Source organism: Pectobacterium peruviense, assembly GCF_002847345.1.
Taxonomy (GTDB): Bacteria; Pseudomonadota; Gammaproteobacteria; order Enterobacterales; family Enterobacteriaceae; genus Pectobacterium; species Pectobacterium peruviense.
Map to the genome: position 1 here is coordinate 57672 of NZ_LXFV01000015.1, position 115343 is coordinate 173014.

The 115343-nt window shown below is 51.8% G+C and carries 94 protein-coding genes and 1 tRNA gene (1 of these 95 only partly in view); 46 read left to right on the forward strand and 49 right to left on the reverse strand.

The genetic code is table 11. From position 1 onward, the window contains the following. The 6 genes in view from A0G03_RS12805 to A0G03_RS12830 are tightly spaced (at most 4 nt apart) and all read right to left on the reverse strand, a layout consistent with a single transcriptional unit that may run on beyond the window. A protein-coding gene (locus tag A0G03_RS12805; protein WP_048258202.1) for a sterol desaturase family protein crosses the window boundary here: on the reverse strand, positions 1-632 show its 5' portion. It extends 493 nt beyond the left edge of the window; 632 of the gene's 1125 nt are visible here — the first part of the coding sequence; its start codon is at positions 630-632; its stop codon lies off the left edge, out of view. Between the two features lie 4 nt (positions 633-636). Next, positions 637-1290 (reverse strand): phosphatase PAP2 family protein, encoded by a 654-nt coding sequence (locus tag A0G03_RS12810; protein WP_048258295.1) that lies wholly within the window; start codon positions 1288-1290, stop codon positions 637-639. After that, positions 1290-2576 (reverse strand): F390 synthetase-related protein, encoded by a 1287-nt coding sequence (locus A0G03_RS12815; RefSeq protein ID WP_048258200.1) that lies wholly within the window; start codon positions 2574-2576, stop codon positions 1290-1292. Before A0G03_RS12815 ends, A0G03_RS12810 begins: the two co-directional genes overlap by 1 nt. Beyond that, complete coding sequence (locus A0G03_RS12820; RefSeq protein WP_048258198.1) at positions 2573-3379, reverse strand: MBL fold metallo-hydrolase; 807 nt, start codon at positions 3377-3379, stop codon at positions 2573-2575. The genes A0G03_RS12815 and A0G03_RS12820 overlap by 4 nt, the downstream gene beginning before the upstream one ends. After that, positions 3372-4400, reverse strand: coding sequence for an NAD-dependent epimerase/dehydratase family protein (locus tag A0G03_RS12825; RefSeq protein ID WP_048258197.1), 1029 nt, complete (start codon positions 4398-4400; stop codon positions 3372-3374). Before A0G03_RS12825 ends, A0G03_RS12820 begins: the two co-directional genes overlap by 8 nt. Continuing rightward, on the reverse strand, positions 4397-5410 hold the full coding sequence (locus A0G03_RS12830; protein WP_048258195.1) for a 3-oxoacyl-[acyl-carrier-protein] synthase III C-terminal domain-containing protein: 1014 nt from the start codon (positions 5408-5410) through the stop codon (positions 4397-4399). Before A0G03_RS12830 ends, A0G03_RS12825 begins: the two co-directional genes overlap by 4 nt. A 326-nt stretch (positions 5411-5736) precedes the next feature. On the opposite strand from A0G03_RS12830, the gene A0G03_RS12835 reads away from it, so the two are divergent. The 3 genes from A0G03_RS12835 (at position 5737) to A0G03_RS12845 (ending at position 8304) form a co-directional block, all read left to right on the forward strand. After that, positions 5737-6078, forward strand: coding sequence for a GlpM family protein (locus A0G03_RS12835; RefSeq protein WP_048258194.1), 342 nt, complete (start codon positions 5737-5739; stop codon positions 6076-6078). 29 nt (positions 6079-6107) lie between these two features. Further along, on the forward strand, positions 6108-7310 hold the full coding sequence (gene pemB / locus A0G03_RS12840) for a pectinesterase PemB (protein ID WP_048258193.1): 1203 nt from the start codon (positions 6108-6110) through the stop codon (positions 7308-7310). A 265-nt stretch (positions 7311-7575) separates the two neighbouring features. Further along, positions 7576-8304 carry a helix-turn-helix transcriptional regulator gene (locus A0G03_RS12845; RefSeq protein ID WP_048258192.1) on the forward strand — a complete coding sequence of 243 codons (729 nt, stop codon included), beginning with the start codon at positions 7576-7578 and terminating at the stop codon, positions 8302-8304. Here A0G03_RS12845 and carI read toward each other — a convergent pair. Together carI and argG are read right to left on the reverse strand one after the other, a co-directional pair. Beyond that, on the reverse strand, positions 8288-8938 hold the full coding sequence (gene carI, locus A0G03_RS12850) for an acyl-homoserine-lactone synthase CarI (RefSeq protein ID WP_048258190.1): 651 nt from the start codon (positions 8936-8938) through the stop codon (positions 8288-8290). The genes A0G03_RS12845 and carI overlap by 17 nt on opposite strands. Positions 8939-9206: 268 nt before the next feature. Beyond that, the gene (gene argG, locus A0G03_RS12855) at positions 9207-10553 is read right to left on the reverse strand and encodes an argininosuccinate synthase (RefSeq protein WP_048258188.1); all 1347 of its coding nucleotides are present in this window, start codon (positions 10551-10553) and stop codon (positions 9207-9209) included. 537 nt (positions 10554-11090) lie between these two features. Here argG and A0G03_RS12860 point away from each other — a divergent pair. Continuing rightward, positions 11091-11666: a DJ-1/PfpI family protein gene (locus tag A0G03_RS12860; protein ID WP_048258187.1), complete on the forward strand. Its 576-nt coding sequence runs from the start codon at positions 11091-11093 to the stop codon at positions 11664-11666. Positions 11667-11749: 83 nt separating this feature from the next. On the opposite strand, the gene xylR is transcribed toward A0G03_RS12860, so the two are convergent. The 4 genes from xylR to xylF all read right to left on the reverse strand — a co-directional run bounded on the left by xylR (position 11750) and on the right by xylF (position 16894). After that, entirely contained in the window at positions 11750-12928 is a 1179-nt protein-coding gene (xylR, locus tag A0G03_RS12865) for a D-xylose utilization transcriptional activator XylR (protein ID WP_048258186.1), read from the reverse strand. A 134-nt stretch (positions 12929-13062) separates the two neighbouring features. After that, the gene (xylH, locus tag A0G03_RS12870) at positions 13063-14193 is read right to left on the reverse strand and encodes a xylose ABC transporter permease XylH (protein ID WP_086935235.1); all 1131 of its coding nucleotides are present in this window, start codon (positions 14191-14193) and stop codon (positions 13063-13065) included. 28 nt (positions 14194-14221) lie between these two features. Beyond that, positions 14222-15763: a xylose ABC transporter ATP-binding protein gene (locus tag A0G03_RS12875; protein WP_048258185.1), complete on the reverse strand. Its 1542-nt coding sequence runs from the start codon at positions 15761-15763 to the stop codon at positions 14222-14224. Positions 15764-15898: 135 nt separating this feature from the next. Next, a complete protein-coding gene (gene xylF / locus A0G03_RS12880) occupies positions 15899-16894 on the reverse strand; it encodes a D-xylose ABC transporter substrate-binding protein (RefSeq protein WP_048258294.1) in 996 nt (331 codons plus the stop codon). A gap of 476 nt (positions 16895-17370) precedes the next feature. On the opposite strand from xylF, the gene xylA reads away from it, so the two are divergent. After that, a complete protein-coding gene (xylA, locus tag A0G03_RS12885; RefSeq protein WP_048258183.1) occupies positions 17371-18690 on the forward strand; it encodes a xylose isomerase in 1320 nt (439 codons plus the stop codon). Positions 18691-18756: 66 nt separating this feature from the next. Next, positions 18757-20211, forward strand: a complete 1455-nt coding sequence (xylB, locus tag A0G03_RS12890; protein ID WP_048258182.1) for a xylulokinase — start codon at positions 18757-18759, stop codon at positions 20209-20211. 157 nt (positions 20212-20368) lie between these two features. Here xylB and A0G03_RS12895 read toward each other — a convergent pair whose 3' ends face one another. Together A0G03_RS12895 and exaC are read right to left on the reverse strand one after the other, a co-directional pair. Beyond that, positions 20369-21361 (reverse strand): acyltransferase, encoded by a 993-nt coding sequence (locus A0G03_RS12895; RefSeq protein ID WP_048258181.1) that lies wholly within the window; start codon positions 21359-21361, stop codon positions 20369-20371. 207 nt (positions 21362-21568) lie between these two features. Beyond that, positions 21569-23104 (reverse strand): acetaldehyde dehydrogenase ExaC, encoded by a 1536-nt coding sequence (exaC, locus tag A0G03_RS12900; RefSeq protein WP_048258180.1) that lies wholly within the window; start codon positions 23102-23104, stop codon positions 21569-21571. Positions 23105-23500: 396 nt separating this feature from the next. On the opposite strand from exaC, the gene fdhD reads away from it, so the two are divergent. From fdhD to A0G03_RS12920, 3 genes are all read left to right on the forward strand, one after another. Next, positions 23501-24334, forward strand: coding sequence for a formate dehydrogenase accessory sulfurtransferase FdhD (gene fdhD, locus A0G03_RS12910; RefSeq protein WP_048258179.1), 834 nt, complete (start codon positions 23501-23503; stop codon positions 24332-24334). 259 nt (positions 24335-24593) lie between these two features. Continuing rightward, positions 24594-25220 (forward strand): superoxide dismutase [Mn], encoded by a 627-nt coding sequence (gene sodA, locus A0G03_RS12915; RefSeq protein ID WP_048258177.1) that lies wholly within the window; start codon positions 24594-24596, stop codon positions 25218-25220. A 380-nt stretch (positions 25221-25600) separates the two neighbouring features. After that, positions 25601-27493: a methyl-accepting chemotaxis protein gene (locus tag A0G03_RS12920; RefSeq protein ID WP_048258176.1), complete on the forward strand. Its 1893-nt coding sequence runs from the start codon at positions 25601-25603 to the stop codon at positions 27491-27493. A 108-nt stretch (positions 27494-27601) separates the two neighbouring features. Here the strand turns inward: A0G03_RS12920 and A0G03_RS12925 are convergent, their stop codons facing one another. From A0G03_RS12925 to A0G03_RS12960, 8 genes are all read right to left on the reverse strand, one after another. Further along, positions 27602-27964, reverse strand: a complete 363-nt coding sequence (locus A0G03_RS12925) for a YibL family ribosome-associated protein (RefSeq protein ID WP_011091733.1) — start codon at positions 27962-27964, stop codon at positions 27602-27604. Between the two features lie 158 nt (positions 27965-28122). After that, positions 28123-28650 (reverse strand): MltR family transcriptional regulator, encoded by a 528-nt coding sequence (locus A0G03_RS12930; RefSeq protein ID WP_039296488.1) that lies wholly within the window; start codon positions 28648-28650, stop codon positions 28123-28125. Positions 28651-28800: 150 nt separating this feature from the next. Then, positions 28801-29949: a mannitol-1-phosphate 5-dehydrogenase gene (locus tag A0G03_RS12935; protein ID WP_048258174.1), complete on the reverse strand. Its 1149-nt coding sequence runs from the start codon at positions 29947-29949 to the stop codon at positions 28801-28803. 61 nt (positions 29950-30010) lie between these two features. Next, positions 30011-31921 (reverse strand): PTS mannitol transporter subunit IICBA, encoded by a 1911-nt coding sequence (locus tag A0G03_RS12940; protein WP_048258172.1) that lies wholly within the window; start codon positions 31919-31921, stop codon positions 30011-30013. A gap of 425 nt (positions 31922-32346) precedes the next feature. Then, positions 32347-33051, reverse strand: coding sequence for a DUF3053 domain-containing protein (locus tag A0G03_RS12945; RefSeq protein WP_080965199.1), 705 nt, complete (start codon positions 33049-33051; stop codon positions 32347-32349). A 293-nt stretch (positions 33052-33344) separates the two neighbouring features. Then, the gene (gene glyS, locus A0G03_RS12950; protein WP_048258169.1) at positions 33345-35414 is read right to left on the reverse strand and encodes a glycine--tRNA ligase subunit beta; all 2070 of its coding nucleotides are present in this window, start codon (positions 35412-35414) and stop codon (positions 33345-33347) included. A gap of 9 nt (positions 35415-35423) precedes the next feature. Further along, complete coding sequence (glyQ, locus tag A0G03_RS12955) at positions 35424-36338, reverse strand: glycine--tRNA ligase subunit alpha (RefSeq protein WP_048258168.1); 915 nt, start codon at positions 36336-36338, stop codon at positions 35424-35426. A gap of 126 nt (positions 36339-36464) precedes the next feature. Next, the gene (locus A0G03_RS12960; RefSeq protein WP_048258166.1) at positions 36465-37271 is read right to left on the reverse strand and encodes a sulfite exporter TauE/SafE family protein; all 807 of its coding nucleotides are present in this window, start codon (positions 37269-37271) and stop codon (positions 36465-36467) included. 289 nt (positions 37272-37560) lie between these two features. Between A0G03_RS12960 and A0G03_RS12965 the strand changes: the two genes are divergently transcribed. Together A0G03_RS12965 and A0G03_RS12970 are read left to right on the forward strand one after the other, a co-directional pair. After that, the gene (locus A0G03_RS12965; protein ID WP_048258165.1) at positions 37561-38124 is read left to right on the forward strand and encodes a DNA-3-methyladenine glycosylase I; all 564 of its coding nucleotides are present in this window, start codon (positions 37561-37563) and stop codon (positions 38122-38124) included. Beyond that, complete coding sequence (locus tag A0G03_RS12970; RefSeq protein WP_048258164.1) at positions 38121-38564, forward strand: N-acetyltransferase; 444 nt, start codon at positions 38121-38123, stop codon at positions 38562-38564. Before A0G03_RS12965 ends, A0G03_RS12970 begins: the two co-directional genes overlap by 4 nt. A gap of 55 nt (positions 38565-38619) precedes the next feature. Here A0G03_RS12970 and A0G03_RS12975 read toward each other — a convergent pair whose 3' ends face one another. Then, positions 38620-40581, reverse strand: a complete 1962-nt coding sequence (locus A0G03_RS12975; protein WP_048258163.1) for a methyl-accepting chemotaxis protein — start codon at positions 40579-40581, stop codon at positions 38620-38622. A gap of 352 nt (positions 40582-40933) precedes the next feature. Here A0G03_RS12975 and ghrB point away from each other — a divergent pair, with 352 nt between their 5' ends. The 7 genes from ghrB (at position 40934) to A0G03_RS13010 (ending at position 49527) form a co-directional block, all read left to right on the forward strand. After that, a complete protein-coding gene (gene ghrB / locus A0G03_RS12980) occupies positions 40934-41896 on the forward strand; it encodes a glyoxylate/hydroxypyruvate reductase GhrB (RefSeq protein WP_048258293.1) in 963 nt (320 codons plus the stop codon). A gap of 305 nt (positions 41897-42201) precedes the next feature. Further along, positions 42202-43839, forward strand: coding sequence for a TIGR04028 family ABC transporter substrate-binding protein (locus tag A0G03_RS12985; protein WP_048258161.1), 1638 nt, complete (start codon positions 42202-42204; stop codon positions 43837-43839). 26 nt (positions 43840-43865) lie between these two features. Then, on the forward strand, positions 43866-44810 hold the full coding sequence (locus A0G03_RS12990; RefSeq protein WP_039310296.1) for an ABC transporter permease: 945 nt from the start codon (positions 43866-43868) through the stop codon (positions 44808-44810). After that, positions 44807-45667 carry an ABC transporter permease gene (locus A0G03_RS12995; RefSeq protein WP_048258160.1) on the forward strand — a complete coding sequence of 287 codons (861 nt, stop codon included), beginning with the start codon at positions 44807-44809 and terminating at the stop codon, positions 45665-45667. The genes A0G03_RS12990 and A0G03_RS12995 overlap by 4 nt, the downstream gene beginning before the upstream one ends. Next, on the forward strand, positions 45664-47361 hold the full coding sequence (locus A0G03_RS13000) for a dipeptide ABC transporter ATP-binding protein (RefSeq protein WP_048258158.1): 1698 nt from the start codon (positions 45664-45666) through the stop codon (positions 47359-47361). The genes A0G03_RS12995 and A0G03_RS13000 overlap by 4 nt, the downstream gene beginning before the upstream one ends. A gap of 1 nt (position 47362) precedes the next feature. Continuing rightward, positions 47363-48397 (forward strand): putative FMN-dependent luciferase-like monooxygenase, encoded by a 1035-nt coding sequence (locus tag A0G03_RS13005; protein WP_048258157.1) that lies wholly within the window; start codon positions 47363-47365, stop codon positions 48395-48397. Next, positions 48394-49527, forward strand: a complete 1134-nt coding sequence (locus tag A0G03_RS13010) for an alkylhydroperoxidase domain protein (protein WP_048258156.1) — start codon at positions 48394-48396, stop codon at positions 49525-49527. The genes A0G03_RS13005 and A0G03_RS13010 overlap by 4 nt, the downstream gene beginning before the upstream one ends. 56 nt (positions 49528-49583) lie before the next feature. On the opposite strand, the gene A0G03_RS13015 is transcribed toward A0G03_RS13010, so the two are convergent. Then, positions 49584-50093: a phenolic acid decarboxylase gene (locus A0G03_RS13015; protein WP_048258155.1), complete on the reverse strand. Its 510-nt coding sequence runs from the start codon at positions 50091-50093 to the stop codon at positions 49584-49586. A 375-nt stretch (positions 50094-50468) separates the two neighbouring features. Between A0G03_RS13015 and A0G03_RS13020 the strand changes: the two genes are divergently transcribed. The 4 genes from A0G03_RS13020 to A0G03_RS13035 all read left to right on the forward strand — a co-directional run bounded on the left by A0G03_RS13020 (position 50469) and on the right by A0G03_RS13035 (position 53137). Then, on the forward strand, positions 50469-51341 hold the full coding sequence (locus tag A0G03_RS13020) for a LysR family transcriptional regulator (protein ID WP_048258154.1): 873 nt from the start codon (positions 50469-50471) through the stop codon (positions 51339-51341). Between the two features lie 133 nt (positions 51342-51474). After that, the gene (locus A0G03_RS13025; RefSeq protein WP_048258153.1) at positions 51475-51801 is read left to right on the forward strand and encodes a helix-turn-helix domain-containing protein; all 327 of its coding nucleotides are present in this window, start codon (positions 51475-51477) and stop codon (positions 51799-51801) included. Beyond that, positions 51786-52100: a HipA N-terminal domain-containing protein gene (locus A0G03_RS13030; protein WP_048258152.1), complete on the forward strand. Its 315-nt coding sequence runs from the start codon at positions 51786-51788 to the stop codon at positions 52098-52100. Before A0G03_RS13025 ends, A0G03_RS13030 begins: the two co-directional genes overlap by 16 nt. Beyond that, entirely contained in the window at positions 52097-53137 is a 1041-nt protein-coding gene (locus A0G03_RS13035; protein ID WP_048258151.1) for a type II toxin-antitoxin system HipA family toxin, read from the forward strand. Before A0G03_RS13030 ends, A0G03_RS13035 begins: the two co-directional genes overlap by 4 nt. 60 nt (positions 53138-53197) lie before the next feature. Here the strand turns inward: A0G03_RS13035 and A0G03_RS13040 are convergent, their stop codons facing one another. Beyond that, positions 53198-53821 (reverse strand): LysE family translocator, encoded by a 624-nt coding sequence (locus A0G03_RS13040; protein WP_048258150.1) that lies wholly within the window; start codon positions 53819-53821, stop codon positions 53198-53200. A 219-nt stretch (positions 53822-54040) separates the two neighbouring features. Between A0G03_RS13040 and dsbG the strand changes: the two genes are divergently transcribed. Then, positions 54041-54796, forward strand: coding sequence for a thiol:disulfide interchange protein DsbG (gene dsbG, locus A0G03_RS13045; RefSeq protein ID WP_048258149.1), 756 nt, complete (start codon positions 54041-54043; stop codon positions 54794-54796). Positions 54797-54830: 34 nt separating this feature from the next. On the opposite strand, the gene A0G03_RS13050 is transcribed toward dsbG, so the two are convergent. Continuing rightward, positions 54831-55736: a siderophore-interacting protein gene (locus tag A0G03_RS13050; RefSeq protein ID WP_048258148.1), complete on the reverse strand. Its 906-nt coding sequence runs from the start codon at positions 55734-55736 to the stop codon at positions 54831-54833. Between the two features lie 256 nt (positions 55737-55992). Here A0G03_RS13050 and A0G03_RS13060 point away from each other — a divergent pair, with 256 nt between their 5' ends. Both A0G03_RS13060 and A0G03_RS13065 read left to right on the forward strand, forming a co-directional pair. Next, positions 55993-56244, forward strand: coding sequence for a type II toxin-antitoxin system Phd/YefM family antitoxin (locus A0G03_RS13060; protein WP_048258146.1), 252 nt, complete (start codon positions 55993-55995; stop codon positions 56242-56244). After that, on the forward strand, positions 56241-56528 hold the full coding sequence (locus A0G03_RS13065; protein WP_048258145.1) for a type II toxin-antitoxin system RelE family toxin: 288 nt from the start codon (positions 56241-56243) through the stop codon (positions 56526-56528). The genes A0G03_RS13060 and A0G03_RS13065 overlap by 4 nt, the downstream gene beginning before the upstream one ends. Before the next feature lie 102 nt (positions 56529-56630). Here A0G03_RS13065 and gorA read toward each other — a convergent pair whose 3' ends face one another. After that, the gene (gene gorA, locus A0G03_RS13070; RefSeq protein ID WP_048258292.1) at positions 56631-57983 is read right to left on the reverse strand and encodes a glutathione-disulfide reductase; all 1353 of its coding nucleotides are present in this window, start codon (positions 57981-57983) and stop codon (positions 56631-56633) included. 128 nt (positions 57984-58111) lie between these two features. Continuing rightward, complete coding sequence (locus A0G03_RS13075) at positions 58112-58954, reverse strand: 23S rRNA (adenine(2030)-N(6))-methyltransferase RlmJ (protein ID WP_048258143.1); 843 nt, start codon at positions 58952-58954, stop codon at positions 58112-58114. Between the two features lie 252 nt (positions 58955-59206). Between A0G03_RS13075 and A0G03_RS13080 the strand changes: the two genes are divergently transcribed. Both A0G03_RS13080 and A0G03_RS13085 read left to right on the forward strand, forming a co-directional pair. Continuing rightward, positions 59207-59911, forward strand: a complete 705-nt coding sequence (locus tag A0G03_RS13080) for a DUF1266 domain-containing protein (protein ID WP_048258291.1) — start codon at positions 59207-59209, stop codon at positions 59909-59911. After that, a complete protein-coding gene (locus A0G03_RS13085; RefSeq protein ID WP_048258141.1) occupies positions 59911-62640 on the forward strand; it encodes a J domain-containing protein in 2730 nt (909 codons plus the stop codon). The genes A0G03_RS13080 and A0G03_RS13085 overlap by 1 nt, the downstream gene beginning before the upstream one ends. 167 nt (positions 62641-62807) lie before the next feature. On the opposite strand, the gene A0G03_RS13095 is transcribed toward A0G03_RS13085, so the two are convergent. After that, complete coding sequence (locus tag A0G03_RS13095; protein WP_048258140.1) at positions 62808-64499, reverse strand: molecular chaperone HscC; 1692 nt, start codon at positions 64497-64499, stop codon at positions 62808-62810. A 208-nt stretch (positions 64500-64707) separates the two neighbouring features. On the opposite strand from A0G03_RS13095, the gene A0G03_RS13100 reads away from it, so the two are divergent. Beyond that, positions 64708-65001: a DUF2623 domain-containing protein gene (locus A0G03_RS13100; protein WP_005968196.1), complete on the forward strand. Its 294-nt coding sequence runs from the start codon at positions 64708-64710 to the stop codon at positions 64999-65001. A 10-nt stretch (positions 65002-65011) separates the two neighbouring features. Here A0G03_RS13100 and A0G03_RS13105 read toward each other — a convergent pair whose 3' ends face one another. The 4 genes from A0G03_RS13105 to A0G03_RS13120 all read right to left on the reverse strand — a co-directional run bounded on the left by A0G03_RS13105 (position 65012) and on the right by A0G03_RS13120 (position 70263). Then, positions 65012-65833, reverse strand: a complete 822-nt coding sequence (locus A0G03_RS13105) for a TonB family protein (RefSeq protein WP_048258139.1) — start codon at positions 65831-65833, stop codon at positions 65012-65014. A gap of 201 nt (positions 65834-66034) precedes the next feature. After that, the gene (locus A0G03_RS13110; protein WP_048258138.1) at positions 66035-67024 is read right to left on the reverse strand and encodes a FecR domain-containing protein; all 990 of its coding nucleotides are present in this window, start codon (positions 67022-67024) and stop codon (positions 66035-66037) included. Beyond that, positions 67021-67533 (reverse strand): sigma-70 family RNA polymerase sigma factor, encoded by a 513-nt coding sequence (locus tag A0G03_RS13115; protein ID WP_048258136.1) that lies wholly within the window; start codon positions 67531-67533, stop codon positions 67021-67023. Before A0G03_RS13115 ends, A0G03_RS13110 begins: the two co-directional genes overlap by 4 nt. 180 nt (positions 67534-67713) lie before the next feature. After that, entirely contained in the window at positions 67714-70263 is a 2550-nt protein-coding gene (locus A0G03_RS13120; protein ID WP_048258135.1) for a TonB-dependent receptor, read from the reverse strand. Between the two features lie 321 nt (positions 70264-70584). Here A0G03_RS13120 and prlC point away from each other — a divergent pair, with 321 nt between their 5' ends. The 3 genes from prlC (at position 70585) to A0G03_RS13135 (ending at position 75417) form a co-directional block, all read left to right on the forward strand. Further along, positions 70585-72627: an oligopeptidase A gene (gene prlC / locus A0G03_RS13125; RefSeq protein WP_048258134.1), complete on the forward strand. Its 2043-nt coding sequence runs from the start codon at positions 70585-70587 to the stop codon at positions 72625-72627. Next, a complete protein-coding gene (gene rsmJ / locus A0G03_RS13130) occupies positions 72624-73370 on the forward strand; it encodes a 16S rRNA (guanine(1516)-N(2))-methyltransferase RsmJ (protein WP_048258133.1) in 747 nt (248 codons plus the stop codon). The genes prlC and rsmJ overlap by 4 nt, the downstream gene beginning before the upstream one ends. Positions 73371-73521: 151 nt before the next feature. After that, positions 73522-75417 (forward strand): bifunctional metallophosphatase/5'-nucleotidase, encoded by a 1896-nt coding sequence (locus A0G03_RS13135; RefSeq protein ID WP_048258131.1) that lies wholly within the window; start codon positions 73522-73524, stop codon positions 75415-75417. A 6-nt stretch (positions 75418-75423) separates the two neighbouring features. Here the strand turns inward: A0G03_RS13135 and A0G03_RS13140 are convergent, their stop codons facing one another. From A0G03_RS13140 to uspA, 3 genes are all read right to left on the reverse strand, one after another. Continuing rightward, positions 75424-76737 (reverse strand): NAD(P)/FAD-dependent oxidoreductase, encoded by a 1314-nt coding sequence (locus tag A0G03_RS13140; protein WP_048258130.1) that lies wholly within the window; start codon positions 76735-76737, stop codon positions 75424-75426. A 231-nt stretch (positions 76738-76968) separates the two neighbouring features. Next, positions 76969-78312, reverse strand: coding sequence for an NADP-specific glutamate dehydrogenase (gdhA, locus tag A0G03_RS13145; RefSeq protein ID WP_048258129.1), 1344 nt, complete (start codon positions 78310-78312; stop codon positions 76969-76971). 292 nt (positions 78313-78604) lie between these two features. Continuing rightward, complete coding sequence (gene uspA / locus A0G03_RS13150) at positions 78605-79042, reverse strand: universal stress protein UspA (protein ID WP_011091695.1); 438 nt, start codon at positions 79040-79042, stop codon at positions 78605-78607. 654 nt (positions 79043-79696) lie between these two features. On the opposite strand from uspA, the gene uspB reads away from it, so the two are divergent. Then, a complete protein-coding gene (gene uspB, locus A0G03_RS13160; protein WP_048258126.1) occupies positions 79697-80032 on the forward strand; it encodes a universal stress protein UspB in 336 nt (111 codons plus the stop codon). A 78-nt stretch (positions 80033-80110) separates the two neighbouring features. On the opposite strand, the gene pitA is transcribed toward uspB, so the two are convergent. Further along, positions 80111-81616 carry an inorganic phosphate transporter PitA gene (gene pitA, locus A0G03_RS13165; RefSeq protein ID WP_048258124.1) on the reverse strand — a complete coding sequence of 502 codons (1506 nt, stop codon included), beginning with the start codon at positions 81614-81616 and terminating at the stop codon, positions 80111-80113. A 278-nt stretch (positions 81617-81894) separates the two neighbouring features. Here pitA and A0G03_RS13170 point away from each other — a divergent pair, with 278 nt between their 5' ends. Together A0G03_RS13170 and A0G03_RS13175 are read left to right on the forward strand one after the other, a co-directional pair. After that, positions 81895-83094, forward strand: coding sequence for a BaiN/RdsA family NAD(P)/FAD-dependent oxidoreductase (locus A0G03_RS13170; protein ID WP_048258122.1), 1200 nt, complete (start codon positions 81895-81897; stop codon positions 83092-83094). A 92-nt stretch (positions 83095-83186) separates the two neighbouring features. Further along, positions 83187-84791, forward strand: coding sequence for an EAL domain-containing protein (locus tag A0G03_RS13175; protein ID WP_048258120.1), 1605 nt, complete (start codon positions 83187-83189; stop codon positions 84789-84791). Between the two features lie 43 nt (positions 84792-84834). Here A0G03_RS13175 and A0G03_RS13180 read toward each other — a convergent pair whose 3' ends face one another. The 4 genes from A0G03_RS13180 to ligB form a co-directional block, all read right to left on the reverse strand. Continuing rightward, positions 84835-85359 (reverse strand): Ail/Lom family outer membrane beta-barrel protein, encoded by a 525-nt coding sequence (locus tag A0G03_RS13180; protein ID WP_048258290.1) that lies wholly within the window; start codon positions 85357-85359, stop codon positions 84835-84837. Positions 85360-85775: 416 nt separating this feature from the next. Next, positions 85776-85852, reverse strand: a tRNA-Pro gene (locus A0G03_RS13185). A gap of 324 nt (positions 85853-86176) precedes the next feature. Next, positions 86177-87859, reverse strand: a complete 1683-nt coding sequence (gene eptB / locus A0G03_RS13190) for a kdo(2)-lipid A phosphoethanolamine 7''-transferase (protein ID WP_048258119.1) — start codon at positions 87857-87859, stop codon at positions 86177-86179. A gap of 256 nt (positions 87860-88115) precedes the next feature. Then, a complete protein-coding gene (gene ligB, locus A0G03_RS13195; protein ID WP_048258118.1) occupies positions 88116-89807 on the reverse strand; it encodes an NAD-dependent DNA ligase LigB in 1692 nt (563 codons plus the stop codon). A 443-nt stretch (positions 89808-90250) separates the two neighbouring features. On the opposite strand from ligB, the gene gmk reads away from it, so the two are divergent. The 7 genes from gmk (at position 90251) to A0G03_RS13230 (ending at position 99504) form a co-directional block, all read left to right on the forward strand. Continuing rightward, positions 90251-90874 carry a guanylate kinase gene (gene gmk, locus A0G03_RS13200; protein WP_048258116.1) on the forward strand — a complete coding sequence of 208 codons (624 nt, stop codon included), beginning with the start codon at positions 90251-90253 and terminating at the stop codon, positions 90872-90874. Between the two features lie 53 nt (positions 90875-90927). Then, a complete protein-coding gene (gene rpoZ, locus A0G03_RS13205) occupies positions 90928-91203 on the forward strand; it encodes a DNA-directed RNA polymerase subunit omega (protein WP_011091685.1) in 276 nt (91 codons plus the stop codon). A gap of 18 nt (positions 91204-91221) precedes the next feature. Beyond that, positions 91222-93321 carry a bifunctional GTP diphosphokinase/guanosine-3',5'-bis pyrophosphate 3'-pyrophosphohydrolase gene (gene spoT / locus A0G03_RS13210; protein WP_048258114.1) on the forward strand — a complete coding sequence of 700 codons (2100 nt, stop codon included), beginning with the start codon at positions 91222-91224 and terminating at the stop codon, positions 93319-93321. A 5-nt stretch (positions 93322-93326) separates the two neighbouring features. Then, positions 93327-94019, forward strand: coding sequence for a tRNA (guanosine(18)-2'-O)-methyltransferase TrmH (trmH, locus tag A0G03_RS13215; protein WP_048258112.1), 693 nt, complete (start codon positions 93327-93329; stop codon positions 94017-94019). Further along, positions 94019-96100, forward strand: a complete 2082-nt coding sequence (gene recG / locus A0G03_RS13220; protein WP_048258111.1) for an ATP-dependent DNA helicase RecG — start codon at positions 94019-94021, stop codon at positions 96098-96100. The genes trmH and recG overlap by 1 nt, the downstream gene beginning before the upstream one ends. Before the next feature lie 166 nt (positions 96101-96266). Then, positions 96267-97655 carry a nucleobase:cation symporter-2 family protein gene (locus A0G03_RS13225; RefSeq protein ID WP_048258109.1) on the forward strand — a complete coding sequence of 463 codons (1389 nt, stop codon included), beginning with the start codon at positions 96267-96269 and terminating at the stop codon, positions 97653-97655. A gap of 157 nt (positions 97656-97812) precedes the next feature. Continuing rightward, complete coding sequence (locus tag A0G03_RS13230; protein ID WP_048258108.1) at positions 97813-99504, forward strand: AsmA family protein; 1692 nt, start codon at positions 97813-97815, stop codon at positions 99502-99504. A 309-nt stretch (positions 99505-99813) separates the two neighbouring features. Here the strand turns inward: A0G03_RS13230 and fabY are convergent, their stop codons facing one another. From fabY to typA, 4 genes are all read right to left on the reverse strand, one after another. Beyond that, positions 99814-100755, reverse strand: coding sequence for a fatty acid biosynthesis protein FabY (gene fabY / locus A0G03_RS13235; RefSeq protein ID WP_048258107.1), 942 nt, complete (start codon positions 100753-100755; stop codon positions 99814-99816). A 121-nt stretch (positions 100756-100876) separates the two neighbouring features. After that, on the reverse strand, positions 100877-101314 hold the full coding sequence (gene dtd / locus A0G03_RS13240; protein ID WP_014702091.1) for a D-aminoacyl-tRNA deacylase: 438 nt from the start codon (positions 101312-101314) through the stop codon (positions 100877-100879). Positions 101315-101378: 64 nt separating this feature from the next. Then, positions 101379-101990, reverse strand: a complete 612-nt coding sequence (yihX, locus tag A0G03_RS13245) for a glucose-1-phosphatase (RefSeq protein ID WP_048258106.1) — start codon at positions 101988-101990, stop codon at positions 101379-101381. A 161-nt stretch (positions 101991-102151) separates the two neighbouring features. After that, the gene (gene typA, locus A0G03_RS13250; RefSeq protein WP_048258105.1) at positions 102152-103975 is read right to left on the reverse strand and encodes a ribosome-dependent GTPase TypA; all 1824 of its coding nucleotides are present in this window, start codon (positions 103973-103975) and stop codon (positions 102152-102154) included. Positions 103976-104344: 369 nt separating this feature from the next. Between typA and glnA the strand changes: the two genes are divergently transcribed. From glnA to A0G03_RS21775, 4 genes are all read left to right on the forward strand, one after another. After that, a complete protein-coding gene (glnA, locus tag A0G03_RS13255) occupies positions 104345-105754 on the forward strand; it encodes a glutamate--ammonia ligase (protein WP_048258103.1) in 1410 nt (469 codons plus the stop codon). Between the two features lie 284 nt (positions 105755-106038). Beyond that, positions 106039-107088, forward strand: coding sequence for a nitrogen regulation protein NR(II) (gene glnL, locus A0G03_RS13260; protein ID WP_048258289.1), 1050 nt, complete (start codon positions 106039-106041; stop codon positions 107086-107088). 8 nt (positions 107089-107096) lie between these two features. Continuing rightward, positions 107097-108509 carry a nitrogen regulation protein NR(I) gene (gene glnG, locus A0G03_RS13265; protein ID WP_048258102.1) on the forward strand — a complete coding sequence of 471 codons (1413 nt, stop codon included), beginning with the start codon at positions 107097-107099 and terminating at the stop codon, positions 108507-108509. Positions 108510-108652: 143 nt separating this feature from the next. Further along, a complete protein-coding gene (locus tag A0G03_RS21775) occupies positions 108653-108775 on the forward strand; it encodes a YshB family small membrane protein (RefSeq protein ID WP_010298130.1) in 123 nt (40 codons plus the stop codon). Between the two features lie 58 nt (positions 108776-108833). On the opposite strand, the gene hemN is transcribed toward A0G03_RS21775, so the two are convergent. Then, positions 108834-110207, reverse strand: a complete 1374-nt coding sequence (gene hemN / locus A0G03_RS13270; protein WP_048258100.1) for an oxygen-independent coproporphyrinogen III oxidase — start codon at positions 110205-110207, stop codon at positions 108834-108836. Positions 110208-110529: 322 nt separating this feature from the next. Continuing rightward, positions 110530-111084 carry a Der GTPase-activating protein YihI gene (yihI, locus tag A0G03_RS13275; RefSeq protein ID WP_048258099.1) on the reverse strand — a complete coding sequence of 185 codons (555 nt, stop codon included), beginning with the start codon at positions 111082-111084 and terminating at the stop codon, positions 110530-110532. Positions 111085-111287: 203 nt separating this feature from the next. On the opposite strand from yihI, the gene yihA reads away from it, so the two are divergent. Beyond that, entirely contained in the window at positions 111288-111923 is a 636-nt protein-coding gene (yihA, locus tag A0G03_RS13285) for a ribosome biogenesis GTP-binding protein YihA/YsxC (protein WP_072061979.1), read from the forward strand. A gap of 208 nt (positions 111924-112131) precedes the next feature. Here yihA and spfP read toward each other — a convergent pair whose 3' ends face one another. Both spfP and polA read right to left on the reverse strand, forming a co-directional pair. Then, a complete protein-coding gene (gene spfP / locus A0G03_RS22150) occupies positions 112132-112179 on the reverse strand; it encodes a small protein SpfP (protein ID WP_071892919.1) in 48 nt (15 codons plus the stop codon). Positions 112180-112341: 162 nt separating this feature from the next. Beyond that, positions 112342-115131, reverse strand: a complete 2790-nt coding sequence (gene polA / locus A0G03_RS13290) for a DNA polymerase I (protein WP_048258097.1) — start codon at positions 115129-115131, stop codon at positions 112342-112344. Between the last annotated feature and the right edge of the window lie 212 nt (positions 115132-115343).

The following is a 115343-nucleotide window of genomic DNA, read 5'->3' on the forward strand; positions in this document are numbered from 1 at the left end:
CTGCCAAACAGCTTGTCCCAAAAAATGAAAGTGCCGCCGAAGTTCTTATCGGCGTAGGCACGGTCGTTCACGTGATGTACGCGATGGTGTGCGGGCGTCACCAGCACCTTTTCAAGCCAGCCCAGTTTGGGCGTCATCGCATTATGGTTAAAGAGTTGGACGCTGTAATGCAGGATGGAAACGGTGACGAACACGTACAGCGGAACGCCGAGCAGCGCCAGAATCAGGAAAAACGGAATCGAGGTCAGCGAGGAATACCAGGAATTACGCACGCCCAGCGACAGATTGAAATGCTCGCCCTGATGATGAACCACATGCACCGCCCACAGTACGCCAAAAGTATGGTGCAGGCGGTGTAGCCAATAAAAACCGAAATCCCAGGCGAGTAGCGCGAACAGCCACATCAGCACCGGCGGCCAGGTTTCCACCCAGCCAAAACTGAAATGCGCCGCGACATAGCCATAGCAAAAAATTTCCACGCTGCGAAAGAGCCACAGCATGATATGCCCTGAATTCAGGTTGAACACGACGTCATGCCAGTTCACCTTCTCTCGCTGCATCCACTGTAGAACCAGCGCTTCGCCAATCACCACAACCAGCATGAAGACTATCGGTAATGCTAAATCAATCATGAATTCATTCCTGATGGCGCTTATCGTTGGGCAGCGTCGATGGGGAAATAGCCTTCACCGTCTCTCGGCTACGTAGAAAGACCCATCCGACGATTCCCGCCAGCATCGCCCCGGTCACCAGATCGATGAACAGGTGTCGGCGCAGTTGCAGGATGGAAAAGGCAATCGCCGCACCCCATAGAAGATACAAGCCAGTTTTCACTTTCTGCTGACTATCGCTCATCGCCCACACCGCCAGAACCGTTAGCGCAATGTGCAGCGACGGCAGGCAGTTTTGCGGCGAATCGATACGCTGCAAAAGCTGTAGCAGACGGACGGAGAAATCGTCCCCGACGACTTGCGGATACACCATCGTCGTCGGAAAAGTTAGGTACACTGCGCCCGCAATCAACGCAGTAAGCTGCGTTGCCCGACGTAATCCAGCCAAACGCGTAATCGGGCAGGATAAGTAAGACAGCGGAATGATGATGAAAAAGGAAAGATACAGCCAGATAGCCGAGGCGCTAAAGGGAACCGATTCATCAACCATCGAAGGCGGTAACACGGTTCCCTGCCCCTGAAACTGCGCGCTCAGTTGATACACTACCCCGACCGATCCCCAGCCGAAGAGCAGCGCTTTCAGCCGTAGTAATAGCATCGTTCCTTGAGGAAATCGCATCATGCTTCCTCCTTCAGGCGGGTAATGCGTCTGCGCTTTTGCGTGAATTCTGGTGCGATCTCTCCAGCGGTTAACTGCCACCGTAGTTGCGGCGTATCAATCCCCTGTAACGCAAACTGCTGCGCCAGACTATCCCGGCAAGCTTCCAGTTCCGACAGACTACACGCAGCGGATAAATGCAGCGTCACTTCTCCCTGCTGTACCAGCCGGTAGTCGGCATGCAACGGCAGCGCATTGGCGATCACCCGGCTACAGAGATCCGCAAACACGGTTTGCGGTTCACCGCGGTTGTTCGGCAGCCGCAAGCTGTCATCGCTGCGCCCTTCGATACGGGCTATCGCCATCGTCACTCGGCCACACGCGCAGGGCGCTTTTTGCTTCACCAACACATCATCCAGCCGATAGCGCACAATCGGCTGCGTACTGCGGGTAAAATCGGTAATGACGGGCGTAAAGCGTTCGTCATCCAGCCACTGTGGTTCGATGTGAATAAATTCTTCGTTGAGGTGTAACGTGCCGTGCTCGCAGGTCGATGCCAAAAAGCCTTCCGTCGCCTGATACACTTCTCCAACCTGCCCAAAGACCTGCTGCAACAGCTGCTTATCCTGTGGCTCCAGCACCTCAGCCACGGAAATCACCTTTTTGACCGACAGGCGCAATTCACCGCGCTGTACAGCCAGCGCCAGCTCGCGCAGCACCTGTGCAGGGGCGACAATAATCGACGGCGACCACGTTTCCAGACGCGAAAAATGTTCGGCAAATGGCGCGAAGAGATCGTAAAACGATAGACTCAGCCAGCGATTATCGACGCTGTGATAGAGGTTGTTATCTGCCCGCAGAAATAGCGCCACACGTTCACCGGCGCGTAAACCGTCAGGCAGCATTTTCGCCAGCATGCCTCCGGCCCAAATCTGCTGTTCGCGTGGGCTGACGACAAACAGACCGCGCTGACCGGAAGTGCCGGACGACAGCCCGACGCTGAACCCGTTTACATTCGGCGTAAAGTCACGATCGTCCTCGCTACGACGCGCGCAGGCAAGAAGCTCGTCCCGCTTCAGTCCGGCGGTATTCATCCGATTGAATTCAGCCATCATCACGGCTTTATCCATCATCGGCCAGGATGTAATGGGTAGCTGGCAATAAGGACGAAAATAAGGACTACGCGCCAGCACTCGACGTGCAAAACGAGAAAGCTGACGCTGCTGATGGCGTTCAAGCGCCTGACGGGTACGAAAATTCAGGCGTCTGGCACGCAAATAGTGCCAGATCGTCATCAGCGGAATCATAGGTCGCCCTCGTGACACAGCCGAATCTCAACTTGCCCGTTCAGATGCAACTGATGCAGTTGATCCAGCGTGTGGTAATAGGCTTTTGGATCGTCCATCACCAGATTCGCCAAGCGCGACGGCCCGCGGCCTTCGCGATAGCTGTGCGGCGACCAGGCCGCATCGCTTGCCAACAGCACCCAGCCGTTTTCGGTCAGCACAAACGCACCGAGGTGCCCGACTGCATGGCCGGGCAACGGCACCAGCACGATCTCTTTGTCACTCCCCGGCAGCACATAACCTTGCGTAAACGGCGCAAGCGCCGCAGGCAGGTCGGTAAGCGGGAAGTTTTCGACAAACTGGAGTGACTGCTCAAAATGTTCAGGAATCAGCGCAGGCACAAACGCTCGCTTCAAGGCCGCGAAACCACGCAGATTCCGCGTCTGCTGCCAGCCTAGCGCCGAACAGATAAACGGCACAGTGGGGAAATCCCGCAGCCCTGCGATATGGTCGCCGTGAAAATGGGAAATAATCAGGCCGTCGATGTCGGCAGGTTGAATGCCCTGCGCGTTTAGTTGATGAATCAACGCGTCTTTGGTCTCGAAATGCACCGGCGTCATTCTACGGTACAGTTGAAACAGGCCGGAACGCGTCGCGTCGGTAAAATGCTGCGCATAACCGGTGTCCCACAGCCAGCGCTTGCCCTGACTTTCCAGCATCCAGACCCGCGCCGGAAAACGGCACACCTTCCATCCCGCACCGCGCAACGCCATGCAGCCCGGATGCAGGCAGTACCCTACTTCAAACGTCGAAATATTAGCCATGTCCGTTAGCACTCCGCTGTGCAAGGTGGGTATTGAACCAGTTACCGGTTAATTCGATGCCCTGCTGGAGGGAGAAACGCGGCTGATAGCCCAGCTCTTGCTGCGCTTTTTCCGCGCTGAGCGTCATATCGAAATTCACCGTTCCCGCACTGTAGCGTGTCAACAGCGGCTCTTTCCGGCTAAACCGCGATAACAGCTCCATTCCACCCGCCACCGCATGCAACAGCGGATACGGCACCGCTTTGACGCGATAATGCATCCCCAGTTGCCCGACCAGAAGTTGCGCAAGCATATCGGCAAGGTGTGCGGGTTCATGATTGGTGATGTTGTACGTCGAGCCAGAAACTAACCCCGCTCGCTGGCTGGCAAGCGCCATCGCTTCCACCACGTTGCCGACAAACGTCAGATCCAGCAGCGCCTCGCCGCCGCGCGGGAGCCGTAGCACACCGCCGCCCACCGCGATCTGCTCCAAAATGCGCGGCAGAATCACGCGGTCATGCGGACCAAACAGGCCACGCGGACGCAGGATCACATAGGTGGTTTGCGGATAGCGCGACGTCAGTGCATGAAGCCGTTCTTCCGCCAGAAATTTGGTCTGCGCGTAGTGATTGGCAAAGCGCGCTGCGTGGTAGCTTTCATCAATATTCAGGTGGTGCTGATAATCGAAGTAAATCGCAGGCGTGGAGATATGGACAAAACGTGGGATACCCAACTGTCCGGCAGCCTCAGCCAGTCGCGCCGTCACATCGGTATTATTCTGATAGAAGTCATCATATTGACCCCACGGCGATGATTTCGCCGCACAGTGCCAGACGACATCGCAGCCTGTCATCAGCGTTCGATACTGCTCTACCAACGTTTCGACCAAATCAATGCAGATAAACTGCGCACCCAGCATGTCAAGCTGTTGCCCCACCGTGCGATCGCGCCCGCAGGCCAGCACCTGATGTCCAGCCTGAATCAGCCATTCCACCGCGTTACGCCCCAGCCCGCTGGTTGCGCCAGTGACGAAGACCTTCATGGAATCAGTACCATCCCGCCCAGCGTCAACCCGGCAGCCGTACCGACCAACATCGCGGGTTCACCTTCAGGCAGGCGTTGCGTCACGATGGCATGGTGCAGCGCCGTCGGAATCGAGGCTGCGACCTGATTACCGTGATAGCGGTAAATATCAATCAATCTGTCTGTCGGAATCGCCAGCCGCTTACGCATATGCTCCAGCGACAGGTGGCTGGCCTGATGCGGAACCACCGCCGCCATCTGCTCTAGCGTGAAGCCACTTGCATCCAGCAGCCGTTGCAGATAGCCCTCAATCAAAGCAGAAGCCTGCCTGAATAGCCGTTTTCCCTGCATATGGAATAGAAAATCATGCAGTTCCATCCCCGCTCGCGGGTTACGCAACGTACCGCCTGCGCGGATCTGACACAGCTCATTGCCCTTCGGGTAGGTTTCCAGCAGACACGCAGCAATCCCGCTGCGACCGTCACCACGTTCGACAATGGCACAGGCGGCCCCATCGCCAAAAATCAGCGACGATTCTTCGTCATCCCAGTCAATGCCGCGTGAGGCCAGTTCGGTAGAGACAATGGCAATGCGCCGATAGGCGCCGGTATTTAACAACCCTGCGGCCACCTGAAGGGCGGAAATAAAGCTGACGCAGCTGCTGTTAATATCAAAACAGGCCGTCCCTTTTGGCAGGGACGATGCCTTTAATAAATGACTGGCGCTATAAGGCAGCGCCTGAATCGGAATCGCGGAAGCAAATAGCAGCAGATCGATTGACGCTGGTGGAATAACGCCTCGCGCCAGCGCGTCATTTAACGCCGCCACACCGAGTTCAGCCTGGCTGGCATGATTATCAGCATGGTGGCGATAGATAATTCCCGAACGGCTTTCGACATAGCCAGCAGGCTTATTTAATCGCACATCTAATTCAGCCGACGTCACCCGCTGCGCAGGAAGTGCGCTGCCAGTGGAAATAATCTTGAGAGGAACCAATCCCTTAGTAAATGCATGACTTTGCGTCTTCAATATCAATCCTTTTCAGATTCATTATCGTTTTACCCGTACCTACAGTGCCATATACCCTAAATAATTCGAGTTGCGTGAAGGCGGCAACCACGTGAATCCCCAGGAGCTTACACAAGTAAGTGACTGGGGTGAGTAAGGGCGGCCAACGCACAAGCAGCTCGAAGTATGACGGGTATCACGTACAGTATTTATTCATTCTGCTGCTAAGAATAACGAAATTGCCACGAATTGAAATCTCAAGCTGTGCGGTCACACTATTCTATACGGGTACTTTTTCGCTATTCTCTGTGCATTCACGATGCTTAATTAAGCCAGAACTTATACTTATGTCATTGTTTATCAAATCTGTTATCGGCGCACTGATCGTATTGCTCATCAGCGTATTGGCGAAAAGCCGAAATTATTATATTGCTGGGCTGGTGCCGCTATTTCCCACGTTCGCTCTGATCGCGCATTACATCGTGGGCACCGAGCGCGGGCTGGACGCACTACGTACCACCATCCTATTTGGCATCTGGTCCGTTATTCCCTATCTGGTTTATCTCATCTCACTTTATTACTTTACCGCGTGGATGAAATTGCCACAGGCGTTGCTCGCGGCGGTCGTGTGCTGGAGTGTGTCGGCAGCCTTGCTGGTCAAAATCTGGACGTGGTATCAGGGGAATTAGCGTCTGACTTCTTATCTTAGGATTGTGCAATGACAAAAACGACATATCCCGGCACGGTTTCTCGCCCTGTGCTCTCTGCGCAGGAAGCGGATCGCTTCACGCTCCCACACTATTTCACGCTGCGTGGGCACGATAACCAGACTGAGGCTGACGTCTGGCAACCCATGCCGATTGAGGTCGATCCAGCGACGCCTTGGGTTGTTGGGCCACAGGTCGGGGTCGATGGCGCAACACACGCCCATATCCAACAGGCAGTGAACGCCGCACTGCGCACGCAGCAGGATCGAACGCGTATTGATATTAAAGTGCTGCCAGGCACCTATATCGGCACGGTCTACCTCCCCGCCGATGCACCACCGCTCACGCTATTTGGGGCGGGAGAACAACCGGATGATGTGGTGATTCAACTCGCGCTGGATTCGATGTTCTCACCAGAAACCTACCGAGAAACGGTGAACCCGCACGGTGAATATCAGCCCGGCGATCCTGCCTGGTACCTGTACGATCTCTGTGCGTCAAAGCAGAACGCGACGATTGATACTATTTGTGCCGCCGTGGTCTGGTCGCAGAGCAACAATTTCCAGATGAAGAACCTGACGGTGGTCAATTCATTGCTCGATTCGGTAGATAGCCGCGCACATCAGGCCGTGGCGTTACGCACCGACGGCGATAAAGTGCAGCTTGAAAGGGTTCGTCTGATCGGGCGTCAGGATACGTTTTTCGTCAATACCAGCAATCGCCACAACGAGTACGTCACGGACCGCTACAGCCGCGTCTACATTAAAGACAGCTACATTGAGGGTGATGTTGATTATGTTTTTGGTCAGGCGACCGCGGTATTCGATCGCGTCCACTTTCATACCGTTTCCAGCCGTGGGGCAAAAGATATTCATGTTTTTGCACCTGACAGCATGCCGTGGGCGCAGTATGGTTTTTTGGCAGTGAAATGTCGCTTTACGGGTGACGAAGGCTTCAGCGGGGAAAGAAGGGCCAAACTGGGGCGCGCCTGGGATCAAGGGGCAAGGCAAACCGGATACCAGCCAGGTCTGACAGCAAACGGTCAGCTAGTGATTCGCGACAGCGCGATTGACGCTAGCTATGACAGGGAACAACCATGGGGAGCCGCGGCCACCAGCGCCAGACCCTTTACGGGTAACGCGGATTCGACCCGCAATCTGGACGATGTGCATTTCAATCGACTGTGGGAATACAACAATATTGATGGAGCATGATGTACAAAGAAAAACGGTACGATTGTAGATAAAAAAGCACCGTTTTTTATGACGTTATTGATGAAGTCAGCTGAATTAACATTCCCTGATGTTAGCTAATCATCAACAGAATTTAAATGCACATGAATTATGTTAATTACATCTTTGAACTTATCTTATAATTGTACGTTTTTTCACTCACGTATAACAATTAGACTTAGGTACAGGTGTGGGTATATACTTTTTCCATTACAGGGATGTTGATTCTTCAGACTGAGGTCATGAGATGTCGCCATTATTCACCGATAGTGAAATAATAAGCAGGGTAATCAAAAATCACTTCAATAAAAACCTGGATCACTACGACGGCGTAAAATTCTCATTTATGGTTCTCAATAAGAAGAACCCTTCTCAAATGATCATCATTTCCAGCTATCCTGATGAATGGGTTAATCTCTATAAAGAAAATAAATATCAGCACATTGATCCTGTTGTTCTTGCTTCGTTTAATAAAATATCACCTTTCTCTTGGGAGAAGAGTCTGGTTATTAATACTCGGCTACAGCTTGCCAAGATATTCGACCTCTCCAAAAAATATGACATTATCAACGGATATACTTTTGTGCTTCACGATCATGGTGAAAATCTGGCTATGCTATCTATTATCGTGGACAACTCGTATCCAGATGACGTTGAAAAATTCATTGAAGAGAAAAAAGACACCTTTCAGATGCTATTAATTGAGGCATATGAAAAAATCATCTCCCTTTGCAGAGAGATGATTGGAAATAAGAAACAATCACATAATAAAGAAATATTCTCTCAACGAGAAAATGAAATTCTTTACTGGGCCAGCATGGGTAAAACCTATCTGGAAGTGGCTATTATTCTCGGAATAAAAACCAGCACAGTAAAATTTCATATCGGCAACGTTGTGAAAAAACTTGGCGTCCTGAATGCCAAGCATGCCATAAGGCTCGGCGTTGAGTTACAGCTCATCAAGCCTGTGCAATAGCGGCAGGTACCCGTAAAGGCCACTGCTTCAATTCATTGCTCATAAATGTCCCACTGCGGTTAATACGACGAGCCAGCTCTTCCTGATTCTCATCATCAACAGGAAGGAAAACTAAATAGACTCTTTCTTCCTTTTCTGACAGACCTTGTTCAACTACACGAATTCCCCAGCCAGAACGTTTTAATATCGTCAGCATAGGATGACTCACTATCGTATATATTCCATCATAGCCTTTATCTCTTGAATAATTAATCATCGAAAGAAACAGCATCGAACTAATTGGGTATTCATTACCGAGAATATCTTTCGCTCGTGATTTATCCACAAAGAACCGACTCGATTCTAGATAATTCCCATCAGGAATATTCACCTCCTTGAAATAAGCGAAAAATGTTCCAGTAATCATGTTAGGGTATTTTGTTTCGATAAACCTCAAACTACAGATAACGGTGTTATCTTTTATGCCAAAAAGGTAAGTCGTGTTATTATTATCATACTGATCAAACTCCATTCCATCAGTACATTGCACGGCCCAATTCAGTCGATCTTTAAACGTCTCTTTTCTGAGGGTAAATAGCTCTTCTGATTTAGTTTCTGACAACAAGGTGTGATTTACATCAAATATCTCTAACATTTTTCCTCCATTGAAAAGTTAACACATAACCTCAAAAAACGATGCGCCATCCCGCAGAACCTTCGCCTTCAGATTATTATCCTGGCTGATTATTTATAAGTATTTTGTCCCTTTCCACGGCGGTTGTACAGATGCAATCTGCATTGTCAGCAAGAGTTCATACACGAAAAAACCTCGCAAAAGAATCGAATATAAACATCTGATAAACAGATAAAAAAAATCCGGAAGCGCGAGGCGATTCCGGATGTTTATATTATTCAATCTGGCGTTATTTCTCTGTTTTATCCTGCAATTGACCTACCTGCGGCAGGCCCGTGCTGGCAGAGGAAGAGAGCAAGCCCGTTTCAGCATAGTTAAACAGTTTTTCACGCGTGTCTGTGATGTCCAGATTGCGCATGGTCAGTTGGCCAATACGGTCATCTGGCGAGAAGACCGAGTCGCCTTTCTCCATGGTCAAACGTTCTGGCTTATAGGTCAGATTGTCAGACACGGTATTCATGATGGAGTAATCATTGCCACGACGCAGTTCCAGCGTAACCTCGCCGGTGATGGCACTGGCGATCCAGCGCTGAGAAGAATCACGCAGCATCAATGCCTGGGAATCAAACCAGCGTCCCTGATACAGGAAGCGACCCAGTTGACGGCCATTAGCATGGTATTGCTCGATGGTGTCTTCGTTGTGGATACCAGTGAGCAAACGCTCATAGGCAATGTGCAACAGTGCCATTCCCGGCGCTTCATAGATGCCGCGGCTTTTTGCTTCAATGATACGGTTTTCGATCTGATCGCTCATGCCCAGACCATGACGACCGCCGATGCGGTTCGCTTCCAGCATCAGTTCGACATCATCGGTAAAGGTCTTGCCGTTCAGCGCAACTGGGTGACCACGTTCAAAACGAATGGTCACTTCTTCTGCCGGAACCTTAACGTTCTCGTCCCAGAACTTCACGCCCATAATCGGGTTAACAATTTTGACGCTGGAGTTCAGGAATTCCAGATCCTTCGCTTCGTGCGTCGCACCCAGAATATTGGAATCGGTGGAATAGGCTTTCTCTGCCGACATTTTATAGCCGAACCCTGCCTGTGACATAAACTCAGACATCTCCTGACGGCCGCCCAGCTCATCAATGAAGTCGGTATCCAGCCACGGCTTGTAAATCTTCAGTTCAGCATTGGTCAGCAGGCCGTAACGATAGAAACGCTCGATATCGTTGCCTTTATAGGTGCTGCCGTCGCCCCAGATGTTTACACCGTCTTCTTTCATCGCTGCAACCAGCATCGTGCCGGTAACCGCACGGCCTAGCGGTGTGGTATTAAAATAGGTCACGCCCGCTGTCGTATTGTGGAATGCGCCACACTGAATCGCAGCGATACCTTCAGCAACTAGTTGCTTACGGCAATCGATAAGGCGAGCATTTTCTGCGCCGTATTCCATAGCACGACGTGGGATTTCATCGTAATCATCCTCGTCTGGTTGCCCCAGATTTGCGGTATACGCATAAGGAACCGCGCCTTTTTGACGCATCCAAAGCAGTGCAGCGCTGGTATCCAGACCACCCGAGAACGCAATACCAATACGCTGACCAACCGGAAGATGCTTGAGAATCGTTGTCATATATGTAATCCCTGCTCGAAAGATCTATGGTGATATACCCGTTATACTTCAAGCTGCATGTGCGTTGGCTTCTCTTACTCACCCCAGTCACTTACCGATGTAAGCTCCTGGGGACTCGTGCGATTGCCGCCTGCATGCAACTCGAATTATTAAGGGTATCAGCTTAGCCGCCACACCATTATGTTACGCCATACATTAATGAGCGTTCGTACCCTGTGTACATATCACATCAAACGGGCCAGTCGATGACCAATAATCGACACGCTCACAAATGCATATTTATGCAAAATAAGTGAGTGATAATTTAAACATCTTTTTGGCGGGACAGGAAGAGAAGAGTCATGGTTTCATGCAAAAAAATTCGTGGCGAATTCGCGACCAAGTTAGCAAGTATAGCGCCATCTTCTCTTTAAGCTAAGCAGCAAAAATCGTTTACGCGACCCACTCGACATTAATAAAACATCGTTTCATTTTTACGATATTTTTTTGCTATCCTCTTGCGGTTAACACCTTCCCTTGCATATTGCTGGAGATGCTATGTCTAAGAAAGTCGCCGTTCTGCTGGCTCCTGGGTTTGAAGAAGCAGAAGCGATTATGGTGATTGATGTACTGCACCGTATGAAGATAGAAGTCACCATGCTGTCCTGCTATGACAGACTGGAGCTGCACAGTTATCACAATATTCGCATGTTTGCCGACGCGCTGCTGGAAAGAAACCAGGACACGCTGTTTGATGCCGTGGTCATTCCCGGCGGCCCACAGGGAACGGTAAATCTTGCCGCAAACCCGATGGTTGTCGAGTTTATCCGTCGCCATGACGACGCGGGAAAATTGATCTGCCCACTGTGCTCCGCAGCCGCACGCGTACTGGGTGGTAACCAGCTGCTGAAAGGCCGTCGCTACGTCTGTTCTGGGGATTTATGGCAGGACGTGACCGATGGCGTTTATGTTAACGAGAAAGTCGTCGAAGACGGCAATCTGATCAGCGGTAAGGGACTGGGCGTGTCATTCGATTTTGCCTTTACCATCGCCACCCGCCTGACCGGCGACAAAGAAAACGCCAACTTCCAGGTTGAACACATCGATTACGATTACTGGCGCGTGCCAGCGTAACCGTTCACCAGCCTAATGATAAGGCGCGCACACTCGCGCCTTCCTGCATGATCTGCCCGTATGACCTTCTTTTATGGATAATCTTAATAACCTTCCCCATAGCGCTCGCGATACTCTTTCGGCGTGATGTCATACCCTTTCTTAAAAACGGCATAAAAATAGGGCAGCGAAGGATAGCCGCACATCAGCGAAATTTCACCAATCGAGAGCGAGGTCGAGATCAGCAAGTTGCGCGCCCGATCTAATTTTTCCGCGTGAATCACACCGTGAATCGTCTGGCCTACCTCATCTTTGAAGCGTTTTTCCAGATTCGAGCGGGAAATCCCCACAGCATCCAGCACTTGTTCGACCTTAATCCCTTTACAGGCGTGATAACGGATAAAGTGCATCGCCTGAATAACAGCAGGATCGTGCACAGAGCGATAGTCCGTTGAGCGGCGTTCAACCACTCGAACCGGTGGCACAAGAATCCGTTGCAGCGGCAAAGCCCCCTGATTCAGCAACAGCTGATGCAGCAGCTTCGCGGCGCGGTATCCCATCTGACGCGTGCCTTGCGCCACCGACGAGAGCGCGACGCGTGACAGGTAGCGAATCAGATCTTCGTTATCGATCCCAATAACACACAGCTTTTCTGGTACGGCAATATTCAGATGTTCGCAGACCTGCAACAGATGACGGGCACGGGAATCCGTCACCGCGATAATTCCCGTCTGCGGCGGCAACCCCTGCACCCAATCAGCCAGCCTATTTTGCGCGTATTGCCAGTTATCCGGCGAAGTTTCCATTCCCTGATACACCACGCCCTGATACTTTTCTGCCGCAACCAACTGCCGGAAAGCGTGCTCCCGCTCCTGCGCCCAGCCTTTCCCGCCCGATGCAGGCAGACCATAAAAAGCAAAGCGGTTCAGACCTTTCTCTTTAAGGTGCATAAACGCGCTTTCCACCAGTGCATAATTATCTGTCGCGATATAGTGCACAGGCGGGTAATCCTCCGGCTGATGGTAGGAACCGCCAACGCCTACCAACGGAACGTTCACATCCTGTAGTAGCCGTTTGATCTCGCCATCGTCAAAATCAGCAATCACGCCATCACCCAGCCACTCTTTGATGTTATCAATCCGGCAACGAAAATCCTCTTCGATGAAGATGTCCCAGTCGCACTGAGAAGCCTGTAAATATTCACCAACTCCTTCAACCACCTGGCGGTCATACACTTTATTGGCGTTGAACAACAGCGTGATGCGATAGCGTTTCTCAAACATGGTAGTCGGCGCTCATTAATCGCAAGTTCCTTGAATAAAATCCTCTTTCTTGAATAGCACAGCGCCCCCAGAGGCCAAAATAATTTGCTGATTATTGCGAGCCGTCACGTGTTTCCTCGACTAACCCAACCATGTCATACGCGCCGCTTAGTAGCGGTATCCATCCACACCGCCAAGAGCAGGATTCCGCCTTTCACGACGTATTGCCAGAACGTCGGCACATCCAACATGCTCATTCCGTTATCCAGCGACGCCATGATAAATGCCCCCATCACCGCACCCGCCACGCTACCAATACCGCCTGCCAGACTGGTTCCACCAATCACGCAGGCCGCAATCGCATCCAGCTCAGCAATATTCCCGGCAGATGGCGACCCCGCCCCCAGTCGTGAACTGAGAATCAGCCCGGCGACCGCGACCATCAGGCCGTTAATGGCGAACACCGCCATTTTGGTGCGTTCGACGTTCACTCCCGATAAGCGAGCCGCATCGATATTCCCGCCCACGGCATAGATACGGCGGCCAAACGCGGTTCGCGTCGCCAGAAAAATACCGCCCAGCATCAACAGCGTCAGCACCAGAACCGGCGTTGGCACGCCACGATAGTCATTCAGCAGATAGATCGCCCCCAGTACGACCAGCGCCGTCACTGTCTGGCGGCCGACATCCCCTGCGGGTGGATTGATCGGTAACCCTAACCGAGCACGGCTACTACGCCGACGCCACTGCCAACCAATAAACACCATCAGCCCGATAGCACCGAACATAAAACCGATACCAGAAGGCAGATAGCTCTGCCCAATCTGCGACATCGCCTCGCTGGTCGGGGAAACCGTTGTCCCATTGGTAATACCAATCAGAATGCCGCGAAAAGCCAGCATCCCCGCCAGTGTCACGATAAAAGAAGGGACTTTCCGGTAGGCGACCCACCAGCCGTTCCATGCGCCAAGCAATAATCCCAGTGCGAGCGTCACAACAATGGTCAACGGCAAAGGCCAGCCAAACCAGACATCAAAAATAGCCGCCGCACCACCCAATAACCCCATCATCGATCCGACCGACAGATCGATCTCGGCGGAAATAATGACGAACACCATACCGACGGCCAGAATGCCAGTAATTGCCGTTTGCCTCAGCAGGTTGGAAAGATTACGCGCGCTGAGGTACGCCCCATCGGTCATGTAGGTGAAAAAGAGCATGATGGCGATGATGGCCGCAATCATCACGTAGACCTGAAGATTGATGCTTTTCAGCCGTTGCAGCATCGAGACAGATCCGGCGACATGTTGTTGTTCAGACTGCGATGTTTTCAGCACGATGTTCACTCCTCAATGCAGCTTCCATAACCTGTTCCTGGGTTAAATCACGATTGATCAAATCCGCTTTGATACGCCCCTGATGCATCACCAACACCCGATCGCTCAACCCCAGCACCTCAGGCAATTCTGAAGAAATCACGATGACGGCAATATGCTGTTTTACCAGCGCATTGATGAGCTTATAGATTTCATATTTGGCACCGATATCAATGCCACGCGTGGGTTCATCAAGGATGAGAATACGGGGGTTCAGCAGCAGGCATTTTGCTAGCACCGCTTTTTGCTGGTTGCCGCCGCTTAACCGAGCAATCGCCAGCTCTGGGCTGGAGGTTTTCACTTTCAGATTCGCTAACGATTGCCGGATGATGTCCTGCTCACGGGCATCATCCAGCGTGGAAAGTGCCCCTGTGAATTGATCGAGCGCAGCCAGCGTCATATTCTGCGCTACGCTCATCACCGGGACGATGCCGTCCTTCTTACGATCCTCAGGCACCATTGCAATTCCCTGTGCCATCGCCTGCTGGCAGTTGCTGATAGTCACCTGCTTGCCGTCAACAAATATGTCGCCCTGCCAGCGGCCGTGATAGGCACCAAACAGACACTGCACCGTCTCCGTACGCCCTGACCCAACCAGCCCGGCAATACCCAGAATTTCACCTCGGTGCAGAGCAAACGACACATCATCCACCCGACGAATATGGCGATTCACGGGGTGCCAGGCGGTAAGGTGTTCCACGCGCAGCACCTCTTCACCAATGACATGCGGCTCATTGGGATAAAGCTCTGTCAGTTCACGCCCTACCATCATGGCAATGATCTGATCCTCACTCAGCTCAGCCGCCGGACGCGTACCAATATGCTTCCCGTCGCGAATCACACAAATCACATCGGAAATCGCTTTAACTTCGTTGAGCTTGTGAGAAATATAGATACAGGCGATGCCGTGATCGCGCAGATCCTGAATGATCTCCAGCAAGATGCCCGTTTCCCGTTCGGTCAATGAGGCCGTTGGCTCATCCAGCACCAACAGACGCACCTGCTTGTTCAGCGCCTTGGCGATTTCCACCAGTTGCTGCTGACCCAATCCAAGCTCCCCCACTTTGGTATTCGGGTCGACGGCCAGCTTGACCTGCTCCAACATGCGCTGGCAGCGTAGATACATATTGTCGTAATCCATCACGCCAAAACGCGTCCACTCATTACCCAGAAACATGTTCTCCAGCACCGTCATCTCTTTCACCAGCGCCAGTTCCTGATGAATAATCGCGATGCCTTTTTGCTCCGTATCACGGATATGGTTGGCACGCAGTTCATCACCGGAAAAGATAATCTGCCCGTCATAGCTACCATGTGGATAGATGGCACATAACACCTTCATTAAGGTGGATTTCCCTGAGCCATTCTCGCCGCACAGCGACAAGACCTGACCAGCCTCCAGCGTCAGGCTGACGTTATCGACGGCTTTCACCGTACCAAACGCCTTCGTGATGTTTTTCATTTCCAACAGATGCGGCATCGTAGCCTCCGTGATTCAGGTGTATCAGACCTCGTCAGCGACAGTGGCGAGCCACAACGTCATGTCGTGGCTCAGTGACCTCTTTCCTACATCCTGAAACTCGAATTATTTGGAGTGTATTGGCTGCGGAGCGCGTTAATACACATCCGCTTTTTTGTGGAAACCATCAGCAATGACGGTGGAATCGATATTGGATTTATCGACGGGAATCGGGGTCAGTAAGAAGGAAGGAATGTCTTTCAACCCATTGTTTAGTTTAGCGTTAGACTCCGGTGCTTTACCTGAGCCAAGCGCCACAGCGATATCTGCGGCATCTTTTGCCAGCTTGCTGATCGGTTTATAGACCGTCATGGTTTGCGTCCCAGCCACAATGCGTTTGATTGCCGCCAGATCGGCATCCTGACCGGAAATAGCCACTTTTCCTGCTAATCCTTGTGCAGCCAGCGCCTGAATCGCCCCGCCCGCCGTGGCATCGTTCGACGCAACAACAGCATCAATCTTATTGCTGTTCGCCGTTAGCGCATTTTCCATAATTTTTAGCGCGTTCTCTGGTAGCCAGGCATCAACCCACTGATCGCCAACCACCTTGATTTTTCCGCTCTCAATCAGCGGCGTGAGTACCTTCATTTGCCCCTGACGAAACAGCTTCGCATTATTATCGACGGGTGAGCCGCCCATTAAGAAATAGTTGCCACCGGGAACCTTATCGACCAGATATTTCGCCTGTAGCTCTCCAACCTTTTCATTATCAAATGAAATATAAAAATCCACATCCGCATTATTAATCATGCGATCGTAAGCAAGAACTTTTATTCCCTCACGTTTTGCTTCTGCAATAACGTTACCAAGTACCTGACCGTTATAAGGAATAATAACTAATACATCGACACCGCGATTGATCATATTTTCTATTTGAGAGATTTGCGTAGCTTCATTGCCGTTTGCTGATTGAACAAAAACATCAGCGCCCTGCTTTTTGGCTTGCTCAACAAAAAGATCGCGATCTTTCTGCCAGCGTTCAAGGCGCAAATCATCAATCGCCATACCTATTTTAACGTCCTTCGCGAATCCGGGCTGACAAGCTAAAGTGAATACGGCACAAGCTGAGAGTAAAAAATGTTTAACTTTCATCATAGCGTACCTTTTTATTTAAAATGCAGGGCTATACCCTAAATAATTCGAGCTACAGGAAGGCGGCAAGAGAGAGAGTCCCGATGAGCTTACACAAGTAAGTGATTCGGGTGACTGAACGCGGCCAACGCACATGTAACTTGAAGTATGACGGGTATGAGGTCTCCAATAGCCAGCTGAGTATTGTCGCTAAATATCACTCCATCAATTACAGATTTTTATCCTCCAATTATGTTTTTTGGTTTAATTTCCATTTTTTGATGCGGGTCATATTTTATTGTCGAGTCACATTCTCACGTTGTTACACATTGCGAAGCGTATTCAGGTTAAAACGCCGTTATTTTTGCGACACAGCGCACATTTAATAATTCTCTGAATTTCAGTGTGAAATAACGTAATTGAGGAAACGTTCATCCACTCCGAAAATTAATCCCATTCCCGTCTCTTCCGTCTGGGTGGTTTCTAAGGAGTTAACGATGCAAGCCTATTTTGAACAGATCGAAAAAGTCCGTTATGAAGGTAGCCAAAGCAACAATCCCTTCGCTTTTCGTCATTACAATCCCGATCAGGAGATTCTCGGTAAACGTATGGCGGACCATTTACGTTTTGCCGTCGCGTATTGGCACACGTTCTGCTGGAACGGCGCGGATATGTTCGGTGTAGGCTCCTTTGCTCGGCCGTGGCAGCAGTCAGGCGACGCGCTGGAGCTGGCGAAGCGCAAAGCTGATATCGCATTCGAATTTTTTCAAAAGCTAAGCGTGCCTTACTACTGCTTTCATGATGTCGATGTCGCGCCGGAAGGGAACTCGCTGAAAGAGTATCTGCATAATTTTGCGGTCATCACCGATGTGCTGGCGGAAAAGCAGCAGGCTAGTGGTGTGAAGCTACTGTGGGGCACGGCTAACTGCTTCACCAATCCTCGCTATGGCGCAGGTGCGGCCACCAGTCCTGACCCAGATGTTTTTGCCTGGGCGGCTACGCAGGTGTTCACGGCAATGAACGCGACCAAAAAACTGGGCGGTGAAAACTATGTACTGTGGGGCGGGCGTGAAGGGTATGAAACCCTGCTCAATACCGACCTGCGTCAGGAGCGTGAGCAAATCGGTCGCTTTATGCAAATGGTCGTCGAGCATAAACACAAAATCGGTTTTCAGGGCACGCTGCTCATTGAACCGAAGCCACAGGAGCCGACCAAACACCAGTACGATTACGATGTCGCCACTGTTTATGGCTTCCTGAAACAGTTTGGGCTGGAAAAAGAGATTAAAGTCAACGTGGAAGCCAACCACGCGACGCTCGCTGGACATTCATTCCACCATGAAATCGCCACGGCTGTCGCGCTGGGCGTTTTCGGATCAGTCGATGCCAATCGCGGTGACCCTCAACTCGGCTGGGACACCGATCAGTTCCCTAACAGCGTGGAAGAGAACGCGCTGATCATGTATGAAATTCTCAAGGCAGGCGGCTTCACAACGGGCGGTCTAAATTTTGATGCCAAAGTTCGTCGCCAGAGCACCGATCGCTATGACCTTTTCCATGCTCATATCGGCGCGATGGATACGATGGCACTGGCGCTCAAGGCGGCTGCCAGAATGATTGAAGATGATAAGCTCAATCAGCTTGTTGCTAAACGCTATGCAGGCTGGAACGGAGAGCTGGGTCAGCAAATTCTGCAAGGTAACGCGTCGTTGGAATCGCTCGCCCACTATGCGGAAAGCCACCAACTGGCACCACAGCACCAGAGCGGCCAGCAGGAATTGCTGGAAAATCTGGTTAACCGCCACCTATTTGGCTAAAACGGTACGCATGCCTGCTACGGCAGGTTAAAAAACTGCCGTAGAACGAGGTTATCAGGAGCGACTATGTATATCGGTATTGATCTGGGTACTTCTGGTGTTAAAGCCATCCTGCTGGATGAAACAGGAGAGGTGATCGCCAGCCATAACGCCGCGCTGAGCATTTCTCGTCCGCATCCGCTTTGGTCGGAGCAAGCGCCTGAGGACTGGTGGCAGGCAACGGACCAAGCGCTACAAGCATTGGCAGCAACACACAGCCTTCGCGCCGTGAAAGCGCTGGGGTTGACCGGGCAAATGCACGGGGCGACCTTGCTGGATGCCCACCAGAACGTTCTGCGACCTGCGATCCTTTGGAATGACGGACGTAGCGCGGCGCAATGCCGAACGCTGGAACAGTTGGTGCCTACATCACGTCAGATTACCGGCAACCTGATGATGCCGGGCTTTACTGCTCCCAAACTAAAATGGGTGCAGGAAAACGAAAGCGATATCTTTCGCCAAATCGACAAGGTTCTGCTGCCAAAAGACTATCTCCGCTGGCGTCTGACAGGGGAATTTGCCAGCGATATGTCCGATGCGGCAGGAACCCTTTGGCTGGACGTCGCCAAACGAGACTGGAGTGACGCTCTATTGGAAGCCTGCTCGCTGACTCGTGAACACATGCCCACACTGTATGAAGGTAGCCAAATTACCGGTTATCTGCGGCCTGACATCGCCAGTCGCTGGGGTATGGATACCATCCCCGTTATTGCTGGCGGTGGAGATAACGCAGCAGGCGCGATTGGCGTCGGGCTGTATCAAACCGGTCAGGCGATGCTGTCTCTCGGTACATCCGGTGTTTACTTTGCCGTCAGCGACGGCTTTCTTAGCAACCCGCAGCATGCCGTCCACAGCTTCTGCCATGCACTGCCACATACCTGGCACCTGATGTCCGTGATGTTAAGCGCGGCGTCCTGTCTGGATTGGGTCGCCCGCCTAACACACGCCGAGAGCGTGCCCGCCCTGTTGCAGGAAGTCGCCTCAATGCCAGCCGATGACACGATAACGCCAGTATGGTTTTTGCCCTATCTTTCTGGCGAACGTACGCCGCACAATAATCCCGATGCTAAAGGCGCATTCTGGGGGCTGACCCACCAGCATGGTCGCGTAGAGCTGGCAAAAGCGGTACTGGAAGGCGTGGGATTTGCACTTGCTGACGGGATGGACGCGCTGCACATGACTGGGCTGAAGCCCGATAGCATCACGCTAATTGGTGGTGGTGCACGTAGCGCCTATTGGCGGCAAATGTTGGCAGATATCAGTGGGCAAACTCTGGAATACCGCACGGGAGGCGATGTCGGCCCAGCGCTAGGTGCTGCCCGTCTGGCACAAATCGCTATGCATCCCCATACGCCACTGGCAGAACTCTTGCCGCCGCTACCGTTGGAGCAGGTCCATCAGCCGAATATCCAGCGCCACGCCGACTATGCCGAGCGTAGGCGTATATTTACGGCACTCTACCAAAGCTTATACTCTAAATAATTCGAGTTTCAGGAAGGCGGCAAGGGAAGGAATCCCGATGAGCTTACAAAAGTAAGTGATTCGGGTGACTGAACGCAGCCAACGCACATGCAACTTGAAGTATGACGAGTATAGTCCGCTGATGTAGCACCGTTAGTCCGATAAGCTGGGCGAACCGTCAACTCACCCAGCGCCGCACATCAATCTTCTGTAGCGCCATCGAAAGCAGCAGGCTGACCGCCAGCGCGATGGCGAAAACAGAGAAGATATCGAGAACCGGATGGTCAGGCAGCATCACATCATGCGTACGTAGATAGTGAATGATCAGTGCGTGGAAACCGTAAATCGCCAAAGAATGGCGCGAAATGATAGCAAAACCGGGTAGAACCCGCTGGCTAAAATACTGCTTAAACACCACCAACAGGCTGACCGCAGCCAGGAAAACTAACGGGCCACAGTAGATATAAAACGTCTGGGTGAACGTATCGTTCAACAATGTGTGGTGCTTCGTCCCCATCGCAATCAGCGCGACACACGCAATGAAGAAGGGAATCGCCGCCAGTACGACTTTCTTTGGCACGTCCAACATACCTAACGCGCGTCCCAGCGCGGCATACAGCACGTAGTAAAACGTATCGCCATAAATATAGAGATTAACAGGCAGTAATTTAAAGCCTTCAAACCCTACCCGTCCCGTATTAGGGTTGGCGACAACAGCTAATAAGATAATCAAGACCGCTAAATATTTGCCCGACACTGGCTTGATTGTAATGAGTGGAGAGAGCAGGTAAATCACGATAATGGCGTAGAAAAACCATAAATGATAAAAGATCGGTTTTTGCAGGGCATGGTGTAATGAATTCAAGCCATTAATCGGCGTGAGCGTCGCAATATAGATCAGCGCGACCGTACTATAAAAAAGCAGACATAAGCCGATACGCAGGAAATGTTTTTTCCCTGCACTGCGCTCACCAAAGAATAAGTAGCCTGAGATCATAAAAAATAACGGGACGCAGACGCGCGAAGCAGAGTTCAGGACATTCGCGACATCCCAATGTCCGTCGCCCGGCGTGCCGCCCGCAGTAATATAGTAAGTTGTACTATGAATCAGAACGACCATCATGCAGGCCAGCGCCCGCAGGTTATCAATCCAGCCGATCTTATCCGTCATGCACAACCTCTTGAAAGCAAAGCGCTATTCAAAACAGCGTAGCCGTTGTTAAGCGCAGACACAATCAACTATCAATAATCAGAGACTAACAATCGGGTAAATCTGAGTGCTCAGGACGAATTAACACGGAAAGCCTGCATCGATTTACGCTACGCATGCGCACCCACCCGCAGTGGTAGGTGCGCAGGGTTTTAAGGAAATATACGGTTAGAACAACCCCATCGGCTTATCAGAGTAACTCACCAACAGGCACTTGGTTTGCTGATAGTGTTCCAGCATCATTTTATGGTTCTCACGTCCGATACCGGACTGCTTGTAGCCCCCGAAAGCCGCATGTGCCGGATAAGCGTGATAGCAGTTGGTCCAAACTCGACCAGCCTGAATGCCGCGTCCCATTCGGTAAGCGATGTTACCGTTACGGCTCCATACGCCAGCGCCCAGACCGTATTCCGTATCGTTAGCTATCTCTAGCGCATCTTCCATCGTCTTGAACGTTGTTACCGCCAACACTGGCCCGAAGATTTCCTCCTGGAAGACGCGCATACTGTTTTTACCAAACAATATCGTCGGCTCCAGATAATAGCCTTCCGCCAGTCCGCCCGGCATCGCCTTGCGCTGGCCACCCGTGAGCACCCGTGCACCCTCTTTCTTACCGATATCAATATAGTTAAGGATGGTGTCAAGCTGGCCTGCTGACACCTGTGCGCCCATCATGGTTTTGCTGTCCAGCGGGTTCCCGATGCGGATAGCCTCAACGCGCTTGATTGCCCGCTCCATAAAGCGCTCATAGATAGATTCCTGCACCAGCGCGCGGCTCGGACAGGTGCAAACCTCTCCCTGATTGAAGGCAAACAGCGTGAAACCTTCGAGCGCTTTATCAAAGAAGCTATCTTCCTTATCCATCACATCGGCAAAGAAGATGTTCGGTGATTTGCCACCCAGTTCCAACGTCACCGGCGTCACATTCTGCGCCGCATAGCTCATAATCTGCTGGCCTACCTCGGTCGACCCAGTAAATGCGACCTTCGCAACGCGTTTTGACGTAGCGAGATACTCACCAATTTCACTTCCCGATCCATTGACGACATTAATGACCCCTGCTGGCAGCAGATCCTGAATCAGCTCCATCAAAATCAGCACCGACATCGGCGTCAGCTTGGCAGGCTTCAGTACAATACAGTTACCGGCGGCCAGTGCAGGCGCCATCTTCCAACAGGCCATCAGCAGCGGGAAGTTCCAGGGAATGATTTGCGCAACAACGCCAAGAGGCTCATGAAAATGATAGGCCACGGTATCGCCGTCAATTTCGCTGATCGCCCCCTCTTGTGCCCGGATACAGGCCGCGAAATAGCGGAAATGGTCAATTGCCAACGGCACATCCGCCCCGCTGGTTTCACGTATTGGCTTACCGTTATCCCAGGTTTCCACCTGCGCTAGCCGTTCAAGATTTTGCTCCATCCGGTCAGCGATTCGGTTAAGCACCAACGCACGTTCCTGCACCGACAGGCCACCCCATTCCGCTTTTGCCTTGTGGGCGGCATCCAGCGCGTGGTCAATATCTCGCGCTGACGAACTGGCAACTTCACACATTGGTTGACCCGTCACTGGCGTCAAATTGACAAAATACTGACCAGCATCAGGCGGAACCCAGGCTCCACCGATAAAATTGTCATAGCGTTTTTTCAGATTGAGAGAGCCGACTTCGCCAGACGCGGATCGGCCTTCGAGATTATCGTGCGCCATTTCAGTCTCCTTTTTATTTCCGAGTGAGCGGCCATGCCGCAGTGAAAAAAAGAGGCAAGCAGTAAGCAGCTCCATTAAGCCTATACGGGGTATGGGGTTAGCGACAGGATTCGGCCAGAGAAGAAGGCAACTCTTCGAGTTGACGCACAGTTTCTTTCCTGTTGCAGGAAAAATACATATTGCTATGCGAACACGCTCGCTGTTCCTGGAGAAAAATTCGCATCCCTTCTGGCGCAGCGAGATATACCCTAAATAATTCGAGTTTCAGGAAGGCGGCAAGGGAAGGAGTCCCGATGAGCTTACTCAAGTAAGTGATTCGGGCGAGTGAATGCAGCCAACGCACATGCAACTTGAAGTATGACGGGTATAATACTTTTAATTTCTATGGTTACTAACATGCAGGTATTTCAGGTGGAAGGGGTTCATTCACAAGCGGATGCCGTCCTCGAAGGCGCAACGCAACATTCGGTCTATCATCCCGATTCACTGCATCAGCCACAGTCTGACTGGCTGGCGGAAGAGGTGCCCGTGGCGCTGGTTTATAACGGTATCTCGCATGTCGTTATGATGGCATCACCGAAAGAACTAGAGCAGTTCGCACTCGGGTTTTCCTTATCTGAAGGCATTATTCAATCACCAGCAGATATCTACGGTATTGATGTACAGAACGCCTGTAACGGCATAGAAGTTCAGATTGAGCTTTCCAGCCGACGTTTTGCCGGTCTAAAAGAACGACGCAGATCGATGGATGGCCGTACAGGCTGCGGCGTCTGTGGCGTAGAGCAGCTAGCGGAAATCGGCAAACCTGTTGCACCTCTGCCTTTCACGCAGACATTTTCCCTCAGCAAGCTTGAAAATGCCCTGATACGACTGCGTGATGTGCAGAAGATCGGTCAGGTGACGGGTTGTACCCATGCTGCAAGTTGGATAGCACCAGACGGCACACTGTCAGGGGGGAGCGAAGATGTCGGCCGCCATGTCGCGCTGGATAAATTGCTGGGTGCCCGAGCAAAACACGGGTGGCAACAGGGTGCAGCACTGGTTTCCAGCCGAGCCAGCTATGAAATGGTCCAAAAATCCGCCATGTGTGGCGTGGAAATCTTGTTTGCTGTCTCTGCGGCAACCTCACTAGCCGTAGAAGTTGCACAGCGCTGCAACCTGACGCTGGTCGGTTTTTGTCGGCCAGGGCAGGCAACGATCTACACGCATCCGCAACGTCTGAGCAAGTAAGTCACTGCAGCTAGGATTGCGGTGTCCTGCGGCCAATACACAAGCAATTTGAAGCATGACGGGTATAGATTAATTTGTTTTTACATAGTGCGATAACGACATAAACGTTTGTTATCATGAAGTAAAGCAATCTGACTCACGACATCAGATCGAGAATAATCATTTTCAATATCATTTAATTAACTATAATGAACGTATTGCTTACGCGGCACTCATAGAACAGTGCCGTAACATTTTTTTTACCATGGAGATGCTAAACATGAGTTATTCACTGCCATCGCTGCCTTATGCTTATGACGCACTGGAACCGCATTTCGACAAAGAAACGATGGAAATTCACCATTCCAAACACCATCAGGCTTACGTCAATAATGCTAATGCCGCGCTGGAATCTCTGCCTGAGCTGGCTCAACTGTCTGTTGAAGAGCTGATTGCTCAACTGGATAAAGTCCCTGCTGAGAAAAAAGCAGCCCTGCGTAACAACGCTGGCGGCCACGCTAACCACAGCCTGTTCTGGAAAGGCCTGAAATTAGGTACTACGCTGGCTGGCGATCTGAAAGCAGCAATCGAACGCGATTTCGGCAGCGTTGATGCGTTTAAAGAAAAATTTGAGCAAGCAGCAGCAACCCGTTTCGGTTCTGGCTGGGCATGGCTGGTTCTGAAAGACGACGGCAAACTGGCTGTAGTCTCTACTGCAAACCAAGACAGCCCGCTGATGGGTGAAGCAATTTCTGGTACTTCTGGCTACCCAATCGTCGGTCTGGACGTATGGGAACACGCTTACTACCTGAAATTCCAAAACCGTCGCCCAGATTACGCGAAAGCATTCTGGAACGTGCTGAACTGGGACGAAGCCTCAGCTCGCTTCGCTAGCGCGAAAAAATAAAACCGTTGGATGCCTGATACCATCAGGCTCCTTCTGCGTTTGAATAGAGACTGGAATAACACCTTGTTATTCCAGTTTTTTATTATATTTCTCCTCGTATTTTCTGTTCCCCTTCTTACGCGATTTCCCCATCGGCACACACCATCGAATAGCCGCGATCTGATGCTGTGTATGCATTTCTGTTAGTCCACAGGCTCCAAACCCGAAAAGCAGGCAGCGCGTAAAGTTTCAGAGTAGAGTGCCGATATCTACTGCGGGTTTTTATCATGTTTTTTTGCAGGGATAGGCTTGGCACGCGGTAATCCGAGATGCTAACACCGCTAATCAAGTGTGCATCAGGATAGTGAATTTGACTCAATACGATATAGTGGTGGAATGGGATGGCTATGAATTTTGACAATCTAAAAGTCGGTAAAAAATTAGGATTAGGCTTTTTCCTGATTCTGCTGATGACCATGGTGATTGCCGGCGCGGGCATTATGCATATCAGCTCGCTGAAAGACAGTATTAATAAAGTTGATTTAAGTAATAATATCAATGACGAAATTAACCAGGCTAAATATTACCGCGCATTATATGGCACCACCTATAATCCTGATGATATAAAAAAGAACATTGAGCACATTTCCAATATCAGCAAACTCACTGAAAAAGCGAAAGAATTTAACTGGCCGGAAAGCGACACCAAGAAAATAGCCAGCATCCCTACATTAATTACTAGCTACCAAGAAAAACAAAAAAATTATATTAATGCAGTGGGTACCAAAGATGCCGTCAGAAAAAGCTGGAATATTTCAACGACAGAAAAACCTCTGCAACAGCTCAATGACCAATTAAAGACAGACAATAACAGCGCCAACCTTCAATTATTGCTTTCTGACCTAAACCAAAAATTAATTGCCGTCCGCTACCACGTTCGTGGCTTATTACTTTCGACCAATAAAGAATCCGAAGAAAGTCTGACGGATTCCATCAACGCAGCGCAAACATCATTGACCTTCCTGTATCAGAGTCTGTCTGCCGAACAGCGTGAAACGCTGGCACCGGTTATGACGATCATGAACAATTACGAAGAACAAGTGTTGGCATATATGCCGGCCTATCAAGAAGAAATGGCGCAGGCAGGGCAAATGCGGGTTGTTGCCGATCAGTTGAATGCCGTTATCCTATCACTACTTAGCGATCAGCTGGCTGCCTCACAGGCAGACATTCGCAATGCCACGCTGCAAATGAGCATCGCGGCGCTGATTACGTTGCTGCTTGGTCTGCTGATTTCCTGGTTCATTTCACGTCAGATCACCACACCACTTGGCAACACGTTGAACATGGCTGAAAAAATCGCGATGGGCGACCTCACCATGTCTATCAACACAACTCGTAAAGACGAGCTGGGTCAGTTGATGAGTGCAATGTCGAAAATGAACGACAACCTGCACAATATGATCGATGACATTCGCGTCGGCGTCAGCCAGATTTCTAACGCGTCCAGCGAGATCGTTGCAGGCAATACAGATTTGTCGTCACGTACCGAACAGCAGGCCGCTGCCGTTGAACAAACTGCCGCCAGCATGGAACAGCTCACCGCGACGGTTAAGCAAAACGCAGATAACGCTCACCACGCCAACAAGCTGGCAATCAGCGCGTCCCAAACCGCTAAACAAGGTGGCGAGCAGGTGAATAACGTGGTGCAAACCATGACCGCGATTGAGAGCAGTTCTAAACGTATTGCGGAAATCACGTCCGTCATCAACAGCATCGCCTTCCAGACTAACATTCTGGCATTGAACGCCGCGGTAGAAGCCGCCCGCGCCGGTGAACAAGGCCGTGGCTTTGCCGTTGTCGCCAGCGAAGTCCGTAGTCTTGCCCAGCGCAGTTCACAGGCTGCGAAGGAAATTGAAGGTTTGATCTCTGAATCGGTTAATCAGGTATCACGCGGCGCAACGCTGGTCGGCAATGCTGGCAAAACGATGAACGATATCGTCACCTCTATCACACAGGTGCATGACATCATGGGTGAAATTGCCACCGCGTCGGATGAGCAAAGCCGGGGAATTAGCCAGGTTAGCCAGGCAATTGTTGAGATGGATAGCACCACGCAGCAGAACGCCGCGCTGGTTGAACAATCCTCTGCTGCCGCCGACTCGCTGGAAGAGCAGGCAAGACTACTGAAGCAGGCAGTTTCCGTCTTCCGTCTGGCCAACGCACAGCATGACGATACTCCTGCCGGTATCGCGTTTAACAACCAAACGCATCGTCTGCACGCACCGCGCTAATTAGAAAGCGGCAAAAACGACAAAGCCCCTGTTAAACAGGGGCTTCATCAATGAATCCATCACGATAACTCGTCCATCACTATCCTCCGCCTGTGCAGAGAAAAGACCTCAGAACGATTTCGGCGCGTAGCCTGTCATCTCTTTTAAGCCCATCTCGCGCCCGAGTGCCGTCATCGGATGCACAATCACCAAACCGCGAACGTTTTTCTTCAACGTCCCCATATCAGCCTGCTCTTTTTTAGTAATCGCACGGTTGAAAGGTAAGTTCGCCAATTTCTGTGCTTCTTTGCTGAGTTTCTGTTCTCTCACGTTACGCAGGCGTTCAATTTCAGCCGTTAGCTTCTCGCAGGCCTCCAGATTGAGGGCGATGGCTTCACCATCACCTTGTGCCAGCAGCGTGGTCTGCTTATGCGTCAGCTTATCCAACTGGTCGCTAAGGAGTTTGATCTCTGTTTTTTCCTGCTCTTTCATAAAAGATAACCTATATAACGGGAGAATAATGCGGGGCACAGCATACACTATACGCTAAATAATTCGAGTTGCGTGAAGGCGGCCAACACACATGCAGTTTGAAGTATAACGAGTATAAACGCCTGACAGGTATAGTGGTGTAATGTAGCAGAATGGGGTTAAAACGCCTTTTTCAGACTGATTTGCGCAATCAACGTGGTCAGGGATAAAACCAGCGTGGAACGCACCATCTGCTGATAGCGCTGCTGCTGCATACTCACCAGAAGCGGATCGGCATCAGCCCCCAGCGGCAACGTCGGTTCCGCGGGCAACGCCGCAACGCAGTGCAACTCGCCGATGGGCCCCAGAATTTCATCATCGGTAAAACGATAATGCCGATCGTCATGCGCCAGTTCTTCGCCCAGCGCCATTAACAGTTCCGCATCTTCATACTCTTTACGGCTGATCATCCCCAAGCCATAAATCAGTTTCAGGCGCACAGAAAGGTCGCCCAGCGGGCCCGTTCCCGTCATCAGAGGTTCAACGGCATATTTCACCGCATAGTCGTCTTTACGGAACACCTGCAACATCAAGATACTGGCTGCTTCGGCCAGCAATTCAACGGCGCAGAGCATAAAGTCGCGCACTGTCTTCCCTGAGTTCAGCGCTTCCAGAACCCGGTTTTCAAACGCCTGTGTTTCTTCCATCGTCACTTCTCGTACCTTTCAATCCGCACAGCATACCCATCTCGGTAGCATGCTTACCGGCAGGTGTGGCGACATCCTATCCCCGACGTCGCCCGTATACATTACACCGTGTCGAAAAGACCACACCTGCCTTGTGACGAGACGCGCCGATTACTGCATGGCGTTATACACATTCACTGCTTGCGCGACAACCTCGCTGTCAGCATCCAGGCCAGAAATCTGCACCAGCGCCGCCTGTGGCCCCTGTGTACGGATTAACTCAGCCAGCTCCAGCGCCTGCGGATCCTGTTCGCTGCGATAATGCATCGCGGCAGCAATGCCGATAATCAGGTTGTCATGCGGCAAATGGTATTCCAGCGTTCCGAGCAGCGGCTTGATCAGACGATCGCCAGCACTCAGCTTCCGCAGCGGCTGACGACCAACGCGCTCCACATCATCATGCAGATGAGGGTTTTCAAAGCGGCTGAGAATTTTGTTGATATAGGCGGCGTGTTTATCCGCATCAAAACCATAACGTTTGATGAGTACCGCACCGCTCTCTTCCATTGCGCCTTTGACCACGGCTCTGACTTTCGGGTCAAGAATCGCATCGCGGATCGTTTGATGGCGCGCCTGCTGGCCGAGATAGGCCGTAATCGCATGGCCGGTATTAAGCGTGAACAACTTACGCTCAACAAATGCCATCAGATTGTCGGTCAGTTCCATACCGGGAATCGCTGGCGGCTCACCGCAGAACTGGGTTTTATCGACAATCCATTCGCTGAAGGTTTCTACCGTCACCGCCAACACATCGTCGCTGCCCGCTTCAGAAGGGGGAACGATGCGATCCACAGCGGAATCGACGAATCCTACATGCTCGACAACCCATTCCTGATGAGCTTCCGGCAGCAGTTTCAGCACATGCTGTTTTAACTGGCTGGTGCCACGCACCATATTTTCACAGGCAATAATGTTCAACGGCCGGGTGTTGCCGTCGTCATGACGTTTAACCAGCCCCTGAGCGATAGTTCCGGCGATTTTTTCCAGAATTTGCGGCCCCACAGCAGTCGTCACCAGATCGGCCACAGCGATCAGCGCGACGGCATCCTGACTGCCGCTGTGAACGGCGCTGACGTTGCTAACGGTATCAACCTGAGTATTATCGCCGACAATCCGCACCGAATAGCTTTTACGGCTGTTGATCGCATCCAACACCGACTGATTGACGTCAGCGAATGTCAGTTCAACGTTGGCATCCGCCAACAATTTACCAATAAATCCACGGCCGATATTACCCGCGCCAAAATGTAATGCTTTCATGAGACATAACCTTAAAAAGACATAAAAAGAGGCCGCCCGAAGGCGGCACTAGCCACATCAATTAGGCACTCTTTTTACCAGAGAGTAAGTCGAGTACTTCCTGAACATCTTGGGTATGTGCCAGACGTTCAATGACGGCATCATCATCCAGCGCGTTAGTCAGGCTGGTGATAACCTGGATATGTTCGTTATTGCGGGCAGCAATACCGATGACCAGACGCGCAACCTCATCTTCTTCATCGCCAAAGCGAACACCTTCAGGATATTGGCAGAAGACAACGCCCGTTTTCAGCACACGATCTTTCGCTTCAATCGTACCGTGTGGTACGGCAATCGATTCACCCAGATAGGTGGAGGTCAGCTTTTCGCGCTCCAGCATCGCTTCAACATACTCAGGATCGACGTAGCCGCCTTTTACCAGTTGCTCACCGGCAAAACGGATTGCCTGCTCTTTGTGTGTCGCATGCTGATTCAGGAACACGTTACCCGCACCCAGTTGGAACAGGTTCGTCTGCACATCGGCTACAACTGCTGGTGCAGGTGTCGCGACGGTTTCAGGCTTCGCAGCACCCTGCGCGGCCACAAGACGGGCTGCCAGATCGCTATACAAACCGCTATCAAGGAAGTTGGTCAGCGAAATATGCTGCGCTTGCGGCGCATGGCGCATCGCGCGCTCGGTCAGATCGCGGTGCGTAATGACCAGGTCAACATCGTCCGGCAGGCTATTGATCGCGCTGTTAGTCACCGAAATGTTGGTCAGCCCAGCATCCTGAACTTTCTTACGCAGCACACCAGCACCCATCGCGCTGGAACCCATACCAGCATCACAGGCTACGATGATTTTACGCACGGTGCTCATGTCGCCGCTGACACCGGCGCTCGTTGCTGCACCTTTGGAAGAGGCTTTCATTTCCTGCACGCGGCGTGTCGCGTCGCCCAGATCTTCTTCTTTTTGCTTGGTACTTTTCAGCAAAATCGCTGACACAATGAAGGACACCGCGAAAGCGGCTGCAATGGCTGCGAGGTTAGCGAAGTAAGCGCCTTTTGGCGTCATCGCCAACACGGCCAGAATGGAGCCAGGGGACGCAGGAGAAACCAAGCCGCCACCCAACACGCTCAGCGTAAACACGCCAGTCATCCCACCCAGAATCACCGCAATAATCAGACGTGGATTCATCAGCACGTAAGGGAAGTAAATTTCGTGAATACCGCCCAGGAAGTGAATAATTGCCGCACCCGGTGCTGATTCTTTCGCGTTACCACGACCGAAGAACATATAAGCCATCAGCACGCCCATACCTGGGCCTGGGTTCGCTTCGATCAGGAAGAAAATAGATTTGCCGGTTTCCGTCGCCTGCTGAATGCCCAGCGGTGAGAAGATACCGTGGTTGATGGCGTTATTCAGGAACAGAATTTTTGCGGGTTCAACGAAGATGGACGTCAACGGCAACAGGTTGTTCTGCACCATCAGGTTAACGCCGGAGGCCAGCACCTGAGAGAAGACTTCAACCAGCGGACCAATTGCCAAAAACGACAGAATTGCCAACAACATACCGATAATACCGGCAGAGAAGTTGTTGACCAGCATTTCAAAGCCGCTCTTGATTTTACCGTCGACCATGCGGTCAAAACGTTTGATCGTCCAGCCGCCCAGCGGACCTACAATCATGGCGCCGAGGAACATCGGGATATCAGTCCCAACGATCACGCCCATTGTCGTAATTGCACCAACCACACCACCACGCTCACCGAATACCAAGCGCCCGCCGGTATAACCAATCAGCAATGGCAGCAAAAACGTGATCATTGGACCGACAAGCTTCGCCAACGTTTCATTGGGAATCCAGCCAGTTGGGATAAACAGCGCGGTAATAATACCCCAGGCGATAAATGCGCCAATATTGGGCATCACCATATTGCTGAGGAAGCGGCCAAAGTTTTGAACTTTGATCTTAATATCTGGTGAAAGCATAAAAACACACCCCTATTGAAACGCGCTGACAATAAGAGCGCGTGGTAATTATCGTGAGACTGCGTGGCAATAAAAACACTGATTACCACAAGAATATTTCCGTCATTATTACTGTATGCAGCGCGGACTCTAACACGCTGTTTTCATACCGCAACCTCATGGCAGCAACGTGACAAAAATCACACAACCACCCTACATCAACGATACAAATAGGTGATTTACTTCACAAAAAACCGTTAAAAATGAAAAACTAAACAGATTTGTAGACAAACACCGCGCCTTATATGTGATTTACATCACACTTTACAGGAGCTTGTTTGTTTTATTTATGTGATGTTAATCACAATTTATTTTTCCTCTCGTCTGCCAAACTCATCTTATCCAGAATACCTATCCGCTAAGATCGCCTCGCTAAAAGGGGCTAATTAGGGGTAGCTAGTGCCAGTTACCCCTCTGAGCGCATTCATTAAATTTTGCTGCTGAACCGGCAATGCTGCCACCATACCGTTATATTGCGCCACCTGCTGTGGCGTACGGAATTGCACAGACGCACCGTTAAATACGGCCTGATCGCCCTGAGCTTGAAGGAAATCCCCAACCTGAATCAGGCTTTGTGTAAACGACGTGGCATTCGGAATAGCAGGCAACAACGCATTCGTCGGCTGTATTACCGTCCGCGCATACAGGCGCTCATAAGGAATTTGCACCTCTTCGGGCTGTTTTAGCGTCCGGTGGGCATTGTCAGCCTGCGCTTTTGCCGTCTGAACATGCTGCGCCAACAGGCTCATGGTTCCAACAGATTGCCTCAGTGCATCACGCTGTGTCAGATAGTCTTTAGGGACGCGAATACGGGAAATTTGCCCCAGCATCGGCGTCAAACTGCCGGATACGGCCTGATTAAACTGCTGAGAAAAGGTGGTTAAAATCGCGTAATCGTTGGTGAAATTGCCAAAATTCTTCTTTTGCTCTTCCGTCAATGCGGGCAGTTTCCCATCCTGCTGCGACTGCACGCTTTGCAGGAACGCAATGAATGCCTTCCGCTGCTCGGCTTCGCTGTCACCGCAGGCAGCAAGCTGCAATGCCGCCAGAATAACCAGAACTGGCAGCAGCCAGCGTGAACGGTACGTCATCAGCCTTCTCATTCCCTACTCCCGTTATGCTTACTGCCCCGCCAGCCGTGCTTTATACAGACAGAAACACGCTAGCGACGGATTTTCCATGACAAGATTTTCTACGACATAAGCATAGTCGAATCAGGCTGGCTGTGCAGAAAAAGGCCAAGCCTGACAGCAGGATTTTACCAGTGGAGTAGTAACTCGATGCGGGTTGCAACAGCAAGATGAGGAGTTCTGGAATGCAGAAAAAATAACCCCCGAACAGGAGAACCTATTCGGGGGTTAAGATTACGATAACGCTATCGCCGTTATTGCAACACAGAAATATCCGCAACCTGCAAGAACAGCTCACGCAGTTGGCTCAGCAGCGTCAGGCGGTTCACTCGAACCTGCTCATCTTCCGCCATTACCATCACCTGATCGAAGAATGCATCGACAGGTTCACGCAGTGAGGCCAGCTCAACCAGTGCTTCCTGATAGCGACCTTCAGCAAACAGCGGTGTCAGTTTGTCACGCAGCACGACAAGGTGCGTTGCCAACGTAATTTCCGCCGCGTCTTTCAATACAGCCGCATTGACGCTCTCATTCAGCGTATCGGTAGACTTCGCCAGAATGTTGGAAACACGCTTGTTAGCCGCTGCCAGCGCCGCTGCTGCATCCAACGAACGGAAGTGGCTGACCGCTTTCACGCGGGCATCGAAATCAGCCGGACGAGTTGGGCGACGCGCCAATACCGCCTGAATGGTATCCACGCTGTGGCCTTCTTCCTGATACCAAGCGCGGAAACGACCGAGCATAAACTCAATCACCTCATCCACAGCCTTAGCATTAGTCAGCTTGGTGCCATACAGACGCACCGCTTCTTCGGTCAGCGTCTGCAAATCGAGCGGCAGACGTTTTTCGACGATGATGCGCAACACACCGAGGGCAGCACGACGCAGTGCAAACGGGTCTTTGTCGCCTTTTGGATGTTGGCCGATGCCAAAAATCCCGGCCAGCGAATCCATTTTGTCAGCAATCGCCAACGCACAAGCCACGGCAGAAGACGGCAATTCATCACCTGCAAAGCGCGGCTGATACTGCTCATTCAGTGCAACAGCAACATCTTCCGCTTCACCATCGTGACGCGCATAGTGCATCCCCATCACGCCCTGCGTGTCGGTGAATTCGAACACCATGTTGGTCATCAAGTCACACTTGGACAGCAGACCCGCACGCGTCGCGTGATTCACATCGGCACCAATCTGGCAAGCAACCCAGCCTGCCAGTGCCTGAATACGGTCAGTTTTGTCGCGCAATGAACCCAACTGCTGCTGGAATAAAACGGTTTCCAGACGCGGTAGGTGATCTTCCAGACGCTTCTTACGGTCAGTATTGAAGAAGAACTCGGCGTCAGCTAAGCGCGGGCGCACCACTTTTTCGTTACCGGAGATAATCTGCTGTGGATCTTTGGATTCGATATTGGCAACAAAGATGAAGTGAGGCAGCAGATTGCCGCTGTTGTCATAAACCGGGAAATACTTCTGGTCACCTTTCATGGTGTAAACCAGCGCTTCGGACGGCACCGCGAGGAATTTTTCTTCAAATTTCGCGGTCAGTACCACCGGCCATTCCACCAGCGAGGTAACCTCTTCCAGCAGGCTGTCGCTCAGATCGGCATTACCGCCAATCTTGCGTGCGGCTTCTTCCGCATCGGCTTTGATTTTGGCTTTACGCGTATCGTAGTCAGCAACGACTTTACCGCGTTCCAGCAGAATCTGCGGGTACTGTTCGGCGTTGTCGATCGTGAATTCAGCTTCACCCATAAAGCGGTGACCGCGAATCGTTCGAGCAGAGTGAATACCCAATACCTGACCGGGGATCAGTTCCTCACCCAGTAGCAGGGTTACGGTGTGCACCGGACGGACAAACTGGGTTTCTTTATCGCTCCAGCGCATCAGTTTTGGGATAGGCAGCTTTGATAATGCGGTGCTTACCATGCCAGCCAGCAACGCCTGCGCCTGTTCACCTTTAGCATGGGCGCGATACAGCAGCCACTCGCCTTTATCAGTCGTCAAACGTTCAGCCTGCTCAACGGTGATACCACAGCCACGCGCCCAGCCTTCTGCCGCTTTGGTTGGCTTCCCTTCAGCATCAAACGCTTGAGAAATCGCCGGACCCCGTTTTTCTACTTCACGATCGGGCTGAGAAGCGCTTAAACGTGCCACTTTCAGCGCCAGACGGCGCGGCGCAGCAAACCAGCTTACGTCCCCGTGCGCCAGATTGGCGGCATCCAGCTCCGCCGTGAAATTAGCGGCAAAGGATTCTGCCAGATTACGGAGAGCCTTCGGCGGCAGCTCTTCCGTGCCAATTTCCACCAGAAAAGTCTTGTCAGTCATGGCTGCCTCTTAGCTTTCTTTCTTATTACACATCGGGAAACCCAGAGCCTCACGAGAGGCATAATAGGCTTCCGCAACCGCTTTGGTCAGGGTACGAATACGCAGAATGTAGCGCTGACGCTCGGTAACCGAGATCGCTTTACGCGCATCCAGCAGGTTAAAGCTGTGCGCCGCTTTCAAAATGCGTTCGTAAGCTGGTAAAGGCAGCGGTTTTTCCAGCGCCAGCAGATGCTGCGCTTCTTTCTCATATTGCTCGAAACAGCTGAACAGGAAGTCGACATCAGCGTGTTCAAAGTTGTAGGTCGATTGCTCGACTTCATTTTGATGGAACACATCGCCGTAGGTGGTTTTACCTAACGGGCCATCGCTCCAGACCAGATCGTAAACGCTATCAACGCCCTGAATGTACATCGCCAGACGTTCCAGACCGTAGGTGATCTCACCGGTTACTGGTTTACATTCCAAACCGCCAACCTGCTGGAAGTAGGTAAACTGCGTGACTTCCATACCGTTCAACCAGACTTCCCAACCCAGACCCCAAGCACCCAGCGTCGGGTTTTCCCAGTTGTCTTCCACGAAGCGGATATCGTGAATGGTCGGATCCAAACCCAGTTCTTTCAGAGAGCCGAGATACAGCTCCTGAATATTCTCCGGTGATGGCTTAATGACGACCTGAAACTGGTAATAGTGCTGTAAGCGGTTCGGATTTTCGCCGTAGCGTCCATCGGTCGGACGACGAGAAGGCTGCACATAGGCGGCGGCCATTGGCTCCGGCCCCAGTGCCCGCAGGCAGGTCATAGGATGTGAAGTGCCTGCGCCGACTTCCATGTCCAATGGTTGAACAATGGTGCAGCCCTGGCGAGCCCAGTAATCCTGTAACGTCAGGATCAGGCCCTGGAAGGTCTTGGTATCAAACTTTTGCATGTTGGATTCGCGCGCGATACAAGTGGATTTATAAGGAATGCGCCAGTATACCCTCTGACCGCAAGATATACAGCCAGAATGCGGTAACAAGTGCAAATCCCCGTCATCATCGTTCAAGTTCCGAGATCAACTGGAAAAAACGGTCTGCAACATCTTCAAACTCAGTAGCAGTAACAATGCCGCAAAGGCCTTTTTCAGCGTCGCAACCGGCAAACGGTGCGCCAGACGAGCGCCGACAGGCGCAGTGAAGAAACTGACGGCAGAAATCAAGAGAACGGCGGGCAGAGAAACATAGCCGACGCTGTAATCAGGCAGCCCATTCGCCGACCAACCGTTGATCATGTAGCCCAGCGCACCGGAAAGGGCAATTGGTAGCCCGACCGCCGCCGACGTACCGATTGCCTGCTGAATACGCACGTTGCACCACGTCAGGAACGGCACCGTGAGCGACCCACCACCGATGGCCACTAACGCCGAAATGCTGCCAATCACCAGCCCTGCGAACGAAACGCCAGCCGTACCGGGCAACTGGCGCTGCGGTTTTGGCTTGATATTCAACACCATTTGCAGAGAAACGTAGGCCATAAAGCAGGAAAAAAAGATTGCCAGCGTCCGCGTCGGCAACAGCGTCGCCAGCCAGGTAGCGGCGAATGTCCCGATCAGGATGGCAGGCGTAATCCGCACCACCACAGGCCAGAGCACCGCCTGATGCTGATGGTGGGTGCGCAGGCTGGAAATTGCCGTGACAACAATCGCCGCCATTGACGTTCCCAACGCCAGATGCACCAGATGGGTATTATCTACACCCTGTGCGGCAAACAGCGCCGTCAGCACTGGCACCATAATGCCGCCACCGCCGATGCCCAATAACCCCGCCATAAAACCCACTACCGCACCTAATGCCAGATAGGCTGCTACCCACTCCACTGCCATTCCCTGTTCCCCTGTTTATGCTTTTCTTATGATCAATGAACGCCTTGAGCTAATGAACAGCCCTGAGCGAATAAAATAGCCCTGAGCTGTTGGCAAAGCATTATTCACGATTCCACGACGACTTTCCGCCTCATCCGCACACAACCTTTCATATCTGCGAGCACGCCCGCAAAACGCTGGTTGCATATACAGCACTATGAATGTCATGATCTCCCCACATTGCGGCAGACCGCATTACAATGAACTGTGCGTCCAACTACCAACGGCACAACCGAATCAGGAGAAAGGAATGCAACGCTGCGGCTGGGTTACACAAGACACCTTATATCAGGATTACCACGATAACGAGTGGGGTAAGCCCTGCACCGATAGCCAGAAGCTCTTTGAGCTACTGTGTCTGGAGGGCCAGCAGGCGGGTCTTTCCTGGATCACCGTACTGAAAAAACGCGAAAACTATCGCCGTTGCTTTCACCAGTTTAATCCTGAACAGGTGGCGAAAATGACGCAGGATGACGTAGATCGATTAGTGCAGGACAGCGGTATTATCCGCCACCGTGGGAAAATCGAGGCGATCATCACCAATGCAAAAGTGTGGGTGGAGATGGAAAGTCAGGGAGAGAGTTTCTCGCACTTCATTTGGTCTTTTGTCGAACACCAGCCACGTCTCAATCATCCCGCTTCGCTCGCAGACGTCCCAGCTAAAACTGACGTTTCAGATGCCATGTCCAAAGCCTTGAAGAAACGCGGCTTCAAATTTATTGGTTCAACTATCTGTTATGCCTTCATGCAGGCAGGTGGATTGGTCAACGACCATGTCACCGACTGTTTTTGTCATCAGGAAAGCACCTCGTGATCCGCCCTTACCGCGGCCTCGATCTCGAACCACTGATGCAGCTCTGGTTGAAGAGCACCATTCTGGCGCATCCCTTCATTCGTGAAGATTACTGGCGAGAAAGTGCCACCGCGGTACGTGAAATCTATATCCCCCAGTCTCAAACCTGGGTTTATGAAGAGCAAGGAAGCCTTATCGGCTTTATCAGCGTGCTGGAAGCGCGGTTTATCGGTGCGCTATTTGTGGAACAAGACTATTACGGCAAACAGATTGGCGCTGCGCTAATTCAGCATGTTCAGGCACAGTTCCCTTTACTCAGCCTGGAAGTGTATCAGCAGAATACGCGCGCCTGCCGGTTCTACCATAAGCAGGGTTTCATCATTGTTGAGGAGAACGTCAATCAGGATACGCAAGCGACTGCGCTGATCATGCAGTGGGCAAAACGGGTGAGGGAGCAGTAAATCCCGCTCCCTCTGGTTCAATGGGTCATCTCTGAGCTATCGATTCAACCGGATATCAGAACGTTGTCCAGTTATCGTTCCCGTTATCCCGCGACGCCAGCGTCGGCAGACGAGCCGTAGCCTTATTACCCGAATTTGGATTACTGGTATTCGAACCTTGCAGCCTTGCCAGCCCCGCAACATCCTTATCGGATATGCGGAAAACCGACATTAGTGTTGCCAACTTCGACGCTTGTTCTTGCAACGAGTTTGCCGCAGCCGAAGATTCGCTCACCATTGAGGCATTCTGCTGGATAGTGGTATCCATTTCAGCCACCGCACTGCCAATTTGGGCAATACCACGACTCTGCTCATCCGATGCTGAGGAGATTTCCCCCATGATGTCATTCACACGACTCACGGAAGCGACAATGTCATCCATCGTCGTTCCCGCACGAGAAACCAACTCGGTCCCGGCATCCACACGAGAAACCGATTCGGAGATCAGGGTTTCGATCTCTTTTGCGGCCTGTGAACTGCGCTGAGCAAGACTACGAACTTCACTGGCGACCACCGCAAATCCGCGCCCCTGCTCACCGGCTCGTGCCGCTTCCACGGCCGCATTCAATGCCAGAATATTGGTCTGGAAAGCGATGCTATTAATGACACTCGTGATATCAGAGATCTTCTTCGAACTCCCTGAAATATCGCTCATGGTATTAATCACGCGGTTAATAATATCTCCGCCGCGGTTGGCATTGGTTGAGGCTTCTCCGGCAATCTGGCTGGCATGTCGGGCATTCTCGGCGTTATTCTTCACGGTGGCCGTTAACTCTTCCATACTGGCCGCCGTTTCTACAATCGCCGCCGATTGCTGCTCGGTACGCGATGACAAATCATTATTGCCTGATGCAATGTCAGCAGACGCGCTCTCAACGCTGTACACGCTCTGACGAATATCCGTCATTAAATGACGTAATTTCTCCGTCATCACCATCATGGCCGCCGTTAATTGCCCCAGTTCATCATGCCGTTCCACCGTAACATTCGCAGAGAGATCGCCACCAGCGATCCGCTCCGCCAGCTTCAGGTTGGTGATAATCGGTCGGGTAATTTGTCGCGTGACAGACCATGCGATCAGTAGACCGAAGACAATGGCAATCGCCCCTAAAACCAGCGTTTGCAGTACAGAGCTATTGATAATGTCATCATTCTTCGCGCCGAGCTTTTGCAGAATACTGCCGATATCGCTCGTCATTTTGTCTCCGGTTGCCCGGAACTTCACATCTGTGGTTTTTAACTGCCCCAGCCGCGCGTAATACTGTTCTGCCGTTTGATGATAATTTTCAAATGCTTGCCAAAACGAATCGACTACGCGACGGCGATCGCTACTGACCGATGATGCCAGCGAATCATAGGATGTCTTCGATTCGGCATAGACCTGTTTCTGTGCATTAAACGCGGCTTCGCTATTCTCTCTTTGTAAGGTGTAGGTACTGTTGACCAGTTTCAGGAACAGCAGCGAGAGGGCTTCCTTCTGCATAGACAACGAATTTTCATCTGCGCCGACGGGGAGATTGGTCATAAATGCCGTTAATGCATCAGAGGCATTCATCTGGCTGATTTTCTTTGCCGTCTCGACCACCGCATTTGCGGCGGCTTTCATGCTATTCAGATCGGTATCATAATTCGAAAAATCCTGATCAAGATTATTAAAATCAGAGAGATAAATCGATTCCCACGTTAGCGCTTTCGCTTTTTCTTTTTGCTGATTTGCCTGACTAATGTAGGTATTAAGGTTCTTGATATTGTCATCCGCAAAGGTGAATGAATATTTCACTCTCGCCATTTTTGACTGATCGAGATAATGATTCATTTCATTCAAAATCGTCGTTTTAACATACAAATCGTGAATGATGAAAAATCGTACCGCACCAACACCAGACGCGATCATTACCAACAACAGGACAATACCGAAACCGCCATACAGCTTATGAGAAACCTTGAGATTACTCATAATCCTGGTAAAAAAATGCATTTCCGCCCCCATTAACAATACCAATGTCTAAAACATCACCATGTCAAAAAACATCCCCGTAAATAACGTTATCGGTTTTTTGTAGTAATGCTTTATCAAGAAATGAGTGATAAAAATCACAAAGGAAATATTTTAATCAAACCATCATAAAGGAACATCATGCAGGCCATCTGCACGCGGCAGTGAAGCGTCTGTATGCGATCGTTCATCACATCAATCGTGCAAATTCCCCATTAATCGTGATTAACCTTGGGCAGATGCGGGGGCGGTATCGCTTGCAGTCTCTCGCCAGCTACGCGATTATTCGATGAGCTATTTCTACGTTAACTTCCTTAATCTGCTGGAGTTTGTGATGAAACCTAGCGTTATCCTGTATAAAAAAGTGGCTGACGACCTACGCGCTCGTTTAGACCAACACTTCACCGTCACTGAACTTGACGCCTTTCCTGCCCTCGACCATCCCGCTTTGGCAACGGCCGAAGGCATCATTGGTTCCGGCGGCAAAGTCGATAAAGACTTCCTGCAACACGCACCGCGTTTACGCGCGGCTTCTACCATTTCTGTCGGTTATGACACCTTTAACGTCGACGCGCTGAATGAAAAAGGGGTGATTCTCATGCATACCCCGACCGTGCTAACGGAAACGGTGGCGGATACCGTTCTGGCACTGATGCTCGCCAGTGCGCGTCGGGTCGTGGAAGTAGCTGAACGGGTCAAAGCTGGCGAATGGAAAGGTGGTGTTGGCAGCGACTGGTTTGGCACCGACGTTCACCATAAAACCATCGGTATTCTGGGGATGGGACGCATCGGTCTGGCCGTCGCACAGCGCGCTCACTTTGGTTTCAGCATGCCGGTACTGTACAACGCACGCCGCCATCACGCCGAAGCGGAAGAACGCTTTAATGCCCGCCATTGCGATCTCGATACGCTATTGGCCGAATCTGATTTCCTCTGTATCACACTGCCGCTGACGGCGGAAACTCACCATCTCATTGGCCGCGAACAACTGGCAAAAATGAAGCCCAGCGCTATTTTGATCAATATCGGTCGTGGTGCCGTTGTGGATGAAGACGCGTTAACGGAAGCATTGGTGAAAGGGACAATTCAGGGCGCAGGGCTGGATGTTTTTGTCCAAGAACCGTTACCTGTCGATTCTCCACTGCTGGATTTACCCAACGTCGTGGCGCTGCCGCATATCGGTTCCGCGACGCACGAAACACGCTACGATATGGCCGCCTGTGCCGTCGATAATCTGATTGCCGCCCTGAGCGGTCAGATAAAAGAAAACTGCGTGAATCCGCAGGTTTTGAAATAACTCTCAGTCGACCTTAGCGCTGCGACGATTTTTTCGCAGCGCTACTATCTCCCACTTAATACCCCCATCATCACACGCGAAATGCGGTTATTTTCCGCTAAAAATCACGCTTTTCCCTACCTAAAAACTGGATAACCAATGCCAGTATTGTTCTTTGCTGTTTCCTACCGCCTATGGAAGTATCGCCTGTAACGAGCGGTTAACGTTTCCTGCTTTATTCCCCCGCTTCAGGACGTAATCGATCCGAACATTCACCTGATAAACCAATAATTTAATAAAAATCATCACATGTAGGGACAATCATCGTGGCAACTTTTTTGCATCCTCATCAGAAACTCACTCTTTTTACCTCGCTGCTCCTTCTGGGCGGTGCGGTGAACGTACACGCTGCGAACGACGCACCGAAAATCGGCGGTACGCTGGTTTATCTGGAACAGCAACCACACACCAATCTCTATACGCCAGCGGGCGGTTTTTATCCGAACGGCGGCATTCTCAACCAGATTACCGATAAACTGACGTACCAGAACCCAGAAACGCTGGAGATCGAACCGTGGGTTGCAGAATCCTGGAGCATCAACGCGGACAACACCGAATACACGTTCAAGATCCGCCCCGGCGTCAGCTTCTCTGACGGCACTCCGCTGGATGCCAACGCGGTAGCGAAAAACGTCGATACCTATGGTTTAGGGAACACCGCGCTCAACCAGCCAGTTTCCGAAGTCATCAACAATTACCTGCGCAGTGAAGTTATCGATCCGTTGACGGTGAAATTTTATTTCAAGAAGCCTTCGCCGGGTTTCTTGCAAGGCACTTCGGCGATCGGTTCTGGTTTAGTTTCTCTCAGTACGCTTGAGCGCAATTTCAATCAGTTAGGCAATGCCAAAAACATTATTGGCTCCGGCCCGTTCGTGGTGAGCAGCGAGAAGCTGGGACGTGAACTGAAGCTGACTGCACGTAAGGATTACGACTGGGCTCCGGTTAAATCAAAGCACCAAGGGCGCGCCTATCTGGACGGCATTACCTATCTGGTCACCCCGGAAGACAGCGTGCGTATCGGCGCATTGGTCTCTGGTCAGGCTGACTTCATTCGTCAGATTCAAGCCTATGATGAAAAGCGGGTACAAAGTCAGGGCTTCAACCTTTATGCACCGCCTACGCGCGGCGTCAATAACAGCGTAGTTTTCCGCCCGGATAACCCGCTGGTAGCCGATATCCGAGTACGTAAGGCGCTGCTGCACGCCACCAACACCAAAGAGATCATTGATACGCTGTTCTCTGACAACTACCCACAGGCCAGGTCACCGCTGGCCAAAACCGCCGCAGGCTATGTCGATCTCTCCAGCAAGCTGACGTTCGATCCCGTTCAGGCCAACAAACTGTTAGATGAAGCAGGCTGGAAAACCGGTCCCCAAGGATTACGTCAGAAAGACGGCAAAACGCTGGAACTGACCGCCTATGAATCTCTGCCGCAGCCGCAGAACAAAGAAACCCTGCAACTGGTTTCTCAACAGTGGGCAAAAGTCGGCGTGAAGCTGAATGTGTTAGCGGGCGATGCAGGCAGTAAAACCGTGGATAGCCTCGACCCGCTGAAAACCGGCGTGGCACCCGCGATGGTCGGCCGCGCCGACCCGGATGTGCTGAAAAGCCAGTATTACCCGACGGTACGTAACGTCCTGCTGCAAAAAGGTGGTTCCAGCGACAAGGTGAAGGACTTTGTTGACCCGCATCTGAATACGCTGCTGGATGGCATCGCCGCAGAAACTGACCGCAGCAAGCGGCTGACGCTGGTGGGAGAAGTGCAGGGCTACCTGATCGATCAGGCCTACGTCGTTCCCATTTTTGAAGAACCGCAGGTATTTGCAGGCGCCCCCACCACAAAAGGCATCGCGTTTGAAGCCGTAGGTCGCCCCAGCTTTTACAACACCTGGCTAGATAAGTAACACAGAAGAAGAGGGAGGAGATCATCATGAACCGCTATCTGGCACTGCGCATCGGTCAGGCACTGCTCGTGCTGTGGGCGGCATTCACCCTGTCTTTTATCCTGCTTCAGGCGATGCCGGGTGATGCCGTACTGATCAAGTTTCAAAACCCAGAGCTCGGCCTAAGCGCCGAGCAGATCGCGCAGTTGCGTTTGTCCTACGGTGCCGATACGCCAGTACTCACGCAATATTTTCATGCAATAGCACAGATACTGCGTGGCGATCTTGGCCTGTCTATTCAGGCTGGTGTGCCAGTCAGCGAGCTTATCGCCGCGAATCTGCCACCCACATTACTGCTCTCCGTGCTGGGTTTCATCGCCGCCGGGCTGTTGGCGTTCGCCCTTGCATTCTTATCGACGCTAACGCCGTTTCAGTGGCTGCGAACCGCACTGCAATCACTGCCGTCGCTGTTTATTTCCGTGCCAACATTCTGGCTCGGCATCGTGCTGATTCAGATCTTCTCTTTCCGTCTGGGCCTGATTCCGGTGATTAACCCCGGAGAATGGGAAGGACTGATTTTGCCCGTTCTCACGCTGGCGCTACCAATCTCTGCCCCGTTGGCTCAGGTGCTGATGCGCAGCATCGATCAGGTGCAAACCCAGCCGTTTGTTGCCGTCGCCCGCGCGAAAGGGGCCAGCCGCAGCGGCGTGCTCTGGCGGCATATCGCCCGTAACGCCATGCTACCCACGCTGACCATCGCCGGTTTACTGTTGGGCGAACTGATTGCGGGCGCGCTGATTACGGAAACCGTCTTTGGCCGTAACGGGCTCGGACAGTTAACGCAGGAAGCGGTGAATTATCAGGACAGCAGCGTGTTACAGGCCATCGTGCTGATTTCCGCCGCCGCCTTTGTTGTCGTCAATCTGGCCGTCGACCTGCTTTATCCACTTCTCGATCCGCGCCTGAAAAGAACGCCAGGAGCCACGCTATGACTACCGTTCCACTGGAAAAAGTCACCTTTCCTCTTCTGCGCAAGCGGCTGTTTATACGTCGCTATGCCTTTCAGCCGGGACTGCTGCTAGCCTGGCTGGTCATACTGACTGTCGCGCTTTGGGCGCTGTTTCCCGGTTGGTTTACCAGCTATAACCCGACGGAAGGCATCGCAGGCGCACAGCGGCTGGCACCCGACGCAGCATACTGGCTCGGCACCGATCAGTTAGGGCGCGATCTCTATGCGCGTATCGTTTACGGCGCGGTGCATTCGCTGTCTGGCGCATTTATCGCCGTCGGGCTAGGTTTGGTGCTCGGCAGCCTATTCGGTCTCTTGGCTGGTGCGATTGGCGGCTGGTTGGATAGCGTCGTCATGCGCAGCATCGATGTCTTGTTGGCAATCCCCGGTCTGCTGCTGGCGCTGAGCGTCATCATCCTGCTGGGCTTCGGCACGGTCAACGCCGCGATTGCCGTGGGCGTCACCTCCGTCGCAAGCTTTACCCGACTGGTGCGTTCAGAGGTATTGCGCGTACGCCACAGCGACTATGTCGAAGCCGCCTATGGCAGCGGCGGCACCTTTTTCAGCGTGCTGTGGCGGCACATTTTGCCAAATTCATTAACTACCGTTTTCGCCTTCGCTGCCCTGCAATTCGGCAGCGCGATTCTGGCTATCTCCACGCTCAGCTTCCTCGGCTACGGCGCACCGCCACCGACGCCAGAATGGGGGCTGCTCATCGCCGAAGGCCGCAACTACATCGCAACCGCGTGGTGGCTAACCACCTTCCCCGGCCTGATTGTCGTACTCGTTGTGCTGTCCGCTAACCGCATCAGCCAGTCGATCAGGAGGACAGAACGATGAGCCTGTCAGTCAGCTTACAAACCAGCGCGGCGGTGCCCGTACTGGCTCTGGAGAATGTCACGATTGCCTACCGTAGCGACGATCGCGAGCAGACCGTCGTGGAAGGTGTCTCTTTCCATATTCAGCCCGGCGAAGTCGTGGCGCTGGTAGGGGAATCCGGCTCAGGCAAGACCACCACTGCGCAGGCCGTCATCGGCTTACTGGCCGAGAATGGTAGGCTCACGCGCGGTGCTATTCGGCTAAACAGCGTAGATATCAGCGGCTGGTCGCAGAAACGTTTGGACAGCGTGCGCGGTGCGCAGATCAGTCTGATCCCTCAGGATCCCACCAGTTCCCTGAATCCAGTGCAAACCATCGGCGAACAGGTAGATGAGATTCTGCGTATTCATCAGCGGGAAGATCGCCAGACGACACGCCAGAAAACACTGGCGCTACTGGAGCTCGTTGGCCTGAATCAGCCGGAGTTGCGGGCAAAACAGTATCCGCACGAACTCTCCGGCGGCATGAAACAACGCGTCCTGATCGCGATTGCGATTGCGTTAAAACCGGCTTTAATTATTGCCGACGAGCCCACCAGTGCGCTGGATGTCACGGTGCAGAAACGTATTCTCGATCTGCTTGATGAGTTGCGGCGCGAGAATGGCACAGCGGTGCTGTTCGTCACTCACGATCTGGGCGTGGCGGCTGAGCGTGCCGATCGTCTGCTGGTCTTTCAAAACGGCTACATTCAGGAACAAGGCCCAACGCTTGATGTGCTCAGCGCACCTTCAAGCCACTATGCTCGCACGCTGCTGGCGAACGTCCCGTCGCTAAACCCAACCCCGCGGCCACCGCGCAGCCATGCATCTGACATAATTGTCTCGGTCGAAAATCTGGTGCAGACCTTTCCTCTGTCGAGCGGTAAAGGCGAGCATTTTCGCGCTGTGGATGACGTTTCTTTCAGCGTGGCACGCGGCACAACACACGCGATTGTTGGCGAATCCGGCTCCGGTAAAACCACCACGGCACGCAGCTTGCTCGGGTTTCATCATCCCAGCGCCGGACGCATTCTGATCGACGGCACCGACATCACTCATCTGAAAGGCGAAGCACTGCGCCAGTTCCGGCAGAAAATTCAGTTGGTGTATCAAAACCCCTTTGGCTCGCTCGATCCGTCGCAGCGGCTGTACGACATCGTCGAGGAGCCGTTGCGCAATTTTAATCGCCATACCGGCGCGCAACGGGAGCGAAAAATTCATGAGATGTTCGAACGCGTTTCCTTACCGGTAGCGCTGCTGTCACGCAAGCCGCGTGAGCTGTCCGGCGGCCAGCGCCAACGCGTCGCCATCGCACGAGCACTGGTGCTGGAGCCGCAGGTGTTGGTATTGGACGAGGCCGTTTCCGCATTGGATGTCACGGTGCAAGCGCAGATTCTGCGTTTGCTGACCGAGTTACAGGAATCTCTGGGGCTGACGTATGTGTTCATCTCGCACGATTTGGCGGTAGTGCGCCAGATCGCCGATACCATTTCCGTGCTGTACCACGGCAAGCAGCTTGAATCCGGCCCAGTGGAGCGCATCTTCGCTCAGCCCGAGCATCGCTATACGCGTGAACTTATCGAGGCGATCCCCGGGCAGCATCATCCGGCGTTTGCCCGTTCACACCAATCCCCAATTCATACTGAAACCACATTCGCACTAAACCAAGGACTGTAAAATGGCAACGAAACGTCTGGGATTTTTCACACGGTTGCTGGATGACGTTTCCGCCCAGCAGCGCTATCGGCTGGCAACGGAACAGATCGTCAAAGCAGAACAGTTAGGATTCGACAGTGCTTGGGTCGCACAGCACCACTTCCACGCTGATGAAGGCGGGTTACCGTCACCGCTGGTATTTTTGGCACTGGTCGCCGCCCGCACCCAACGCATCCAGCTCGGCACTGGCGTGATTACGCTGCCGATGGAGGAACCGCTGCGCGTGGCGGAAGACACCGCCGTGCTCGATTTACTCAGCAACGGCAGGCTTGAAGTTGGCGTGGGTTCCGGCGGCACGCCGTCCTCATTTGCCGCGTTCGGTCACGACAGCACGCAGCGCGGGCAGATCCTCGGGCGATATCTGGAGAAGCTGCGCGCCGCATGGCGGGGCGAGGCACTGAGCGAAGACGGTAATCAGCTCTATCCTGCCGCCCCACATTTAGATAAGCGCGTCTGGCAGGCTACCTTTTCCATCGAGGGTGCAGAACGGGCGGGCAAAGCGGGCGATGGCCTGATGCTCTCTCGCACCCAACCACGCCCGGAACATTTCCCAGACGCCACGCTCGCTGACCTACAAAACCCGATGATCGACGCCTACCTGGCTGCACTGCCTGCTGGCGTCACACCGCGTATCCTCAGCTCACGCAGCGTCTTCGTGGCTGACGATCGTCAACTGGCGCTGAGTCTGGCGGAGAAAGGGCTTAATCGTTCTGCCGCCCGCTCCGGTACGTTCCGCGCAATTCCTCACGACTCGATAGAAGCACTAATCGCCTCCTTCGACAGCCATGTCGGCACCGCACAGGACGTCACGGCGTCGCTTCGGGCAGACAGCTCACTGGAGCGGGCGACCGATGTGACATTCCAGGTGCATTCTATCGATCCGCCGCATGCGTTAATCCTTCGCTCGCTTGAATTGATTGCCACTCAGGTGGCACCCGCTTTGGGCTGGAAGCCCGCCGTCAAACAGAAAAGCCCACTCGGGCAGGAGATTGCATGACGTACGCTAACACCTTACACACCCATGACGTATTGGATGTGCTGGCCGACATCAGCCCAGATTCTGCCCTCGCCGCAGCCAGAAAAACTCGTGAGGCGGCAACTCGCCACACCCAAGGCAGCTACGATGCGCTGTTTAACGCCACAGCACATGACAACGCGACATTACCGTTATCGCTGCGCTTCTGGTTTGCGACAAAAATCAGCGGCTGGCAGCAGGATGAGCAACTACAGCATTTTTATACCGAGCGGCTAGCGGACTTCCCAGAACCTGAGCTAACACCAGCGCTACAGTTGGCGCTGGATCACGCTGAACACCTGACACAAACGCCCGTGCAAGCCGCACCATCACACGTCAAGGCGCTGGAGCAGGCAGGCTGGTCGGTAGACGATATCGTCACGCTTTCACAGCTCATCGCATTTGTGAATTTTCAAAGCCGTTTACTGCGTGGTTATCGCCTGATTGCGGGTCATCGCGTTAGCCAGCCTCATTCGCAGGCAGCTGTCGCCGGTCAGTGGCATACCCAGCCGCAGGCGCACAGCGGCAAATCCGCACCGCAGGCGTTCACTCAGGCAGAGCTAGGCTGGGAACCGTGGATTGCCCCCAAACCGCTGGCAGAATTCAATACCGACGAGCAGGCGATTCTGGCGCGCTTCGGCCACACCGATTCCGACTATTTCCGTCTCTTAGGGCGCAACCTTCCGGTGCTGGAACAGCGCACGCTGACGGATAAAGGGATTTTTTATACTTCTGGCGGCCTGCCGCGCAAGGAACGCGAACTCATCGCCGCCGTCACCAGCAAGGTCAACGGCTGCATCTATTGCGCCTCGGTGCATGCTCGCAAAGCCAGTCAGCTTTCCAAGCAAGACAGCGACGTGCAACGACTACTAGATGTCGTTCCCGGTGGCGATTTAAGTATCGGCCAAAGCCCACGCTGGCAGGCGATTATCGATTTTTCGGCTCGCCTTTCCGCCACGCCCGCGCAGGTCAACGCAAACGACGTGAAACAGCTGCAAGAACAGGGATTAGATACGCTGGAGATTGTCGATGTGGTGCAGTCGGCCGCCTTCTTCTCATGGGCCAACAGGCTGATGCTTACGCTAGGCGAACCGTTCTGGCCGGAGAGTTAATCGGCCTTATGCGATAGCAAATCAGGCGACACAGTATCCGTGGCGCCTGTTGCTGTTTATTTTTTCAGGCAAGCAGGGAAATCCGCAGGCAATTCGCTGGCAGGGCAGTTGATGACGTCGTTATTGTTTTCCCCACAGTCGCGGATGAACGTAATGGTAGCGAACTCATCGATCACTTCAGTAGGGTAGGCTGGGCCCACGTCGCGATACGCTTCCATTTCAGCAATATGTTCATTCTGGAAACACACCGTTTTTTCTGGGTTATTGATGATCCAACGCGGGAAGAAGATGGTGCCATGGAAGACCTTATCGGCAATATTCGCAATCAGGCTGACATCCGTTCCCGTTGGTTCTGTCCATGAAATTTTATACACCTCGCGAGCGACCTGCACGATATACACCTGCTGATCCTTCACCCAGCGGTTACCCACAATACCGCTGTGAATACGGTAGTCTATTGTGTTGGCATTTTTGACATACAGCTCGTAATTCCAGCCATTATCGTAGGTATATACCAGATGTTTCCCGACAAAGTGACTCAGGTCGTGTTGGTTAAATGCAAGCATGATAGTTCTCCTTAAGTGTGTATTCCCGTCATACTTCAAGTTGCATGTGCGTTGGCTGCGCTACTCGTCCCACTTACGTGGATCTCGCCCCTTTGGGGCCGCTGCAAGCAGCGTTCAAATTTGCCTCTGGCAGATTTGTCACTCACCCGAATCACTTACCTGAGTAAGCTCATCGGGATGAAATGAGAGACATCCTGTCTCTCACCGGAGGCCAGCCGCTGGCTGGTCAAATTCGTTCCCAACGAATTTGTCATTCTCTTGCCGCCTGCCTGAAACTCGAATTATTTAGGGCATAAATTCACTCTATAGCTTTCCTAATTCGATGAATAACGCTATTTTTCAGGGAAAATCATTCAATATTTAGATATATCAAAGATGCTAGCAAAGACGACACTGGAACAATGGGAGATACTTCAGGCAGTTATCGATTTGGGCGGCTATACGCAGGCGGCCAATGCGCTTCATCGCAGCCAGTCTTCGGTCAGCTACCAGCTTTCGCTGCTGCAAGAGCGACTGGGTGTCGAGCTACTCACGATAAACGGGCGTAAAGCCGAGCTGACGCCAGAGGGAGAAAGCCTGCTGGCACAGGCACGACCCGTAATACGTTCGTTTCATGCGCTGGAAGCCCGCGCTCACTCGCTGAAAATGGGTGAGCAGACTAGCATCAATCTGGTGGTTGACAGCACCTTCCCCAAAGATCGCCTGTTCCACTTGCTTAGCACCTTTCAGAAGCAGCATCCGGCTACACGTATCCACCTAACTGAGGTGCTGCGTAATGAAACGCCGGCCCAGTTGAAGGCGCGAGATGCAGATATTTATATCATTACGCAGCGCGAGATCGACGGCTGCGCTGGGCGATGGTTGATGAACGTTGATTTTGTCGCGGTCGCACACAGCCACCACCCGCTTTTTTCACTCCCCACGCCATTAAGTCATGAGTCGCTGTCTCGCTACCCTTGCGTAGAGATTGTGACGAGAACAACCCCACATCCGCAGCCAGCGTCTGCCGAGAGCTGGACATTCACAACGTTTGAAGCGGCAACGCAGGCCGTTTTGCATCAGGTCGGTTATGGCTGGCTGCCAGAAGCGCGGATTTCAGAGCACATTACGCGGGGCGAATTACACATATTGCCGCTGCAGCAAGGGGAAAGGCGCACCACCCCGCTCTATCTGTTAGCCGAAGAGAAAGGACAGCCGCTCAGCAAAGAAATCATGACGCTCATCGAGCTACTGTTCGATAGGCTCTGATGTATGGCAACTGGGTCATAAATGAGCAAAATATTAATAATTAATATAAATAAGTATCAAATATGGACAACAAGAAAATTTACAGGCTATATTTAAACCATAAATGAGGTAAATTCAAAAATAGAGTCCATTTATGAATACTCCCACCACTGCGCCAACATTACTAAAGCTCGACGCCATTAGCGAAGCTATCGACGAACTACGGCACGAACTCGCACGTAGCGATGCCTCCAACAAAGAAGTTGTGCTGGAAGACCACATTCATTCGCTGGATGTATTTGGCGTTCAGCTAAATACGCGACGTAAAGCGTTGGGCATCGAACTTTCTACGCTTGAGTTACAGACTGGCGTATCCATATCCACCTTAAAACGCCTATTCAACGATCCCGCTCAGGTGAAATTTGCCACGGTTTATAACGTCTGCTCTGCGTTAGGGATAAAACTGTGCGCCGTCAGGTAAAGGTCTATCTTTACGGTGTCCATATCGGCCAGTTAAGTCAGGATGATGAAGGCTATCTGTTTGAATACAAAAAATCCTATCTCGGCCCACAGCTATCATTGAGCTTACCGCTACAGACCGGAGTATTTCGCAGCAAATCATTACCACCTTATTTTGCCTCGTTAGCCCCCGAAGGCTGGCTCCGGCGACAGTACAGTCAGTTTCAACATCTGGATGAGAAGGATTTATTCGGCATCCTCATTCAAAACGGTAAAAACCTGATCGGCGCAGTACAACTGATCGCGGAGGATAAGTCATGACAAGATGTCGAATTTTGCTGACACCGCTAGCACATGAAGAAGAAATTGCCACAGGCTATAGCCGTAAAGGGTTGAAGCATCTCGCGGGGTCAATACATGCTTCCCCGACGTTACGTTTCACACGCCAGCAATTCATGCACGACCTGCCACAAACGCAGAAAGGCATGAGTATTTCTGGTTATCAGCCCAAAATTCAGATGGTATTAGAAGATCAAACGTTTACCGTCGTGGATCATCAAGGGCTGTACATTCTCAAACCCTCCCCGATCGAATTTCCCCATTTGGCAGAAAACGAACATGCCACAATGACGCTAATGGTGCGGCTGGGATTTGCCGTCCCACCACACGGATTACTTCGCTTTAAACCGGAAAAGGCTGATGAAGAGCCTGAGTTTGCTTTCGTTATTAAGCGTTTCGACCGCGACGAAAAAACGGGTCACCCTATCCATCAGGAACAGTTGGACGGTGCGATGGGGATCGGTGAAAAATTCGGTAAAATACGTGCAGATGGCAGACAATATGTCAGTTATGAGAGGTTGGCGTTATTCCTTAGCGAACACGTTAATGACAATATCGTCTTCAAAATAGATCTGTTCCGCCGCATCGCTTACGCCTACATGCTGGGTAACAACGACATGCATCTGCGTAATTTTGGCCTGATACATTCGCGTTCAGGCCAGTTAATGCTGGCTCCTATTTATGATTTTGTTTCCGTCGCCCCTTATCCCGCCTATTTTTCTTCCTGTTTCATGGCATTACCGCTGCTAATTCAAGAAGAAGGTGACGAAGCACTCGCACCAGGGTTTGAAACCGCGTATGGCGAATACCTTGGTATGGATTTCATGTTGTTTGGCCAGAATATTGGGCTAAGTGAAAACCTCACTAGGAAGTTGCTGGCAGACCTCATCAAAGAAGCTGAATACGTTGAATCGACCTATCGGGATTCCTTTATGCCTGCGGACGCGATTGACGCAACGCTGCGGTGCTATCGACACCGTCTGAATCTTATGAGCATTCTCGATGCAAAGCGGATTTAGTGATTAGTAATCAAACGCTTTAATCACATCACTGCTAACATCAGCGCAATGGCACGAAGCTTACCGCCGGGAGAACGCCAGACGTGCGGCGAACGCTAAAAAGACCACGCCCGTTGTTCGATCCATCCATTTAACCACCGAGCCACGACGCAGAAAACGCGCCAACGGGCATGTGGCAGCAATCAACGTGGTCGACCACAGCGTGCCGATAAAGACATGAATAAGAACAAGCAGGTAAGTCCATAGCACGACCGAATGACCAGCGGGGATAAACTGCGGCAGGAATGAAACGTAGAACACACCGACTTTCGGATTGAGTACGTTACCCAGCATGCCGCGGAGAAACCAGTTTTGATGCTTCGACGTAGTTTGCGACGCTGTCATCACCAGCTCGGTTCTGGGTTTCAGGATCATTTGCAAACCTAACCAGCAAAGATAAGCCGCACCGCACCATTTCAGGATGTTATAGGCCAGCTCCGACGCCGCAATCAACGTTCCCAGACCAAACGCCACCATCGCGCCCCAAATCAGGCAGCCAACGTTAATCCCAAACGCGGCATGGAAGGCTTTCTTACTGCCTTCTACGGTAGCGGTACGTAAAATCAGCGCGGTATCCAAACCCGGCGTCAGGGTCAGCAGCATCGCGGCAAACGTAAAAGCAATCAGCGATTCGGTCAAGGTCACGGTAATTCATTACTCCAACAGGGGAAAACCACAAAACGCACCATTCTCTACGTAATATACGGCAGAGCCTGACCCTACCCAACCACTCTCTTCAGCCAGATCGCATAACGACAGGTCACCGTTTGGCCTTGATTCAGAAAGCGTAAATAAGCTCCCCCGATAGGTTACCTTCCGCTACGCTATCCGGAAGACAATGATTCACGACACAGGCGCAACACCATGATAAAACGCTTCATCCTCACACTCACCTTATTGACGCTTTCCGCATCATCACTAGCGAAAGATGCCCTGCCGGACGCGGTGAAAAGCATCGAAAAACAGGGTATTACGATCATTAAGCCGTTCACTGCGCCCGGTGGCGTACAAGGCTGGCTGGGCAGTTATCAGGGTGTGGGAGTAACCATCTACTTAACCCCTGACGGTAAGCATGCCATTTCGGGCTATATGTATGATGAACACGGTAACAACCTCAGCGAAGCGCTGATTCAGCAGGAAGTGTATGTTCCTGCCGGTCGAGAGATGTGGCAGAAATTACAGCAAGCGCCATTTATCACCGAAGGGTCGAAGGATGCGCCGCGTAAAATCATCGTCTTTGCCGACCCGTTCTGCCCGTACTGCAAACAGTTCTGGCAGCAAGCACAACCGTGGGTGAAAGCAGGAAAAGTGCAACTGCAAACGTTGCTGGTCGGCGTGATAAAACCGGAAAGCGGACGTTATGCCGCAGCGATTCTTGCCGCCAGCGATCCGGCCAAAGCCTGGCATGAATATGAGCTATCGAATGGCAAAATGGTGCCTCCGTTCCCCGAAAGCACTTCACGCGACATCTGGAATAGCATTCAGCTTAATCAGCGGCTGATGGATGAACTGGGTGCGAACGTCACGCCAGCCATCTATTACCTGAACGATAAGGATGAGCTACAGCAGGTCGTCGGGCTGCCGGATGAAAAGCAGTTAGCGGAGATGATGGGGAAATAGACGCAGGAGGGAATATCCCTCCTGACGTTTTCTCTTAGCGATGCGACCAGTAAGCCATAAAGTTGATCGTCTCTTTATCGAGGTGACGCTCGTCGAGCAGATAGCGGCGCAGTCGCTTGATGGCAGAGGATTCTCCCGCAACCCAGGCATAGAACGGACGGTTCGCCGTTGCGCGCTCCCAGAGTAGCTCGTCTTCCGGCGTCTCCTGGGCAATATCATCACGGTTGGTACAGGCACTAGCAGGGATTTTCACGTCCTGTTGCACCGCAGCCAACAGACGTTCACCCCATATTGTGCTGCTGGTTTCCTCACGCGGCAGCCAGTGAATCTGCGCAAAAGGGAAGTCGCTAGGCGTTACGCAATCCCCCGCTTTTGGCACTTCAAAAAAAGCCTGTACCGACGGCGGGGAAGGCTGGGTCGCCAGTTGTTCAAGAATGCCCATGGCTGCTGGCAGCGCCGTTTCATCCGCAATCAACAACACCTGCTCAACGCCAGCGTGCGGAGCCCATTCATAACCGCCGCTGTCGCCATCGGCTTCCGCGTTGGGTGCGACGATCTGTAGGGCATCGCCCGGTTTGGCATGACTCGCCCAGCTTGAGGCAGGCCCAGTATCACCGTGCAGCACAAAATCGATCGTTGCCTGCTGTAACTCACGAGAAACAGAGCGCAGCGTATAGGTACGCAGAATCGGACGACGCTCACGCGGCAGCGCCAAATAGTCCTGATACCAAGTGTCGCTCACGGCCATCGGCGTCAATTCGCCGCTTTCACTGGCGAACAGCAGTTTGATGCGCTGATCCGGTGCATCCAGTTTCATCTGGCGCACTTCCGGGCCAGTAAATACACAGCGCGCTAATGAAGGCGAGAGCAGCGTCTTACTCTCTAAACGTAAATTGAACAACCGATAGGCTGAAGACGTTGTGCGGTTAGCTAAAGACATAGTGAGAAAGCCGTATGTTTTGTAAGGAAAAAATCAGTCAGCGGGATCAAACCCATTCACCGCAACTTATCATAAACAAAACACTAACGATAATCATTATCACCACTAAGGTGAATGCCGTGATAAAAGCAGCATTTTCTTCATCGCGTGGACAGAAAGCCACTCTGGTCAGGTACAAGAAATCAACAAAAGACTTGTTAACAGGTCTTTTGTTGATTACTTTAAAGACCTATTAACCGGTCATTAAAGGTCTGCCATGCCGAATATTATATTGAGTGATACCAGTGCCAGCGTCAGTGAACTGAAAAAGAACCCGATGGCGACGGTCAACGCTGGCGATGGCCTACCTGTCGCTATTCTGAACCGCAACCAGCCTGCGTTTTATTGCATTCCTGCGGATCTCTACGAAAAAATGCTGGATGCACTGGACGAACAGGAACTGGTTAAGCTGATTGGTGAACGGAAAAACCAGCCGCTGGTTGACGTGGATTTGGATAGTTTCCTATGAGCTATAGCGTCAAATTCAGGGAAGATGCGCTGAGAGAATGGCTAAAACTCGATAAAACCATCCAACAGCAATTTGCCAAAAAACTAAAAAAGTGCTGCGAAAATCCCCACATTCCTTCCGCAAAATTAAGAGGGATAAAGGATTGCTACAAAATAAAGCTCCGGGCGTCAGGCTTTCGCTTAGTTTATGAAGTCATTGACGACGTATTGATTATCGCCGTGGTGGCAGTAGGCAAGCGTGAACGTAGCGGCGTTTATCATCTGGCGAGTGAGCGAATGAGGTAGCGACGTTAGGCTAGGCATAAAAAATGCCGGCTAAATAGTTCACTATTCAACCAGCATGTTTTCGTCTTCCAGAAAAGCGATTAGAGCCGCTTCCCTACATGATTACCGCATCGTCACAAACTCTTCCGACGCAGTCGGGTGGATGGCGACGGTGTTGTCGAAGTCTTTCTTGGTTGCGCCCATTTTGACGGCAACCGCGAAGCCTTGCAGCATTTCATCCATACCAAAGCCGATGCCGTGGATACCGACGATTTTTTCCTCTTTGCCCACGCAGACCAGCTTCATGCGGCACGGCTGGCGGTGCTGCGTTACGGCGGTGTACATCGCGGTGAAGGCGGATTTATACACTTTCACCTGATCATCGCCGTACTGCTCACGCGCCTGCGGTTCGGTTAGCCCCACCGTACCAATCGGCGGGTGGCTGAAGACGACGGTTGGGATATTGCTGTAATCCAGATGCTCGTCCGGCTTGTTGTTAAACAAACGCTCGGATAAACGACGTCCTGCCGCAACGGCAACCGGCGTTAGTTCGACGGCACCCGTGTTATCGCCCACGGCGTAAATACCAGAGACGGTGGTGTTCTGGAATTTATCGACATTGATGTAGCCTTTGTCGTTCAGTTCCACACCGGTAACGCTCAGGTTCAGGTTATCCGTCACTGGTTCACGACCAATCGCCCAAATCAGGCAATCGACGGTTTGTGACTGACCATTTTCCAGCTCCAGCGTCAGGCTGCCATCAGCATTCTTCACTATCGCTTTCGGGATCGACTCGGTATGCAGCGTCGGCCCTTCGGTGTTCATCACTTCCACCAGCGTATCGACAATCAGCGGATCAAAGCTACGCAACGGCGCGTGTTTGCGTACAAACAGGTGGGTTTCAGAACCCAATCCGTTCAACACGCCAGCAATCTCCACGGCGATATAACCTGCACCGACGATAGCGGTACGCTTCGGCAGCGCGTCCAGCTCAAAGAAGCCGTCGGAATCAATGCCGTATTCCGCACCGGGAATGTTAGGGTGAACTGGACGACCGCCCGTCGCAATCAGGATATGGTCAGCCGTAATTTTCTCGCCATTCACTTCCACCGTGTGCGCATCGACAAAACGAGCAAAACCGTGGATGACATCGACCTTATTCTTACCCAGCACGTTATCGTAGGACTGGTGGATACGATCGATGTAGGCGCTACGATTCTTGACCAATGTGCCCCAGTTAAACTGGTTCACCGTGGTATCGAACCCGTAATCTGGGCCGTACTGATGGATCGCTTCGGCAATCTGCGCCGCATGCCACATCACTTTCTTCGGCACACAGCCGACGTTGACGCAGGTGCCGCCCAGATATTTCGCTTCGATCAACGCACATTTTTGTCCATACATCGCCGCGCGGTTGATAGACGCGATACCGCCGCTGCCGCCGCCAATAGCAAGGTAGTCATAGTGTTTGGTCATCAGTGTATCCATGCTTAAGTGAATAAAATTTGCCTAGAGTGTAACGCCAGAGCCATATGTCCAATAAAGGTTATGCCTATGGTTGCGATAGGAAAAACCGACCGCGTCGCCCACAGCAATCGCGCACATTACTCCGGTACGATTTGCTCCACCAACGTATGTCCGGTGCCTTCCGGTACCAGCACGTTATGCAGCCACGGCAGCACGTCCTTCATCTGCGCCGCCAGCTTCCACGGCGGGTTAATCACAATCATGCCGGACGCCGTCATACCGTAGCGATCGCTGTCAGGCAGCACGGCCAACTCAATTTGCAGAATGTTGCGAATGCCCGTGGCTTCCAGCTCTTTCAGCATGCGTTTGATATTCTGACGCAGCACAACCGGATACCACAGTGCAAATACGCCAGTGCCAAAGCGTTTATGCCCTTCCTTAATGCCTTTGACCACAGCCTGATAGTCCGTCTTCAGTTCATAAGGTGGGTCAATCAGCACAAATCCCCGACGAGAAAGCGGTGGCAACTGTGATTTCAACTGCTGATAACCATCGTCACGCAACACTTTAGTGCGCGTATCTTTCTGAAACTCATTGCGCAGCAGTGGGAAATCGCTGGGATGCAGCTCGGTCAGGTGGAGTTTGTCATACTCGCGCAGTAGCTGGCGTGCAATCAGCGGAGAACCAGGGTAATAGCGCAGTTGTCCACTGCGGTTATAGGTATGCACCGCCTGCATGTAAGGTTCAAGTTCAGCCGGAATGTCGTCACGCTGCCAGATTTTCGCGATGCCATCCAGATACTCCCCTGTGCGCTCGGCGTGCGGGCCGCTAAGCTGATAACGTCCGGCACCCGCATGGGTATCCAGATACAGGAAAGGTTTTTCTTTCTCTTTCAGGGCAGTGATGATCAGGCTCTGAACAGTGTGTTTCAGCACGTCGGCGTGATTGCCGGCATGGAAACTGTGGCGGTAACTAAGCATGCTTGCTTTCCGGTGAAGTTTTTATAAATAACGTCGATTAACCGACAGTATAACCGTCTGCGGCGGAAAATATCCCTTCAATACCGAAACAACGCCCCACCCTGCGAGCCGCCGCGCAAACCAGTAATTTTTATCGTCTGAAATCAGTAAATTGTGAAACATGGCCGTTTTTCATTCGATTGAAAGCTACCGATATTCAGGTACATAAAGTACGATCGCCCGCAACATGTGATGGAATTGGACGTTATTCTGATGGAACCTGAATATCAGCGCTGGCTAATGGCGCTTTCCGCCCCGATGGTCGCACTCAATATCAAGTACGATGCCCGTTTCTCCGAGCCCACCTTCTACGAACCCGGCGAAACCATCAGTCTAAGCAACAGCTGGGGTATCACCTCACGCGAAGGGCTGATATCAATGATTAACGATATGACAGACGGCGGCCATGCTGAGCGTTTGGCGTATTACTATCACCTTTGGCATCACCTGACGGTATCCGAGTGGCAGCAGCATTGCGCCAATCAATCTGAAGACGTACAGGGTGCGCTCGCGCTGGTGACCGAAACGGCCGCGCTATGCGGTGAAGGTGGGATCCGCGCCTGGGATCTGGGACGCATGAGTTTCCTAAGTCGCATCGGATTACTCAACGGCTGGATTAGCGAAAAAGAGAACCTGTGGATTCACACTCGGCTGGCCGACAGGGCGCGCCACTATTACCGCAGTTGGGAAAATTATTACGCTGCATTCTTGATTGGCCGCACTTATTGGCTCTCCCTGGATGAGGAAGATCCTGAATGCCAGCGCTACATTTTCAGCAATGCTAGTCAAAAACCTGATTACATTGACCAAATCGGCACGCTCTATACTCACCCAGACAGCCCGATTCATGACCTCGACTGGGATGTTGATCCGATAGAAATGGATAAGCCCGAGTCCTTACCAGAAGCGGAACTATAATGGACACACTGTGCTGGCAGCGATTAGGCATTGAGCCGACTCAGGATCTGGATGTTATCCGTCAGGCTTATCGTCAAAAAGTACCGCAGTTTCACCCAGAAACCGACCCCGATGGCTTCAAACAGCTGCGCGAGGCGTACGACACCGCCTGCAAGCTGGCGAAAAATCCTGTGCCGTCGGGTGATGAAGAACACGCTAACACCGAACCACGCGACACCTCTTCAACAACCGAAGAGGTAGCCACCGACCACGCCGATCCTCTGGCAGAAGAGCTGGTCGCCGCGTTTGAGCAACTGTTAAGTAACCCAAGCGAACGCTTCGTTTCACTGTGTTGGGAACGCTACATTCAGTTGCTAAACCAGCAGGCTTTCGATGTCATCGATCGTATTCGCTGGCCGCTGCTTCAGCGTCTGATGCGTGAGTCCTGCATCTCAATTCTCTGTGTTCGCGCACTGGCCGATCGCCTGCGTTGGCAGCAGCGTCAAGGGGAGCTGTCCGGTGACGAAGTTGAGGATGTCCGTAACTTCCTCGACTCACTTGGCTATGAGGATCTGTTCGATTTTTCCCTGTTGTCGCACCTGAGTCTGCCCGCACAGCTGGAAACCATCTTCTATTTTCAGCAGGCCAACGGAACGTACTGGAATCGCCCGGCGTTTATGCTGGCGACGCTGCTGCGCAATCCAACCGCCATTTATTGGCCTGACAGCCCGGCGCTGATGCAAAAGCTCGCGCGCTGGCACAACCATGCCAGCGTTCCCAACACCATACTGCGTGATTACTGCCTGCAACAACTGGACGAGACGCCTGACGACGCAGAATGGCTCGCGCTCAGCGCCAGCCTCTGTTCCCTTACCGGAGAAGACGAGCGGGCTTTCGCACTGTGGCTGACGCTTTATCAGCAAACTCACCATGCACAGGCGGAGAAATGGTTGTTGGACTGGTGTAAACAACATCGGCCAGATGCGTTCCCCTTATTGGTTCAGTCACTAAACTATACGCCAGCACCGACTCTGACAGGGTTAGCGCTGGACGACCCGCGCCAGCGTTTCTTCATTTCTCAGCACAATACCCACCAGTTGATTCGCTGGGCAGAAGCGCTGAAACTGCCGCTGTCGCCTATGGCGGAAAGCTACGCTCGCTGGAAGCTGGGAAAACAGGATCTGCGGGGCATTTATCAGCACCTGCTGCTACACAGCGGGGATGCGATTCAGGATCGCCTTTATTGGCACGCCAGCATGTTAACCATCGGTAATGAGCGCCTATTGCAGGACATTCTGGCACAGCCGTTACCTGACGAACCGCTGTATGCGTTGATCTTACAGGGGTTGCAGTTCCAGGCGACGCAACGCTTATCCTGGCTGGAAACCTCTGACGCGATTCATTCCTTCACAGAGTGGCTGTATTCGCCGTCAGAAGACGCATTACCTAGCGTGTTCACCAACCAGAAATCGTTCGCCTGGCTGCAAGCACAAACCTGGCTGCGACAATGGCGTCCGCTGTCGCTGAATCAGCTCAACAAGCTGTATAGCAGTGGCATCCATACGGAAGAAATCGACCCGATCAATGATTGTCTAGTTGAGCTTTCTGCACGCTACCAGTGCGATGTGTCTCTGGTGCAGCAAGGGGTCGATAAACCACAAGAACTCAGCGCCAGAGAGGAACTGAGACAGGCTATTCTGATTGCATTAATGATGACCGATCCAACCTCTTATCTGGGTTTATCGCGTCAGTCGGTGCTGCCTGAATTGGCCTTAGCCCACCCAGCACATTCACTCTCTCGGCTCTTTCGCAAGGCAGAATCCCGCGATGGCGATGCGGTGATGCCGCTGAAAAAGCAGCTCGACCTAACCGACCCGCTGCACTACCATTGTTGGATGAATTTCCCCGTCGCTATCGAGGAATATCTCGGCAGCAGTGAGACTTACAGCGAGTCTGCTGCCAGCCATTTTTATCTTACCGATGACCACTGGCAGGCGGAACTGGCGAAGTCGCCCATGATTTATCAGATCTTTTTCCACGCGTTTTATGCCCTTGTGGGAGAAGAGGATCAGGCGGAGCAACACCGTGAACGGCTGGCGTCTCTCCCCGTTGAAACCCAGCAGGAAGAAGACATCCGTGTCGCCTTTATCGAAGAGTCGGATGAGTTGGGAAAATCATTAAAACAGCTCTCCGACGACAAACGCGTCACGCTCATCGGCCAATTGATCCAAAGCTGTGCGAAGAACCCCGAGTACCTGTTTGATAATAGCGATCAGCGGTTTTTGACCGAACATCTGTCCTATCCGCATGAAGACATCGCGCTAAAATTGATAGCAAAAGTGCTGCTGCAATGTACCGATCGGCGCGAGCGCCAGTTCAACGTACCGCAGGCCAGAAAAAGCTACTGGTGGCAGTTTTGGCGCACCAACACACGAATTGGCCGTCTCGGCTTCCTGATACAAGGTGGGCTGGGGAGTTATTGCCTCTACCGGGCAGGTGACTGGATAGGTTCACCACCGCCGCATATCGAAGGGCTGCTGATGGCGCTACTGGTCTGTAATCTGCTGAGTGCCGCGCGTCGGCGCTATAACGATATCGGCTCCAATACGCCGTGGGTGATGAGTTTCTTCACCCTACTCATACCGCTATTTCTGCTGCTCCCCTTGCTGACACCGAGCCTTAACCGCTGGAATAAATTCGGGCCGCCACCACACGGCAAGAAAACCGAAACGGACACCACGCCAGCCTGACGAAAATGATTCTGGCGGCACTGCAATTACACGCATGCATATACCCAATAGATTTCGAGTTGCAGGAAGGCGGCAACCGCAGGAATCCCCAGGAGCTTACTCAAGTAAGTGACTGGGGTGAGTAAGGGAAGCCAACACACCTGCAGCTTGAAAGATGACGGGTATATTTAGCGGGAGACCTCATCCAGATACTGCTCAATCCGCTGCCGCGCTTCATCAATCGCCGGTGCGTATTGTCCCGCCAGTGCCTGTTCAAAGTCACGTAGCCAGAAGCCGATCTGCTCCCGCTCTTCCAGACGCGTTTGCGCCCAAGCCTTTTCCAGCCGTGCCAGCAGATTACGGTTCATCAGATTATCTCGGGGGTGAATCTTCAGCGTTTGCAGTTTCTGATGGCTTTTCTGTTGTTGATCGATGCTCAGCCCCGTCGGGCTGCGATCGATCACTTTCGTGAAGTTATCGCCGCTATCCGGTAGGTTAACATCCACTTCCAGCAGCCCATTGATGTCATAGCTGAAACGCACCTCAATGGATTGCTTATAAGATTTCGCTTTTATCGGCATAGTGAACTCATCGATGAACACATTGTTATCGACGTAAGGGCTTTCGCCCTGATAGATCGCGATGCAGATGTTGTCCTGACTGGGTGCGCCAGTGGAAAACGTCTCTACTCGCGAAGTCGGCACCACCGTATTGCGTTCCAATATCGGGGAAAACAGGCCGTTTTGCTTATCATTAGAGACTCGGATTCCGAGGGTGTACGGGCAAACGTCCGTCAGGATGACTTCTTCGATGTCCTGCTCGCGTAGCCGACAGGCAGCCTGCACCGCCGCGCCTTTGGCAACCACGGTATCCGCATCCAGATGCTGATAAGGTAATTTGCCAAACAGCCTGACTACCAGCTTCTGGATAATCGACATCTTTGATGCCCCACCGACCAGTACTACGTGGTCTAGCTGCTCTGGCTTCAGACGAGCATCGTGTAGCGCCTGCTCTATCGGTGCACGAATACGGTTCATCAGCGGTAGCCATGCCGCTTCAATCTCTTCATTATCCAACACAATGCGCCAGTCTTCCTCGCGCCAGTGCCATATCAGTTCATTTGATTGAGAGGGAAAACCGGGCTGGCATTTCAGCGCTTCAGCCTGGCTGTAGAGACGCGCCAGATCCGTCGCGGGAATCGTTGAATCTTCAAGCTTCCACGCTTTCAGGCAGGCTTTCACTACAGCCTGTGTGAAATCTTCACCACCCAGATAGTTGTCGCCCGCCGAGCTGTGCACTTCGATCAGCGGAAAGGCGTATTCCAGCACGCTGACGTCGAAGGTGCCGCCGCCTAAGTCGAAGACCAGCGTACGCCCCAGTTCCTGCGTGTGTAAGCCGTAGGCCATAGAGGCTGCGGTAGGTTCATTAATTAAGCGAACCGCATTCAACTCTGCCAGTTCCGCCGCAAAACGCGTCTGCTTACGCTGTTCATCGCTGAAATAGGCTGGCACCGAGATCACCACATCCTTGATCGGGTGCCCGAGGTAACTTTCTGCATCGGCTTTGAGCGATTTCAACACCATGGCCGACAGCTCAGCGGGAGAGAACGTTTTATCCCCGAGCCTGAAGGTTTTCTTGCTTCCCATGTAACGCTTAAACAGCGACGCCGACACCTGCGGGTGCGTCGTCAAACGGGAGATCGCAGGTTTACCCACCAGAATACTGCCGTCTTCATCAATGCTGACGGCCGAAGGCGTGAAATTATCATTCAGGGCATTCGGTATCAGGCGAACCTCGCCATTTTGCCAAACGCTAATCAGGCTGTTCGTCGTGCCCAGATCGATACCAATGGCCAGAGAAGCGTCTTGCGGGTGCATCATGCTGTTATTCCTTATTAACCATTCCATTCTCAGAGTGCCCATCAGGCGCAGACAACGAGCCCGTTCAGCAAGCAGGGCAATAGTATATACATACTGGTCAGGAAAAGACCGCGTGCGGCTAATACAGGAATATTTTTCAACAGATCTGGTGAGTGATAAACAAGCGTTATATTATTTATTATATAGCGATCATTCACGGAGCATTATCATGGGAAACCATTTTGAGCGGGGCGTCCTCGCGGGGCTGAGATCTGCCAACCCAAAATCCACCAACGACATTAATCCTTACTGCTACGACTATCGGCGCGGCTACATTTGCGGGTATGCCCATAACTTGGCGGAAACCAAAGGCGACCGTCAGCAGGCCGCCTTCGAGGCAGGGTTGTTATCCCGCCGCTACGGACTGGAACGGGAGAGAGTCGCCGAGTTCTTTACTGAACAGGGCAACCCTTACGCGATTCGGTTTTTTTATGCTGGTTATGATGCACACACGCCGCGCTAGTTGATGCCAGCTAGCGGCGTGCTTCTCGTAAATCGAAGCTAATCGGGATCGTGATGGTGAGCTGCGCGTTATCGCCAATCACTTCTGCTGGCGGAGCCGGAAGCGGCTGAGCACGCTTCGGCAAGGCGACAGACTCCGCATCCAATGGCGCCACACCGCTGCTGCTGGCCAACGAAACGGCCAGCACATTTCCGGTTCGATCTAACGTCACACGAATCTGAGCGACACCCTGCAATCGCTGCCGTGCGGCCTGAGCCGGATAGCGTTTATGGCGGCTCAGATGTGCCAACAGTGTGCTACTCCAGTCCGCCACGCCTTTACGCATTTGCGCGGCATCGCTGTTATACGGCGCAGCAACGTGCTGGCTGCTGCCCGGCAGCGGTGCGCTGGTAACGGGTGCGGGCGGTTTTTCCGATGGCGCGATCGCTTCCTGCGGTGTCGTCTCCTGCACCGGTTTTTCCATTTTTTTCTGCACTTTTTTCTGCGGCTGCGGTTTTTCCTTTTGCACCGTCGCAATCACCGGCTTGGGTGCAGGCGCGAGCGGCGGCACGTCTTGCGTTATTTTTTCCGGTTGAGCCGCGGACGCTTGCGGCGTGGACAGCGTTTGCTGCGGGCCAACAGGCGCATCCTGAGGGCTGGACGTAGACTGCACGCTATCCGCGACCGTCAACATCATGGCAGGCGGTGGCGCTTCAATTGAGGAATCGAGAGCATGGTAGCTCATCCAGACAATCACCCCCGCGTGTAGCGCCAACGCCAGCAGCGAGCCACTTCCCCAACGTACTGTCGTTGCAGGCTGAATCGTATTGAATTTCAGCGTCTGTGTGGCCATTAGCACACCGCCTCTCGCCGCAAAGACAGAGGTAGTATTCTCAATGAATGAGGTTCCGAGGAAATCATCATGCGTTCTTCATCACATCGTTAGGTATAAGACAGGCAACCGATAATAGTGGGTCGTTCCGCTACGGGGATCGGGCAGAAAAAAAGTGAAAACAGCATAAAATGTAATGTTATTACGCTTTGACAGGATATCTTATCGCGCAGCAATCTGAACCCAGTAGCGAGAGAAATAACGCACCTGCACAGGAAGCGCCTCCACCAGCGCCGCCAAAATATTATCGGTATCCGACAGCGGGAAGACACCAGAGAACCGCAGGCTCTCAACCTCTGGCTGGCAACGAATCACGCCGCTGCGATAGCGGCTCAGTTCATCAATAAAATCCACCAGACGCTGATTATTCGCCAGCAACTGCCCTTTCACCCAGGCAGGCTCTGCCTTCGCTGTCTCTATTTGGCCACAGCGCTGCGTGGTGAACGTCGCTGCCTGTCCGCTTTTTATCACTTGTACATCCTGACCGTTCTGCTGCGGATGAAGCCTTACCGCGCCGTCATATACCGCCACCTGCGTGTGTTCATCCTGTACCCGCAGGCTGAAGCGCGTCCCCAGCGCCTGCACCTTTCCCTGCGCCGTCGTCACAACGAAAGGACGCGGATACAACGCGGCCTTCTCCGCCTGGCCGGTTTCGATCATGACTTCACCGCGAATCAGCGTGAGCTGGCGTAGATCGTCACCGTAGGCCACATTCAGCGCCGTCTGCGTATTCAGCAGCAGCGTCGTGCCATCTTCCAATACCGCATGGCGCTGTTCGCCCACCTGCGTCTGATAATCTGCCGTAAACGACTGCCACACATCCGTACGCGATCCAGCCACGCCAGCTCCCCCGGTTAAACAGAGAATGGCTAGCGCTTTGAGTACACTGCGGCGCTGCATACCGTTAAGTGTCGATAGACTCTGATGCGCCGCTCGCGCGTTAAGCTGACCCAGATTGGCACATACGGACTCAATATGCTGCCACGCCTGCTCGTTATCCGGCGAGGCTTCCCGCCAACGCTGCCACTCACGGCGATCCTGTTCCGTGACGCTGTCGGACATCAGCTGTGTCAGCCACACCACCGCCTCACGCGCGCTGTCTGGTTGAATAGGCTGCCCCTGCCCGTCACGATAAAAAGTGCGATGGTTCATAGCGGTAGTGCAAAGAAACATTGGAGGTTGGCACGTTGCAGATACTGCTTCACCGAACTGCTGGAAACGCGTAAACGTTCAGCGATATCGCTGTAGCGCATACCGTGGAGGTGTGCCAGCAGAAACGCCTCTCTGACTGGCGCAGGCAGACCATCTAGCGCGGCATCAAGCTGTTCAAGAATTTCGAGGGTAAGAAGACGCGTTTCCGGGGATGGCATACAAGCATCCGGCTGCATACTCAGCACATCCAGATAGGCATCTTCAATCTTTTTACGACGATAATGATTAGCGACCAAACGGCGAGCCACGGTGGCCAGAAACGGGCGCGGCTGGCGAATCGTGAGCAATTCTGGATTCATCAGGACACTAAGGAACGTATCCTGTGCCACGTCTTCCGCATGCTGGGCACAATCCAATTTATGGCGCAGCCAGTTATACAACCAGCGGTGGTGATCAAAATAGAGCTGTTGGGCAAAGTCATTCACGCTGGCCGTCGCTTTCCTCACCATCGAACTTTACCCCAGAGCGCTATTTAAACATAAGAATGATAATCGTTCTTATTTATGTTTTTTCCCTCTGACTGTCAAGTTCCGAAACGAAAATTATTCAAATTTGCTGAATTTGCATTACGCCCATGCAACATGCCCCGGCGAACGGGGCGGAAATCGCCTCCGCCCCGCACAACGCTATCAGAAACGTTGTAGCACGCTGATTTTCACGTTACGTCCCACACCGGACACGGATTCACCCAGATATGGGTAATAATCGGTATTCAGTAGGTTATCAACCGTCACACGCGCTTCAAATCCTTTTATCGTCTGCGGCTGCCAGCTTGCGAAGAGACCATGCAGCACGTACCCCTTAGTCTTCGGTAACGCCCAGCCATAGGCCAGAGGGTCGCCGTCAGCAGGTGAGCGATCCTGCTTACGCACGAAATCACCCGTCCAGCCTACCGCCATATCCAGACTCGGAATTTTGGTGCCCAGCGTCGCATGTGCGGTTGTTGGTGGGATTTCAGCAATCCAGGTTTTATTGCCCCACGGGTTACGCGGTGAAGCATCGCGTTCGCCGCGAATCGAGGAGAAGGACAGGCTACCAAACAGCCTGCGGCTGTCGTAGAACGACTCAATTTCAACCCCTTCGATGGTATATCCCGTCAGATTGCGGTAAACCGACAACGGCCCGGCACAGGATGAATTACGGCCTGTCTGTGCAGACGCTTCGCAATACACGCCCGTACGTTTGAAAATTTCGTTTTTGCCACGGTTACGGAACAGCGTGGTGCGGATTTGCAGACTGTCCTCTTCCAGCATCAGGTTATTGAAGTCCAGAATCGCTCCCAGACGGATGCCTTTAATGCTTTCCACTTGCAGATTACGGCTGCTACCTGGCACACCCGAGGTCGCAGATTGTACTTCATACTGCTCATCGATAACGGGCGCACGCCAGGTGCGGCTGGCATCGGCAAACAGCGAGAGGTTATCCGTTGCTTTCCATAAAGCACCGATTCGCGGCGACCAACCGGTGTAGGTCACGCTGCTGTAATCATGTCCAGCAGCAGGATTACTACTGTTATAACGAGGGGCTATGTTGGGTCGCCCAGTATTGGTTACATGGTCATAGCGTACGCCCGGCGTGATCGTTACGCTGCCCAGCGTAACCGCATCCTGTAGATAGACACTACGCGTTTCCTGATCGCCCGCAGGCATGTAGTAAGGCTGTAAATAGCCATAGTTATATTCGGCGCTATTCTTGCCAGACGGGTAATAAATAAGCGTATCGCGCTTATGCTGGTGCCAGCTCATTCCGACTAGAACAGCATGGTCGAAAGGACCGGTGCTGAAACGGCTTTCGTTACTGACTTCCGCCAGCTGATCTTTATAGCTTACCCAACTTTCGTTCCCTAACGTGCCCAGAAAACTGTCTTGAGAAGCCGAATCAGGGCGTCTGTCATGCTGTTCAGTCTTTGAGGTAGCAAATGACGCCGTCAGATTCAGCCACGGCTTATCCTCCGGCGCAAGGTTCCATTTCAGCGAGTAGTTTTTATCGACCTGATTGCGGTAAACCAGCTTGCGTCGCCAAGCCTCTTCCCAGCCATAGAGGTCAACTTCCCTTTGTGTGGGTGCCGCCATATCGTCACGCTTAGCGGCAAACGGCTGCCAACCGTCAGATTCGGAGCGCATAGCGGAGAGCGTCAGCGTCTGGGAATCCGTCAGATAAATGTTGGTTTTCAGTAAATAAGACGCCATGTCGCTGGTCGAGTAGACAAAGCGCGTGCCATCAGGACGTTCGATGTTGTCGCCATCGCGCTTACTCATGTAGAGCAGGCCATCAGCCATCCCCTCTTCCGTGCGGCCATACAGCGCACCGCTGTAGATATTTTGACGGTCGTTGGTGTGATAGCTGTACTTGACCATCCCACCGAAGCTTTCTCCCGGCATGAGCAGATCGCTGGCGTCTTTGGTATCAACATGAATGGTGCCACCGAAGCCGCCATTACCGCTGCGAATATCATGCGGCCCTTTATCGACGTCGATACGCTTAATCAGCTCAGGTTCAATGAACACCGAGCCTTGGCGGTATTTCTCAAAGCCTTTTGGCGCACCGTCCAGAACGACTTTGACGTCTTCCATGTCGCCCATGCCCCAGATGTTCAGGCTTTGCCCACCCGGTCGAGGAGAACCGGCCATCGATACGCCGGGAAGTTTATCGAGCAGGCTGGCAATATTGTCGGCTTGTACGCGATCGACATCGGCTTGGCGCAACACGGAACGTCCGGCAGCGGCGCTGTCCGATGTACCGCCGACAACCGAGAGCGTCGGGATCATCAGGCTGCCGTCGCTTCCCTCGGCAGCAAGCGTGGACTCCAGTCGATAGCCCGTGGCCGTCTGTACCGCATTCAGTCCAGTTCCCGCCAGTGCGGCCGAAAAGGCTTCCTGAACGGTGTAGGTTCCCTGCACGCTCCCGCTGGTTTTATTCTGTGTTTGATCGGGAGAAAACGTGAGAATGACATTGGCGCGGCTGGCAACAGCCTGCAACGTGGCTCCTAACGGCCCGGCCGGAATGGAAAATGCCATTGTCGGTGCCGCGACAGCTGCGGCAGTTTCTGCCGCTAGCGCCGAGCCGACCATTCCGACACTTAAGATCAACACGCCAGACAGTGCCAAATGGACTGCCCGCGCGACCGCCAAGGCGGGTTTATGCGCGATGCACCCACCATTATGATTGTTTATCGCCATTGTCATTCCCCTGAAATATTGAAAAAAAAGACACATCAGGTAGGTCACTCGAAAAACAAAATCGGGCAGAAAAATAGCAAAAATTTTCAGAGAAATGCCTTTAGCACGGTGTTAATGACCGCATCGAGGTAACGCACAGGACTGATTGATGACGGGAAAACGCACCTTTGGTCACGAGGAGCACCGCCTCTACCATTGATTTTCACGGCACTTGACCTCATCTTAGTAATCAATCCGCAATAGATATCCGCCTTGCTGGTCTCTCTTCAACAGATTCCACTTACCGGCAACGAGATCACCCACAATTATCAGGACGGCACCATGACGAATCCATTACTGACCTCATTTACTCTGCCCCCGTTCTCCAGCATTAAAACGGAAGATATTGTCCCAGCAGTGAAATCTGCGCTGGATGAATGCCGCGAGACGGTGGAGCGTGTGGTCGCGCAAGCGGGGCCGTTCACATGGGATAATCTGTGTCAGACGCTGGCGGACAGCGACGATCGTCTTAGCCGCATTTTTTCCCCTATCAGCCATCTGAACGCCGTGAAGAACAGTCCGGAGCTGCGCGGTGTTTATGAGCAATGTCTGCCGCTGCTGTCTGAACACAGCACTTGGGTTGGTCAACATGCTGGTCTCTATCAGGCTTATCGCAGCCTGCGTGACGGCGAACACTACACCACGCTGAGTCTGGCGCAGAAGAAATCCGTTGATAACGCACTGCGCGATTTTGAACTGTCCGGTATCGGCCTGTCACCGGAAAAACAGAAACGCTACGGCGAAATTTCCGCTCGTCTGTCCGAACTTGGCTCGCAGTACAGCAACAACGTGCTGGATGCCACCATGGGCTGGAGCAAACTGATTACCGACGTCGCTGAGCTAGATGGCATGCCGGAAAGCGCGCTGGCAGCAGCCAAAGCGCAGGCAGAAGCCAAAGAACAAGATGGCTGGCTGTTGACGCTGGATATCCCAAGCTATCTGCCAGTTATGACCTATTGCACCAATCAGGCTCTACGTGAAGAGATGTACCGCGCGTTCGGCACCCGCGCATCCGACCAAGGGCCGAACGCGGGCAAGTGGGACAACAGCGAAATTATGGCGGAGAAGCTGGCACTGCGTCATGAACTGGCGCTGCTGCTGGGTTTCGACAGCTACGCACACAAGTCGCTGGCAACCAAAATGGCGGAAAACCCGCAGCAGGTTCTAGATTTCCTGACCGATCTGGCGAAACGCGCCCGTCTGCAGGCTGAAGAAGAACTCGCACAGCTACGCGCCTTCGCCAAAGAACACTTCGGCGTGGATGAATTGCAGGCTTGGGATATCACCTACTACAGCGAGCAGCAGAAGCAGCACCTGTATTCCATCAGCGATGAGCAGCTTCGCCCGTATTTCCCGGAAAACCGCGCGGTGAATGGCCTGTTTGAAGTGGTTAAACGCATTTACGGCATCACAGCCAAAGAACGTAACGATGTGGACGTGTGGCACCCAGATGTTCGCTTCTTCGATCTGTTCGATGAAAGCGGCGAACTGCGCGGCAGCTTCTACCTCGATTTGTACGCCCGTGAACACAAGCGTGGCGGTGCCTGGATGGACGACTGCGCGGGTAAACTGCGTAAAGGTAACGGCGAGCTGCAAAAACCGGTCGCCTATCTGGTCTGTAACTTCAACCGTCCGGTCAACGGCAAACCCGCTCTATTCACCCACGATGAAGTCACCACCCTGTTCCACGAATTCGGCCACGGCTTGCACCACATGCTGACCCAAATCGATACCGCCGGTGTCGCTGGCATCAACGGTGTACCGTGGGATGCGGTCGAGCTGCCAAGCCAGTTTATGGAAAACTGGTGCTGGGAACCGGAAGCGCTGGCCTTTATCTCCGGCCACCACGAAACCGGCGAACCGCTGCCGCAGGAACTGCTGGAGAAAATGCTGGCAGCGAAGAACTATCAGGCTGCGCTGTTCATTCTGCGTCAGTTGGAATTCGGCCTGTTCGATTTCCGTCTGCATGCCGAGTTTGACCCTGCGAAAGGCGCACAGATTCTGCCAACGCTGGCGGAAATCAAAGCGCAGGTAGCCGTAGTGCCAAGCCCAAGCTGGGGTCGTTTCCCACACGCATTCAGCCACATCTTCGCGGGCGGTTATGCAGCAGGCTACTACAGCTATCTCTGGGCCGACGTGCTGGCCGCAGATGCCTATTCCCGCTTTGAGGAAGAAGGTATCTTCAACCGCGAAACTGGTCAGTCATTCCTGGATAACATCCTGACTCGCGGCGGTTCCGAAGAGCCAATGGAGCTGTTCAAACGCTTCCGTGGCCGTGAACCTCAGTTGGATGCCATGCTCGCGCATTACGGCATCAAAGGATGAGCATCTGCTTAATCGCAGAAGAAGGCGCCGATAGTGGCGCCTTATCTTCTTTGGCTGAGCGCTGGGGACTGGTTTCCGATCCTGATGCGCTGATGGCGCTAGTGCTAACCGCGGAACGTCTGGAATTGCGCAAGCAGGATGAGCCGAAGCTCGGCGCTATCTTCGTGGATTTTGTTGCTGGGCCGATGGCACACCGACGTCGCTTTGGCGGCGGACGCGGTGAAGCCGTCGCTAAAGCGGTTGGTATCAAAAAAGGTTACCTGCCGGATGTCGTGGATGCGACAGCGGGTCTGGGGCGCGATGCTTTTGTACTGGCAGCATTGGGTTGCCACGTACGCATGGTCGAACGCAATCCGGTGGTTGCGGCGCTGCTGGACGACGGGTTGCAGCGTGGCTATCAGGATGCAGAAATCGGCCTGTGGCTACGGGAACGGCTCACGCTGCTACACGCATCCAGTATGATGGCGCTGCGTGACATCGCGCCACCACCGGATGTGGTCTATCTCGATCCCATGTTTCCACACAAACAAAAGAGTGCGCTGGTGAAGAAAGAGATGCGGGTGTTTCAATCACTGGTGGGTGCGGATGACGACGCCGATGCACTGCTGGAACCCGCACGTGCGCTGGCGAAGAAACGCGTCGTGGTGAAGCGTCCAGACTATGCGCCGCCGCTGGCTGGCGTCCCGGCACAGTCTATGTTGGAAACCAAAAGCCACCGCTTCGACTTCTATCTTCCCGCTTGAGTCCTTCGCCGCAGCACCGATAAACGTGTTGGCGGCGAAAAACCCATCCTGCATCGCATTTCTTATGCCGCTTTTGCAAAGTCTGTAGCGCAAATGAGAAGCAAATCGCATAATTTCGCGCTATCAGTTCTTATTACACTAAGATGACATAATGAAAAAAACGCTTCTGTCACTTCTGCTTTGTTTGAGTACCTCTGCTATGGCCGTTCAAGAACCGGTAAATATCACGATTCTGGGTACATCCGACCTGCATGGCACCTTTGTTCCCTGGGATTACGCTACCGATACCGCCAACATGGCTGGCAGTCTGAGTCAGATCGCGACGCAGGTACATAAAGTTCGTGCGCAGCAGCCAAATGTGATTCTGGTTGATGCGGGCGATACCATTCAGGGCAACTTTGTCGAAACCTTCAAAAATGACAACACCAGCCCGATGATTCTCGGTTTTAACGCCCTGAATTATGACGTCTGGGTGATGGGCAACCACGAGTTCGATTTCGGACTGAACGTGCTTTCCACCTCGCTTGAGCAGTTCAATGGCACCGCGCTGGCGGGTAATATTTTTTGGGAGAGCGGTAAGCCTTACTTACCAGCCTATAAAATAGTCGAACGACAGGGCGTGAAGATTGGCATCATTGGTATGGACACGCCGATGACCGCTGAATTCGCCAAGGGCACTGACCGTGTGAAGGGACTGAACTTTACCGATCCCGTCGGGGCTGTAAAAACGGTTATCCAGCAAATCCACGGCAAAGTAGATGCCATCGTGCTGGTCGCCCATATGGGGATCGATAACGAGAACCAGCGGCCGGGCACAGGCGTGGGCGACATTGCTCGCGCTAACCCTGAATTAGCCGCCATCGTCGCGGGTCATATGCACGTAAAAGTGGATAAAGAGGTGATTAATGGCGTGATCGTCACCGAACCGGACAGATATGGCCGCGCACTGTCGCGCATCGATTTGCAGTTTGAGCAACAGAACGGCAAATACGTGCTGATTAATAAAGACAGCTATACCTATTCGATTAAAGACGTAGATTCCGATCGCAAGATGGAAGACATCTACGAGCCTTATCACAATACCCTGCGCGCCAATGCCAACCGTCCGATTGCACAGCTTATGGAGCACGATCTGGTACCACAAGATGCCGTAAAAGGCATTCCTCAGGTACACGTACAGGACACAGGTATCAGCGCCCTGTTCCAGGAAGCCAGCCGCTATTACGCGCCTAAAGCGCAGGTTATCGCACTGCAAATTGATAATGATCGGCCCAAGCTGAACATCGGCACCATTGCCGCAAAAGACATCGCCTTTAACTATCAATACGCAGGCGGTGAAATCACGGTTTATCAGCTCACCGGAAAAGAACTGAAGAAATACATGGAATGGTCAGCGGGTTACTTCAACCAGCTGCAAGACGGGGATGTGACTTACAGTTTCAATCCGCAGCGTCGTGCCTCCAAATATTCCACCAATGATTTCTTCGACGGCGTGACCTACACCATCGATCTGACGAAACCCGCTGGGCAACGCATTACCGACCTGAAAATGAATAACGGCACACCGGTTACCGACGATATGCCGATTCGTCTGGGTATGAACAGCTACCGTATGGGTCACCTGACGCAGAAAGGCGGCGTGCTGGAAGGCATGCAGTTCCCAGTGCTGTCGGATACCAAAGTGGAATATGGCGAAGAGGCGGGCACGATTCGTAACCTGACCATCCGTTATTTGACTGAAGTGAAAAAAGGTCAATACGAGGGTACGGTGCCGCAGCGCTGGAAGCTGGCGGAATTGCAGGGCTATGAACATGAACGCAAAATTGTCGAATCACTGCTCAACAGCGGAAAAATCAGCGTACCGACCTCAGACGATGGCCGCTACAGCAACGTGCAATCCATCAACGTGAAGTCGTTGATGCTGCCGGATGCAACGCAAAAGGAGAAACGCGTGGCGGAACTGACGCAACAGCGCGACAGCACCACCAATGCGTTGACCAAGCAGCGGCTGAACGATCAGCTGACGATTATCGCGGCGATTAACTGACAGGCGTTATCTCTCGCTGCGGGCTTTCCAGCGTTCGCTCGTCAGGTAGCCGTTCACGCCCACATCAAGGAAAGGGCGTGGCGGCAGGTAGTTTGCCTGTCCGAGCGATTGCATATCGCTAATCAGCGGGTTGTCTTCACCTAACGCCAGATCCGCCAGAATATGTCCGGCGGCGGTTTGCTTCGATAGCCCCGCCCCGTTACAGCCAGCAGAGGCGTAGACATTGTCGCTTAGCTGCCCCCAAATTGGCGCACCATTGCGCGTTACGCTAATCAGCCCTGACCACGTGTGCGCCATTTTAACGTCGCTCAACTGCGGAAACATGCGGGCAAAAATAGCAGCATGTCGACGCGCGTGGCGTCCGGTTTCTACTGCACTATTAACCAGCTCAGGGGCAAATTTAACATGCTCCCGAATCAGGAAGCGATGGTCGCGCGTGTAACGCAGCGTCGCACTGGCTAGCGCATTGACCGGCGTCAGCCCCCAATCTGGCATATCACCCATCCGTGCAATCTGTTCCGCATTCAGCGGCTCAGTCAGCGTCGCGAAGGTCGCTACGGCAAAAACCCGACCATTGAACAACGGCAGGCCGCGTGCCGCGCCGTTAATCGCCATCATCAGCTTATCTGCCTGAATCTCACCATAGGGCGTTTCCACGCGAATGCGCGATCCAGTTTCAATATTCAGCGCAGGAGAATGGGCGTAAACCGTCACGTTCTTAGGCAGATTCGCCACCAGCCCGATAACCAAAGCTGCCGGATTTAGCAGAATACAATTGGGGGTATACACAGCGCGTTGATAGAAAGAAGTTCCAAGGCGACGAGCAAGTTCGTCTTTTTCAACCAGCTGATAGGGTTCGCCAAGGTCGTTCAATTCACGGACATAGGTATCGATCAGGCCGTTGAATGTCGAGCTAACGGCACAGTGATATTTCCCCGCCACGCTCCAGTCACACGCAATAGCATGGCGATCCACCTTCTCTTTCAGGTGCGCCACGCCGGACTGCAACAGGCGGCGATAAGCAGCAGCCTTTTCTAACTCTGCCGTCGAACTGCCGATGTTATGCGGCAAATCGATGACGAAACCGGAGTTACGCCCGGAGGCATTGTCGCCAATCTCGCCGGCATCCAGCAGGATAATGTGTTTATCTGGGCGCTGTTCAGCCAAACGCTGGGCAAAGGCGATCCCCGCATAGCCAGCGCCAATCACCAGCCAATCCGCCGTTGTTTTCCCCCGCTGCTGCGGATAATTCGGTTTATCGACAAGATCTGCCGACCAGCCATTACGATTCTGATCGAAAGGAAGATGTTTGATTTTCACAATGGTGTAAGCCTTGAAGATAGCGGGTTGTACCGGAAGGCAGGAACAAAAACCCGACGATACGCAATGCGGATTAAGATAAAGAAAGGCAGGAAGCAGTGTCCAGCAAGAAATGTCGCTAAAACATAGATAAATAAGTGAAAAGTCAAAGCACCTGCGAATACAGGCGCTTTGACTACATTATGCGCTACACAGTTATCGTTAAACCATCATACGTTGAACCATCATCCGTTAAACAACGCCCTGCGCCAGCATAGCGTCGGCTACTTTGACAAAGCCCGCCACGTTGGCACCGCGCACGTAGTTCGTCTGGCTATCTTCGCCACCGTACTGCACACACGCGTTGTGAATATCCAGCATGATGTGATGCAAACGCGCATCCACTTTCTCAGCTTTCCAACCCAAACGTGCCGCGTTCTGCGCCATTTCCAGTCCGGATGTCGCCACACCGCCTGCGTTAGCCGCTTTGCCTGGTGCAAACAGCACGCCCGCATCCAGGAACGCATCGGTCGCTGGAATCGTAGTTGGCATGTTGGCACCTTCCGCTACGGCTTTCACGCCGTTAGCAATCAGCGTCTGCGCCGCTGGCAGATCCAGCTCATTCTGCGTCGCGCACGGCAGCGCGATATCTACCGGCACTTCCCACGGCGTTTTGCCTGCAAGGTAGGTCAGTTTCGCTTCACGCGCGTAATCTTCCACGCGGCCATAGCGTTTGTTTTTAATCTCTTCCAGCAGCGCCAGTTTCTCTGGAGTAAACCCGTTTTCATCCACCACAGTACCGTTAGAATCAGATACCGTGACCACACGCGCACCCAGCTCCATCGCTTTTTCAATCGCGTACTGCGCCACATTACCGGAGCCGGACACAGCAACTCGCATGCCTTCGAAGCCCAGACCGTGGCGTTTCAGCATCGCTTCCGTGAAGTAAATCAGGCCGTAGCCCGTCGCTTCAGGACGAATCAGACTGCCGCCAAACGACAGCCCTTTGCCGGTGAAGACGCACGCCGTGTTGTTGGTCAGCTTCTTCATCATGCCGGTCATGAAGCCGACTTCGCGACCACCGACACCGATGTCACCCGCCGGAACGTCCGTATCCGCGCCCAAATGACGATACAGTTCCGTCATCAGCGCCTGACAGAAACGCATGACTTCGCCCTGACTTTTCCCTTTCGGATTAAAGTCCGAGCCACCTTTGCCGCCGCCCATTGGCAGCGTTGTCAGCGCATTCTTGAACGTCTGCTCGAATCCAAGGAATTTCAGAATCGACAGGTTAACGGACGGATGGAAACGCATGCCGCCTTTGTACGGGCCGATCGCGGAGCTGAATTGGACACGCCAGGCACGGTTCACCTGTACCTGACCTTTGTCATCCGTCCACGCCACGCGAAACTGAATCACACGTTCCGGTTCTACCAATCGTTCCAGCAGGCTGTAATCCGCATAGTGAGGGTTCTGCTCCAGAAAAGGCCACAGCGTAGAAAGCACTTCATTAACGGCCTGTAGAAATTCAGGCTGATGCGGATCGCGTTGTTGAACAGAATCAAGAAAACTTGCCAGAGATACGATTTGTGCCATGAACAGCTCCTGATTGAACGAATAAGCTCCCTTCTGCTTCTTTAATTTTTAGACACGTAGAAGCTTGTGGGATCGGTGAAAATGATGTTGTGTCCTCTGGACTATAACACTGGCGATGGATATTTAAGCAAGCGTTTTCTTTTTAGATAAACGTTATAATCCAATGAGATAGGAAGGGTTTTTTGGGGTGTTTTGAGAAAGAAATACGACATAAGTTTTTGTTATATAACAAAAGGCGCAGCCAAAAGCCGCGCCTTTCATCACTGAAAAAAAATGCAAAAAAAGTTAATTTTTATTCGTTTTCCTCATCACGCAATGGCACGATGAGCATGTCTACATGTACGGTATTAATCAGCTGACGTGCAGAAGACATCAATTTGCTCCAGAAGTCCTGATGGTGCCCACACAGCACGAGATCGGCTTCATATTTCTTGATCGCATCAACCAACACTTGCCCTAAATCACCGCTGCCACTCAGCGTTTCGCTGATAGGATAGCCAGCATTCTGGGACAACTCGGTCAACGCATTCTGGGTTTCTTCAGAGATGCGCTGTTGCATATCTCCCAGATTGACGTCGATAAGCCCCGTGTAGAGATCGGAGTAATTCACATCGACGTGGATTAACGACACTTTCGCATTGTACGGTCTTGCCATTGAAACGGCTTTTTCCACTAACACTTTGCTTTCTGGAGAAAGGTCAACAGCAATAAGGATGTGTTTGTAAGCCATAATAAGACTCCTTCCGTAAAGACTAATTAAGGGTTAGCAGATATTTCGCCTGCCGATTTAATACTTAACAGAGAGTTATATACCCCAAATAATTCGAGTGGCGTGAAGACGGCAACTGCGCGAATCCCCAGGAGCTTACTCAGGTAAGTGACTGGGGTGAGTAAGGGCAGCCAACGCACAAGCAGCTTGAAGTATGACGGGTATAAGATAGCACTCGTCCGCGCTATTGGACTGTTCAGTCGATCACAACCCGTTTTCAAACCTGTCAATTCTATTAATAAGTGTAGTAGAAACCGCTCCTTTTCACAGTTAAATCGCGCAGCTTCTCCTTTCGGAAAGGGTATTACCTCGCCGAAAATCGTCCTTCATCCTGATTGCACCTGCCTCTCTGGCACAAACGAACATTCTTCTTCTACACTACAAGTAGGGGGTAGTGAGCCTGTCTGCTGCACCTTGGGATGGAAAACAAGAATGGGATTAGCCGTGATGCTGTTGGCTATCCCAAATGACAATAAAATCGTGCGCAAGCGCGTGGCATAACTATTCGTCGCAGAAAAACGTCGCGGACAATCGTAACGCTTGTCATCGGTCATAGGTGGACCACAGGAATACATGGCCATCAAATCTGACGAATAGAACGACCGGGAGGGAAGCATGATTAGTACATTTGCGCTTTTCTGGGCTTTATGTATCGTCTGCATCATCAATATGGCGAGGTATTATTCTTCATTACGCGTGTTACTGCTGATTTTGCGTGACTGTGACCCGCTGCTTTACCAATACGTTGATGGAGGAGGTTTTTTTACATCGCACGGTCAGCCAAGCAAGCAAATCAGGCTGGTAGGCTATATCTACACGCAGCGCTATCTTGACCATCACGACCCTGAATTTATTCGCCGCTGTGAGCGGGTGCGGGGACAATTTCTGCTCACGACCGCCTTGTGTGGCCTCATTGTCATCAGCCTGATTGCCATGACGATATGGTATTAACAGTATGAACATCGATAAAAAGTAAAAAGGCGATTCCCCACAGAATCGCCTTTTTTTATGATTAACCTGTTACCAAAATCAAATCAGCTTCAACGCCAGCCAGTACAGCGTACCGGACATCAGCATTGAGACTGGCAGCGTCAATACCCAAGCCAGCAGAATGCTTTTTATCGTTTTACCCTGTACGCCTCCACCGTCCGCAATCATCGTCCCGGCAACCGCCGAGGATAATACGTGCGTGGTGGAAACCGGCATACCGGTATAGCTGGCAACGCCAATCGATAGAGCCGCCGTCACCTGCGCCGAAACGCCTTGTGCGTAGGTCATGCCTTTCTTACCAATCTTCTCACCGATGGTCACAGCAACACGTTTCCAGCCCACCATGGTGCCCAGAGACAGCGCCAATGCAACCGCGACGATGATCCAGAGAGGCGCGTATTCAACCGTCTGCAGCATGTCTTTACGCAGGTTGTTCAGGTAGCGTTTATCTTCACCCGACGTTTCTGGCAGCTTAACCACGCGATCCATCGTATCCGCGATGCACATCAACAAGCGACGTACTCTGCTACGATCCTCAGGGTTTAACTGGTCGTAACTTTTCAGGTTATTCAGCAGGCCCTGTGTACGTTCAATCGCGATCATCACGCGTGAACTGTCACAGTGGAACTCTTTCTGACCGCTGCCGGGAATCGTGCTTTCTGGCGCAGGAATCACTGGTGGAGACAAGTCGATAACGTGCGTCAGCGCGTCACCATGCTGCTTGTAGTATTCCTGTAAATTGACAACCGCATCGCGGGTACGGCTGATGTCATAGCCAGATGCGTTCATGTTGACAATAAACCCAGCTGGCGCGACGCCAATCAGCACCAGCATAATCAAGCCGATACCTTTCTGACCGTCGTTTGCACCGTGAGAGAAGCTCACACCAATCGCCGATAAAATCAGCGCGGTACGCGTCCAGAACGGCGGCTTACGTTTGCCATCCTGCTTCTCGCGATCGACAGGTGTCAGATGCACGCGTTTGCGTTTTTTACTGTCGTTCCAGAACCGACGCAGTACTAGCACCAGCAGGCCTGCGACCACCATCCCCACAATCGGCGATAGCAACAGCGACAGGAAAATGCTGATCATTTTCGGCACGTTCAACGCATCCACGACGGAGGTATCCGTCAACAGCGCGTTGGTCAAACCAATACCGATAATGGAGCCGATCAGGGTGTGAGAACTGGAGGCAGGAATACCAAAATACCAGGTACCCAAGTTCCAGATAATGGCGGCCAGCAGCATGGAAAAGACCATCGCCAGACCGTGTGCCGAACTCACGTTCAGTAATAAATCCGTGGGGAGAAGGTGAACAATCGCATAGGCCACGCTCAGGCCGCCCAGCAGTACACCGAAGAAATTAAAGACACCCGCCATAACAACAGCAAACTCTGCGCGCATCGCTCGGGTATAAATAACAGTGGCAACGGCATTCGCAGTATCGTGAAAACCGTTAATGGCTTCGTACATCAGTACAAACAACAAAGCCAATATCAACATCAGGCCGGTGTAGTAATCCAGTCCGGCAAATAAATGTAGCATAAACGTTAGGCCATTTAGTGGTCATGAACGCGGCGCATTATCAGTGACAAGCGGGGGTCGGGAAAAGCGAAATATGACATTTTTTTGACTTAAAATGTGACGACGATCGGTAGAGAAACCACTTAATCAATAAAAATCAAATAATTATATATTTTTACTAAATTATGCAAATTGTTACGCTGGTATCGAACACAAACCATCACTACAATTTGCCGCCCCATGGTTTATCAGCCTGCGGCAATCCAAGAAGATAAAATCACTCATCGGAGAAATGCATTGTGGAACAGTTTGACGTTGTCATCATCGGTGCCGGTGCAGCAGGCATGTTTTGTGCCGCACAGGCAGGACAACGCGGGCTGCGTGTTCTACTGCTCGATAACGGCAAGAAGGCTGGCCGGAAAATATTGATGTCCGGCGGTGGTCGCTGCAATTTTACCAATATGTATGCGGAACCGGCGGCGTATCTGTCCCAGAATCCTCACTTTTGTAAATCGGCACTGGCGCGTTATACCCAATGGGATTTCATTAGTCTGGTCAACAGCCACCGCATCGCTTACCACGAGAAAACGCTCGGCCAGCTATTCTGCGATGATTCCGCACAGCAAATCGTGGACATGTTGGTAACTGAGTGCGAGCAGGCTAACGTCACTCTCCGTCTGCGCAGCGAAGTTACCTCGGTGGAGAAATCTGACGATCGGTTCACCATCCATCTGAGCAACGGGACATCATTCCAAAGCGCATCGCTGGTCGTTGCCTGCGGCGGCCTGTCAATGCCTGGCTTGGGCGCGACGCCGTTCGGTTATCAGCTCGCCGCACAATTTGATATCAACGTACTCCCAACCCGCGCTGCGCTAGTGCCCTTTACGCTGCACAAGCCTTTGCTCGAACAGTTGCAAACGCTCTCCGGCGTCTCTGTGCCTACCATCGTCACCGCAGAAAACGGCGTGATATTCCGTGAAAATATCCTGTTCACGCATCGCGGGCTCTCTGGCCCCGCTATTTTGCAGATTTCCAGCTACTGGCAGGCCGGTGAATTCGTCACCATCAACTTACTGCCCGACTGCGATCTCACCCAGCTTATCAATGACGAACGCACAGTTCATCCGAATCAAAGCCTGAAAAACACGCTGGCACAGTGGCTACCTAAACGACTGGTCGAATGCCTACAGGCGTTAGGACAATTGCCGGACGTCACGTTGAAACAGCTCAACAGCGCACAGCAAACAGAGATTGAACAGAGCCTGCAACAGTGGCGCGTTCAGCCAAACGGCACAGAAGGTTACCGCACGGCTGAAGTGACCATCGGCGGCATCGATACCCGAGCCATCTCCTCCAAAACCATGGAAGCTAACGCGGTGCCGGGGCTGTATTTCATCGGTGAAGTAGTTGATGTAACTGGCTGGCTCGGCGGCTATAATTTCCAATGGGCCTGGAGTTCGGCATGGGCCTGCGCGCAGGCTCTGCCTTTCAGCAAATAGGCACTATAATAACCACTATTCAGCGCTCTCCTTGAATTCACGGAGAAAAGGACGTCTCTACATAGGCCTCTGCTGCCAGAAAGGAGATGTGAATGAGTCCCAGACGTAGTGAGCATAAGATCAATATGTTGCAGTTACTGGTCGCAGGTATGCTGCCATTGCTGCTCGGATTGTTGTTCACTTTTGTAGAGTCCAGATTAATGGTAAAGCGCGATTTGGAATCCACCGCGCAAATTGCCATGAATCATGCTGAGAATATTTCGACACAAGCATGGAAGATGGTGGATCGCCTCCAGCACTTTCATGGTCAGCCCTGCAACGTCATTGCCGATGAACTGCAACGTCTTGGCTCGATTTTTTCTTACTTTCGTGCGATTGGCGTGACTCATAATACCGACGTCTATTGCTCTTCAACTTTTGGTAGCACACTGACGCCAATAAGCCGCATCATTCAACAACCATTGCCGGATACCTATTCTGAACGCTGGAGCCTGTCGATCGCAGGTTCAGACAACGTAAAAGGACGCCCAGCGCTGATTTTCGTCCAGATGCCCCTCACGGGTTACGGCGCTTACGCTATGGTCGATGCGCAATACCTCATTGATCTTATGATTGCGATTAGCCAAATCCGGGGCTATGAACTCATTCTGCAAATGGATAATGGTCACCCAATTCAAACTGGCCCGACAATTGCGCCTCGCGCCGGCTTATTTTCTACCTCTGCGCTTGAAATCAAATCGGACCGCTTTCCCATTACTATCCATATTATCGCCCCCGCCTCTCAGGAAATAACGAACTGGAAGCAGGCATTTTTCACGTTTCTGCCACTGGCAATGATTCTCTCTCTGCTTTTCACTACGGCGATGTGGTACTGGCAAAAACGTAAATTATTATTCCGCGATGAAATCCGTAAAGGCATTGCTAACGGCGAATTTTCCGTATATTACCAGCCAATCTATGATGCGGATTCGCACTCCTGCACTGGCGTTGAAACATTACTCCGTTGGCGGCGCAGTAATGGCCAGTGGATTAGACCCGATGTATTTATCTCTGCCGCCGAAGCAGAAAGTATGATCATCCCCATCACTCGGCATTTATTTGATCTGGTCGCATCCGATATCGCCAGCTGGCAGGTGAAACCCGGATTTCATCTGGGGCTCAACGTTGCAGCCGAGCATTTGCATCATCCAAGTTTCGTACCAGACGTACATCGCTTTGCGGAGAAGGTCGCCTCACATTCATTAAGCATTACGCTGGAACTCACAGAACGTAACCTCATCAGCAACGGTCCTGAAATCATACAGCGCCTGCATCAGTTGCGTGAAGATGGCTTTATGATTGCCATCGATGACTTTGGCACTGGCCACTGTTCACTCTCTTATCTGCAAAATTTTCCGCTGGATTGCCTGAAAATAGATCAGGGATTCGTCAGTGCGATTTCATCTCCGGACGAAGAAGCTCCTATTCTTGATGCCATTATTAATTTAAGCCATCGCATCAAGCTTCAATCCATCGCGGAAGGCGTGGAAACCGAACAGCAACTCATGTATTTACAGCGGCGCGGTGTCAAATATATACAGGGATTCCTTTATGCTAAGCCGATGGACAATGAATCGTTGCATGTCTGGCTTCACTATAATGGTAATAAATCGATTGAGAGTTTTATCAATAAAAACGTGGAAGGGGAAAATAAGTAATAACCGGCGGAAGCCTGTCCACCGGTTTTCTATGTCAGGAAAATCAGAAACGATAACCGACGCCAATATTAAAGCTATCTACACGCGTTTCATAAATTTTTGTGCCTTCGTAGCCAATATCAATTGCCCAGTTGGCTACTGGCGTAATTTGGATACCAGCGCCGTAAGCAAAGCTGGATTTGCTTTCACTACCAGATTCACGGAAAGCATCTCCTTCTTCCCAACTGGATTTACCGTGGCCAATACCCGCCAAACCATAAACACTGACATATTCGTTAAAGCGGTAAGATGGGCCAGCCATGAGTGAATAATATTTCAGTTTATAAACATCATTGCTTGAATTCTGATAATACTCTGTTTGTTCCGCGCTCACATAAGTGAAAGAGCCAATAATGCCAAGAGCGGAATCACCCTGATAATGGTATTTGGCCGTAATCCCTTTTGGATCTTTAAAATCATCGACTTTCGCCTGGGCATAACCCAAGGACACCGTTTGTGTCGCCTGAGCAACAGACATTCCCATAGCACAAGCAATCAGAGTGGAAAGCAGCAGTGTTGTTTTTTTCATGATCGAAACATCTTCCATGTTTGAATAAAAAAGACGGTTTCAACAAAGCGAATATATAACTATCGCGAATGTTGGCCGCACACAAACTTACATTTAAATACGGCGAGGTAAAGTCAGGCTTATTTTTAAACAACGAGAAGCATTATTATTTTAATCATTAAAAAACAAAAGGATAAGAATCATTCAGGGTAATTAACGCGCACTTTTTTACTCTGTTTTTGGGAACATTCCGAACTAAACGCTGGGAAAATATGGCAATACTCAACGCCAAAGAATACTGATAAAAAACCCTGTTCTTTGAAGGAGTATTTTTATAAATGACTAGTTTTAGACATGAGTACTTTAGAAACGAACGGTATGAATAGACGATGTTGAAGCAGGATGAAAAATGAAAATGAGTTACTGGGGAAGAATGTTGGTCGGCGAGAGAGGATTCGAACCTCCGACCCACTGGTCCCAAACCAGTTGCGCTACCAAGCTGCGCTACTCGCCGAATGCGGGCGCATATTACTGCTACCTTATTAGAGCGTCAATACCTTTTTCGCAAAAGGATTCTGGCTGCTGTTAAAGTATCCATTCCTTGTATTTACAGCCTGAAACCCGACGTCCTTGTCTGTGGTTCATGTCAATTATACCCGTCATACTTCAAGCTGCATGTGCGTTGGCGACGTTCAGTCACCCGAATCACTTACCTGAGTAAGCTCATCGGGACTCCTTCGCTTGCCGCGTTACGAGGCTCATAAATGAACCTCGCCCTAGCGGGCCAACGCTTTGCGTTGTTCAAAACGATAACGTTTTGTCCTGAAACTCGAATTATTTAGGGTATAGCGGGTTTCTGACACCAGTTATTTTTAGGGTTAATACCGCCATCAGGCGACGTGTATCCCAGACATCCAAGAACCGTGTCAAACAGCTCTTCATGGCGATGTGTTTTGCCAACGCGCTGTTGCGCCTTCAACTGCTCAAACGCATGCAGATTATCGGTGTCAGCCAGAAATTTATCTGATGTCCATACCATCATCGGTGAACGGAACTGTTCAGGCGGCGCCATCTGACGCGGCGTACCATGCAAATGGTAGTTATCATCGATGGACTCACCATGATCGGAAGCATAAAACACAATCGCTTTCTTATCCCGAACCTGATCGATCACGCTATCAATAAAGCTATCGGTATAGAGCACGCTATTATCAAAAGCATTAATCAGCTGATCACGCGTACAGGATGCATCAACGCCCATACACTCTGGCTGATAGCGCGCATAGCTGCGTGGATACCGCATGGAATACAGGTAGTGGGAACCCTTGGTATGCAGCACAATCAGATGCTTACCTTTAGGGTAGCGTGCCAGCGATTCCTTGACCTCATCAACCAGCAACATATCCTGCACTGATTTACCGTCATTGTGCTTCTCTGATGCAATCATTTCGCGGAAAGAATAGTTGTTCGCTTCAATGCTATTGTAAAACCACACCTCACTTTGCATAGCAAACAGCTCGGAGGTAAAGCCCAACTCTTTCATTACGGCAAAGACATTCTGTTCTTTCAGCGTTCGTTGCGGGTTGTCTTCCGTACCGCCTTCTCGCACAAACATACAACGCATGGAAAGCTTAGTTGAGGTATCACACGATTGGCCACGGAATGCGACCAGATTCTTTTCTTTTGATAGCTTCGGCGTCGTATCTCTTTCGTAGCCTAATAGCCCCATGTGATCCCAGCGGGTTGTTTCACCAATAATGAAAACCACGTAGGTATCGTCAATGCCTTCCGGCGGGACGTAGGTAAAGTGCTGAGCCGGATCGAAAAGATTGGAGGAGTCCTGGCTCTCGTCATACTTGGTGTACGCAAACAATCCTAACGCGGATAACCAGTTAGAAGGCAGATACGAGTGAGCCACTACGCCACCATAGCTGGGCAGATCCACATTGGATTCTCGCTCGGATATCGACTGAATGTTGTCCATATAGCGAAGCGGCATCCAAACCAGCGCAACGACGGCCACAAGAATCAAAAGAGGAATCAAACGCTTTCCTGGTAATTTAAGCTGCTCGATCAGCGTATGACGCAGTGAGTTTTTCCAGATCAAAAACAGCGGCAGCGCACTTACCACCAGCATCCACAGGAAGAAACGAAAACCAATAACTTCTTTAGAAAGATCAATATCCGTGGTCATGACCGCTGCAATAATCCCATAGCCGATCACGACATTAAAAAACGTCATGTAATAGCTTGCAGCGACGGAAATCAGCACTAAGAAAGAAGCAATAACTCGATAAAAACGACGTCCCCCAAGTGAAATGATTCTCATCAGGAAAAAGGTGAATAAGATACTCGCTGTCAATTCGACAAGAGCGGGAATGAATGTTGGAACCTGGCTACCAGCAGAGAGTGAAAAATAATCAAACCGACGGTAATACACTGAGATATTGAGAAAAAGGCCAATATAAACTGCCAGGACAAACGATAACTTGGGTTGCGAAAAAGATGCTACAAACTTCATTATGACAAGTGCTCCAACAAAACCTTTCTTATTATCTGAAGCTATACGACAACATCCCTATGCCTGAGTTCAACGGAAATAATCAGACTCTCAGGCATTTTTATATCGCAAACAGCAAATAGGCTCACATCGTTTAATTAGTAAATATTACTTATGATTAAGTAGGGAAAACAGGAAAAAATTGTCCTTTTATGTGAATAGAACCACTAAAAAATAAAAAGTGCGATTCCAACATTTACTGAAAAATCACCGTTGCTTATCTATGTATTCCCCCACGATCCAACCGGGCAATTAATTCCACCACGATGGGATGATTCAGGAACGCCATAATCTCTTCTGCACGTCGTTCCCCAATACCCGAGAACTGCCGCCACTGTTGCGCCGTCCGTTGCTGTAATGCCAGCCAATCCACATTATCCAATGCATTAATTGCCGAACGAGGAACGGGAATGCCCAGTGCAAGCAGCCAATGGGATAGCGACTTCTGTCGTGCCGACTGGAAACTCGTGTAAATATCTCGCGCCCGCTTATCACCCATACCATTGATGGCATTAAGCTGTGGCTCGGTCAGAGATAACCACGACAGCACATCCCCCAGTAAATCATGTTGCATCAAGCGTAGCCACATCCCGTCACGCATTCCTGCCAGATTTAAACCGTGTTCTCCACTCAACCAGACTAAGCGCGCCAGAAATTGCTGTTGGCAAATTACACTATAATGAAAACAGCTAAAAGCATGGAAATTATGTTCATCAGGCGAAACGATGATGGGCCGTTCAGTCCCACGCCATACCACATTATCCAAACGTGGAATCCCCTGCCCAACCAGGCTGACACTTACCCGATCTCCGGGCAGCACATCCCATTGCTTCCAACGAGACAGCGAACCCACATTCACTCGACTGACCGATTTATCATCCAATTTCAAAGGACTAAGCTTCAACACCACGGCGATCTTACCTGTACGTCCGACAGAAAATGCAACATCGGTGACTTCCGCAACCTGATGAACAGGCGGATATTTCCATGCGATCGCCCAGTCGGCCGAGGTGTTACGCCAATAGCGCCCCTGCGGTTCTTTAGTCTGGCGGATAACCACACCATCCGTCACAAAAGGTAGTGGGCTGTGATACCACTGATGACGCCATTTCTCCGCGTCGGCGAATGACGCAATGGCATGGGTATAGTCTGCTGTCATGGCAAACCCCATTTCCTTCAATTTTTTCAGCCGTTCGGGCATCGCTTGTGGGCCATCCGGCCATTCCCAAACAAACAGGCCAATCTGCGACAACACAGGGGATGGCTGATGACGACGCATTTCTCCTGCCACCGTCGAGCGTGCATTAACGCCGCCCTGAGTGTGCTGTCGATGATCGGTCATCTTCAGGAAAAGCTCACCTTGTAATACCAATGAGGAAGGTGCGCCGTCTAATAAATGAGAAATTTCTGGAATCAGGCGAACCTTTTCGGTCCAATCCTCACCTTGCAGGCCGTTGCCTCGGCTAACCGCAGACACAAGCTTGCCGTGCTGATAGACCAGTGTGACGGCCACACCATCAACTTTTGGCTGAATCCATAAATCCTCACGCTGTGCGATCCATTGCACCAACCGCCCGCGGTCTGACAATTTTTTCAATCCTGTATGGGCAACAGGATGAGGCTGCTTACCATTGTCGGGTAACCGGGCGGGAATCACGTTTTGAGGCTGAAAGCAGCCCATCCACTGGTTTAACTGTTCCCGCAGTTGATCATAAACGTCATCCTCTATCGGGCTTTTCCCTTCGGTGTAATACACGTCATCCCACTGTTCTAACTGCTGACGCAATGCATCAATTTCCTTGATCGAACGTGTGTTATCCCAGTCGGGACACGCTCTGGACGCAGCAGGGAGACTGCTGATACCACCAGCAACGATGATAATTAAAAAGACGCTGTTCCTGAGCCACATAGAACCTCCAGCCATCCATTAGCGAATGGCCGCAGTACATAACAACGGAGGGGAAAATACGAGGCGAGAAAAAGAGAAATGCCAAGCGCGCCGCAAGATGATTTATCGTTTGCAACCCCGACAAGAAAGACAGGAATATGCTTCGCATTCTAAAAAAGAAACACTGGAAAAAGATTTGCCCGATGGCATAACGGAAAAACAATCTGCGGAGAATTTATCGTAGCGCGACTGATGGCACATTGGCGTGTATAATGCGGAGAAATGCGCATGTCCCTGCGGCATATACCCTAAATAATTCGAGTTGCAGGAAGGCGGCAATACAGTGAGTCCCCAAGAGCTTACTCAAGTAAGTGACTGGGGTGAGCGAGGAAGCCAACGCACATGTAGCTTGAAGTATAACGGGTATATCAATATCCACCATCGTAACGTAAATAAACTTCATTATGGCTCAAGGCACGTTATATATCGTTTCTGCTCCCAGTGGAGCCGGGAAATCCAGCCTGATTCAGGCATTATTAAAAACGCAGCCGCTTTACGACACTCAGGTATCGATTTCGCATACAACACGAGCGAAACGACCGGGAGAAAACCACGGCGAACACTATTTCTTCGTCGAAGTCGATGAATTCAAACGTATGATTCAGGATAGTGAGTTCCTGGAGCACGCTGAAGTCTTCGGTAATTACTACGGTACATCCCGACCGGCAATTGAGCAGGTATTAGCGACAGGCGTTGATGTTTTTCTGGATATCGACTGGCAGGGTGCCCAGCAAATCCGCGCCAAAATGCCGCACGCGCGCAGTATTTTCATTCTGCCGCCGTCAAAAGAAGAACTGGCTCGCCGTCTACGTGGTCGTGGACAAGACAGCGATGAGGTCATTGCCCGCCGGATGTCGCAGGCCGTGGCTGAAATGACGCATTACGGCGAGTATGATTACCTGATTGTGAATGATGATTTCGATCTGGCGCTGCTCGATCTGAAAACCATTATTCGCGCCGAACGTCTGCGTTTGAGCAGACAAAAGGTTCGGCATGATGCATTAATCACCAAACTATTGGCAGACTGACGCCTCTTTCAGTATGATGCCCAGTCATTTTATTTCCTGTGGAGTAGCACATTATGGCACGCGTAACTGTTCAAGACGCTGTAGAGAAAATTGGTAACCGTTTTGACCTGGTGTTGGTCGCTGCTCGTCGCGCCCGTCAACTCCAGACTGGCGGCAAAGATCCGTTGGTTCCTGAAGAAAACGATAAGTACACCGTGATCGCACTGCGTGAGATCGAAGACGGTCTGATCAACAACCAGATTCTGGATGTTCGTGACCGTCAGGAACAGCAAGAGCAGGAAGCCGCAGAGATTCAAGCGGTCACCGCAATTGCTGAAGGCCGCCGTTAATCACACCACGAGTCGCCCTTGTACATTTTTGAAAGCCTTAATCTGCTGATTCAACGTTATCTTCCCGAAGATCAGATCAAACGTTTACAGCAGGCTTACTTGGTTGCACGTGATGCTCACGAGGGGCAGACTCGCTCCAGCGGTGAACCCTATATCACACACCCTGTTGCCGTCGCCTGTATTCTGGCGGAGATGCGTCTCGATTACGAAACGCTGATGGCAGCACTGCTGCATGATGTTATAGAGGACACCCCCGCCACCTATCAGGACATGGAACAGCTTTTTGGTAAAAGCGTTGCTGAACTGGTAGAGGGCGTTTCCAAGCTGGACAAACTAAAGTTCCGCGATAAGAAAGAAGCGCAGGCTGAAAACTTTCGCAAAATGATCATGGCGATGGTGCAAGATATTCGCGTCATCCTGATCAAACTTGCAGACCGTACCCATAACATGCGCACGCTGGGGTCATTACGCCCAGACAAACGTCGCCGCATTGCCCGCGAAACGCTGGAAATATATAGCCCGCTGGCACACCGACTGGGTATCCATCACCTCAAAACCGAGTTAGAAGAACTGGGCTTTGAGGCACTGTATCCGAATCGTTATCGCGTAATTAAAGAGGTCGTTAAGGCTGCGCGCGGTAACCGCAAGGAAATGATTCAGAAAATCCTGACGGAAATCGAAGGGCGTTTGACGGAAGCAGGGATTGCCTGCCGCGTCAGCGGTCGTGAAAAACACCTGTACTCTATCTACTGCAAAATGCACCTGAAAGAACAGCGTTTTCACTCCATCATGGATATCTACGCGTTTCGGGTCATCGTCAAAGAGTTGGACACCTGCTATCGCGTGCTCGGTCAGGTTCACAGCCTGTATAAGCCACGTCCAGGCCGAGTGAAAGATTATATCGCCATTCCCAAAGCTAACGGCTATCAATCACTGCATACGTCTCTGATTGGTCCACACGGCGTCCCAGTCGAAGTACAAATTCGCACCGATGACATGGATCAAATGGCGGAAATGGGTGTTGCTGCGCACTGGGCTTATAAAGAAGGCGAGAGCAGCACCACCGCACAGGTACGCGCACAGCGCTGGATGCAAAGCCTGCTGGAACTTCAGCAAAGCGCCGGTAGCTCGTTTGAATTTATCGAAAGCGTTAAGTCCGATCTCTTCCCTGACGAGATGTACGTCTTTACGCCGGAAGGCCGCATTGTGGAACTCCCTGCAGGCGCGACGCCCGTCGATTTCGCTTACGCAGTACACACCGATATCGGCCACGCCTGCGTCGGCGCGCGCGTTGACCGTCAGCCTTATCCGCTGTCACAATCGCTCACCAGCGGCCAAACCGTTGAAATCATTACCGCACCGGGTGCAAGACCAAATGCCGCGTGGCTTAACTTTGTGGTTAGCTCCAGAGCGCGTTCCAAAATTCGCCAGATGCTGAAAAACCTCAAGCGTGATGATTCCGTGAGCCTCGGACGTCGTTTACTGAACCACGCATTAGGCAACGGCCGCAAACTTTCCGATATCCCTGAAAAGTCGATTCAGCTTGAGCTTGAGCGCATGAAGCTCGCTACGCTGGACGATCTGATGGCCGAAGTTGGTATGGGTAATGCCATGAGCGTCGTTGTGGCAAAAAATCTGCTGAATGAGCAATCTGAACTGGGAACTACCGGGTTACGCAAGCTTCCGATCAAAGGCGCCGATGGCGTAATGCTCTCCTTTGCCAAATGCTGTCGCCCCATCCCAGGCGATCCGATCATTGCCCACGTCAGCCCCGGTAAAGGGCTGGTGATTCACCATGAATCCTGTCGCAACATTCGCGGCTATCAGAAAGAACCTGAAAAATTCATGGCAGTCGAATGGGATAAAGTGACGGAACAAGAGTTCATCGCTGAAATCAAAGTGGATATGTTCAACCATCAGGGCGCACTGGCGAATCTGACGGCAGCGATCAACGCCGCGAACTCTAATATTCAGAGCATCAATACGGAAGAGAGGGACGGCCGCGTATACAGCGCCTTTATCCGCCTCACCACCCTCGACCGCGTTCATCTGGCCAACATTATGCGTAAAATTCGCGTGATGCCGGATGTTATCAAAGTTAACCGTAACCGAAATTAATCGTCATGACCCCTCAACGTTATGCCCGCATAAAAGAAATGCTGAACTGTCGTCAGCCCGATCTGACGGTTTGCATGGAGCAGGTGCATAAACCCCATAACATTTCTGCCGTTATCCGCACTGCGGATGCCGTCGGCGTACATCAGGTTCATGCAATTTGGCCCACCAGCCGAATGAAAACACTGGTTTCCTCCGCCGCGGGCAGTAATAGTTGGGTAGAAGTTAAAACCCATCGCACCATACATGATGCGGTCGGCCACCTGAAGAATGAGGGGATGCAGGTTCTGGCGACCAATTTGTCTGAACACGCGGTCGATTTTCGGGAAATTGATTACACCCGCCCGACCTGTATTCTGCTCGGACAAGAAAAAACCGGTATAACTACTGAAGCGCTCAAACTGGCCGATCGGGATATCATCATACCGATGACCGGCATGGTGCAGTCGCTGAATGTCTCCGTGGCCTCGGCGTTGATCCTGTATGAAGCACAGCGCCAGCGCCAGAACGCTGGCATGTATCAGCGTGAAGACAGCCCACTGGATGAAGAAGAACAGCAGCGCCTGCTGTTTGAAGGGGGCTATCCGGTACTCGCGCGAGTTGCAAAACGTAAAGGGCTGCCTCGCCCGTATATTGACCATCAGGGTCAGATTGTAGCGGATACCCCGTGGTGGGCCGCGATGCAATCGTCGGAGTGCTGATGAAAGGCCGCCTGCTAAACACCCAACCGCTGAGTACACTTGCTGGCGTGGGTGCGAGTCAGGCAGCAAAACTCGCCCGACTCGGACTGGAAACCGTGCAGGATCTCCTGCTGCACTTGCCTTTACGCTACGAAGACCGCACACACCTTTATCCGATTGGCGACCTCCTTCCCGGTATGTATGCCACCGTGGAAGGTGAAATCCTACGCAATGACATCACCTTTGGCAGTCGCCGTATGTTGACCTGCCAAATCAGCGACGGCAGCGGTCTGCTGACCATGCGCTTCTTCAATTTCAGCGCAGCGATGAAAAACAGCCTTGCACCGGGACAACGTGTTACTGCTTATGGTGAAATCAAGCGCGGCAAAATCGGCGCGGAAATCATCCATCCTGAATACCGTGTTCAGGGAGATAGCACGCAGGTTGAGCTACAGGAATCGCTCACACCGGTTTACCCCTCCACAGAGGGCATTCGCCAAGCGACGCTCCGCAAGCTCACCGATCAGGCGCTGGATCTGCTCGCTGCAAACCACATAGATGAATTACTGCCTGAATCCCTGAGTCGATCGCTCATTAGCCTGCCAGATGCGCTGCGCACGTTACATCGCCCCCCACCGGATATGCAACTCAGCGAGCTCGAGCATGGGAAACACCCAGCACAGCAGCGGCTAATTATGGAAGAACTGCTGGCGCATAACCTAAGTATGCTCGCCGTTCGAGCGGGGGAACAGCGGCATAAAGCGTCGCCGCTACCGACTAAAGACAGTCTGAAACAGCAGTTGCTCGCCGCCCTACCGTTCACACCTACGCAGGCGCAAGATCGTGTCGTGGCTGAAATTGAAACGGATATGGCGAAAGATTTCCCGATGATGCGTCTGGTACAAGGCGATGTGGGGTCAGGGAAAACGCTGGTCGCCGCATTGGCCGCATTACGTGCCATTGCCAGCGGTAAACAGGTCGCGCTGATGGCACCAACAGAGCTATTGGCCGAGCAGCACGCCCATAATTTCCGTCAGTGGTTCGAACCATTAGGGCTTGAAGTCGGCTGGCTGGCTGGAAAACAAAAAGGAAAAGCACGTCAGGCACAGCAGGACGCCATCGCCAGCGGTCAGGTTTCCATGGTTGTCGGGACCCACGCTATCTTCCAGCAACAGGTGAAATTCAACGGGCTGGCATTGGTCATCATCGATGAACAGCATCGCTTTGGCGTTCATCAACGGCTGGCGCTCTGGGAGAAAGGTGAAGAACAGGGTTTTCATCCCCATCAACTGATTATGACCGCGACACCCATTCCCCGTACGTTAGCGATGACGGCCTACGCCGATCTTGATACCTCTGTTATTGATGAGCTACCGCCGGGTAGAACTCCCGTCACCACCGTCGCTATACCGGACTCACGCCGCAGCGACATCATCGAACGGGTGAATAGCGCCTGTCAGCAGGAAGGTCGGCAGGCTTATTGGGTCTGTACGCTGATTGAAGAATCTGACCTCTTGGAAGCGCAGGCCGCAGAAGCCACCAGCGAAGAGCTGAAGGCTGCTTTGCCAAATCTCAAGGTTGGATTGGTTCACGGTCGCATGAAAGCACAGGAAAAGCTGGCGGTAATGCAGGCCTTCAAACAGGGTGAACTGCAACTGCTTGTGGCGACAACCGTCATCGAGGTCGGTGTGGATGTACCGAATGCCAGCCTGATGATCATTGAAAACCCAGAGCGTCTGGGTCTGGCGCAGTTGCACCAATTGCGCGGGCGCGTCGGACGTGGTGCGGTGGCCTCTCACTGCGTGCTGCTCTACAAAACGCCAATGAGCAAGACGGCACAAAAACGGCTTCAGGTTCTACGCGATAGCAACGATGGCTTTGTCATCGCTCAACGCGATCTGGAGATTCGTGGGCCGGGTGAATTATTAGGTACACGGCAGACAGGCAATGCCGAGTTCAAAGTGGCCGATCTCCTGCGCGATCAGGAACTGATTCCACAGGTGCAGCGCGTTGCCCGCCATCTGCATGAGCACTATCCCGAGCATGCCATTGCGCTCATCGAACGCTGGCTACCAGAGCGCGCCCGCTACACCAACGCCTGATCGCGGCACAGTATTCTTCATTTCCCCTAAAAGTATCCCCTTAAATAATAAGGTATTGCTCATCAGATAAAATTCATATCGAAAAGATGCGTTAGCAAACGTTTGCTTTCGACAAAGAGATCATTAAAATGCGCTCTTTGTCGTTTCAGGAACGCCAACTTACATCATGACTACCACCACGGAAACGTCCCAAACAGAAGCCGCTGCCGCGCCTCAACGCAGTGAACTCATCTATCGTCTTGAAGACAGACCGCCACTGCCGCAGACGCTGTTTGCCGCTAGCCAGCATCTGCTTGCCATGTTTGTTGCGGTGATTACCCCCGCGCTGCTGATCTGTCAGGCACTAGGTTTACCTGCTCAGGATACGCAGCGCATCATCAGCATGTCGCTTTTCGCTTCCGGTCTGGCCTCTATTCTACAAATTAAAACCTGGGGCCCAGTCGGTTCAGGTCTGCTGTCTATTCAGGGCACCAGCTTTAACTTCGTGACGCCGCTGATTATGGGTGGACTGGCGCTGAAAAACGGTGGAGCAGACGTTCCCACGATGATGGCTGCACTGTTCGGGACGCTGATGGTTGCTTCCTTCACCGAAATCATTCTTTCACGCTTCCTGCATTTAACCCGCCGTATCATTACCCCGCTGGTTTCCGGCATTGTGGTCATGATTATTGGTCTGTCACTGATTCAGGTCGGGCTGACCTCCATCGGTGGCGGCTATGCCGCAATGGGTAATAACACCTTCGGCGCGCCCAAGAACTTGCTATTAGCGGGTGCCGTGTTGCTGGTGATTATTTTACTTAACCGCCAGCGTAACCCCTATCTGCGCGTCGCGTCGCTGGTGATTGCTATGGCGGTGGGTTATCTGGGTGCCTGGCTGATGGGAATGCTGCCGGAAAATGCGCCTGCGCCACACGATACGGTCATCATGGTACCCACGCCGCTGTATTACGGTTTAGGCTTTGACTGGAACCTGCTGATCCCACTGATGCTGGTCTTCATGGTGACATCGTTAGAAACCATCGGTGACATCACCGCGACCTCTGACGTTTCAGAGCAGCCAGTCAGAGGCCCGCTGTACATGAAACGCTTAAAAGGCGGCGTGCTGGCTAATGGCCTGAACTCGTGCCTGTCTGCCGTGTTCAATACCTTCCCTAACTCATGCTTCGGCCAGAATAACGGCGTTATCCAGCTTACTGGTGTTGCTAGCCGCTATGTCGGTTTCGTGGTTTCGCTGATGCTGATCGCACTGGGGCTGTTCCCTGCCGTCAGCGGATTTGTGCAGCATATACCAGAGCCTGTTCTCGGCGGTGCGACTATAGTGATGTTTGGTACGATCGCGGCATCCGGTGTGCGCATTGTGTCCCGTGAACCGCTGAACCGTCGTGCGATCATGATTATTGCGCTGTCGTTAGCCGTCGGCCTTGGCGTATCACAGCAGCCGTTGATTCTGCAATTCGCACCAGATTGGATTAAAACATTACTGTCTTCCGGTATTGCCGCTGGCGGGATTACGGCAATCGTGCTGAATATCGTCTTCCCACACGAAGAAAAATAGCGTCAACCCGCAATAATTTCTGTTCAGTTCATGTAAAAGCGAGCGGTGATGCAACACCGCTCGCTTTTTACTGTCTGTAACAGCATTACCTATTGAGCCTTCAGGGAAATTGCGGCATAAGAACAGTTCTCCCTGACGATTGGCATGGACTGACACGATGAAATTTATCGGGAAATTATTGCTGACCCTACTACTGCTAGCCTTTTTAGCGCTGGTGGTCGTATATGTATTACTGCAAACCAGTTGGGCGGCAGGCTGGGTGAGTAATTGGGTAAACCAAAATACCGACTACCAGTTGTCACTGGGCAAAATTAATCACGACTGGTCAACGGTCGATCATATCCAACTCACCGATGTCAGTTTTGGCCAAAAAAACCAGCCTCCGACGCTCACGGCAAAACAGGTTTCAGCAGGGTTTAGCGCGCGCCAAATTACTGAACCGCGCCATTTCGCTAGCCTGGAACTGGAAGGCGGTACACTAAACCTGTCCTCACAGGCCGCCACGCTCCCTATCGAAGCCGATGTGCTACAGCTGCGTACAATGGCACTACAGGCAAAGGACGGTGATTGGCGTCTGAATGGTCAACAGATCAACGGCGGCATTATGCCGTGGCAGCCCGAAGTGGGTTATCTACTGGGCAAACAAGGGCAGTTCCAGCTCAGCGCCCGTTCACTCGAACTCAACGATATTCCCGCCAGCCAGGTATTGGTGCAGGGCGAAATCAACCACAACCAGCTGATTCTGAGCAATTTCGGCGCTGATGTCGCTCAAGGGCAGCTAACAGGCAACGCCAGCCGCGCAGAAGATGGCAGCTGGCAGATCGGTAGCCTACGGCTCAGCAATGTTCGTTTGCAAACGCAGAGAACGCCGGAAGCCTTCTGGCAGCCTGTCACCGAGCTTCCTTCTGTTACGGTTAACCGCTTTGACCTAATTGATGCTCGTATTGAAGGGCCAGGATGGGCATTTATCGATCTGGATGTCGCACTGCAAAATGTCACGTTTAAGCAGAATGACTGGGAGAGCGAAGGGGGTACGCTGTCATTCAATGCCACCGATATTGTGAACGGCAACATGCATCTTATCGACCCTATCGTGAATCTGGATTTGTCACCGGCAGGCGTTAACATCAAGCAGTTCTCTACCCGCTGGGAAGGCGGTCTACTGCGAACCAATGGCAATTGGCAACGTAATAATCGCCGTCTACAGCTGAATGAATTTGTTGTCGCAGGGATGGAATACACGCTCCCCGGCGACTGGCGCCAGCGCTGGCAAGCGACGCTACCATCATGGCTGTCAGAAGTGAATGTGCGAAAATTCACGGCAAATCGTAACCTGCTAATCGATATCAACCCGGATTTTCCTTTCCAGCTAACCGCATTGGATGGCTACGGCAGTGATTTGCTGCTGGCTCGTAATCACCAGTGGGGAATGTGGACCGGATCGTTGAATCTTAATGCCAGCGATGCGACGTTCAATAAAGTCGATGTGCGCCGCCCCTCGATGGCACTGGTAGCCGACGATAATCAGATCGCCATTAACGAACTTAGCGCATTTACGCAAAATGGTATGCTGGATGCTAAGGCGACCATCAATCAGCAACCCGCTCGTAATTTCTCCCTGTCGCTGACAGGACGCGCCGTACCGCTGGATGTTCTGACGCGTTGGGGATGGCCAGAACCCGCAACTGCGCCGACAGGCAACACGAATTTGCAATTACAGTTAAATGGGCGACTTGCGGCCGATACGCCGCTGAAGCAGACGTTAAGCGGTACGCTACAAGGCGTGGATAGCAATGATCATCCTATCAGGCAGCAAATGCATCAGGGTACGGTCACGGAAACGCCATAAATATTACGTTTTCGAAATACGGATGAGCAAAACATCCACAGTGTCATAGCCTGCTGAGAGAACAGGGTAAACCCTCATGCTAACCACTTAAGTATAGTTTTAGGGGGAAGCACGGTGATGAGGCTCCCGCAGGGATGCCTCGCACCGTGGTAGCACCCGGTATCTCGATCCTTAAATGATCGGCATTAGGGTAAACCCCGTGAAAATCACAGGGTTTACTAAGACGAGATGCAGATATCACGAGGTACTGCTGGTTAGCGCGAAGCGTGATGTACGGATGGGAAGAGCGTCATAATAAGCTGCTGTGGGTTAATCGACTTCCGAGCCCCCCTCTTCTAATGGCGCATCCGGCTGAGCAGGCAGCACGATGTAAACCCCCTCAAATAGCGCCCCTTTATTGTCATCACCGAACAGCTCTACGTTTAACTGCACACGCGCCTTACGTCCACGCGCAAGACGATCCAGATCGCCACTCAGCGACCCCAAATCGGCAATAGCGCTCGGTCGGCCGCTCACCGGCGTACTGTAACGAATATGCGCGTCCGCCAGAATAATGGTTCCGCCAAGGTGCTGTTCACGCAGCAACAGCCAGATCAATCCCCAACCTGTGAGCGTTGCGAGAGAAAACATGCTGCCAGCAAAAAGCGTGTGATGCGGGTTCTGATTACCCGCTTCAGGCATGGTAGTGATAAATTTTTTCCCAGTGTACTGGCTTATCCTCACGCCCATTTTTTCACTCAGAGGGATATGATCGTACCAAGCCTGTTGCAGTTGCCCGCACCAGTCAGCACGATGCAGAATATCATCTAGCGTCGCCACCGGTTTGATCATCAGGAAGTGCCGTACTGGCGTCGTTTGTGGCGCTAAAATCTCCCCCTGATTAACAAAACCTAGCTTGGAGAAGAAGTCCATTGCGTCTTCGCGGGCGCTACAGACTACGCGCTTGACGCCTTCCTGACGCGCGACAGACTCCAGAGTCATCGCAAGCAGAGTGCCTAGCCCTTTCCCCCGTAGATCGGGATGAACGGCTAGAAAGCGGATTGCCGCCTCATTATCCGCATTGATAGAAAGACGTCCAATCGCGACTAGCTTCCCCTGTTCATCGACTACGGTTTGGTGATGAGCCAAAGCATCATAGGCATCGCGCTCAGAGCCTAACGGCTGGTGTAGAGGTTTACGCAGCATTTCCCAGCGAAATTGATAGTACGCATCCAGTTCTTCTGCGCTTTCAGGTACTCTCAGATGATACATAACCCTTCCTCAATGCCGATGATGCTTTATTGCACCATGGTTCATAAGATCAAACCGCTGACAAACTTATACACGGAACGGCAACGACAATGACGCTTTTTACAATACGGCTGTAGCCACATTATGTTTGCAGCCAAAACGTCACAGGGCCATCATTCACCAATGCCACTTTCATATCCGCGGCAAACTGCCCCGTTTCCGTATGAACGCCTTGCTCACGACATTGCCCGACAAAATACTGGTAGAGGCGATCGGCCTCTGAGGGATGCGCACCACGGGAAAAACCTGGTCGCATGCCACGCTGCGTATCAGCCACCAACGTAAATTGAGAAACCACCAGCACATTTCCGCCAGCCTGACGCACATTGAGGTTCATTTTCCCGTCATCGTCACCGAATATCCGGTAACCCAACACGCGCTCGCAGAGTCGCGTGGCTTTTTGCTCGTCATCGCCTTGCTCAACACCCAGCAATATCAGCAAACCCTTATCGATTTCCCCAATGATATTGCCTTCTACCGTAACGCTGGCGCTGGATACCCGCTGAATTAGCGCAATCATAAAACCCAACTACTCCTGATGTTATCATTCCCAATAGGGGCTGTGTCCGCCCCTGCGATATAAATCATGCTTTGGCCGTCGTCGCCTGCATAGCGAAAAAATCTGGCACCACCTGACGATCGGTCACCAGAATGCTGTGAATTCCCAGGCTTTGTGCAGCATCGACATTCGCGGAATTATCGTCAAAAAATACGGCCTGATCTGGAATAACACCTTCTTGCGTCAGGACATAGTGATAAATCGCCAATTCCGGCTTACGTAATCCAATGTCTTGAGACAGATAGATCCTGTCAGCCGTGGCTCCCACTTCTGGGAATAATGCAGGCCAGTGTGAACAATGGAGGCGGTTGGTATTCGACAGAATTACCACACGGTGCCCTTCCTGACGCAGGCGCTGCATGATGTCGATAACCTCAGGGCGCAACGCGACAAAAATAGCCTGCCAGCCCGCGGTGAATTGCTCGAAGCTCAGGGCGATGCCCATTTCCTGACACAGTCTGGTGGCAAACTCTTCATCGCTGATTTCACCCCGTTCATGCTGTTCAAACGCTTCTCCCATGACAAAGCGCTCTTGCAACGTCGCGAGCGGTGCGCTGCTCAGATTACTCCAGACGCCCAATACTCTTTTGAAATCAATATCAATGACGACATTACCCAAATCAAAGATATACAGCATGGCAGCCACCTCCTGACGCAATCGTAGGATTTTCACTGTAGCGGGAAATGGCGAAACTGAACAGGGAGGAAATATAAGGAAAGGTTAAAGTGGAAGAAAGCGCATAAAATTCAGGACACCCGAAGGTGCCCTGTTGCGTGACAATACAAATCGGTCTGAAATTAGACGTCTTTGCTGCCGCGGCTCGCGCGCTTACGATCGTTTTCGGTCAGGTGACGCTTACGAATACGAACAGACTGCGGCGTAACTTCAACCAATTCGTCATCATCAATGAACTCCAGCGCTTGTTCCAGAGACATTTTGATAGCTGGAACCAGTGTGGTTGCTTCATCAGTACCTGATGCACGCATGTTGGTCAGTTTCTTACCGGTCAGACAGTTTACGGTCAGATCGTTAGAACGTGAGTGAATACCGATGATCTGGCCTTCATACACTTCTGCACCGTGTCCGAGGAACAGCTTACCGCGGTCTTGCAGGCTGAACAGTGCAAACGCAACTGCTTTACCCTGACCGTTAGAAACCAGCACACCGTTCTGACGTTGGCCAATTTCACCCTGACGCACGTCATCGTAGTGGCTGAAAGTGGAGTACAGCAGACCAGTACCAGACGTCATGGTCATGAATTCGGTACGGAAACCGATCAGACCACGAGCAGGGATCAGGTAATCCAGACGGATACGACCCTTGCCATCTGGGATCATGTCTTTCACATCACCTTTACGCTCACCCATGGCTTGCATGACTGAACCCTGGTGCTGTTCTTCGATGTCCAGCGTAACGTTTTCAAACGGCTCTTGGTTACGACCGTCAATAATACGGTTAATAACCTTCGGACGTGATACGGCCAGTTCAAAGCCTTCACGACGCATGTTTTCGATCAGAACTGACAGGTGCAATTCACCACGGCCAGAAACGCGGAACGCATCGGCGTCTTCGGTTTCGTCAACGCGCAGGGCAACGTTATGCACCAGCTCTTTGTTCAGACGCTCCAGAATCTGGCGCGACGTCACATACTTACCTTCTTTACCGCAGAATGGTGAAGTGTTGACGTTGAAGAACATGGTAACGGTAGGTTCATCGACGCTCAGTGCTGGCAGCGCTTCGACATTCTGCGGATCGCAGATAGTGTCGGAAATGTTCAGCTCGCCCAGACCGGTAATCGCGATGATATCGCCCGCTTCCGCTTCAGTTGCGTCGATACGCTCCAGACCCAGGTGAGTCAGAACTTTACCTACTTTACCGTTACGAGATTTGCCTTCGCTATCAACAATAGTCACTTGTTGGTTAGGCTTAACTTTACCGCGCTTGATACGGCCGATACCGATAACGCCAACATAGTTGTTGTAGTCCAGCTGAGAAATCTGCATCTGGAACGGCGCATCCATCTCAACCTGAGGCGGAGAAACGTGATCGACAATAGCCTGATACAGCGGAGTCATATCTTCCGCCATCTCGTTATGGTCGAGACCCGCGATACCATTCAGCGCAGAAGCATAAATGATAGGGAAATCCAGTTGCTCGTCGGTCGCATCCAGGTTCACGAACAGGTCGAATACCTGATCGACAACCCAGTCAGGACGCGCACCAGGACGGTCAACTTTGTTGATAACCACAATTGGTTTCAGACCGTTGGCAAACGCTTTTTTGGTCACGAAACGCGTTTGAGGCATAGGGCCATCCATCGCATCAACAACCAGCAGTACCGAGTCAACCATCGACATTACACGCTCAACCTCGCCGCCGAAGTCGGCGTGTCCCGGGGTATCTACGATGTTAATACGGTAGTCTTTCCAATTAATGGCGGTATTTTTTGCGAGGATGGTAATTCCACGCTCTTTCTCCAAATCGTTGGAGTCCATTACACGCTCAGTTGCTTCGACACGTTCACCGAACGTTCCGGATTGTTGCAACAGCTTGTCAACCAGGGTGGTTTTCCCATGGTCAACGTGCGCAATAATGGCGATGTTACGCAAATTTTCGATCACAGCTTTGCCTCAGGCATTTAGAAATAGCGCGCTATTGTACACGTATTAATCGAGGGACTAAACAAGATCACAAGCATCTATGATAAACAACCTAGAGCTGCCTGCTTTGTGATCCCTTTCACGGTGCAAAAGCGCTACAAGCGAACATGAATGCACCAAATAAGTGCAATAATTCACATATGGAGCACCATTTTGGTGCTTTAGACTATAATGGTGCAGTGGGTTTACGTGAGAAAGCCCCAAGGAGCAACACATTGCACACATTTAAAAAGTTGGCACACTTTTAGCTTTAGTCTACTCACGGCAACAACATCAATCCACAACGATATTCGTTCCACGACGATAAATGACCAATCGGGAGAACCAAGTATGTCCGCAGAACATGTTTTGACGATGCTGAATGAGCACGAAGTGAAGTTTGTTGATTTACGCTTCACTGATACTAAAGGTAAAGAGCAGCACGTCACCATTCCGGCTCATCAAGTCAATGCCGACTTCTTCGAAGAAGGTAAAATGTTTGATGGTTCCTCGATTGGCGGCTGGAAAGGTATTAACGAGTCAGACATGGTTCTGATGCCTGATGCTAGCACCGCGATGATCGATCCGTTCTTCGAAGATTCCACGCTGATCATTCGTTGTGACATCCTTGAGCCAGGCACCATGCAGGGCTACGACCGTGACCCGCGTTCTATCGCGAAACGTGCGGAAGATTTCCTGCGTTCTTCCGGTATCGCCGATACCGTACTGTTCGGGCCTGAGCCAGAGTTCTTCCTGTTTGATGACATCCGTTTCGGCAGCAGCACTTCCGGTTCTCACGTCGCTATCGACGATGTCGAAGCTTACTGGAACTCCGGTAAAGCCTACGAAGGCGGTAACAAAGGTCACCGTCCAGGTCTGAAAGGCGGCTACTTCCCAGTTCCACCAGTCGATTCATCACAGGACATCCGTTCTGCTATGTGTCTGACCATGGAGCAAATGGGTCTGGTTGTTGAAGCTCACCACCACGAAGTGGCTACCGCTGGTCAAAACGAAGTGGCTACTCGCTTCAACACCATGACCAAAAAAGCTGACGAAATTCAGATCTACAAATATGTCGTGCATAACGTGGCTCACGCCTACGGTAAAACAGCGACCTTCATGCCAAAACCAATGTTCGGTGATAACGGTTCTGGTATGCACTGCCATATGTCTCTGTCTAAAGACGGTACTAACCTGTTCGCTGGCGACAAATACGGCGGCCTGTCTGAAATGGCTCTGTTCTACATCGGCGGTGTTATCAAGCACGCTAAAGCCATCAACGCCTTGGCAAACCCAACGACCAACTCTTATAAGCGTCTGGTCCCAGGCTACGAAGCTCCAGTTATGCTGGCTTACTCTGCCCGTAACCGTTCTGCTTCAATCCGTATCCCAGTTGTTGCTAGCCCGAAAGCACGTCGTATTGAAGCGCGCTTCCCAGATCCAGCAGCTAACCCGTACCTGTGCTTCGCTGCACTGCTGATGGCTGGCCTTGACGGCATCATCAACAAAATCCACCCTGGCGATGCAATGGACAAAAACCTGTACGACCTGCCGCCGGAAGAAGAAGCAGAGATTCCAAAAGTTGCAGGTTCTCTGGACGAGGCCCTGGCTGCACTGAACGAAGACCGCGAGTTCCTGACCCGTGGTGGCGTGTTCACTGACGACGCTATCGAAGCGTATATCGAACTGCGTAAACCAGAGATTGACCGCGTTCGTATGACGCCGCACCCAGTTGAGTTCGAACTGTACTACAGCGTTTAATAACGAAAGCATCTAATATTTATACCCTAAATAATTCGAGTTGCGTGAAGGCAGCCAACGCACAAGCAGCTTGAAGTATGACGGGTATATCTCGGCGTGGTTGGGTGTGCTGATATCCAACCATGACCGATGAACAACAGAATACTAAGAAGTTTGTTCTTGTTGCCGTGGAAACGCTTCAGCCCATCTTCGGATGGGCTTTTTTCACCACCGGCATTGGCCGTTGCGACGTAACATCCATCATCCACACTACAATGCACCATGCTGGTGCGGGAGTCTGCGTTATGGCAACAGGCACGCTGCCCGATGCTGGGCAGATCCTAAATTCCCTGATAAACAGCATCTTATTGCTGGATAACGATCTGGCGATTCACTATTCCAACCCGGCAGCACAGCAATTACTGGCACAAAGTTCGCGTAAATTATCCGGCACACCGCTGCCCGATTTGCTGGGATATTTTTCTCTGAACGTCGATTTGCTGCGTGAAAGTCTGGATTCAGGGCAAGGTTTTACGGATAACGAAGTCACGCTCGTCGTGGATGGTAAAGCGCACATCATGTCGCTCACCGCTCAGCGGGTACAAAACAATTTTATCCTACTGGAAATGGCGCCGATGGATAACCAGCGTCGTCTCAGTCAGGAACAGCTTCAACATGCACAACAGCAGGCCGCCCGTGATTTGGTCCGGGGCTTGGCGCATGAGATAAAAAATCCGCTTGGCGGATTGCGCGGTGCTGCACAGTTGCTTGCCAAAGCATTGCCCGACCCGGCACTGACGGAATATACCAAAGTCATTATTGAACAAGCTGATCGTCTGCGTAATCTGGTTGATCGCCTGCTCGGGCCACAGCAGCCTGGCCTGCACGTTACCCAAAGCATCCATCAGGTTGCAGAACGCGTTTGCCAACTTGTTTCGCTGGAAAAGCCAGATAACGTGACGCTGGTAAAAGACTATGACCCCAGCCTGCCAGAGTTGACGCACGATCCCGACCAGATTGAACAGGTACTGCTGAATATTACCCGCAATGCGCTACAGGCGCTGGGCGAGGAAGGCGGGACGATTACGATACGTACCCGCACGGCTTTTCAGCTTACTTTGCACGGCGTGCGCTATCGTCTCGCCGCACGTATTGACGTGGAAGATGACGGCCCTGGCGTACCCGCTCAGCTACAGGACACCCTGTTTTACCCGATGGTGAGCGGACGCGAAGGGGGAACCGGTTTAGGGCTTTCCATCGCCCGCAGTCTTATCGACCAGCACTCAGGTAAAATTGAATTTAACAGTTGGCCAGGACACACCGAATTCTCGGTTTACCTGCCCATTCGCCAGTGAGGTTCACAATGCAACGAGGGATAGTCTGGATTGTCGATGACGATAGCTCCATCCGTTGGGTGCTGGAGCGCGCGCTTGCTGGTGCGGGTTTAACCTGCGCAACGTTTGAGAACGGAAATCAGGTATTGCATGCGCTAACAACACAAACACCCGACGTTCTGCTGTCCGACATCCGCATGCCAGGGATGGATGGATTAGCGCTCTTACAGCAAATCAAACAGCGCCACCCGATGCTCCCGGTCATCATTATGACGGCACATTCCGATCTGGATGCCGCCGTCAGTGCTTATCAACAGGGTGCGTTCGACTATTTGCCGAAACCGTTTGATATTGATGAGGCCGTCGCGCTAGTTGAGCGTGCAATCAGCCATTATCTGGAGCAGCAACAACCGGTACGCAACCAGCCGATCAATGGCCCGACAACGGACATCATCGGCGAAGCACCTGCGATGCAGGATGTCTTTCGCATCATCGGTCGTCTGTCTCGCTCATCGATCAGCGTGCTGATTAACGGCGAATCGGGAACGGGTAAAGAACTGGTGGCACATGCCCTGCATCGCCATAGTCCGCGCACCAAAGCCCCTTTTATCGCCCTGAATATGGCGGCAATTCCCAAGGATCTGATCGAATCGGAATTGTTTGGTCATGAGAAAGGCGCATTTACGGGTGCAAACCAAATTCGTCAGGGCCGCTTTGAGCAGGCCGATGGCGGTACGCTGTTTCTGGATGAAATCGGCGATATGCCGCTAGACGTGCAAACACGCCTGTTGCGCGTATTGGCCGATGGGCAGTTTTATCGCGTTGGCGGCTATGCGGCGGTGAAAGTGGATGTCCGCATTATCGCAGCAACGCACCAAAACCTTGAACAGCGCGTGCAAGAAGGCAAATTCCGTGATGACCTGTTTCACCGCCTGAATGTGATCCGCGTTCATCTGCCGCCACTGCGTGAACGTCGGGAAGATATTCCCCGTCTGGCGCGTTATTTCTTGCAGGCAACGGCCAAAGAGTTGGGTGTCGAGCCAAAGAATTTGCATCCAGAAGCGGAAACAGCACTAACGCGTTTACCGTGGCCTGGCAACGTTCGCCAATTGGAGAACACCTGCCGCTGGTTGACGGTCATGGCTGCCGGTCAAGAGGTGCTGATTCAGGATCTGCCGCCGGAGCTATTCGAGACCACTGCGCCCGATTCTACTGTGCATATCTTGCCAGACAGTTGGGCCACGCTATTGGCACAATGGGCCGATCGCGCGCTGCGTTCCGGTCATCAAAATCTGCTAGCGGAAGCACAGCCAGAAATGGAAAGAACACTGCTTACGACAGCATTACGGCACACGCAGGGCCATAAACAGGAAGCCGCAAGGCTACTGGGATGGGGCAGAAATACCCTAACGCGTAAACTAAAAGAGCTGGGAATGGAGTAGCGAGATTGCTTTTTTATTACTCAATTGTTAAGAAATAAACTGGTGATAAAAAATACAATCTGGCGCACGAAATTGTCATTAATTTGTCCTTTACTTGCCTCGAGTCAGCAGTATGATCGTGTCGCTGATTCGGGAGGAACACCATGCTGGACTCATTGATTTCTGCAGCAACACATGGCGCTGAAATTGGCTCCGCGGCAAGTCATTCGCCGCAGGCTGCTATTGCCGCCGTTTTGTGTGCTGCACTGATTAACTTCTTTAGTTAATCCTATAAACGTTTGAGAACAGCCAGCCGGTACTAACATCGACTGGCTGTTTTTTTTGTTAAATCACGCGGGAAAATTGCTGCGTTCTGAGCTTGCTACGTAAATAAACATCAAAACACATACAGATATTGCGGATCAGCAAACGTCCTTTCGGCGTTACCACCAGCCCGTCTTCCTGACTATCGACTAGCCCATCAGCCACCAGCGGTGCCAATAACGCTAAATCCTGCTCAAAGTAGGTTTTAAAGTCGATGGCATATTCCGCTTCAATCGGCGCATAGCTGAGTTGGAAATTACAAATCAGCGTCTTAATCACATCGCGGCGGAGACAATCATCACGCGTCAGCTGTAATCCACGCCATAAGCCATTTCCTTTGTCTTTAACCTGAGCATAATACTGTTTCAGCTCTTTCTGGTTCTGGGCATAGTTATCACCGATCATACTAATCGCCGAAACGCCCATACCAAGAAGATCGCTATCGCCCTGCGTCGTATAGCCTTGGAAATTGCGATGCAGCTTCCCTTCCCGCTGCGCCACCGCCAGCTCATCATCCGGGCGAGCAAAGTGATCCATACCGATAAACTGATAGCCCGACTGCGTCAGCGAGCCAATCGTCTGTTGCAGAATATCCAGCTTTTGCTCCGCGCTCGGTAAATCCGCGTCTTTAATCTTGCGCTGTGCCGCAAACAGGCTGGGCAAATGCGCATAGTTAAAAACGCTAAGCCGATGCGGATTTAATTCCGCAACGCGCTGTAGCGTAAAAGCGAAGCTTTCTGGCGTTTGTTTCGGCAGACCGTAAATCAAATCAATATTGGTGGAGGCGAAACCAAGCGCCTTCGCCCGTTCAATGAGGGCAAAAATAAAGTCTTCATCCTGCTCACGGTTGACCAGCTTCTGAACGTCTTTATTAAAATCCTGCACCCCCATGCTAAGACGGTTAAACCCTTCAGCACGCAGATGATCGAGGACGTCCAGTTCAATTTCTCTCGGGTCAACTTCAAGCGACAGCTCAGCCTGCTCAGAAAAAGAGAACAGCTCGCGCAACAGCGACATTAGCCGGCTAATTTGTATTTTATTCAGGTAGGTTGGCGTACCGCCGCCCCAATGCAATTGCGTCACCGTTCGTCCAACGAATAGCGGTGCACGCTGGCGAATTTCCTGCTCTAGCACATCAAGGTATTCATCGGCTTTATGCTGCTGGCGCGTAACCAGCTTATTACAGCCGCAGAAATAGCACAGCCGATGACAAAAAGGGATGTGGATATACAACGACAGCGGTCGCGCCGGATAACGGGCGATGGCATGCTGAAATGCAGGCTCATCGTAAGCTTCACTGAATTCTAACGCTGTGGGATATGATGTATAACGCGGCCCAGAATAGTTATATTTTTGAATCAGGGCCAGATCCCAGTCAACGGACGGTATCGACATATTCGCTCACTCCTTCCAGTTTTTACTCGGTGGGTTATCCTTCCCCTCCTTCAGATCACCAAAAAAATGGCGTTCAGAAACGCTCCCTGCGTTTTGTTACTCGTCTCATCCTTGAGACTCACCCTAAAGGGCCGTCACGTTGTGACGTTCAAAAACGCTCCCTGCGTTTTTGTCTTGGGCGTCGAACCTGATTCACGCGCCCGTTAAACAGGGCGCGATGCAATCGGTGCTTACGCTTCGACAATAGCCATAGTTTACTGAACAGACAGAGCAGATAAAACGCCACCAGCAATATCAGGAACAGAAACAGCCATTTCATTGATTAGAGCGCGTCTTTCGGGTTATTACGTTTTAAAAGCTGCAACATGTCTTCCTGTTGCTCTTCTTCGTCATCATCACCCAGCTCGATTCCAAGCTCTTCCATCAGGATATCGATACGATCCAGCGTTTCATCAACCCATGATTGATCTTTAGCGCTCAGCGTTTCACCGCTATCCAGACGATCCAACAATGCATCCAGACGCGCATCATTTTCTAACATTTCCAGCTCTTCTTCCGGTGACATTGCTGGCTTGGCAGCACTGACTTTTTCCACAGGCTCAGAAGGCTTCAACTTAGGCTTCGGTTTAACGATAGCGCTATCCAATACGCCAAGCTGTACAGGCTTTTTGCTGCCGATACGTGGATCGGCGACTTTACGTTGGCCAGAATTCTGATCGGTAGACGATTTTTCCTGAGTCCGGCTACCCGCTGCATGGCCACGATGTTTTTTATCTCTTTTCCGATCCCGCGCTTCACGTTCCAGCTCTTCGCGGGTTTTTCTTTTTACTTTAGGTTTTCCTGCCTTATCGGCAGCCCCTTTGACAGGTCGGTTCATAATGTTGTTCTCAGGTACACAGATATAAGGGAAGTGCGGCGGAATCTAGCAGAAAGCTGCGTAAGAAAAAAGCGCCCACATCAGACGGCTGAGCTTTTCTTTTCACACTCACCCGTTGCATTTCGAGGCAGATAAAGCCGCCTTTATTGTCAGTTACAGGTATAATCCCCAACCAGACAGAGATCCAGATAGAGATAACCATCGTGACCCAGCAATATAACTACCACATGACGCGTTTTATCATCAGCGCCCCGGATATTCGCCATCTGGCAACAGATAGCGGTATTGAAGTGGCCTTTGCTGGGCGCTCTAACGCCGGAAAATCCAGCGCGCTGAACACGTTGACCAACCAGAAGAGCCTAGCACGAACCAGTAAAACACCGGGTCGTACCCAGTTGATCAACCTGTTTCAGGTAGCTGACGGCGTGCGTTTAGTCGACCTTCCCGGCTACGGCTATGCCGAAGTACCGGAGCAAATGAAGATCAAATGGCAACGTGCGCTCGGTGAATACCTGCAAAAGCGTAACAGCCTGAAGGGTCTGGTTGTGCTGATGGATATTCGTCATCCGCTGAAAGATCTCGATCAGCAAATGATTCAGTGGGCAGTCGATGTCGAACTTCCGGTCTTAGTACTGCTGACCAAAGCCGATAAGCTGGCTTCAGGCGCACGTAAGACACAGTTGCATATGGTTCGCGAAGCTGTCGCGCCATTTATGGGTGATATTCAGGTCGAGGCATTTTCGTCACTGAAAAAAATCGGTGTCGATAAACTACAGCAGAAATTGGATAACTGGTTCAGCACATTGCAACACGTTGAAGAAGAACAAGACGCTGAATAATCCTTTCGCGTGGTGCAGAGTGCCATAACTCGCATCACGTCATCACTTTCCCTCGACGGTCCCCCACCAGAGACGTTCTTTTCACACCCGAAATAGTGCTAACACGTTGCTGTCTGCCACGCTGTCGCCGGCATTTTTGCGGGTAAAAAAAACCTGGATAAAGCCCATAAAAAACGCCCCGCTCAAAACTGAGCGGGGCGGCTAATATTCAGCCAAATCCGATTACGTGAAGTAAAAGGTCTGAAAGATAGAACATCTTACCTCTGTACCCTACATCTTTAACTCTACCCTATTTTTTCGCGGGAACAAAGGCTTTTTTGTTGTTTACTTTCATACAAAATGGTTATCGATTACACAAAGTTAAACCAGGTCACACAATACTGTTATTTAATTACAGAAATAGCACAAGAATCGGCCATTAATGCGCTTGATCCCAATTCATGCCTGTACCGATATCTACCTGTAACGGGACATTTAATTGCATACAACCCTCCATTAATACCTTGATTTTACTAATGGATTCTTCAATAACCGAATCATGAATCTCGAAAACTAACTCATCGTGAACCTGCATGATCATCTTCACCAACGGTGCGTCTTTCTGTAGCCACTCATCAATTGCGATCATCGCTTTCTTGATGATATCAGCTGCCGTCCCCTGCATCGGGGCGTTAATCGCCGCACGCTCAGCGCCTTTACGCGCCATCGCATTACGCGAATGGATGTCTGGCAGGTAGAGACGGCGACCATCCAATGTGGACACATAGCCATGCTCTGCGACCTGTTGCCGCGTCCGCTCCATGTAATCCTGCACGCCTGGATAGCGCTCAAAATACAGGTTCATGTACTTCTGTGATTCGCTACGGGGAATATTCAACTGACGTGACAAACCAAATGCACTCATACCGTAGATCAGACCGAAGTTGATCGCTTTCGCACTACGACGCTGTTCTGACGTCACCTTATCCAATGCGATGCCAAACACTTCTGACGCCGTTGCTCGGTGGATATCCAGCCCGTTTGCGAACGCATTCAACAACCCTTCATCACCCGATAGATGCGCCATAATACGCAGTTCGATTTGCGAGTAGTCAGCCGCAACAATGCTATAGTCTTTAGGCGCAATGAATGCCTGACGAATACGGCGTCCCTCATCATTACGCACCGGGATGTTTTGCAGGTTAGGGTCGCTGGAAGACAAGCGTCCGGTTGCAGTAACAGCCTGATGATAAGAGGTATGCACGCGCTTCGTGGCCGGATTGATCATCAGCGGCAGCTTATCGGTGTAAGTAGATTTCAGCTTGGCTAAGCCACGATATTCCAGAATCAGCTTAGGCAGAGGGTAATCCAGCGCCAACTCAGCCAGCACTTCCTCATTCGTTGACGGTGCGCCCTTTGGCGTTTTCTTCAGAATCGGCAGCTTTTGCTTTTCATAAAGAATACCCTGTAGCTGTTTGGTCGACGAGAGGTTGAATTCTTCGCCAGCCAGCTCATACGCTTGTGCTTCCAGCTCAGCCAGACGCGTTGTTAGTTCTTTTGAGTGTTCTGCCAGAATTGCGGGATCGATCAGCACGCCAGTACGTTCGATGCGGGATAAAACCGGAACCAATGGCATATCGATGGTCTGGAAGACCTGACACAGATCGGCATGCGGCTGGAGTTTCCCCCATAGCGTCTGGTGTAGATGCAGCGTAACGTCAGCATCCTCAGCCGCATAAGGCCCAGCCTGTTCCAGTGCGATCTGATTAAACGTCAGCTGATTTTTCCCCTTACCTGCAATCTCTTCAAAGGTAATGGTTTTGTGTTTCAGATAGCGCTCGGCCAAGCTATCCATATCGTGACGACCCGCAACGCTGTCGAGCACATAAGATTCCAGCATGGTATCAAACGCGATGCCGCGTAAATCGATGTCATATCGCTGCATCACGCCCTTATCAAATTTGAGATTCTGACCAATCTTAAGCAGCTTCTCATCTTCTAGGAGCGGTTTGAATAATGCCAATACTTGGGCGCGATCCAACTGCTCAGGCGCATCCAGATAATCATGAGCCAACGGCAAATAAGCCGCTTCGCCTGGCTTAATCGAAAATGACAGACCAATCAGATTGGCGGTAAGCGTATCCAGCCCGTCAGTTTCCGTATCGAAAGCGAAAACCTCGGCCTGTTTTATACGCTCAATCCAATCCAACAGCGTTTTTTCATCAAGAATCGTGACATAACCATCGGCAGAAAGCGTAGGCGTGCTGTCTTCTTCAACCGACTGCTCGACCACCGCATTACTCACCGTCTGAACAGGCTGGCTGCTCTTTTTACCCTGCATCCAAGTGCCTGATTCAATATCTGATAACCAGCGTTTAAATTCATAGCGGGAGAAGAGGCGATGCAGTTCATCCACATCCAGTTCGTTGACGGTGAGCTGCTCACAGCTGAGCTCCAGCTCAACATCCGTTTTAATGGTAGCAAGCTGATAAGAGAGGTAGGCCACTTCTTTATGCTGTTCCAGCTTCGGTGCCATGGTTTTTGCACCACGGAAGGAAAGCTCAGCAATTTTATCAAGGTTAGCATAGAGCGAATCCAGCCCACCAAGCCCTTGTAATAACGCCTGTGCAGTTTTCTCCCCCACACCAGGTACACCGGGAATGTTATCCGATGCATCCCCCATCAGCGCGAGGAAATCGATAATCAGCTCAGGTGGAATACCGTACTTATCACACACTTCTTGTGGGCCAAGAATCGTGTTGTTCATGGTATTAATGAGCGTCACACTTGGTGTCACCAACTGCGCCATATCTTTATCGCCAGTACTAATCAGCACCGACTTACCGGCTTTTTCCGCCTGCACGGCGAGCGTGCCAATCACATCGTCTGCTTCTACGCCAGAAACCGCCAGAAGCGGTAGCCCCATCGCTTTCACCATATTATGCAGAGGCTCTATCTGCTCGCGTAGATCCTCCGGCATCGGTGGGCGATGAGCCTTATAGTTTTCGAACAACTCGTCGCGAAACGTTTTCCCTTTCGCATCAAAAACAACAGCAACGTGGCTGGGATGATATTGCAGCAACAAACTGCGTAGCATATTCAGTACGCCATACATTGCACCGGTTGCTTCTCCCGCGCTGTTTGTTAACGGAGGGAAAGCATGATAAGCACGATACAAATAGGATGAACCGTCTACCAGTATTAAAGGGTTTTCTGCAATCTGAGCCATAGCCTGCCGTGATCGTTGTGGTCTGTCATAGCGCTAAGCATGCCATAGGTCAGGGAAAGAGACGATCCTTAACGTAAGATATTGGCTGATTTTGCATGGATCCTCGCAAGATCCTTCTGTGGATAACTTTGTGAATAGTTTTATCTGTTTAATTACTAATTCCTATTATTCTCTTGGTTTGTTTTTTTATATTCATAAATTTCATTAAGTTA

Excerpts from the sequence above, each read along its gene's own strand:
- A0G03_RS12810 (WP_048258295.1), bottom strand. The coding sequence starts at position 1,290 with ATGCGATTTCCTCAAGGAACGATGCTATTACTACGGCTGAAAGCGCTG.
- A0G03_RS12815 (WP_048258200.1), bottom strand. The coding sequence starts at position 2,576 with ATGATTCCGCTGATGACGATCTGGCACTATTTGCGTGCCAGACGCCTG.
- A0G03_RS12820 (WP_048258198.1), bottom strand. The coding sequence starts at position 3,379 with ATGGCTAATATTTCGACGTTTGAAGTAGGGTACTGCCTGCATCCGGGC.
- A0G03_RS12825 (WP_048258197.1), bottom strand. The coding sequence starts at position 4,400 with ATGAAGGTCTTCGTCACTGGCGCAACCAGCGGGCTGGGGCGTAACGCG.
- A0G03_RS12835 (WP_048258194.1), top strand. The coding sequence starts at position 5,737 with ATGTCATTGTTTATCAAATCTGTTATCGGCGCACTGATCGTATTGCTC.
- pemB (WP_048258193.1), top strand. The coding sequence starts at position 6,108 with ATGACAAAAACGACATATCCCGGCACGGTTTCTCGCCCTGTGCTCTCT.
- A0G03_RS12845 (WP_048258192.1), top strand. The coding sequence starts at position 7,576 with ATGTCGCCATTATTCACCGATAGTGAAATAATAAGCAGGGTAATCAAA.
- carI (WP_048258190.1), bottom strand. The coding sequence starts at position 8,938 with ATGTTAGAGATATTTGATGTAAATCACACCTTGTTGTCAGAAACTAAA.
- argG (WP_048258188.1), bottom strand. The coding sequence starts at position 10,553 with ATGACAACGATTCTCAAGCATCTTCCGGTTGGTCAGCGTATTGGTATT.
- A0G03_RS12860 (WP_048258187.1), top strand. The coding sequence starts at position 11,091 with ATGTCTAAGAAAGTCGCCGTTCTGCTGGCTCCTGGGTTTGAAGAAGCA.
- xylR (WP_048258186.1), bottom strand. The coding sequence starts at position 12,928 with ATGTTTGAGAAACGCTATCGCATCACGCTGTTGTTCAACGCCAATAAA.
- xylH (WP_086935235.1), bottom strand. The coding sequence starts at position 14,193 with ATGCTGCAACGGCTGAAAAGCATCAATCTTCAGGTCTACGTGATGATT.
- A0G03_RS12875 (WP_048258185.1), bottom strand. The coding sequence starts at position 15,763 with ATGCCGCATCTGTTGGAAATGAAAAACATCACGAAGGCGTTTGGTACG.
- xylF (WP_048258294.1), bottom strand. The coding sequence starts at position 16,894 with ATGAAAGTTAAACATTTTTTACTCTCAGCTTGTGCCGTATTCACTTTA.
- xylA (WP_048258183.1), top strand. The coding sequence starts at position 17,371 with ATGCAAGCCTATTTTGAACAGATCGAAAAAGTCCGTTATGAAGGTAGC.
- xylB (WP_048258182.1), top strand. The coding sequence starts at position 18,757 with ATGTATATCGGTATTGATCTGGGTACTTCTGGTGTTAAAGCCATCCTG.
- A0G03_RS12895 (WP_048258181.1), bottom strand. The coding sequence starts at position 21,361 with ATGACGGATAAGATCGGCTGGATTGATAACCTGCGGGCGCTGGCCTGC.
- exaC (WP_048258180.1), bottom strand. The coding sequence starts at position 23,104 with ATGGCGCACGATAATCTCGAAGGCCGATCCGCGTCTGGCGAAGTCGGC.
- fdhD (WP_048258179.1), top strand. The coding sequence starts at position 23,501 with ATGCAGGTATTTCAGGTGGAAGGGGTTCATTCACAAGCGGATGCCGTC.
- sodA (WP_048258177.1), top strand. The coding sequence starts at position 24,594 with ATGAGTTATTCACTGCCATCGCTGCCTTATGCTTATGACGCACTGGAA.
- A0G03_RS12920 (WP_048258176.1), top strand. The coding sequence starts at position 25,601 with ATGGCTATGAATTTTGACAATCTAAAAGTCGGTAAAAAATTAGGATTA.
- A0G03_RS12925 (WP_011091733.1), bottom strand. The coding sequence starts at position 27,964 with ATGAAAGAGCAGGAAAAAACAGAGATCAAACTCCTTAGCGACCAGTTG.
- A0G03_RS12930 (WP_039296488.1), bottom strand. The coding sequence starts at position 28,650 with ATGGAAGAAACACAGGCGTTTGAAAACCGGGTTCTGGAAGCGCTGAAC.
- A0G03_RS12935 (WP_048258174.1), bottom strand. The coding sequence starts at position 29,949 with ATGAAAGCATTACATTTTGGCGCGGGTAATATCGGCCGTGGATTTATT.
- A0G03_RS12940 (WP_048258172.1), bottom strand. The coding sequence starts at position 31,921 with ATGCTTTCACCAGATATTAAGATCAAAGTTCAAAACTTTGGCCGCTTC.
- A0G03_RS12945 (WP_080965199.1), bottom strand. The coding sequence starts at position 33,051 with ATGACGTACCGTTCACGCTGGCTGCTGCCAGTTCTGGTTATTCTGGCG.
- glyS (WP_048258169.1), bottom strand. The coding sequence starts at position 35,414 with ATGACTGACAAGACTTTTCTGGTGGAAATTGGCACGGAAGAGCTGCCG.
- glyQ (WP_048258168.1), bottom strand. The coding sequence starts at position 36,338 with ATGCAAAAGTTTGATACCAAGACCTTCCAGGGCCTGATCCTGACGTTA.
- A0G03_RS12960 (WP_048258166.1), bottom strand. The coding sequence starts at position 37,271 with ATGGCAGTGGAGTGGGTAGCAGCCTATCTGGCATTAGGTGCGGTAGTG.
- A0G03_RS12965 (WP_048258165.1), top strand. The coding sequence starts at position 37,561 with ATGCAACGCTGCGGCTGGGTTACACAAGACACCTTATATCAGGATTAC.
- A0G03_RS12975 (WP_048258163.1), bottom strand. The coding sequence starts at position 40,581 with ATGCATTTTTTTACCAGGATTATGAGTAATCTCAAGGTTTCTCATAAG.
- ghrB (WP_048258293.1), top strand. The coding sequence starts at position 40,934 with ATGAAACCTAGCGTTATCCTGTATAAAAAAGTGGCTGACGACCTACGC.
- A0G03_RS12990 (WP_039310296.1), top strand. The coding sequence starts at position 43,866 with ATGAACCGCTATCTGGCACTGCGCATCGGTCAGGCACTGCTCGTGCTG.
- A0G03_RS12995 (WP_048258160.1), top strand. The coding sequence starts at position 44,807 with ATGACTACCGTTCCACTGGAAAAAGTCACCTTTCCTCTTCTGCGCAAG.
- A0G03_RS13000 (WP_048258158.1), top strand. The coding sequence starts at position 45,664 with ATGAGCCTGTCAGTCAGCTTACAAACCAGCGCGGCGGTGCCCGTACTG.
- A0G03_RS13005 (WP_048258157.1), top strand. The coding sequence starts at position 47,363 with ATGGCAACGAAACGTCTGGGATTTTTCACACGGTTGCTGGATGACGTT.
- A0G03_RS13010 (WP_048258156.1), top strand. The coding sequence starts at position 48,394 with ATGACGTACGCTAACACCTTACACACCCATGACGTATTGGATGTGCTG.
- A0G03_RS13015 (WP_048258155.1), bottom strand. The coding sequence starts at position 50,093 with ATGCTTGCATTTAACCAACACGACCTGAGTCACTTTGTCGGGAAACAT.
- A0G03_RS13020 (WP_048258154.1), top strand. The coding sequence starts at position 50,469 with ATGCTAGCAAAGACGACACTGGAACAATGGGAGATACTTCAGGCAGTT.
- A0G03_RS13025 (WP_048258153.1), top strand. The coding sequence starts at position 51,475 with ATGAATACTCCCACCACTGCGCCAACATTACTAAAGCTCGACGCCATT.
- A0G03_RS13035 (WP_048258151.1), top strand. The coding sequence starts at position 52,097 with ATGACAAGATGTCGAATTTTGCTGACACCGCTAGCACATGAAGAAGAA.
- dsbG (WP_048258149.1), top strand. The coding sequence starts at position 54,041 with ATGATAAAACGCTTCATCCTCACACTCACCTTATTGACGCTTTCCGCA.
- A0G03_RS13050 (WP_048258148.1), bottom strand. The coding sequence starts at position 55,736 with ATGTCTTTAGCTAACCGCACAACGTCTTCAGCCTATCGGTTGTTCAAT.
- A0G03_RS13060 (WP_048258146.1), top strand. The coding sequence starts at position 55,993 with ATGCCGAATATTATATTGAGTGATACCAGTGCCAGCGTCAGTGAACTG.
- A0G03_RS13065 (WP_048258145.1), top strand. The coding sequence starts at position 56,241 with ATGAGCTATAGCGTCAAATTCAGGGAAGATGCGCTGAGAGAATGGCTA.
- gorA (WP_048258292.1), bottom strand. The coding sequence starts at position 57,983 with ATGACCAAACACTATGACTACCTTGCTATTGGCGGCGGCAGCGGCGGT.
- A0G03_RS13075 (WP_048258143.1), bottom strand. The coding sequence starts at position 58,954 with ATGCTTAGTTACCGCCACAGTTTCCATGCCGGCAATCACGCCGACGTG.
- A0G03_RS13080 (WP_048258291.1), top strand. The coding sequence starts at position 59,207 with ATGGAACCTGAATATCAGCGCTGGCTAATGGCGCTTTCCGCCCCGATG.
- A0G03_RS13085 (WP_048258141.1), top strand. The coding sequence starts at position 59,911 with ATGGACACACTGTGCTGGCAGCGATTAGGCATTGAGCCGACTCAGGAT.
- A0G03_RS13095 (WP_048258140.1), bottom strand. The coding sequence starts at position 64,499 with ATGATGCACCCGCAAGACGCTTCTCTGGCCATTGGTATCGATCTGGGC.
- A0G03_RS13100 (WP_005968196.1), top strand. The coding sequence starts at position 64,708 with ATGGGAAACCATTTTGAGCGGGGCGTCCTCGCGGGGCTGAGATCTGCC.
- A0G03_RS13105 (WP_048258139.1), bottom strand. The coding sequence starts at position 65,833 with ATGGCCACACAGACGCTGAAATTCAATACGATTCAGCCTGCAACGACA.
- A0G03_RS13110 (WP_048258138.1), bottom strand. The coding sequence starts at position 67,024 with ATGAACCATCGCACTTTTTATCGTGACGGGCAGGGGCAGCCTATTCAA.
- A0G03_RS13115 (WP_048258136.1), bottom strand. The coding sequence starts at position 67,533 with ATGGTGAGGAAAGCGACGGCCAGCGTGAATGACTTTGCCCAACAGCTC.
- A0G03_RS13120 (WP_048258135.1), bottom strand. The coding sequence starts at position 70,263 with ATGGCGATAAACAATCATAATGGTGGGTGCATCGCGCATAAACCCGCC.
- prlC (WP_048258134.1), top strand. The coding sequence starts at position 70,585 with ATGACGAATCCATTACTGACCTCATTTACTCTGCCCCCGTTCTCCAGC.
- rsmJ (WP_048258133.1), top strand. The coding sequence starts at position 72,624 with ATGAGCATCTGCTTAATCGCAGAAGAAGGCGCCGATAGTGGCGCCTTA.
- A0G03_RS13135 (WP_048258131.1), top strand. The coding sequence starts at position 73,522 with ATGAAAAAAACGCTTCTGTCACTTCTGCTTTGTTTGAGTACCTCTGCT.
- gdhA (WP_048258129.1), bottom strand. The coding sequence starts at position 78,312 with ATGGCACAAATCGTATCTCTGGCAAGTTTTCTTGATTCTGTTCAACAA.
- uspA (WP_011091695.1), bottom strand. The coding sequence starts at position 79,042 with ATGGCTTACAAACACATCCTTATTGCTGTTGACCTTTCTCCAGAAAGC.
- uspB (WP_048258126.1), top strand. The coding sequence starts at position 79,697 with ATGATTAGTACATTTGCGCTTTTCTGGGCTTTATGTATCGTCTGCATC.
- pitA (WP_048258124.1), bottom strand. The coding sequence starts at position 81,616 with ATGCTACATTTATTTGCCGGACTGGATTACTACACCGGCCTGATGTTG.
- A0G03_RS13175 (WP_048258120.1), top strand. The coding sequence starts at position 83,187 with ATGAGTCCCAGACGTAGTGAGCATAAGATCAATATGTTGCAGTTACTG.
- A0G03_RS13180 (WP_048258290.1), bottom strand. The coding sequence starts at position 85,359 with ATGAAAAAAACAACACTGCTGCTTTCCACTCTGATTGCTTGTGCTATG.
- eptB (WP_048258119.1), bottom strand. The coding sequence starts at position 87,859 with ATGAAGTTTGTAGCATCTTTTTCGCAACCCAAGTTATCGTTTGTCCTG.
- ligB (WP_048258118.1), bottom strand. The coding sequence starts at position 89,807 with ATGTGGCTCAGGAACAGCGTCTTTTTAATTATCATCGTTGCTGGTGGT.
- gmk (WP_048258116.1), top strand. The coding sequence starts at position 90,251 with ATGGCTCAAGGCACGTTATATATCGTTTCTGCTCCCAGTGGAGCCGGG.
- rpoZ (WP_011091685.1), top strand. The coding sequence starts at position 90,928 with ATGGCACGCGTAACTGTTCAAGACGCTGTAGAGAAAATTGGTAACCGT.
- trmH (WP_048258112.1), top strand. The coding sequence starts at position 93,327 with ATGACCCCTCAACGTTATGCCCGCATAAAAGAAATGCTGAACTGTCGT.
- recG (WP_048258111.1), top strand. The coding sequence starts at position 94,019 with ATGAAAGGCCGCCTGCTAAACACCCAACCGCTGAGTACACTTGCTGGC.
- A0G03_RS13225 (WP_048258109.1), top strand. The coding sequence starts at position 96,267 with ATGACTACCACCACGGAAACGTCCCAAACAGAAGCCGCTGCCGCGCCT.
- A0G03_RS13230 (WP_048258108.1), top strand. The coding sequence starts at position 97,813 with ATGAAATTTATCGGGAAATTATTGCTGACCCTACTACTGCTAGCCTTT.
- fabY (WP_048258107.1), bottom strand. The coding sequence starts at position 100,755 with ATGTATCATCTGAGAGTACCTGAAAGCGCAGAAGAACTGGATGCGTAC.
- dtd (WP_014702091.1), bottom strand. The coding sequence starts at position 101,314 with ATGATTGCGCTAATTCAGCGGGTATCCAGCGCCAGCGTTACGGTAGAA.
- yihX (WP_048258106.1), bottom strand. The coding sequence starts at position 101,990 with ATGCTGTATATCTTTGATTTGGGTAATGTCGTCATTGATATTGATTTC.
- glnA (WP_048258103.1), top strand. The coding sequence starts at position 104,345 with ATGTCCGCAGAACATGTTTTGACGATGCTGAATGAGCACGAAGTGAAG.
- glnL (WP_048258289.1), top strand. The coding sequence starts at position 106,039 with ATGGCAACAGGCACGCTGCCCGATGCTGGGCAGATCCTAAATTCCCTG.
- glnG (WP_048258102.1), top strand. The coding sequence starts at position 107,097 with ATGCAACGAGGGATAGTCTGGATTGTCGATGACGATAGCTCCATCCGT.
- A0G03_RS21775 (WP_010298130.1), top strand. The coding sequence starts at position 108,653 with ATGCTGGACTCATTGATTTCTGCAGCAACACATGGCGCTGAAATTGGC.
- hemN (WP_048258100.1), bottom strand. The coding sequence starts at position 110,207 with ATGTCGATACCGTCCGTTGACTGGGATCTGGCCCTGATTCAAAAATAT.
- yihI (WP_048258099.1), bottom strand. The coding sequence starts at position 111,084 with ATGAACCGACCTGTCAAAGGGGCTGCCGATAAGGCAGGAAAACCTAAA.
- polA (WP_048258097.1), bottom strand. The coding sequence starts at position 115,131 with ATGGCTCAGATTGCAGAAAACCCTTTAATACTGGTAGACGGTTCATCC.